Annotated in this window: 97 protein-coding genes and 4 tRNA genes (1 of these 101 running past the window's edge); 85 read left to right on the forward strand and 16 right to left on the reverse strand. The window is 59.7% G+C overall.

The annotated features are described in order from the left end of the window. From ACQQ92_RS03865 to ACQQ92_RS03920, 12 genes are all read left to right on the forward strand, one after another. On the forward strand, nt 1–267 hold a 267-nt coding region (locus ACQQ92_RS03865), incomplete at its 5' end, for a hypothetical protein (protein ID WP_427795833.1). A gap of 226 nt (nt 268–493) precedes the next feature. Further along, entirely contained in the window at nt 494–811 is a 318-nt protein-coding gene (locus tag ACQQ92_RS03870; RefSeq protein WP_427795834.1) for a hypothetical protein, read from the forward strand. 88 nt (nt 812–899) lie between these two features. Continuing rightward, nucleotides 900–1,544: a hypothetical protein gene (locus tag ACQQ92_RS03875; protein WP_427795835.1), complete on the forward strand. Its 645-nt coding sequence runs from the start codon at nt 900–902 to the stop codon at nt 1,542–1,544. A 232-nt stretch (nt 1,545–1,776) separates the two neighbouring features. Then, nucleotides 1,777–3,537, forward strand: a complete 1,761-nt coding sequence (locus ACQQ92_RS03880; protein ID WP_427795836.1) for an AAA family ATPase — start codon at nt 1,777–1,779, stop codon at nt 3,535–3,537. A gap of 620 nt (nt 3,538–4,157) precedes the next feature. Continuing rightward, the gene (locus tag ACQQ92_RS03885) at nt 4,158–5,123 is read left to right on the forward strand and encodes an Abi family protein (protein ID WP_427795837.1); all 966 of its coding nucleotides are present in this window, start codon (nt 4,158–4,160) and stop codon (nt 5,121–5,123) included. Nucleotides 5,124–5,258: 135 nt separating this feature from the next. Then, a complete protein-coding gene (locus tag ACQQ92_RS03890) occupies nt 5,259–5,477 on the forward strand; it encodes a hypothetical protein (RefSeq protein WP_427795838.1) in 219 nt (72 codons plus the stop codon). A gap of 251 nt (nt 5,478–5,728) precedes the next feature. Next, the gene (locus ACQQ92_RS03895; RefSeq protein ID WP_427795839.1) at nt 5,729–6,502 is read left to right on the forward strand and encodes an AbiH family protein; all 774 of its coding nucleotides are present in this window, start codon (nt 5,729–5,731) and stop codon (nt 6,500–6,502) included. Continuing rightward, the gene (locus ACQQ92_RS03900; RefSeq protein ID WP_427795840.1) at nt 6,460–7,092 is read left to right on the forward strand and encodes an AbiH family protein; all 633 of its coding nucleotides are present in this window, start codon (nt 6,460–6,462) and stop codon (nt 7,090–7,092) included. The genes ACQQ92_RS03895 and ACQQ92_RS03900 overlap by 43 nt, the downstream gene beginning before the upstream one ends. A 183-nt stretch (nt 7,093–7,275) precedes the next feature. Next, the gene (locus ACQQ92_RS03905; protein WP_427795841.1) at nt 7,276–8,382 is read left to right on the forward strand and encodes a hypothetical protein; all 1,107 of its coding nucleotides are present in this window, start codon (nt 7,276–7,278) and stop codon (nt 8,380–8,382) included. Next, complete coding sequence (locus ACQQ92_RS03910) at nt 8,379–8,606, forward strand: hypothetical protein (protein WP_427795842.1); 228 nt, start codon at nt 8,379–8,381, stop codon at nt 8,604–8,606. Before ACQQ92_RS03905 ends, ACQQ92_RS03910 begins: the two co-directional genes overlap by 4 nt. A gap of 36 nt (nt 8,607–8,642) precedes the next feature. Next, the gene (locus ACQQ92_RS03915) at nt 8,643–8,987 is read left to right on the forward strand and encodes a GH32 C-terminal domain-containing protein (RefSeq protein ID WP_427795896.1); all 345 of its coding nucleotides are present in this window, start codon (nt 8,643–8,645) and stop codon (nt 8,985–8,987) included. A 14-nt stretch (nt 8,988–9,001) separates the two neighbouring features. Then, entirely contained in the window at nt 9,002–9,991 is a 990-nt protein-coding gene (locus ACQQ92_RS03920) for a PLP-dependent transferase (RefSeq protein ID WP_427795843.1), read from the forward strand. Nucleotides 9,992–10,231: 240 nt separating this feature from the next. Here ACQQ92_RS03920 and ACQQ92_RS03925 read toward each other — a convergent pair whose 3' ends face one another. Further along, a complete protein-coding gene (locus tag ACQQ92_RS03925; RefSeq protein WP_427795897.1) occupies nt 10,232–10,579 on the reverse strand; it encodes a winged helix-turn-helix domain-containing protein in 348 nt (115 codons plus the stop codon). 193 nt (nt 10,580–10,772) lie between these two features. Between ACQQ92_RS03925 and ACQQ92_RS03930 the strand changes: the two genes are divergently transcribed. The 27 genes from ACQQ92_RS03930 to ffh all read left to right on the forward strand — a co-directional run bounded on the left by ACQQ92_RS03930 (nt 10,773) and on the right by ffh (nt 42,469). Next, nucleotides 10,773–12,284: an IMP dehydrogenase gene (locus tag ACQQ92_RS03930; protein ID WP_154515410.1), complete on the forward strand. Its 1,512-nt coding sequence runs from the start codon at nt 10,773–10,775 to the stop codon at nt 12,282–12,284. Between the two features lie 259 nt (nt 12,285–12,543). Then, nucleotides 12,544–15,120 (forward strand): leucine--tRNA ligase, encoded by a 2,577-nt coding sequence (leuS, locus tag ACQQ92_RS03935; protein ID WP_427747319.1) that lies wholly within the window; start codon nt 12,544–12,546, stop codon nt 15,118–15,120. A 256-nt stretch (nt 15,121–15,376) separates the two neighbouring features. Further along, complete coding sequence (gene rimP / locus ACQQ92_RS03940; protein ID WP_427747320.1) at nt 15,377–15,871, forward strand: ribosome maturation factor RimP; 495 nt, start codon at nt 15,377–15,379, stop codon at nt 15,869–15,871. A 1-nt stretch (nt 15,872) separates the two neighbouring features. Continuing rightward, nucleotides 15,873–17,120 (forward strand): transcription termination factor NusA, encoded by a 1,248-nt coding sequence (gene nusA, locus ACQQ92_RS03945; RefSeq protein WP_154515419.1) that lies wholly within the window; start codon nt 15,873–15,875, stop codon nt 17,118–17,120. Between the two features lie 91 nt (nt 17,121–17,211). After that, entirely contained in the window at nt 17,212–19,887 is a 2,676-nt protein-coding gene (infB, locus tag ACQQ92_RS03950; protein WP_427719633.1) for a translation initiation factor IF-2, read from the forward strand. A gap of 11 nt (nt 19,888–19,898) precedes the next feature. Further along, complete coding sequence (rbfA, locus tag ACQQ92_RS03955; RefSeq protein WP_006234038.1) at nt 19,899–20,309, forward strand: 30S ribosome-binding factor RbfA; 411 nt, start codon at nt 19,899–19,901, stop codon at nt 20,307–20,309. Then, entirely contained in the window at nt 20,302–21,345 is a 1,044-nt protein-coding gene (locus tag ACQQ92_RS03960; protein ID WP_427795844.1) for a DHH family phosphoesterase, read from the forward strand. The genes rbfA and ACQQ92_RS03960 overlap by 8 nt, the downstream gene beginning before the upstream one ends. 15 nt (nt 21,346–21,360) lie before the next feature. Beyond that, complete coding sequence (gene truB, locus ACQQ92_RS03965) at nt 21,361–22,293, forward strand: tRNA pseudouridine(55) synthase TruB (RefSeq protein ID WP_427795845.1); 933 nt, start codon at nt 21,361–21,363, stop codon at nt 22,291–22,293. Further along, nucleotides 22,290–23,297 carry a riboflavin biosynthesis protein RibF gene (gene ribF, locus ACQQ92_RS03970; RefSeq protein WP_427795846.1) on the forward strand — a complete coding sequence of 336 codons (1,008 nt, stop codon included), beginning with the start codon at nt 22,290–22,292 and terminating at the stop codon, nt 23,295–23,297. The genes truB and ribF overlap by 4 nt, the downstream gene beginning before the upstream one ends. Then, a complete protein-coding gene (gene dnaG / locus ACQQ92_RS03975; RefSeq protein ID WP_427795847.1) occupies nt 23,290–25,398 on the forward strand; it encodes a DNA primase in 2,109 nt (702 codons plus the stop codon). The genes ribF and dnaG overlap by 8 nt, the downstream gene beginning before the upstream one ends. A 110-nt stretch (nt 25,399–25,508) precedes the next feature. After that, complete coding sequence (gene rpoD / locus ACQQ92_RS03980) at nt 25,509–26,858, forward strand: RNA polymerase sigma factor RpoD (RefSeq protein ID WP_427795848.1); 1,350 nt, start codon at nt 25,509–25,511, stop codon at nt 26,856–26,858. A 343-nt stretch (nt 26,859–27,201) separates the two neighbouring features. Next, a tRNA-Asn gene (locus ACQQ92_RS03985) sits at nt 27,202–27,276 on the forward strand. Nucleotides 27,277–27,309: 33 nt separating this feature from the next. Beyond that, nucleotides 27,310–27,384 (forward strand) — tRNA-Asn (locus ACQQ92_RS03990). 161 nt (nt 27,385–27,545) lie between these two features. Beyond that, a complete protein-coding gene (locus tag ACQQ92_RS03995; RefSeq protein WP_187361832.1) occupies nt 27,546–27,935 on the forward strand; it encodes an Asp23/Gls24 family envelope stress response protein in 390 nt (129 codons plus the stop codon). Nucleotides 27,936–27,962: 27 nt separating this feature from the next. Next, nucleotides 27,963–29,624 (forward strand): DAK2 domain-containing protein, encoded by a 1,662-nt coding sequence (locus ACQQ92_RS04000; RefSeq protein ID WP_427728121.1) that lies wholly within the window; start codon nt 27,963–27,965, stop codon nt 29,622–29,624. Nucleotides 29,625–29,634: 10 nt separating this feature from the next. After that, a complete protein-coding gene (gene recG / locus ACQQ92_RS04005; RefSeq protein ID WP_427795849.1) occupies nt 29,635–31,812 on the forward strand; it encodes an ATP-dependent DNA helicase RecG in 2,178 nt (725 codons plus the stop codon). After that, nucleotides 31,809–32,453 carry a 16S rRNA (guanine(966)-N(2))-methyltransferase RsmD gene (gene rsmD, locus ACQQ92_RS04010; RefSeq protein ID WP_427795850.1) on the forward strand — a complete coding sequence of 215 codons (645 nt, stop codon included), beginning with the start codon at nt 31,809–31,811 and terminating at the stop codon, nt 32,451–32,453. The genes recG and rsmD overlap by 4 nt, the downstream gene beginning before the upstream one ends. Next, a complete protein-coding gene (coaD, locus tag ACQQ92_RS04015) occupies nt 32,446–32,943 on the forward strand; it encodes a pantetheine-phosphate adenylyltransferase (protein WP_154515440.1) in 498 nt (165 codons plus the stop codon). The genes rsmD and coaD overlap by 8 nt, the downstream gene beginning before the upstream one ends. Nucleotides 32,944–33,011: 68 nt before the next feature. After that, nucleotides 33,012–33,509, forward strand: coding sequence for an ATPase (locus ACQQ92_RS04020; protein ID WP_154515443.1), 498 nt, complete (start codon nt 33,012–33,014; stop codon nt 33,507–33,509). Beyond that, nucleotides 33,509–34,063, forward strand: a complete 555-nt coding sequence (locus tag ACQQ92_RS04025; protein ID WP_427795851.1) for a YceD family protein — start codon at nt 33,509–33,511, stop codon at nt 34,061–34,063. Before ACQQ92_RS04020 ends, ACQQ92_RS04025 begins: the two co-directional genes overlap by 1 nt. A 64-nt stretch (nt 34,064–34,127) precedes the next feature. After that, complete coding sequence (gene rpmF, locus ACQQ92_RS04030; protein WP_022094017.1) at nt 34,128–34,307, forward strand: 50S ribosomal protein L32; 180 nt, start codon at nt 34,128–34,130, stop codon at nt 34,305–34,307. Between the two features lie 88 nt (nt 34,308–34,395). Further along, entirely contained in the window at nt 34,396–35,412 is a 1,017-nt protein-coding gene (gene plsX / locus ACQQ92_RS04035) for a phosphate acyltransferase PlsX (RefSeq protein ID WP_154515449.1), read from the forward strand. A 117-nt stretch (nt 35,413–35,529) separates the two neighbouring features. Continuing rightward, on the forward strand, nt 35,530–35,772 hold the full coding sequence (locus tag ACQQ92_RS04040) for an acyl carrier protein (RefSeq protein WP_154515452.1): 243 nt from the start codon (nt 35,530–35,532) through the stop codon (nt 35,770–35,772). Between the two features lie 3 nt (nt 35,773–35,775). Then, nucleotides 35,776–36,501, forward strand: coding sequence for a ribonuclease III (gene rnc, locus ACQQ92_RS04045; RefSeq protein ID WP_154515455.1), 726 nt, complete (start codon nt 35,776–35,778; stop codon nt 36,499–36,501). A gap of 10 nt (nt 36,502–36,511) precedes the next feature. After that, the gene (gene smc / locus ACQQ92_RS04050; RefSeq protein WP_427795852.1) at nt 36,512–40,048 is read left to right on the forward strand and encodes a chromosome segregation protein SMC; all 3,537 of its coding nucleotides are present in this window, start codon (nt 36,512–36,514) and stop codon (nt 40,046–40,048) included. Further along, nucleotides 40,048–40,965: a signal recognition particle-docking protein FtsY gene (ftsY, locus tag ACQQ92_RS04055; RefSeq protein WP_427794673.1), complete on the forward strand. Its 918-nt coding sequence runs from the start codon at nt 40,048–40,050 to the stop codon at nt 40,963–40,965. Before smc ends, ftsY begins: the two co-directional genes overlap by 1 nt. A 10-nt stretch (nt 40,966–40,975) precedes the next feature. Beyond that, complete coding sequence (gene ffh / locus ACQQ92_RS04060; protein WP_427747339.1) at nt 40,976–42,469, forward strand: signal recognition particle protein; 1,494 nt, start codon at nt 40,976–40,978, stop codon at nt 42,467–42,469. Between the two features lie 116 nt (nt 42,470–42,585). Here ffh and ACQQ92_RS04065 read toward each other — a convergent pair whose 3' ends face one another. Next, nucleotides 42,586–43,350 (reverse strand): NifB/NifX family molybdenum-iron cluster-binding protein, encoded by a 765-nt coding sequence (locus ACQQ92_RS04065; protein ID WP_427795853.1) that lies wholly within the window; start codon nt 43,348–43,350, stop codon nt 42,586–42,588. Between the two features lie 215 nt (nt 43,351–43,565). On the opposite strand from ACQQ92_RS04065, the gene thyA reads away from it, so the two are divergent. The 4 genes from thyA to ACQQ92_RS04085 all read left to right on the forward strand — a co-directional run bounded on the left by thyA (nt 43,566) and on the right by ACQQ92_RS04085 (nt 47,442). After that, nucleotides 43,566–44,414 carry a thymidylate synthase gene (gene thyA / locus ACQQ92_RS04070; protein ID WP_427795854.1) on the forward strand — a complete coding sequence of 283 codons (849 nt, stop codon included), beginning with the start codon at nt 43,566–43,568 and terminating at the stop codon, nt 44,412–44,414. Nucleotides 44,415–44,423: 9 nt separating this feature from the next. Beyond that, entirely contained in the window at nt 44,424–44,942 is a 519-nt protein-coding gene (locus ACQQ92_RS04075) for a dihydrofolate reductase (protein ID WP_427795855.1), read from the forward strand. Nucleotides 44,943–45,051: 109 nt separating this feature from the next. Then, entirely contained in the window at nt 45,052–45,966 is a 915-nt protein-coding gene (locus ACQQ92_RS04080) for a TrmH family RNA methyltransferase (protein ID WP_427795856.1), read from the forward strand. Between the two features lie 126 nt (nt 45,967–46,092). After that, nucleotides 46,093–47,442 (forward strand): MATE family efflux transporter, encoded by a 1,350-nt coding sequence (locus ACQQ92_RS04085; protein WP_370450570.1) that lies wholly within the window; start codon nt 46,093–46,095, stop codon nt 47,440–47,442. Between the two features lie 85 nt (nt 47,443–47,527). Here ACQQ92_RS04085 and ACQQ92_RS04090 read toward each other — a convergent pair whose 3' ends face one another. Next, on the reverse strand, nt 47,528–48,013 hold the full coding sequence (locus tag ACQQ92_RS04090) for a cob(I)yrinic acid a,c-diamide adenosyltransferase (protein WP_154515476.1): 486 nt from the start codon (nt 48,011–48,013) through the stop codon (nt 47,528–47,530). A 92-nt stretch (nt 48,014–48,105) separates the two neighbouring features. Here ACQQ92_RS04090 and ftsH point away from each other — a divergent pair, with 92 nt between their 5' ends. Both ftsH and ACQQ92_RS04100 read left to right on the forward strand, forming a co-directional pair. Further along, nucleotides 48,106–49,998, forward strand: a complete 1,893-nt coding sequence (ftsH, locus tag ACQQ92_RS04095) for an ATP-dependent zinc metalloprotease FtsH (protein WP_195838531.1) — start codon at nt 48,106–48,108, stop codon at nt 49,996–49,998. A 75-nt stretch (nt 49,999–50,073) separates the two neighbouring features. Beyond that, nucleotides 50,074–50,526 carry a DUF523 domain-containing protein gene (locus ACQQ92_RS04100; RefSeq protein ID WP_427795857.1) on the forward strand — a complete coding sequence of 151 codons (453 nt, stop codon included), beginning with the start codon at nt 50,074–50,076 and terminating at the stop codon, nt 50,524–50,526. A 130-nt stretch (nt 50,527–50,656) separates the two neighbouring features. Here the strand turns inward: ACQQ92_RS04100 and ACQQ92_RS04105 are convergent, their stop codons facing one another. After that, entirely contained in the window at nt 50,657–51,745 is a 1,089-nt protein-coding gene (locus ACQQ92_RS04105) for an iron-containing alcohol dehydrogenase family protein (protein ID WP_427795858.1), read from the reverse strand. Between the two features lie 510 nt (nt 51,746–52,255). On the opposite strand from ACQQ92_RS04105, the gene ileS reads away from it, so the two are divergent. From ileS to ACQQ92_RS04230, 25 genes are all read left to right on the forward strand, one after another. Next, on the forward strand, nt 52,256–55,033 hold the full coding sequence (gene ileS, locus ACQQ92_RS04110) for an isoleucine--tRNA ligase (RefSeq protein ID WP_427795898.1): 2,778 nt from the start codon (nt 52,256–52,258) through the stop codon (nt 55,031–55,033). Nucleotides 55,034–55,436: 403 nt separating this feature from the next. Beyond that, the gene (gene lspA, locus ACQQ92_RS04115) at nt 55,437–56,018 is read left to right on the forward strand and encodes a signal peptidase II (protein WP_427795859.1); all 582 of its coding nucleotides are present in this window, start codon (nt 55,437–55,439) and stop codon (nt 56,016–56,018) included. Next, the gene (locus ACQQ92_RS04120; protein WP_427795860.1) at nt 56,018–57,031 is read left to right on the forward strand and encodes an RluA family pseudouridine synthase; all 1,014 of its coding nucleotides are present in this window, start codon (nt 56,018–56,020) and stop codon (nt 57,029–57,031) included. Before lspA ends, ACQQ92_RS04120 begins: the two co-directional genes overlap by 1 nt. Before the next feature lie 82 nt (nt 57,032–57,113). Further along, the gene (locus ACQQ92_RS04125) at nt 57,114–58,409 is read left to right on the forward strand and encodes a glycosyltransferase family 2 protein (RefSeq protein WP_154515488.1); all 1,296 of its coding nucleotides are present in this window, start codon (nt 57,114–57,116) and stop codon (nt 58,407–58,409) included. Between the two features lie 77 nt (nt 58,410–58,486). Next, nucleotides 58,487–58,909, forward strand: coding sequence for a prepilin peptidase (locus ACQQ92_RS04130; protein WP_427795861.1), 423 nt, complete (start codon nt 58,487–58,489; stop codon nt 58,907–58,909). Nucleotides 58,910–58,940: 31 nt separating this feature from the next. Beyond that, entirely contained in the window at nt 58,941–60,188 is a 1,248-nt protein-coding gene (locus ACQQ92_RS04135; protein WP_427795862.1) for a deoxyguanosinetriphosphate triphosphohydrolase family protein, read from the forward strand. A 60-nt stretch (nt 60,189–60,248) separates the two neighbouring features. Further along, nucleotides 60,249–61,598: a replication-associated recombination protein A gene (locus ACQQ92_RS04140; RefSeq protein WP_427795863.1), complete on the forward strand. Its 1,350-nt coding sequence runs from the start codon at nt 60,249–60,251 to the stop codon at nt 61,596–61,598. Nucleotides 61,599–61,698: 100 nt separating this feature from the next. Further along, a complete protein-coding gene (locus ACQQ92_RS04145; RefSeq protein ID WP_427795864.1) occupies nt 61,699–62,289 on the forward strand; it encodes a hypothetical protein in 591 nt (196 codons plus the stop codon). After that, nucleotides 62,282–62,659 carry an ATP-binding protein gene (locus ACQQ92_RS04150; protein ID WP_154515503.1) on the forward strand — a complete coding sequence of 126 codons (378 nt, stop codon included), beginning with the start codon at nt 62,282–62,284 and terminating at the stop codon, nt 62,657–62,659. Before ACQQ92_RS04145 ends, ACQQ92_RS04150 begins: the two co-directional genes overlap by 8 nt. A 1-nt stretch (nt 62,660) precedes the next feature. Next, nucleotides 62,661–63,452 carry an RNA polymerase sigma factor SigF gene (locus tag ACQQ92_RS04155; protein ID WP_427717298.1) on the forward strand — a complete coding sequence of 264 codons (792 nt, stop codon included), beginning with the start codon at nt 62,661–62,663 and terminating at the stop codon, nt 63,450–63,452. After that, a complete protein-coding gene (locus ACQQ92_RS04160) occupies nt 63,449–64,858 on the forward strand; it encodes an AI-2E family transporter (protein ID WP_427795865.1) in 1,410 nt (469 codons plus the stop codon). The genes ACQQ92_RS04155 and ACQQ92_RS04160 overlap by 4 nt, the downstream gene beginning before the upstream one ends. Before the next feature lie 148 nt (nt 64,859–65,006). Continuing rightward, complete coding sequence (alaS, locus tag ACQQ92_RS04165) at nt 65,007–67,664, forward strand: alanine--tRNA ligase (RefSeq protein WP_427795866.1); 2,658 nt, start codon at nt 65,007–65,009, stop codon at nt 67,662–67,664. A 17-nt stretch (nt 67,665–67,681) separates the two neighbouring features. After that, nucleotides 67,682–68,110, forward strand: coding sequence for a Holliday junction resolvase RuvX (ruvX, locus tag ACQQ92_RS04170; RefSeq protein WP_427794667.1), 429 nt, complete (start codon nt 67,682–67,684; stop codon nt 68,108–68,110). Continuing rightward, nucleotides 68,103–69,536, forward strand: a complete 1,434-nt coding sequence (gene mltG, locus ACQQ92_RS04175) for an endolytic transglycosylase MltG (RefSeq protein WP_427795867.1) — start codon at nt 68,103–68,105, stop codon at nt 69,534–69,536. The genes ruvX and mltG overlap by 8 nt, the downstream gene beginning before the upstream one ends. Nucleotides 69,537–69,538: 2 nt before the next feature. Then, entirely contained in the window at nt 69,539–70,036 is a 498-nt protein-coding gene (locus tag ACQQ92_RS04180) for a YqeG family HAD IIIA-type phosphatase (protein WP_427728162.1), read from the forward strand. An 8-nt stretch (nt 70,037–70,044) separates the two neighbouring features. Next, nucleotides 70,045–70,578 (forward strand): shikimate kinase, encoded by a 534-nt coding sequence (locus tag ACQQ92_RS04185; protein WP_154515515.1) that lies wholly within the window; start codon nt 70,045–70,047, stop codon nt 70,576–70,578. Further along, on the forward strand, nt 70,575–71,684 hold the full coding sequence (locus tag ACQQ92_RS04190) for a hypothetical protein (RefSeq protein ID WP_427728164.1): 1,110 nt from the start codon (nt 70,575–70,577) through the stop codon (nt 71,682–71,684). The genes ACQQ92_RS04185 and ACQQ92_RS04190 overlap by 4 nt, the downstream gene beginning before the upstream one ends. 132 nt (nt 71,685–71,816) lie before the next feature. After that, nucleotides 71,817–72,947 carry a M24 family metallopeptidase gene (locus ACQQ92_RS04195; protein WP_154515521.1) on the forward strand — a complete coding sequence of 377 codons (1,131 nt, stop codon included), beginning with the start codon at nt 71,817–71,819 and terminating at the stop codon, nt 72,945–72,947. Nucleotides 72,948–73,106: 159 nt separating this feature from the next. After that, complete coding sequence (gene efp, locus ACQQ92_RS04200; RefSeq protein WP_154515524.1) at nt 73,107–73,670, forward strand: elongation factor P; 564 nt, start codon at nt 73,107–73,109, stop codon at nt 73,668–73,670. Nucleotides 73,671–73,694: 24 nt separating this feature from the next. Beyond that, nucleotides 73,695–74,057: an Asp23/Gls24 family envelope stress response protein gene (locus ACQQ92_RS04205; RefSeq protein ID WP_427717319.1), complete on the forward strand. Its 363-nt coding sequence runs from the start codon at nt 73,695–73,697 to the stop codon at nt 74,055–74,057. A 3-nt stretch (nt 74,058–74,060) separates the two neighbouring features. After that, on the forward strand, nt 74,061–74,645 hold the full coding sequence (gene nusB, locus ACQQ92_RS04210) for a transcription antitermination factor NusB (RefSeq protein ID WP_427747358.1): 585 nt from the start codon (nt 74,061–74,063) through the stop codon (nt 74,643–74,645). Nucleotides 74,646–74,647: 2 nt separating this feature from the next. Further along, complete coding sequence (locus ACQQ92_RS04215) at nt 74,648–74,914, forward strand: exodeoxyribonuclease VII small subunit (RefSeq protein WP_154515533.1); 267 nt, start codon at nt 74,648–74,650, stop codon at nt 74,912–74,914. Between the two features lie 8 nt (nt 74,915–74,922). Next, a complete protein-coding gene (locus tag ACQQ92_RS04220; RefSeq protein ID WP_427795899.1) occupies nt 74,923–75,726 on the forward strand; it encodes a TlyA family RNA methyltransferase in 804 nt (267 codons plus the stop codon). Continuing rightward, nucleotides 75,723–76,583 (forward strand): NAD(+)/NADH kinase, encoded by an 861-nt coding sequence (locus ACQQ92_RS04225; protein WP_427728169.1) that lies wholly within the window; start codon nt 75,723–75,725, stop codon nt 76,581–76,583. Before ACQQ92_RS04220 ends, ACQQ92_RS04225 begins: the two co-directional genes overlap by 4 nt. Further along, nucleotides 76,573–78,201, forward strand: coding sequence for a DNA repair protein RecN (locus ACQQ92_RS04230; RefSeq protein ID WP_427795868.1), 1,629 nt, complete (start codon nt 76,573–76,575; stop codon nt 78,199–78,201). The genes ACQQ92_RS04225 and ACQQ92_RS04230 overlap by 11 nt, the downstream gene beginning before the upstream one ends. 220 nt (nt 78,202–78,421) lie before the next feature. Here the strand turns inward: ACQQ92_RS04230 and ACQQ92_RS04235 are convergent, their stop codons facing one another. Continuing rightward, entirely contained in the window at nt 78,422–79,279 is an 858-nt protein-coding gene (locus ACQQ92_RS04235; RefSeq protein WP_427795869.1) for a MurR/RpiR family transcriptional regulator, read from the reverse strand. 271 nt (nt 79,280–79,550) lie between these two features. On the opposite strand from ACQQ92_RS04235, the gene ACQQ92_RS04240 reads away from it, so the two are divergent. The 10 genes from ACQQ92_RS04240 (at nt 79,551) to ACQQ92_RS04285 (ending at nt 90,513) form a co-directional block, all read left to right on the forward strand. Next, on the forward strand, nt 79,551–81,560 hold the full coding sequence (locus ACQQ92_RS04240) for a fructose-specific PTS transporter subunit EIIC (RefSeq protein ID WP_427795870.1): 2,010 nt from the start codon (nt 79,551–79,553) through the stop codon (nt 81,558–81,560). Nucleotides 81,561–82,066: 506 nt separating this feature from the next. Continuing rightward, a complete protein-coding gene (locus ACQQ92_RS04245; RefSeq protein ID WP_022094575.1) occupies nt 82,067–82,330 on the forward strand; it encodes an HPr family phosphocarrier protein in 264 nt (87 codons plus the stop codon). Nucleotides 82,331–82,463: 133 nt separating this feature from the next. Next, nucleotides 82,464–84,167: a phosphoenolpyruvate--protein phosphotransferase gene (gene ptsP / locus ACQQ92_RS04250; RefSeq protein WP_427728175.1), complete on the forward strand. Its 1,704-nt coding sequence runs from the start codon at nt 82,464–82,466 to the stop codon at nt 84,165–84,167. 74 nt (nt 84,168–84,241) lie between these two features. Next, nucleotides 84,242–85,174: a 1-phosphofructokinase family hexose kinase gene (locus ACQQ92_RS04255; RefSeq protein ID WP_154515554.1), complete on the forward strand. Its 933-nt coding sequence runs from the start codon at nt 84,242–84,244 to the stop codon at nt 85,172–85,174. 225 nt (nt 85,175–85,399) lie between these two features. Next, the gene (locus ACQQ92_RS04260) at nt 85,400–86,332 is read left to right on the forward strand and encodes a 1-phosphofructokinase family hexose kinase (protein WP_427795871.1); all 933 of its coding nucleotides are present in this window, start codon (nt 85,400–85,402) and stop codon (nt 86,330–86,332) included. A 192-nt stretch (nt 86,333–86,524) separates the two neighbouring features. Continuing rightward, nucleotides 86,525–87,919 (forward strand): CCA tRNA nucleotidyltransferase, encoded by a 1,395-nt coding sequence (locus ACQQ92_RS04265; RefSeq protein WP_427717346.1) that lies wholly within the window; start codon nt 86,525–86,527, stop codon nt 87,917–87,919. Between the two features lie 226 nt (nt 87,920–88,145). After that, a tRNA-Glu gene (locus tag ACQQ92_RS04270) sits at nt 88,146–88,222 on the forward strand. Nucleotides 88,223–88,244: 22 nt separating this feature from the next. Then, nucleotides 88,245–88,321: transfer RNA gene (locus ACQQ92_RS04275), tRNA-Glu, on the forward strand. Between the two features lie 151 nt (nt 88,322–88,472). Next, complete coding sequence (locus ACQQ92_RS04280) at nt 88,473–89,765, forward strand: lysylphosphatidylglycerol synthase transmembrane domain-containing protein (RefSeq protein WP_427793548.1); 1,293 nt, start codon at nt 88,473–88,475, stop codon at nt 89,763–89,765. A gap of 136 nt (nt 89,766–89,901) precedes the next feature. Next, nucleotides 89,902–90,513, forward strand: coding sequence for a TetR/AcrR family transcriptional regulator (locus tag ACQQ92_RS04285; RefSeq protein ID WP_427795872.1), 612 nt, complete (start codon nt 89,902–89,904; stop codon nt 90,511–90,513). Nucleotides 90,514–90,618: 105 nt separating this feature from the next. Here the strand turns inward: ACQQ92_RS04285 and ACQQ92_RS04290 are convergent, their stop codons facing one another. From ACQQ92_RS04290 to metK, 6 genes are all read right to left on the reverse strand, one after another. Next, complete coding sequence (locus ACQQ92_RS04290) at nt 90,619–91,833, reverse strand: ABC transporter permease (RefSeq protein WP_427795873.1); 1,215 nt, start codon at nt 91,831–91,833, stop codon at nt 90,619–90,621. Then, nucleotides 91,830–92,603, reverse strand: coding sequence for an ABC transporter ATP-binding protein (locus ACQQ92_RS04295; protein ID WP_427717357.1), 774 nt, complete (start codon nt 92,601–92,603; stop codon nt 91,830–91,832). Before ACQQ92_RS04295 ends, ACQQ92_RS04290 begins: the two co-directional genes overlap by 4 nt. Continuing rightward, nucleotides 92,603–94,036 carry an efflux RND transporter periplasmic adaptor subunit gene (locus tag ACQQ92_RS04300; protein ID WP_427795874.1) on the reverse strand — a complete coding sequence of 478 codons (1,434 nt, stop codon included), beginning with the start codon at nt 94,034–94,036 and terminating at the stop codon, nt 92,603–92,605. Before ACQQ92_RS04300 ends, ACQQ92_RS04295 begins: the two co-directional genes overlap by 1 nt. Nucleotides 94,037–94,165: 129 nt before the next feature. Then, nucleotides 94,166–95,623, reverse strand: a complete 1,458-nt coding sequence (locus tag ACQQ92_RS04305; RefSeq protein ID WP_427728187.1) for a L,D-transpeptidase — start codon at nt 95,621–95,623, stop codon at nt 94,166–94,168. A 416-nt stretch (nt 95,624–96,039) separates the two neighbouring features. Further along, a complete protein-coding gene (gene sdaAA / locus ACQQ92_RS04310) occupies nt 96,040–97,647 on the reverse strand; it encodes an L-serine ammonia-lyase, iron-sulfur-dependent, subunit alpha (RefSeq protein ID WP_427795875.1) in 1,608 nt (535 codons plus the stop codon). A gap of 312 nt (nt 97,648–97,959) precedes the next feature. Beyond that, nucleotides 97,960–99,240 carry a methionine adenosyltransferase gene (gene metK, locus ACQQ92_RS04315; RefSeq protein ID WP_427793536.1) on the reverse strand — a complete coding sequence of 427 codons (1,281 nt, stop codon included), beginning with the start codon at nt 99,238–99,240 and terminating at the stop codon, nt 97,960–97,962. A 326-nt stretch (nt 99,241–99,566) separates the two neighbouring features. Between metK and gltX the strand changes: the two genes are divergently transcribed. The 5 genes from gltX to ACQQ92_RS04340 all read left to right on the forward strand — a co-directional run bounded on the left by gltX (nt 99,567) and on the right by ACQQ92_RS04340 (nt 106,819). Next, nucleotides 99,567–101,042: a glutamate--tRNA ligase gene (gltX, locus tag ACQQ92_RS04320; RefSeq protein WP_427795876.1), complete on the forward strand. Its 1,476-nt coding sequence runs from the start codon at nt 99,567–99,569 to the stop codon at nt 101,040–101,042. Nucleotides 101,043–101,112: 70 nt separating this feature from the next. Continuing rightward, complete coding sequence (gene priA, locus ACQQ92_RS04325) at nt 101,113–103,584, forward strand: replication restart helicase PriA (protein WP_427795877.1); 2,472 nt, start codon at nt 101,113–101,115, stop codon at nt 103,582–103,584. 18 nt (nt 103,585–103,602) lie between these two features. Next, a complete protein-coding gene (def, locus tag ACQQ92_RS04330) occupies nt 103,603–104,139 on the forward strand; it encodes a peptide deformylase (protein ID WP_118449363.1) in 537 nt (178 codons plus the stop codon). A 362-nt stretch (nt 104,140–104,501) separates the two neighbouring features. Then, nucleotides 104,502–105,422 carry a methionyl-tRNA formyltransferase gene (fmt, locus tag ACQQ92_RS04335; RefSeq protein ID WP_427795878.1) on the forward strand — a complete coding sequence of 307 codons (921 nt, stop codon included), beginning with the start codon at nt 104,502–104,504 and terminating at the stop codon, nt 105,420–105,422. Then, nucleotides 105,419–106,819 carry an RsmB/NOP family class I SAM-dependent RNA methyltransferase gene (locus ACQQ92_RS04340; protein ID WP_427795879.1) on the forward strand — a complete coding sequence of 467 codons (1,401 nt, stop codon included), beginning with the start codon at nt 105,419–105,421 and terminating at the stop codon, nt 106,817–106,819. The genes fmt and ACQQ92_RS04340 overlap by 4 nt, the downstream gene beginning before the upstream one ends. A 390-nt stretch (nt 106,820–107,209) precedes the next feature. Here ACQQ92_RS04340 and ACQQ92_RS04345 read toward each other — a convergent pair whose 3' ends face one another. The 5 genes from ACQQ92_RS04345 to ACQQ92_RS04365 all read right to left on the reverse strand — a co-directional run. Beyond that, complete coding sequence (locus ACQQ92_RS04345) at nt 107,210–107,446, reverse strand: FmdB family zinc ribbon protein (RefSeq protein WP_154518065.1); 237 nt, start codon at nt 107,444–107,446, stop codon at nt 107,210–107,212. A gap of 88 nt (nt 107,447–107,534) precedes the next feature. Then, a complete protein-coding gene (locus ACQQ92_RS04350; protein WP_427795880.1) occupies nt 107,535–110,831 on the reverse strand; it encodes a 4-alpha-glucanotransferase in 3,297 nt (1,098 codons plus the stop codon). Between the two features lie 219 nt (nt 110,832–111,050). Continuing rightward, a complete protein-coding gene (gene glgA / locus ACQQ92_RS04355; RefSeq protein WP_427795881.1) occupies nt 111,051–113,456 on the reverse strand; it encodes a glycogen synthase GlgA in 2,406 nt (801 codons plus the stop codon). Nucleotides 113,457–113,546: 90 nt separating this feature from the next. Further along, the gene (glgD, locus tag ACQQ92_RS04360; protein ID WP_427795882.1) at nt 113,547–114,674 is read right to left on the reverse strand and encodes a glucose-1-phosphate adenylyltransferase subunit GlgD; all 1,128 of its coding nucleotides are present in this window, start codon (nt 114,672–114,674) and stop codon (nt 113,547–113,549) included. A 4-nt stretch (nt 114,675–114,678) separates the two neighbouring features. Then, nucleotides 114,679–115,343, reverse strand: partial view of a glucose-1-phosphate adenylyltransferase gene (locus tag ACQQ92_RS04365; protein ID WP_427747384.1) — the 3' portion only. It continues 484 nt past the right edge of the window; 665 of the gene's 1,149 nt are visible here — the last part of the coding sequence; its start codon lies off the right edge, out of view; its stop codon occupies nt 114,679–114,681.

Here is a 115,343-nt window from a genome sequence, read left to right on the forward strand (position 1 = left end):
GAAAAATTGCAGTCAATAGTCAAGCTGGTTTTTGCATATTCAGAAGATGCCTTAATTAGTCCCAGGATTGATGCGAATGCGATGAATAATGAAAATCTGATAGCTCTGGCAAAGATGAACTCTGCATACCTTGGCTTCGCTGAATCTTATGACGGATATAAGCGAGCGGCAACAACAACGGCTATGCAGGATTATGCAATTGATAGGCTGCCGAATCCTCCTGAGCTACTTTCGGATAAATATGCGCTAGCTCAGAATGATGCCTAGTGTTCCGGTTGATCTGCCACAGATTGCAAAGATGGCTGAGCTGCTTGCGCTGAGGGTTGCGAAGCTACTAGGCGACTTTCCGTGGCCCTATTGTTAACGATGTTGTCCTTGTGGACCGCCTGCATGCAGCAGATGAGCTCCCGGGTATGGCTATATAGGCATGCTCGGGAGTCAGTTGAACGCGCCAATATAGAATCTAGACTTATTCATCGCGAACGGAGACCCGATGACCGCCGCTAATAGAAAGCCGTGGCTTACGGCGTCCGAGCAGATCGATCACCTCAAATCTAGGGGCGTCCATCTCTCGTTGATGAGTTATAACGATGCCAGAGTTTATCTGGAGAAGAACAGCAATTATTTTCGCCTGCGCGCTTATCGACTTGGGTTTCCTAAAGTCGAAGAAGGAAGCCGCAAGGGAGAGTATGCAAATCTAGATTTCAAGATGCTGGTCGATTTGTCTATTGTTGACATGCTCCTTCGTTATGAAATGTTGCCGCTTACGCTCGCTGCTAGATTTTCTAGAAGAACTGTAAGCTTCGTTTGACGAAGCTTTTACGACGCTTTTTTAATTAAGAAGGGTGTTCTGTCAAATTGCTGCAAAATGTTCGTTCAGATTGGATGAGGGTCGATAGATGTACGACTTGGATAGTCGAAAAGACATAATGCGCCTATATTCAGATTATCACCAACGCTTGACTGGGTCTTACGGGCCGGAAAGGGCCATTCTCGCTGAACTGCTAGAAGAAGAAACGATAACTGGATGGCATGCTACCAGAGTGCTCTCTGCGGATGATATTGCGGAAATGGGTTTGAAGGCTTTCTCTAGGGAAGAGGGATTTGACCAATTTCGCTATCTTTCCGGGGTTGTTGGGTTGAACTTGGGCCAAACTGAGACTGTTCTTCAGAAGGCAAATCATTATTTTGCTGAACATCCACGCAGGACTGGCTGTGTCTGCTTCTACCTGCTTAAATCAATGGCCGGGCAATATTCAAAATATTCAGCAACGTTGGGTGGGGAAACATTTGCGTGGTCTTTAGAGGATGCTGCGGGAGCCGAAGCAGTTGAGGCATTGAATAGCCTGGGGGTTTCAATCAGGGTCAAATTTGCTTTCTCTTTTGATCGCATTCAGCCTTATGCCCATGATTCAATAATGTCGAGCTTCATTGATGTACTCAGCAGTAATACGTCAACGGATTACTGCCTGCCCAAGATTGATGGAGCGATTGTTGGCTCGATTCCCCCTCATGATATTTTGAGAATTGAGAAAATATCGTAAAGGGTAGCGCATTGACAAGGCTTTCGTTTCTCTATCTGAGGGATCCGGTCGCGGTTTTCAAAAGAGCCGTTTTGGCTGAGTCATCGATTCGAAACCATGACTGAGTGGCCTGGCGGCACGTACGCTGTTCTTCGAGCCCTTTTTTCTGTTCCAGTTCGCTCATCGATTGTGCTCACTGCATGTCCCCGCAGTTTGTAATAATCGACTAAAGCAGCGGTCGAGGAGTATGAATATGGCTGGATATTCTTTTAAAGTCAATGAGCTGGTCACGGTGGACGGTACGACAGTAAAGCCTAAGAAGATTACTGTATTCATTGGACCAAATAATTCTGGTAAAAGTAAATCACTTAAAGAAATTCGTTCTGAGATTTTGGGTAATCCAGAGGTGGGCTATTCCGGAGGGGAGTCGACCAAGCGCGTTGTCTTTAATGAAATCCACCTCAATTTCCCAGCAAACAGCAATGAAATAATCGATACATATGGTCTCGATGATAAAGTTGTTCGTTGTAATGGGGGATGGCGTCTCCGCGATTACTGCAACACCGGCATAAATTGGACTCCGGGTGGAATAGCATTTTCTCCGAATTATCGTACCCCTTGCTTTTCCCCGACCGATGATTGGCGTAAGAGTTTTTCTCGGTGTTTTGATGACGACAACTATGAAGGGCCAGAACAAGCTCGCCGCGAGGCGCTGCGCTTTTTTGGACCTGCGATGGTTGACTATGTGGGTACCGAGGATCGCCTGTTGATGTCGATTGGCGATCAAGCTTATGGCATAAACGACGATAACTACAACAGCCTTAGCTCGGCATACGACACCGATCCGGACTGCAAGACGATAGCGTCCGAAATTACTCCACTATTTAACAGGGACGTTGTTCTAGATGCGAGCACGAGTCGCCAAAGGATTGTCCCCGTCGTTAGCGATTCATTTGAGGAATATCGTGGTGCAACACATGATATGCCACGTCGTCTGACTATCTTGTCTAAGGCTACGCCGCTGCGCGAAGAGGGCGATGGCTTGCGTAGTTTCGTTTCCGTTCTTTTGAGTTTGATGGGAAGGCGCAAGCCGGTGTTTCTTTTGGATGAGCCTGAAGCTTTTCTTCATCCTCCATATGCGCGCAGGATGGGGGAAATCCTGGGCAAAAACTTTATTGAGAACGAAAGTCTCAACAATGTGTTTATTTCCACGCATAGCTCCTTCTTACTCCAGGGGCTCATCTCGTCTTGTTCTGAGGAGCTTACCATCGTGCGTCTTAACCGAGATGGCGACATGCGCTGCGCAAAAGTGCTCTCCAATAAGGAAATCCTGAGCTTAATTGACCGCTCGGATTTTTCAGCCGAGTATATGGATGCATTATTTTCGAGTGAGGCCGTCCTTGTCGAAGGCCCGAGAGATGCCGCCGTATATCGTAAACTGATTTCTAAATTTGATACCAATTACAGCGGCCTATTTGTTTCTGTTAACGGTAAGCCGGGTTTTGAGAGCATTAAGAAGTTTTATGATTCGGCTGGAATTAGATGCAAAGTAATTACGGATTTTGATTTATTGGATAATAACGATATTTTTAAGCGCGTATCCAATCTATTTATCACTACCAATGATAAACGGAATGAAATTCGAGAAGTGAGGAATTCCCTCGAGCGATTTTATCGAGAGCTTGAAGGCTGTCCGGGCGGGCAGCGGGACAAAATGCCAGAAATAGTGAAAAGTCATTATAAGCACCAAGTTTATGAAAACCTTCCAGATGATCTGGGCGTGAGCGTTGAAGAGATGCTTCGGCTTCTTGCGCGCGAGGGATTGGTAGTTTTGAGTTCTGGAGAACTCGAATCTTTGTTTGAAGCCTATGGGGTGGAATACGTTCACGGTTCGAATAAATGGCTAACTAATGCGTTCAGTTACATGGCGAACCATAGCTGTGACGAGCTGCGAGATATTCCTGCCGTCGCTATAATATTGCAAGCATTTATTCCGGAGGAGCAGCGGGAATAATAGTCAGGTTCTGATGCGGGACTTCGGCTCTTCTATGTCGCGTTGAGGTTGGTCCATTATGGCGCTGAATAAATAATGGGATGTATTGCCAATCAAGGGTTAAAGAATGATTTGGAAGATTGATGGCATTAGATTGTCGGCCGCCGAGTCCGCTCTTCGTGATCATGCTTATCGATTTTTCGGCCAGGGTTCTTCTCGTCGGGCTTAAGGCGCCGCTCGATCGGTTGCGACCCGATGATTCGATACTCGCGGCGATACGCATATTTGAGCGTTTTGATAACGAGGCTTCACGGGATACCTTGGAATGCCTTGTTAGCCACGCTTGAATCTGGGGCACCGTAAAAGACGAGTTCGTGCGAGGAAATGTCGCTTCTGGAATCAGTCTTCCTATTTACGGCTGTCCAAAGCAGTCATTTCGCATGATAGAAGACGAGCCGTTATTTCGGTTGAATAAGCTGCAGCGATCCGTTCGCGATGCCATCAAATGATCCGGTGGCGTAGTCGTGTTATATGCTGCAGCTTTAGGGGAATGAGGACGGTACCGATTGGGATAATGCTCTAGTGGTGTCCGGTAGCGGATATAATTAATTCAATCTCGGCTCCGCACTTAAGGACCCATAATGAAAACTCTCAATGGCCTCATGAAACATCTTAGGGATAAGGGGATAGAGACGCACGGCTCTGTCCATAAAAGAAAGATGAAGAATTACGGCTATTATCATGGCTACAAGGGTCATCGTTTTGTGGGCAATTCTTCCAACTGCTTGGATTTAACGAGCTTTGACGAGGTAATTGCCTTAAATGAGTTTGATATGGCGGTCAAGGCGCTCTTATATCCAAGCGTAATGTTTATTGAAACTGCGCTAAAGAACTATACGCTAGAAGCCGTGCTTGAAGATTCTCACTCGTTCGTGCTGGAGGATATTTTCTCTCGAACGCTCGTGGCGTACCGTGATTACCCTAGAAAAAGTAAAGACTATAGCGCTGCTATGAAAAAGCGCCTGGGTCTGCGTGCGGAAATCAATAGATTGATTCAGTACAATTATTCCAAGAACCCTGTTGTTAGGCATTTTTATGACAGCGATAAACCCTTGCCTATTTGGGCGCTATTCGAGGTCATGACTCTAGGAAACTTCGGTGTTTTCTATTCGTGCTTAAAGGGCTCGGTTAGACAGAGCATATCCGATGACCTAAAGCTTCCGAACAATTACGACGGTCCCGGGCTTCTCGAACGTACTATCTTTGTGCTCAAGGATCTTCGTAACGCGATTGCTCATAACAGTGCCGTTTATGACGTTAGGTTTAAGAGGGCAAAAGTGGGAAATCAGCTTGGCCAGATGCTGTCATCCGATGTTGGCGTTCCTTCGATAGACTTTTCAACTATTACTGATTATGTCGTCCTAATTGTCTATCTGCTCAGAAAGATGATGGTTTCCAAAACTGAGTGCTATCAGTTAATTCGGAACTACTCTAGCGTGCTGGAAGACTTGCACGGCTCTCTGTCTTCCTCAGATTTTCATAAAATAGTAAAGACTGGGGCCAGGAACAAGATGGATGCACTTCGTAGCTATATAGCCGCTTCTTAAGAAGCAGCAGTTAAAGATGGAGGCTAAAGATGGAGATGACATTCTTTGGGGCTGGGCGCGTAGACAAACATAGGATATCGACTAAAATATAGGCAATTGCGGTGGAAGCCTTCGGGCGACACCTGAAGAGGGTTGATGCGTCGGCCCTCTTTTTTTGGCGATTTCTTTACGGCATGCGTGAGATGGCTGCATGGAATCGTTCCGGATAATGTCATCTCCAGAATTGCCCTTGCGATCCAGCGTCCGCTTAAAGCAGGAATACCTCACGATGCCGATCCAGCCGTCGGCGCACCTGTCTTCCTCGATCAATCGTTTGGTAAACAGGACAGCGTTGTTTACGGTGCCGCTCTTTAAATTGAATTGACCCTTTGGAACCCGGGCGATAGAGTGAATAAGTGGTATTGACGTAGTCAACCTGCGGGCCTGCGTCCTGCGGAGGGGCGGCTGTTCCTTTGGATGGCCGCCTCTCTTCATTGCACTCATGATAAGAAACTATATTGCGCTGAGGTTGGCGGACGTAAATACGTCAATGACATCCCAATGGTTTGGATATCATTAACGTTATCTGACAGAGAATGAGTTTTAACGGTGTATTAGGGACTAATGTGAGTGCGGAAGATATCAAGCTTACCGATGAGGATGATGGGAAGACATGCCACAATCATCATCTCATTGTGATTGGCAACGGTTTTGATCTTTCCTGTGGCTTGGCTTCTTCGTTTAAAGATTTCTTTGAGCCTCGGATGCGAGTCATCGACTCCATTGTTTCGGAAAAGGGCTCTTGTGATTATGAAGCCATCAAAGCGAGAGGCCTGACTGCTTGGGATCTAATTCTTAGAAGCCGAAAGGACATGGAGGCAAGAGCCTTCAATGTGAATTGGTGCGATGTCGAGACGGCTATTGCCAATGTGTTTGGCATTAGCCTGCCCGAGGACGGCATCGACGATGAGGGTGTTATGATATCCGACTATGCCGTCTCGTTCGGTTCTTTGCAGGACTACTTTTATATAGCAAATGAAATGAACGCTCTCGATGCAAGTGACTACATCGAGAATCGGGTCGACGAAATTGAACGGCTCAGAGACGGCATCGACAATGGTGATCAAGAGGTTCTTGCTGGGCTGGGCATTGAGGCTTCAGGGGACTCGGATGCCTCAGAGGTATATTCCAATTTATTCATGGAGGGCTCTCGCCTTTTGGGACATAGGCCCAATCCTTGGACCGAACGTGTGGGGCATTACCTCGCTTGTGAGTATCCTCAGGTCCTCGAGGATCCCGAGGGGCAGTTATCTTCCATCCTCATGTCAGAACTCGAGCGTATGGAACATTACTTTAATTGCTTCTCAAAGATGAGGTTGCCCGCAAAGATGGCTATTTAGATTGTTCGGACAACTTAATGCGCAAGCTGATTGAGCATACCGTGGTGGCCGATGGCATGCCTGATGATGCGGTGACTGTTCTAAACTTCAACTACACGTCTCCATATCGGTGGCTTAAACAGCGGTTTGGGGATGCCGATCTTGTCAATATCCACGGCATGCTCGATGGTGAAAGCATTTTTGGAATCGACGGTTCCGGCAATTTGGATGATCGGGATATTCTCCCGTTTACCAAGACATATCGCGTGTTGAAGTCCGCTCGAGGGGTACCAAGCGGCTCGATTGCTTATCCTTCGCAAAGGGGAGGGGATGGTCTCAAGACGTCTTCGATAGTATTTTTTGGCCATTCGCTTTCGCGAGCCGATTATTCGTACTTTGAGTCCATTTTTAGCACGGTGGATTTGTATAACGGGCATACCAGCCTGGTCTTCCTATACTCAAACTACGCCAAGGGTGTTCGCGAGTCAGAGGTGGCCAAGGTACTCGCCCTCCTTGATCACTATGGCAGCTCGCTCGGCATTGCCGGACATAGCAATAACCTCGCACACAAGCTCATGCTGGAGGGCAGGCTCGTCGTTCGGGAGATTTAAGTTAATTTGCTCTAAAGGTTGTTTTCCGAGTGGTCTCTTATCGTGCCTTTGCCTTAGGGTGCTTGGCTTTCATCCTCTGAAGATGTTCTTAAAACTGCCTTAAAGGCGTCCCGGCTCGCGTTGACGGCGTACAATACGCATGTTTGACTATGGCAAATGTGGAATTAAGGGGAGGGGTGCGCCATGGAGGTGCTGGTTGTTGGCAACACCGCATATGTTGACGATGACTTTTGTGCCAAGGCGTTCCCCGGGGACCATGTTAAGGTCGTCGCTGCCGCGGAAGCGCGCCGCGATGAATCGTCGCCCCATGCCTCGTGGATAGAACTTCTGCAACACCTGGATCAGGCCTATGAGTTCGACCGCGTGGTCTATCTGTCTAACTACCTCACGCCGCATACCGAGACCTTTGGCGACATCGAGTTGCTCCGCTCGGTCTTTCGTGCGTGCATGGGTCGCCGGGTTCAGCTGCTGTATGTAGCGGGGCCCGCGGGTGCCGAGGGTGCCTCCGATGCCGCGGGACGAACGGGCAAGGGAATTATCGCCCGCGCGGCCAACGACCTGTGCCGCCACTACGCTGCGCACGAAGGCGTTCAGGCAAAGATTCTGCGCGTGCCCTTCCTCTACACTGCCTCCGCCGCGCTGGAGGATCCGTTTTTCGCGCCGCTGTTCGACGCGTGCTCAACCGGATCGGTCGCTTTGCAGGGCTCGGAGGATGCGGCGTTTCCGCTGCTGTGTGCCGAGGAACTCGCGGTGCTGGTGCGCCGCATCTTTGACAGCTGGGATGCCTCCTTTGAGACGCTCGACGTTGCCGATACCTTCCATTACACCTCAGGTGAGGTGGGCGAGGCCCTCAAGGCGCTGTTCCCCGACCTTGCCGTTGCCTATGGCGATTCTGCCGGCTATGCCCTGCCCGTCGGCGACATCGTTCGCGTTCGCTATGGCTGGTTTCAGTGCTACGACCCGTTTGGTGATCTTTCGACCATTCATGCTCGCTGGGATGCTGGCCGCGCAGGGAAGGTCAACCCCTTGCGCGCCGCCATCGACCGCATCCAGATTCACACGCTGCCTATTAAATGCCTGGAGACGGGCGTTGCCTGGGTCCTGTTCGAGGTGCTGGAGTATTTGTTCTCGCAATCTGCCCAGCTCAACGTGCTCGATTATCGCCTGCTCTACGTCGTGCTCATCGGCACGCTGTATGGCCTGGACTTTGGTCTGGTTGCGGCGCTACTGGCATCGGTTGGGTTGGCTGTGAGCTACTTTACCCAGTATGGCTATACCTTCCAGGCATGATGGTCATTCACTACACGGGCCAGACCGCTGGCGACGATATCGTGCGCGCGTTTGGGCGCACCAGGTTCACCGTTAAGTCCAAGACCATGCGCGGCGACAAGGTCGAGATGACCGTCGAGGTGTTCTCTGACGGTGTGGATATGCCCTATGCCGACGCCATCCGTGCCCTCGATGGCGTGGAGGACCTAACGCTCATCCAATACAACGGCGAATACCACGGCTAGAACCCTAGCGAGTAGATTGCACAAAGAGGGGCGCTCCTGGTCGAGCAGTCCGGCGTTCGTTGGAACGCTGGAACGAACAGGTATCATGGTGAAAGCGATTTCAACGACAGGTGTGCTCGTGGTAAAGATGAAGGATGTGGCCGAGTCCGTAACGTACGCATTGTTGGCGATGTCTCGTCGGTCGAGGTGCTTGTGAACGATGGCGCGCTCGTGTTCTCGACGCGCATCTATCCCGAGGACTATGGCGTGACCGTTGACGCTCCGGGTGCAAGCTTGACCTATCGCACGTTCAACATCCAGGCGACTCGTCGCATATCGGCGCTATACTTCAGCCGTTGCCCACGATGCGGGAAACATCCGCATCGTGGGCTTTTGTTTTGAAGGGACGGTGTCACGTGGACGCACAACAGCTAGAAGAGGCCTGGGCTGCAAGGGCTGGCGCGCGCGAGGCGCGACTGGTTGCAGCCTCGCATGTGCCGACGGCGCTTTCGCTTCTGGGGATTGTGCGTCCCGACGATCGCCTGGTGGCCTTTGCGGATGACTTTGCCGAAGCGTTTGCTTGCGGCTTTGAGGGCTGCGATGTCGTGCTGGTGGGCTCGCCGTCCGCCGAGGCGTTTGCTGCTGCGTCCGAGGGCTTTGATGCTTCGCTTGATGCCGAGGGGCCGCACCTGTGGTGGTTCGCCAACTCCATTGGCGCGTTCGGTCTGCGTGTGCCCGATTTGCGCGCGTTAGGCCGCGCCGCGCGTGAGGCCCATGCGCTGCTGGTTGTTGACAACACCGTGGCTGACGTCTTTGGCTGCAATCCGCTGCGCTTGGGCGCCGTGCTGTCGCTCGAGGCACTCGACCGCGTGTGTGCCGGTAAGGCCCCGCGTAAGCTCGTTGCCGCTTCGGTGGCGCGATCGCAGCTCAAGCGCCATCGTGTGGATGCCGCGGCTGAGTGCGCGCATGCGTTGTTTGCGGGCTGCGGTGCGTCGGCGCTCGATCTTTCTGCTGAGGAGGCCGACGTGCTGGAGCGCGGGTTTTCCTCGCTTAACGCTCGCATGCAGGCTCACTTCGATCGAGCCCGTGCGCTGGCCGAGTATCTGGCCGCGAACGAGATGGTGCGCAACGTGCGCTATCCCGGGCTGAGCTCGCATCCTGACCATGCGGTTGCAACGGGAATCCTCGAGCATGGCTTTGGCCCGGCAGTTGAGTTTGACCTTATCGAGCGTAGCGCGGGAGAGTTGTTCGACGCTTTGCCGGGGGAGTTTCGCACATCGTTCGCCGGCGGCGCAACGACGCGTCTTTCGGCGCCACGTGGCAAGCAGGGGGACACCATCCGCCTCTTCGCCGGCACCGACGATCCCCTGACGGTAGCCGCCGCCCTCGATAACGCCCTCCGATAGTAGCTAATCTGTTGACTCATCGGGGCGCGTGCCACGAAAACGGCCTATCTACTACGTTTAAGCCCTAGGGGTCGACCATGATCGACTTTTTTGTAAATTGATAAACTGTCTACCAGCGGTTTTGTTTTCTTAATTTACGGTATGGTCGGCGGTATTCGACTAAACGTAGTAGATAGGCCCGTTTTGTGTCTCGCGTCATAATTCGTGAGGGCGGTGGACTAAAAATCAGTTCCAAAAAGTCTACTCTGTGTTGATAGTAGCGATGAGGACGTCGGCTTTGGCAGCTATGACCTGGTTTATGTCGGCCTGCAGCTCCTCGTAGGCCGCTATGGCTCGCTCGCCGGCGGGGGTGAGGGTGGATCCGCGGGCGCCGTCGCGCTCGATGAGTTTGCATCCCAGCTGCCCTTCGGCCTCGTTTACAATGCGCCAGGCCTTGGAATATGCCATGCCCATGCTCTTTGCGGCACGGTTGATTGAGTGTTCGCGGGCGATACCCTGCAGCAGTAAGACGCAGCCGTGGCCGAACACGCCCGGCAGATCCTTGTCGCACGACCGAATGACCAGTCGCGCCGTCGTCTTGTACTCCATACGCTCCACGTCTCTCCGCTAAAGTGTTTGCTGGGCAAACGCAAAGCCTGCGTCAAACCCTCGTGTGCTCTTCTTAAATCATGCATTGTAGCAGTCAAAGTGCGTTAAGATACTTCCCCAGTATTGGGCGCCCAAGGTTGGGCTGGGTCCTACGAGGCCTGCAGCCGACCGGTCGCATGGAAAAAGGAGAAACATGGCTACGTTCTTTCCCGGTGAGTCCCACACGTTTTCGGAGTATCTGCTGGTCCCTGGTTACTCGTCCTCGCAGTGCATCCCCAACAACGTCTCTCTTAAGACGCCGCTGACCCGCTTTAAGCGCGGCGAGAAGCCGGCAATCACCCTGAACATCCCCATGGTTTCCGCCATCATGCAGTCCGTCTCGGGCGTCGACATGGGTGTCGCGCTCGCTACCGAGGGTGGCCTGTCCTTCATTTACGGTTCCCAGACCCCCGAGTCCGAGGCCGCCATGGTCAAGGCCGTCAAGGATCACAAGGCCGGCTTCGTTCAGTCCGATTCCACGCTGACCCCCGACATGACCATGGAGCAGGTCATCGAGCTCAAGGAGAAGACCGGTCACTCCACCATGCCGGTCACCGACGACGGCACTCCCAAGGGCAAACTCCTGGGTATCGTCACCAGCCGTGACTATCGCCCCAGCCGCGATGACCACCAAAAGAAGGTCTCCGAGTTCATGACCCCGCGTGAGCAGCTCATCGTGGGCGACAAGAACATCAGCCTCAAGGTTGCCAACGACGTCATCTGGGACAACAAGCTCAACGCCCTGCCCATCGTCGACGACAACGATCACCTTATGGGCATTGTCTTCCGCAAGGACTACGACAGCCACAAGACCAACCCCAACGAGCTGCTCGACGGCGACAAGCGCTACATGGTCGGCGCCGGCATCAACACCCGCGACTATGCCGAGCGCGTGCCGCTGCTCATCGAGGCCGGCGCCGATGTCCTGTGCATCGACTCTTCCGAGGGCTTCAGCGAGTGGCAGAAGCGCACCATCGAGTGGATCCGCGCCAACTACGGCGAGGACGTCAAGGTCGGTGCCGGCAACGTCGTTGACGCCGAGGGCTTCCGCTTTTTGGCCGACTGCGGTGCCGACTTTATCAAGGTGGGTATCGGCGGCGGTTCCATCTGCATCACCCGTGAGACCAAGGGTATCGGCCGTGGCCAGGCCACCGCGCTGATCGACGTCTGCCGCGCTCGCGACGAGTACTACGAGGAGACCGGCGTCTACGTGCCCGTGTGCTCCGACGGCGGTATCGTCTACGACTACCACATGACGCTCGCCCTTGCCATGGGTGCCGACTTTATGATGCTGGGCCGCTACTTTGCCCGCTTTGACGAGAGCCCGACCGAGCGCGTCAACGTCAACGGTCAGTACATGAAGGAGTACTGGGGCGAGGGTTCTGCGCGTGCCCGCAACTGGCAGCGCTACGACCTGGGCGGCGCCGCGAAGCTCAGCTTCGTCGAGGGCGTCGACTCCTACGTTCCCTACGCCGGCTCCCTTAAGGACGGCGTGGGCGGCACGCTCTACAAGATCAAGTCCACGATGTGCAACTGCGGTGCCCTCTCGATCCCCGAGCTCCAGAAAAAGGCACGCCTGACCCTGGTGAGCTCGACCTCGATCGTCGAAGGCGGCGCCCACGACGTAGTCGTCAAGGATTCGCAGCAGTCTGTGTCTTATCGATAGGATAAGAGCCGCACATAAAGGTTGAGTTCCAACCACGTTATTAAGATAAAGCGAGATGCCTGCAAGTCGTAGGCATCTCGCTTGTCGTATTTGCTATCATCAGTCAAGTTAACCTTAGGGTCGGTCGGCTTGGCTTTGTTCGCTACAAGTTCCGCACGCAAAGAAGAGCACTTAATGTGCTCTTCGTCTTGCGCAGGACTGTCCGCAGTAGCGAATAAAGCCAAGCCGACTGACCCCAGCTAAGATTAAAGGAGCTGATATGTGCGATTGCACAGATCATAAGGACGAGATCCCTGCCTACGACGCGCAGGCCATTGAGTCCAAGTGGATGAAGGCCTGGGAGGACTCCAACCTCTTTGCCGTCGACACCGATGCCAGCAAGCCCAAGAAGTATGTGCTCGAGATGTTCCCGTATCCTTCGGGCGACCTGCACATGGGCCACGCGCGCAACTATACCATCGGCGATGCCATGGCCCGTCAGGCCCGCATGCGCGGCTTTGACGTGCTGCATCCCATTGGCTTTGACGCCTTTGGCCTGCCCGCCGAGAACGCCGCCATCAAGCACAACACGCAGGCTGCCGCCTGGACGTATAAGAACATGGACCAGGCGCTCGCCACGATGAAGCGCATGGGCTTCTCCTACGATCTGGATCGCATGGTCAAGACCTGCAGCCCCGACTACTACCGCTGGGGTCAGTGGATCTTTGAGAAGATGTGGGAAAAGGGCCTGGTCTACCGCAAGAAGAACCCGGTCAACTGGTGCCCCAACTGTAAGACCGTTCTGGCCAACGAGCAGGTTACCGAGGGCAAGTGCTGGCGCTGCGGCACCGAGCCCGAGAAGCGCGACCTTGAGCAGTGGTACTACAAGATTACCGAGTACTCCCAGGAGCTGCTCGACGATCTGGAGAAGCTCCCCGGCTGGCCCGAGCGCGTTAAGCAGATGCAGGCCAACTGGATCGGCCGCTCCGAGGGCGCCGAGGTCGACTTTACCCTGTGTGATGCCAACGGCGATCCCATCGAGGGCGACGAGGGCAAGATCACCGTCTTCACCACGCGTGCCGACACGCTCTTTGGCGTCTCCTTCTTTGTCCTGGCTCCCGAGTACGCTCGTCTGCACGAGCTCGTCGAGGGCACGGAGTACGAGGAGGCCGTGACCAAGATCGTCGAGGACTCCAAGCATATCTCTGCTGTCGAGCGTGCCCAGGGCACCCTCGAGAAGCACGGTGCCTTTACGGGCCGCTACGTGGTTAACCCCGTCAACGGCGAGAAGGTTCCCGTGTGGGTTGCCGACTATGTCGTTGCCGATTACGGCACCGGCGCCGTCATGGCCGTTCCCTGCGGCGACCAGCGCGACTTTGAGTTTGCCCGCAAGTACGACCTCCCGATCGTCCCGATCATCCTGGACGATGACGACCGCGCTGCCGTCGAGGCCAGTGGCGAGACCATCGATACCTTCCATGCCGAGACCGTCGACTGGGATTGCGCCCACGCTGCCGAGGGCACGCTCGTCCAGTCCGGCAAGTACACCGGCATGCGCGGCGGTAAGCACTCCGAGGGCGAGGCTGCCATCGTGGCCGACCTCGAGGCCATGGGCTGCGGTCGTCGCAAGGTCGAGTTCCGCCTGCGCGACTGGCTCATCAGCCGTCAGCGCTATTGGGGCAACCCCATCCCGGCCATCCATTGCGAGCACTGCGGCATTGTGCCCGTGCCCGAGGACCAGCTGCCGGTGACGCTGCCCGAGAACCTGGACCTGGGCGCCGGCGAGACCCTCGCCGAGTGCAAGGACTTCTACGAGACCACCTGCCCGGTCTGCGGCCGCCCGGCCAAGCGCGAGACCGATACCATGGACACCTTCACCTGCTCCAGTTGGTATTACCTGCGCTATACCGACCCGCACAACACCGAGCTGCCCTTCTCCCGCGAGGCGGCAGACCGTTGGATGCCCGTCGATAACTACATCGGCGGCATCGAGCACGCCATTTTGCACCTGCTCTACAGCCGCTTCTTTACCAAGGCACTGCGCGACCTGGGTCTGCTGAGCGTTGACGAGCCCTTTACCAACCTGCTGTGCCAGGGCATGGTTAAGGACGAGAACGGCGACACCATGTCCAAGTCCAAGGGCAACGTCGTGCCTCCGAGCTCGGTTATCGAGCCCTACGGCGCCGACACCATGCGTTTGGCGATCCTGTTTATCGCCCCGCCCGAGAAGGACTTTGACTGGGATCCCAAGGCCGTCGAGGGCGCCAACCGCTTTATCAAGCGCGCCTGGCGTATCGTGTGGCAGCTTGTCCAGTCGGGTGATGCCAACGTTGCCTTCGACAAGTCCGTGCTCGACGAGACCGCGATGAAGCTCTATCGCGAGCGTCACCGCACCATCGCCAAGTGCACCGAGGACTTCGATCGCGGCCAGTTTAACACCGCGATCTCGGCCGTCATGGAGCTCGTCAACGCAGCGAGCGCCTACCTCAACGCCACCGAGGGCGCATCGCGCGACAAGGCACTGTGCTACGGCGTGGCCAAGGACATCGTGAGCGTCCTTGCCCCCATCTGCCCGTTCTGGGCCGACGAGCTGTGGCACGAGGCACTCGGCTGCGAGGGCAACGCCTACACCGCCGCCTGGCCCGAGTTTGATCTGGCCGAGTCCATCGAGGACACGGTGCAGATCGTCGTCCAGGTGCTCGGTAAGGTCCGCGGCCGCATCGATGTGGCCCGCGATGCCTCCAACGAGGAGATGCAGGCTGCCGCCGAGGCCGCTGTTGCCAAGTGGCTCGAGGGCAAGACGGTCGTCAAGGCCATCTGCGTGCCCGGCAAGCTGGTCAACCTGGTGGTTAAGTAAACCTCGCGCATATAGTTGATGCACAATAGACGAGGGACGATCCGGCTGGGTCGTCCCTCTTTTTGGATATGGATACTTGCGACTACACCCAATTATCCATTTCTTGTGGAGAACCTGTGCTCACGCTGACCTGCGGGTTTGTGTTGTGGTTGCACGTTTTCGCAGGTATTGGTATAGTTTGCTTGCTAATGAAGTTGTAATTGAAAGAAGTGGGGTTTCGGCTCCGCTTCTTTTTTGTATGGATGGAGGTGCCGCAATGGTCAAGACCAAGACCGAGCAGGCAATCATCGACGCGCTCGAGGCCGTCGCACCCCAGCACGATGTCGATATTGTCGACGTTGAGCTCGTGGGTGCTACCAAGGCCCCCTGCGTGCGTGTGCGTATCGAGGGTGCCGAGGGTCAGAGCCTGTCGCTCAACGACGTCACGGCCAACACCAAGTGGGTCGGCGACGTGATTGAGGAGCTCGACCCCATCTCTTCGAGCTATACGCTCGAGGTGTCGAGCCCGGGTATGGCGCGCCCGCTGCGCCGTCCGCGTGACTTTGCCCGCTTTGTGGGCGAGGACTGCGAGCTTTCCTCCACCGCCACCGAGGGCCGTCGCAAGTACTCCGGCAAGATTGCCGCCGCGACCGAGACCAACGTAACCCTCGAGCTCGAGGACGGCGAGTCTGTCACCCTCGATTATTCCGATGTTAAAAAGTGCAAGTTGAAGCCCGTCTATGACTTCAAGCCCGCGAAGGAAGGAAACTAACATGGCAGCATCCGACATGATGTCCGCCCTGATGGAGCTTTGCCAGGAGAAGCACATCGACCAGCTCTACCTGATCGACCGCCTGGAGCAGTCGCTCGCCAAGAGCTATGCCGAGATCCTGCATCTTGAGTGGGGCGCCAAGGTGACCATCGACCGCACCACCGGCAAGATCTATGTCTACCGCCTGGAGCCGATCGACGATTCCATGGACGAGGAGGGCAACTTCACCGAGTTCGAGGAGATCGACGTCACCCCCAAGAACACCAGCCGCATCGCCGCCCAGCACGCCAAGGCCGAGATCAACGCCATCGTGCGCAACTCCGCCCGCGAGCAGATCTACGAGGAGTTCTCCGGCCGTATCGGCGACCTCATCAGCGGTACCGTACTGCAGTCCACACCCGACTTTACGATCGTCAAGATCCGCGAAGGCGTCGAGGCCGAGCTTCCGCACTTTGATCAGCGCCGCTACGAGAACGAGCGCAACGAGCGCCCCATGGGCGAGCGCTATCTGCACAACCAGCACATCAAGGCCGTGATCATTGACGTTCGCGACCCCAACTCCACGCTTCCGCCGGTTCGCGGCGAGCACAGCCGTCCGCCGATCGTTATCTCGCGTACCCACCCCGAGCTTATGCGTCGTCTGTTTGAGCAGGAGGTGCCCGAGATCTACGAGGGCACCGTCCAGATCAAGTCGATCGCCCGCGAGCCCGGCCAGCGCTCCAAGGTCGCCGTCCACTCGCTCGATGACCGCCTGGATCCCGTGGGCGCCTGCGTCGGTCCCAAGGGCAGCCGTGTGCGCGCCGTCGTGGGTGAGCTGCGCGGTGAGCGCGTCGACGTCATCCTGTGGGATGCCGATCCGGCCGTCTACGTCGCCAACGCCCTGTCGCCTGCCAAGGTCACTCGCGTCCTTATCGACGAGGAGAAGGCCTATGCCGGCGTCATCGTGCCCGACGACCAGCTTTCGCTCGCCATCGGCAAGGAGGGCCAGAACGCCCGCCTGGCCGCACGCCTGACCGGCTGGCACATCGACATTAAGTCCGAGACCCTTGCCGCCGACATCCTCAAGAACGTTCCCGTTCACGAGGAGCCTGCCGCCGACCTGATCGGTGACGAGGAGGATGACGACGCCCGTCGCTGCGAGTACGTGTCCGAGGACGGCATCCAGTGCCGCAACCAGGCCCGTCCCGGTTCCCGTTTCTGCGGTGTCCACGACACCGACGCCTTCGATGATGCGGAGGACCTGATCTAGCGCGCGGTTGCGCTGGACAGGTTCCGGCGCACATCCCACGCTCGTTCAGTCTCTAGGCACCCAAGGTGCCAGAAAGGGTAGGTGAAGTCATATGGCAAAAGTCCGTGTGTCCACCCTGGCCAAAGAGTTCGGCATGACCTCCAAGGAACTGATGGGTCACCTCGCCGAAATGAAGATTCCCGCTAAGTCTGCTTCCTCCGCCCTGGAGGACGCTTATGTTGCCATGGTCCGCAAGCAGCTTGCCTCGGTGATCGAGGCCCGCGCCCAGGAAGTCGAGGCCGCCAAGCAGGCCGAGGAGGAGGCTGCCGCCGCCGAGGAGGCAGCGCGTGCCGCCGAGGCCGAGCGCGAGCGCATCGCCGCCGAGAAGGCACGCGAGGAGGAGCGCCGCCAGTTTGCCGCCGCCCAGGCCGCCGAGGAGGCAGCCCGTGCCGAGGCCGAGGCCAAGAAGAAGGCCGAGCAGGAGCGCCTTGCCCGCGAAAAGGAGGAGGCTGCTCGCGAGGCCCAGCGCCGCGCCGTTCCCGCTTCCGACTCCGGTTCGCGCTTCCGTTCGCTGCTCGATCAGATCGCCGCACAGGAGACCGTGCTCAAGGAGAAGAAGGACGCCGAGGACAAGGCCAAGGCCGAGCGCGGCAACCGTCGCGGCGGCAACAACGATCGTCGTGGCGGCCGTCGCAACGACCGCAACGCCTCCGAGAGCCGCCCGCACAGCCATCGCACCAATGCCAGCAACAATGTCGCTGCCGGCATGGATTTCCCCAACCCCGATAAGCAGGGCAAGGGCAAGAAGCGCAAGGGTGGTCACAACAGCGAAGAGGACCACTACAGCCGCATGGCGCGCGAGGCCGAGGAGTACAGCCGCGAGAAGGTTCTCGAGGAGGCCCGTGCCGCCGTCGAGGAGGCCTCTCGCGAGTCCACCGGTCGCCGCAAGAAGCGCAAGGAGAAGCGCGAGCGCGAGGCCGCTAGGGCTCAGGAGGAGCGCAAGATTGAGGAGGCGCTGGCCCAGGGCGTGAACCCCGAGGAGCTCGACGCCATCAAGGTCTCCCAGGGCGTTACCGTCCAGGAGCTTGCCGAGGCGCTCGACGTTCCGGCCAACGACATCATCAAGCGCCTATTCCTGCTGGGCACGCCGCTTACCATGACGCAGTCCATGTCCGACGACCTTGTCGAGCTCGTTGCCGACGACTTGGGCCGTCAGATCAGGATCATCACCCCCGAGGAGGAGAACACCTTCTCGTTCTACGACGATCCCGCCGACCTTAAGCCCCGCGCCCCGGTCGTCACCGTCATGGGTCACGTCGACCACGGCAAGACGAGCCTGCTCGACGCCATCCGCCACACCGGCGTTGCTGCCGGCGAGGCTGGCGGCATTACCCAGGCCATCGGCGCATCGCAGGTCATGATCAACGACCGCAAGATCACCTTCATCGATACCCCGGGCCACGCTACCTTTACGGCCATGCGTGCCCGTGGCGCCAAGGTGACCGACATCGTCATCCTGATCGTCGCCGCCGACGACGGCGTCATGCCCCAGACGGTCGAGTCGATCAACCACGCCAAGGCCGCCGGCGTTCCCATCGTCGTCGCCGTCAACAAGATCGATAAGCCCGGCGCCAACCCCGACCGCGTGCGCCAGGAACTCACCGAGTACGGCGTCATCCCCGAGGAGTGGGGCGGACAGAACATGTTCGTCAACATCTCGGCCAAGCAGAAGATCGGTATCGACGACCTTCTGGAGACCGTGCTGCTCCAGGCCGACGTGCTCGAGCTCAAGGCCAACCCCGATACCTTCGCTTCGGGCAACGTCCTCGAGGCCAAGCTCGACAAGGGCCGCGGCTCGGTCGCTACCGTGCTCGTGACCCGCGGTACCCTGCACGTGGGCGATACGCTGGTCGCCGGCCTTACCTATGGCCGCGTTCGCGCCATGCTCGACCCCAAGGGCCGCGCCGTCACCGAGGCCGGTCCCTCCGACGCCGTCGAGATCCTGGGCCTGCAGTCCGTCCCCAACGCCGGTGACGAGTTCCGCGTGTTCGAGGACGAGCGCGAGGCGCGCGCCCTGGCCGATGAGCGCTCGCTCAAGGCCCGCATCGAGGAGCAGAGCCGCGTGAAGCACGTCACGCTCGAGAACCTCTTCGAGACCATCGCCGACGCCGAGGTCAAGGAGCTCAACCTGATCATCAAGGCCGACGTCCAGGGCTCCATCGAGGCCCTTCAGGACTCGCTCGACAAGATGGATCAGTCCGAGGTCCGCATCAACACGATCCACTCCGCGGTCGGTGCCATCAACGAGACCGACGTCGTCCTGGCCGACGCCTCCAACGCCATCATCATTGGCTTTGGCGTGCGTCCCGACGGTAAGGCCCGCTCCGCTGCCGAGCGCGAGGGCGTCGAGATTCGTTGCTACGACGTTATCTACAAGTGCCTCGAGGAGCTCGACGCTGCCCGTATCGGCATGCTCAAGCCCACCGAGGTCGAGGTCTCCACGGGTACCGCGACCGTCCTGGACACCTTTAAGGTGCCCAAAGTCGGTATCGCCGCCGGTGTCCGCGTCGAGGAGGGCGAGATCGCCGCGACCGATTCCGTGCGCCTGGTGCGCGACGGCATCGTTGTCTTTAACGGTAAGATCGCCTCGATGCGCCACTACAAGGACGAGGCCAAGAGCCTCAAGAGCGGTTCCGAGGGCGGCATTGGCCTGGAGAACTTCCAGGACATCAAGCCCGGCGACCAGATCGAGGGTTACCGTATCGACCAGGTTGCCCGTACCGAGTAGGGGGTAGCGCTATGAAGCAAACGCAGGCAACCCGCCGTCTGGGCGAGCAGCTTCGCGAGAAGCTCGGTTATATCCTTCTCTTTGAGGTTTCCGATCCGCGTCTCGACCTGGTCACCCTGACCGCGGTCGAGGTCGCGGTGGACCGTTCGTTCGCGCGCGTGTACGTGTCGTGCGATGCGAGCCGCTACGATGAGGTCATGGAGGCGCTCGCCAGCGCCAAGGGCCGCATTCGCAGCCTGTTGGCTCGCTCGCTCGACTGGCGCGTCACGCCCGAGCTCGATTTTCGCATCGATCGCTCGACCGATGAGGCCGAGCGCATTACGCGTGCGCTGGAGAATGTCCCGGCCACGCTGGCGATCGAAAAGGACGAGGACGGCTATCCCATAGCGGATGCCGCCCAGGAGGCAGCTTTAGATGACTAATTCCGCCGACCTCGTCTCGTGCGAGTCTGCAGATATTAAACGACGCATCCTCGAGCTTATCGAGGGTGCGTCCTTCATTGCGATCTCGGGTCATACCTCTCCCGACGGCGATGCCCTGGGCTCCGTGTTGGGCCTGGGCCTCTCGCTCATGAAGGCGTTCCCCGACAAGGACATCGCGCTGCTGCTCGCAGACGACGATCCCGTTCCGCGTATTTACCGCTTTATGGAAGGCGCCGATCGTCTGGTGCCGGCTTCGAGCTTTACGGGCGACCCCGACCTGTTTATCTCGGTGGATGTGCCGGTTGTCGAGCGTCTGAACAACTCGGCCGACGTGCTCCGCCGCTCCAAACATGTGGTGTGCTTTGACCACCATCCGGCGCGCGAGGAGTTTGCCGAGGTAAGCCTGAGGCGTGTCGATGCTGCGGCGTGCGCCATGATCATCGACCGCTTTTTGGATGATTGCGGCATTGTCGTTCGCGATCGCATCGCCACCTGTCTGCTCTGTGGCCTGGTTACCGATACCGGTCGTTTTCAGTATCAGAATGCCGATGCCGCTGCGTTCCATGCGGCTTCGCGCCTGGTGGCGCACGGTGCCGACCCGGCGCGTGTCGCGCTCGAGGTCTATCAGAGCATGCGCGTCGAGTTCTTGCACCTCAAGTCCATCGTCATGGGCCGCATCAAGACGGTCGCGCACGGGCGCGTGGCGTATAGCTACGCGTACGAAAGCGACCTTAAGGAATGTGGCGTCACCTCGGATGAGTGCGACGGCTTGGTCGATGTGGTGCGCTCGGTGATGGGTGTCGAGGTCTGCCTGTTCCTTAAGGGCATCGAGGGCGATACCAAGGTGCGCGGAAACCTGCGCTCCAAGGGCGACATGGATGTCTCCGAGATTGCGGCCAACTTTGGCGGAGGCGGACATCACGCTGCTGCCGGCTTTACCAATAACGGAACGATTTTCGAGACGCTCACCGCGGCACTTCCCATGCTGGCCGAGCTGGTGGGGGAGGATCCCGCTTCGGTGATCGTCGAGCTCTAACTTTTTGGATGGTACATGGCTCGTCGCACGCCTTCTCAATTGAATATGCTGCTCGCCGTCGATAAACCGGTGGGCTGCACGTCCCACGACGTGGTTTCGCGGTGCCGGCGCGCCCTCCATGAGCGGCGCGTCGGTCATGCCGGCACGCTCGACCCCATGGCGTCGGGTGTCATGGTGGTGGGCGTGGGCCAGGCTACGCGTCTGCTGGGCATGCTTACCCTCGATACCAAAAGCTACGTCGCCGATATCTCGTTTGGCGCCGAGACCAATACCGACGATGCGGAAGGCGAGGCCGTCCGTACGGTTGCCATTGCACCTGATCTGCGCGATCCGGCCTATGCCCGTGAGCGCTTGAGCGCCATGCTGGGCCCTCAGATGCAGGTCCCGCCGGCGTTTTCGGCTATTTCGGTCAACGGCGTGCGCGCCTATAAGTCTGCACGTGAGGGCAATGCCGTTGAGTTGCCTGCGCGCCCGGTTGAGGTATATTCTGCCGACCTGATCGCCGTGAGTGGCGAGGGCGATTCCTGCATTTGGACCGTTGCCTTCTCGGTGAGCAAGGGCACCTATATCCGTGCGCTCGCTCGCGACCTGGGTCGTGCCTGCGATAGTGCCGCGCATATTTCCGCGCTGCGCCGTACTGCTTCTGGCATTGTCTCCATCGGTGCCTGCCATGCGGTCGAGGAGCTTTCTGCCGAGTCTGCTGCCGGCTTTGCCTTGGACCCCATTGCGGCCCTCGGCGCCACGCGCGTCGACTTGCCGGGCAATCTTGCGGAAGATCTGCTGTGCGGTCGTCGTATTCCCATTGATCGCGCGCTCGCCGGCTTCGATGTGTCTAAAGCGCCGTTTGCGCTGGTGCTCGATGGCGGGCTCAAGGCTTTGGCTCGTATCGAGGATGGTCGCTTTGTGATGGAGCACGTCTTTCCGCAGGCGATCGGCGGTGTTCGATGATGCTGGACCCTCGCGAGCCCGCGCGCACATTTTTTGTGGGCGCGGCGGCGGAGGCCCGCATCGTTTTGGCTGATGCTTTTGGTGACTGCGAGTCTATGGGCGCCGCCTCGATTGCCATCGGCGTGTTCGATGGCGTGCATAGGGGACATCGTGAGCTGATCGACGCGGTCATTCGCGATGCGCGCGTCCACGGCTGCAAAGCGGTTGTCGTAACGTTTGACCCTGATCCAGATGTTGTGGTGAGCCCTGCGCCCGCTCAAAAATTGATGACGACGGCCGACCGCCTGCATGCCCTGGCTCAGACTGGGGTCGATGCCGTGGTGGCTGTTCCCTTTACGCCTGCGGTAGCGTCGCTCGACCACGTGGGCTTTCTCGAGCTGTTGGCGCATGTTGTCGACATTCGCTCCATTCGCGTTGGCAGTGATTTTAGGCTGGGCCGCGGCGGTGCCTCGGGCGTTGCCGAGATGCAGGCATGGGGTGTCGAGCGCGGTGTTGACGTGTATGGGCACAATTTGCTGTGCGAGGCCGGCGAGGCTATCTGCGCCACCCGCATTCGACGTGAGCTGAGCTTGGGCCACGTTGAGCTGGCAGCCGATCTACTCGGCCGTCCCTATATGGTGCGCGGCGGCGTGATTCGCGGTCGCCACGAGGGCTCCGATATGGGATTTCCTACGGCAAACCTGTTGGTGCCAAACGGAATTCAGCTGCCTGCCGATGGCGTCTACGAGGGCCTTGTGCTGGTCGACGATACCGTGTGGCCCGCTGCCGTCAACGTGGGCCTGCCGCCGACGTATGCCGACGATGCCGCTTCGGCGCATCTCGAGGCCAACTTGATCGGGTATGCGGGCGACCTGTATGGACGTTCGGTTTCGTTGGCGTTTACGCGTTGGCTGCGTCCTTCGCGCGTGTTCGATTCGCTGGACGAGCTTATCGCGACCGTCGAGGGTAATATTGACGATATCCGTTATAACTTGGGTGAGCAGGGGGTGAGCATCCGTGATTAGCGATGAGGAGAAAGACCAGGTGCGCGCTGCGTCCGACCTGGTTGCCATCGTGCAGGAAACGGTTGAGCTCAAGCCCCGCGGCCATGAGTTTTGGGGTTGCTGCCCCTTCCATGGCGAAAAGACCCCATCGTTTCACATTATCCCCGCTACGCAGGTGTGGCACTGCTTTGGCTGTGGCGAGGGCGGCGACGTTTTCACCTACATCATGAAGCGCGAGAACCTGAGCTTTCCCGAGTCGATTCGCTACCTGGCCGATCGTGCCGGCATTGAGCTGCACGATACCGGCGCGCAGCGCGATCGCGGCACCAAGCGCGCCCGCATCTATGACCTGTGCGCCGAGACGGCCCAGTTCTATCACACCATGCTCATGCGCGGTAAGGACAGCCGTCCGCGCGAGTACTTTGCCAGCCGCGGTATGGGTGGCGACGTCTGCCGTCGCTACTGCCTGGGCTTTGCGCCGGGTCGCAATATGTTGGTGGCCCATCTGTCGCAGAAGGGCTTTACCCCGCAGGAGATGATCGACGCCAACGTGGCCGTGAGCCGCGGGCGCGGACAGCTCGCCGATCGTTTTTACGACCGCGTGATGTTTCCCATCTTTGACGAACAGGGTCATAACATCGCTTTTGGCGGTCGTATTATGGGCGATGGCCAACCCAAGTACCTCAACACCGCCGAGACGAGCGTGTTTCATAAAAAGAGAAACCTCTACGGCTTTAACTGGGCCAAGGAGTTTATCGTCGCGCAGGATACCGCCATCGTGGTGGAGGGATATACCGACTGCATCGCCTGCTGGGAGGCGGGGATCAAAAACGTCGTCGCCACGCTGGGCACGGCGCTGACGGAACATCACGTAAAGACGCTCACCCGTTTTGCCAAGCGCATTGTGTATATGTTCGATGGTGACGCCGCCGGTCAAAAGGCCGCGCGCCGCGCGATTCAGTTTATCGAGCAGGACTCGATGGACCTGCGCTGCGTGGTGCTTCCCGACGGCAACGACCCTATGGAGTTCGTCACGGCGCATGGTGGCGAGGCACTGCAGGCGCGTATCGACGCCGCCGAGCCCCTCATGGACTTTGTGTACCGCTCACTGCAGGAGTCGAGCGACATTACCACGCCGGGCGGTCGCGCCAAGGCGCTCGAGGATGCGCTGACGCTCATCTATCCGCTGCGCGATAGCTACATGATCGATACGTACTTTATCCAGATCGCCGACCTTCTGGGCCTGGATTTGGAGACGGTGCGCTCGAGTTCGGGCCGTGTGTTTCGCGATGTCGCCAAACGCGAGGACGCCGAGCGTCGTCGCGAGCAGAACTACGAGCGCCAGCGGGCACAGGCCGAGCGCGCAGGCAGCGCGGGCGGTCGGGCGTCCGGTCCGCAGGGGGCATCTCGCGGCGCCTGGGCGTCGGGGGCGACGCCGCCGGTATCCACACCGGTCGAGGAGGAACCGTACGACTATGTGCCGCTCGAGGCCTACGGGGCCGCGCCGGTCGAGGTCGTCGACGATATGCCGCCGATCGATGTGCCTGCTGGCATGGACGCGGCGCCCGCGGGGTCTGCTTCGACCGCTTCCGTTCCGGCGACGTCGATCGTGCTGACCGATCTGGAGCGGAAGTCTCTGGCGGGGGAGCGCGAGCTGTTGACGATGCTCACCAGCTACCCCGATCTATTCCGCACGTACGCCGATCGCATCTGCTCGATCGAGTGGGTAGACCCCCGTCACGAGTCCATCGCGTGGGCCGTGCTCGCGACGCCGCCGGGCACCGATCCCGCGGCGTGCATGGACGCCGCGCGCGCGGTGTGTCCCGAGGCGGCTTCGCTCGTCAGCGCCGGGCGCATCTCGGCGACGAGCAAGCACCCCACCGAGACGAACATCGTCTTTATGCTCGATACGCTTGAGCTTTACACCATCAAGCGCCGTATGCGGGCTGCTCAGGCCAAGCTGCGCCAGGACCGGTCGCTCGACGATGACGCGCGCCGTGCATTGACCATGCAGGCCGCGCAGGATTCTTTGCGCCAGCGCGAGCTCCAGAAGTCGATTGGCGGCGTGGCCGATCCGTTCCGGTTGATTGGTTTGGAGACTGCGGGTCCCGATCAGGCCTAGATGTTGTGGTCAATCGGCATGTTATCTGCTATATCCAGTCTGAATTTTGGGTATAGACGTGTAAGTGTGTGCTAAAGTAATGTGTCCTGTGGACTACGAAGGGAGAATCTGTGCCAAATAAGACTGAGAGCACGGGTACTGGGCTGGAATCCTACGTTGCTAAGCTCATGGGCAACGGCTCAAACAGGACTTCGGTAACCGAGGACGAGATCCAGGTCGTCCTGAAGGATATCGATGTTTCTGACGAGCAGCTCAACGCGGTCTATTCCGCGCTGCGCAACAGCGGCATCCAGATTATCTCCGCGAGCGGAAACGACGACGCCCCCATGGACGTCGACGATGACGATAACGATAACGATACCGACGATTTCGATGACGACGAGGAGCACGATTCCGGCTCGCTCGACGATCATGAGCTTAAGATGGCCCGTCAGGCCGATGCCGAGATGGGTTCTTGCAAGAGCAAAAAGAAGCGCACCGTCCGCACATCCCGTTCGCGTTCTCGCGTGCGTGGCATCGATGCCTCCACGGTGATGCTGACCGGTGACCCGGTTCGTATGTACCTTAAGGAGATCGGCAAAGTCGACCTGCTGACCGCCTCCGAAGAGGTCGATCTGGCCATGAAGATCGAGGCCGGTCTCGAGGCCACCGAGAAGCTCGAGGCCGCCGAGGCGGGCGAGATTGAGCTCACCCGCGCCGAGATGCGTCGTCTGACTCGTATCGAGAACGTGGGCCTCGAGGCCAAGCAGGCGCTCATCAGCGCCAACCTCCGTCTGGTCGTCTCCATCGCCAAGCGCTACGTAGGTCGCGGCATGCTGTTCCTGGATCTGATCCAGGAGGGCAACCTCGGTCTGATCCGCGCCGTCGAGAAGTTCGACTACCAGAAGGGCTTCAAGTTCTCCACGTACGCCACGTGGTGGATCCGTCAGGCCATCACGCGCGCTATCGCCGACCAGGCCCGAACCATCCGTATTCCCGTGCACATGGTCGAGACCATCAACAAGCTTGTCCGCGTGCAGCGCCAGCTCCTCCAGGATCTGGGTCGCGACCCGACCCCCGAGGAGATCGGTGCCGAGATGGACATGAGTGCCGACCGCGTCCGCGAGATTCAGAAGATCTCGCAGGAGCCCGTGTCGCTCGAGACTCCTATCGGCGAGGAAGAGGATTCCCAGCTGGGCGACTTTATCGAGGACTCCCAGGCCATCGTTCCGCCCGATGCCGCCAGCTTCTCCATGCTGCAGGAGCAGCTCACCCAGGTGCTCGACTCGCTTGCCGATCGTGAGCGCAAGGTTATTGAGCTGCGCTTTGGACTTGTCGACGGACATCCCCGCACGCTCGAGGAAGTCGGCCGCGAGTTTGGTGTCACGCGCGAGCGCATCCGCCAGATCGAGTCCAAGACCCTGGCCAAGCTCCGCCACCCCAGCCGCTCCAGCAAGCTCAAAGACTATATCGAAAGCTAGTCAAGCAAGAAGCGCCCTCAAGCACATCCGCTTGAGGGCGCTTTCATGTAACAAGGGCCGGCAGTTGGGGCACGGGTAGTCTTTTTGGGACGGGGCTTTTTTTAGCTGCCCTATCTCAATGAGCGGCTCAAGCTTTAAAGGCCCCCGATTGGGTAGCTAAAAAAGCCCCGTCCCAAAAAGACTACCCTGGGCGTCTGGTTGATTAGTCGTTGGGGACGTTCTTGATTGACTAGTCGTTTAAGAACGTCCTCAATGACTGGGTCGGAAAATTTCTCAAAAAAGTTCTTGCCCTGAGCTGATTCGTCCGTATAATAAACTTCGTTGCTTGAGAGCATGCACCTATTCCTCGGTAGCTCAATGGTAGAGCACGCGGCTGTTAACCGCGCTGTTGTAGGTTCGAGTCCTACCCGGGGAGCCAGAATTTCTCAGCCCAATCTGCTGGGCTTTAAATTCCTCGGTAGCTCAATGGTAGAGCACGCGGCTGTTAACCGCGCTGTTGTAGGTTCGAGTCCTACCCGGGGAGCCAGATTGTAAAACCCGTCGCTTTTGCGGCGGGTTTTTTCATACTGCGATTGCTTAACACAAACGTTGCCATATCAACATTTCGTGTCGAGGATGTAATCCCGCGACCCACCACCTCAACATGGCGCGGTCGTTGTAGAATATTGCAATGATTGCTCCCACGACATGGTGCCGCGAGCACCAGATAAGGAGATTCTTGTGTCTGAGACCATTAACGGCAGCCTGAGCGTCTCGAACGACGTTATTGCCGATATTGCCGGTTATGCCGCGATGACGTGCTATGGCGTCGTCGGTATGGCCGAGCAGCTCCAGGGCGCCGAGAGCGTGCGCCTGCTTGCCGGTCAGCGCCTCCGCAAGGGCGTGCTTGTCTCCGCCGACGAGAACGGCCTTACGGTCGACCTTCACGTCGTGCTCGAGAACGGCGTCAACATGAAGTCCGTCTGCCACAATCTTTCGAGCTCCGTTGCCTTCACCCTGCAGGAGATCGCCCAGATCGATCCCGCCAGCCTTAAGATCGGCATTCACATCGACGCGCTCAAGAGCCGTCTGAACTAGCATCCGAAAACGGAGATTCAAATACTCATGATTGTAAAGACCATTCGCACCTGTTTTCCGATCGCTGCGGCTGCCGTTTCCGACAAGGCCGAGGAGATCAATAAACTCAACGTCTTTCCCGTGCCCGACGGCGACACCGGCACCAACATGTCGCTCACGCTCGCCTCGGTGACTAAGGAGCTTTCTGCCCTTCCCGCCGATGCCGATATGGAGGCCATCGCCGGCGCCATCACCCACGGCTCCCTCATGGGCGCCCGCGGCAACTCCGGCGTTATCACCTCGCAGATCCTGCGCGGCGTGGCCGAGGGTCTCGTCTCTGCCGATGAGCCCATCACGTCTGCCGACATCGCGCATGCTTTCCGTCGCGCCGTCAAGGTCGCCTTCCAGGCCGTCCGCAAGCCCATCGAGGGCACGATTCTTACGGTCCTGCGCGACGTCTCGACCAAGGCCGACGAGTGCGAGAAGAAGAAGTTCTCGGCCGAGGACGCGCTCGACGCCATCGTCGTCGAGGCCTATCAGTCTGTGGCTCGCACGCCCGACCTGCTGCCCGTTCTGAAGGAGAACGGCGTGGTCGACTCCGGCGCCTTTGGCTTCGCCATCTTCCTGGAAAACTTCGTTGCCGCTGCTCTGGGCCGCAGCACCGTTGTCGAGGATTTCTCCACCACGTTTGATTCCGCTGGCTCTGCCCGCGATGCGGCCCTCGGTCGCGTCGAGATCGAGGCCAACGACGACTGGGAGGGCTCGGAGTTCCGCTACTGCAACGAGTTCCTCTTTAAGGCCGACGCCCCGTTTGACGAGGACGAGTGCCTTAAGTTCCTGGGTTCCATGGGCGACTGCGAGCTGCTCGTGGGCGCCTACCCCGACTACAAGATCCACGTGCACTCCAACACCCCCAACCTGGTGCTCGAGCACATGCTGCAGCTTGGCCAGATCTACGAGGTCTTTATCCACAACATGGAGATGGAGGCCCACGACCGTACCGCTAAGATCCACGAGGACCAGCAAAAGGCCGCCGAGCCCGCCAAGGCCCTGGGTTTTGTCGCCGTTGCCGCCGGTTCCGGTGAGGCCGACATCCTCAAGTCCCTCGGCGTCGACGTAGTCGTTTCGGGTGGCCAGACCATGAACCCCTCGACCGCCGACCTGCTGGGCGCGGTGGACCAGGTCAACGCGACTTCGGTCATCATCCTGCCCAATAACGGCAATATCCGTATGGCTGCCGAGGCTGCTGCTTCTGCCTGCACCGACAAAAAGGTCGCCGTGGTTCCCACCAAGACCGTTCCGCAGGCGTTCTCCGCTCTGTTCGCGGTGCTGCCCGATTCCGAGCTCGAGGACGCCGTTGCCGCCATGGTCGATGCCATCAGCGAGGTTCGCGATGGCGAGGTCACCCGTGCCGTGCGCGATTCCAGCGCCTCTGACGGCTCGCCGATTCACTCCGGTGACGTCATGGGTATCATTGCCGGCTCCATCGACGTGGTCGGCTCCGATGTGAAGCAGGTCACGCTCGACTGCATCAACCGCATGCAGGAGGAAGAGGAGGGCGACGCGCTGACGATTCTGGCCGGCGAGGAGCTGTCCGATGAGGCCTTCCAGGAGATCGTCGACGCCATCGAGGAGGCTCAGCCCGACCTGGAGATTGACGCCCATCGTGGCGAGCAGCCGCTCTATCCCGTGATCTTCTCGATCGAGTAGGCATCTGCCCATGTCCGAGCTGTGCTCCGTGCCGTGCGTCTCGGAGCGCTTTGCCCAGAGCAATGCGCTCGACGAGGATATCGCGCGACTCAAATATGTTTCGGGTAAACGTGAGGAGGCCCTTCGCCGTCTGGGAATTAGGACGGTGGGGGACCTCCTTCTCCATATCCCTCATCGATATCTGGACTTTACACGCTCCTGGTCCATCGAGATGGCGCCTATCGGTACGGTGTGCACGATCGTCGCCACGGTTGATCGTATCGTTCAAAAGCAGCCCCGCCCGCGTATGCAGGTTACCGAGGTCTCGCTTGTGGACGAGACGGGCGTGCTGCAAGTCGCTTTTTTCCGCCAGCCCTGGATTGCCCAGCAGCTCAAGCAGGGCGACCGCCTGGCCGTGATGGGTAAGGTCGAATTTGCCTATGGCTTTAAGCAGATGGCCTCGCCGCATTTCGAAAAGCTCGAGGACGGGCGTGCCGCGGGCACCATCCTTCCGGTTCACTATGTGAGCGACGGTGTGAGCCAGGCTTGGATGCGCCGTATCGTGAGCGGCGCGCTCGAGATTGTCGGCAATCCCTTCGACCCGATTCCCGCGCCCCTGCGCGCCAAGCGCCGCCTTATGAGCAGCGCCCGTGCGCTGCGTTCGATTCACTTTCCCTCAAGTATGGCCGAGCGCGATATCGCGCGCGCACGGCTTGCCTATGAGGAATGCCTCTATCTTCAGCTGGCGCTTCGTCTGCGCAACGACGGCGGTATGGTCGAGGTGGTTCCCTACACCCATACCGCGGGTGGTCATTTGACGGCGCTTAGGCGGGCCCTGCCGTTTTCGCTGAGCGACGAGCAGGAGGCCGCGTTCCAAGACATCCTGCATGACATGTGCGATGGCGACCACGTGATGAACCGCTTGCTGCTGGGCGATGTCGGTACCGGCAAGACCGCCGTCGCCGCCTGCGCGCTGGCAGTCGCGGCCGATTCGGGTACCCAGTCCTGCGTCATGGCACCCACGGGCGTGCTGGCGCGTCAATATGCCGATAAGACCGGCCCTTTGCTCTCGCAGGCCGGTATGTCCTGGGCGCTCCTGACGGGTGCTACCCCGGCCGCCGAGCGCGAGCGCATCCATGCACAGCTGCAGTCTGGTGAGCTCGATGTGCTCTTTGGTACCCATGCGGTCCTTTCGGATAACGTAACGTTTAAACATCTTTCACTCGTAGTTATCGACGAACAGCACCGGTTTGGCGTGGGGCAGCGCAATGCCCTGCGTGCCAAAGGCCCAGGTGCGGACTTGCTCGTTATGACGGCCACGCCTATTCCGCGCACACTGGCGCTTTCGGTCTATGGCGACCTGGACACGTCCATCATTCGTCATCGCCCCGTTCCCGGGGCCGGCGTCTCGACGCGCGTGCTCACCGAGTCGAGCCGCGACTTGGCTTACGGTGCCATTCGCGAGGCGCATGCTCAAGGACAGCAGGCTTACGTTATCTGCCCGCTTGTGGAGCCGAGTGACTCCGCGGACGATTTGGAAGACGTTCCCGGCATTGCTCGCGACGATGAAGGTCGCGTGACGGTGCCCGTGCCGTTGCACGACACCGCGACCGAGCTCGACCGCCTGCGTCTGGCATTGCCGGGGCTTTCCGTCGAGCGTCTTCACGGCCGCATGCCGGCGGGGGAGAAGGACCGCGTGATCGACGCCTTTAAGCGCGGCGAGATCGACGTGCTCGTCTCGACTACGGTGGTCGAGGTGGGCGTCGACGTGCCCAACGCCACCGTCATGGTTATCGAAAACGGCGAGCGCTTTGGCTTGGCGGCCCTGCATCAGCTTAGAGGCCGCGTGGGCCGCGGCAGCGTGTCGGGCACGTGCCTGGTCATGACGCATTCCAAGGGCAATGGCGGTGTGTCTGCTGCGCAAGACCGCCTGCGGGCGCTCGAAAAGACCTCTGACGGTTTTGCACTTGCGCAGATGGACCTGCGTTTGCGCCACGAGGGCGAAATCTTGGGTTATCGCCAACATGGCGGTGTGACCCTGCGTTTTGTGGACCTGGACGCCGACGAGGATCTTATCGAATGGGCCCATTTGGACGCGGTCGAGCTCTTGCGGTATGCTTGCAACCTTGACTCCGTGGCGACGCGTCCCTTGCGCGATGCGGTCGCCACGCGTTATCGACATATCTTCAAGGAGGTCAGCGGAGGATGAGAATCATCGGCGGTGAATGGCGCGGCCGCAAGATCGAAGAGCCGCGTGGGCGCGATGTCACCCGTCCCACGACCGACCGCGTGCGCGAGGCATGTGCGTCCATGGTCATGTCGGCATTCGATTTCGATCTGGACGAGGTCCGCGTGCTGGATGCCTTTGGCGGCTCCGGTGCCCTGGGAATCGAGATGCTCTCGCGCGGCGCTCGCTCGCTCATCACGTTCGAGATCGATCGCAATGCCGCCCGACTGATCACTAAGAATATCGAGTCGCTGTGTCGCGACCGCTCGCGTTGGCGCGTCGTTACCGGCGATGTGTTGGCGAGCGCCTCGCGCGGCCGTGTTCCGGGCGGCCCCTTTGATCTGGTCCTGCTCGATCCGCCCTATGCCTTTGGTGCCGAGCCGGTCGAGGAGCTGCTGCGCAATCTTGCCCAGCAGGGCTTGCTGGCACCAGGGGCCTTTGCCCTGTTTGAGCATGCCGCAAGCGACGCGGGCGCTCATCCGGCTGGTTTTGAGACCGTGCGAGAGAAACGCTACGGCATTACCTCGGTTGACTTGCTGCGCTGGGTGGCCGCGGACGAGTGCGACCATGCTAATGACAGCGATAATGACGAGGACGTGCTTTTGGAGGATACCCATGAATGACACTATCAACCGCGTGATCGTTCCGGGTACGTTTGACCCCATCACGTTTGGTCACATCGATGTAATCCGCCGCGCCCGCCGCATTTTTCCCAGCGTGATTGTCGCCGTGGCGGAGTCGCAGGGCAAAAACGGCGTGGGCACCACCTTTATGCTCGATGAGCGCGTGGCGTTGGCCCGCGAGGCCCTGGGCGATATTGACGGTGTCGAGGTACTGCCCTTTACCGGCCTGTTGGTCGATTTTGCCCGTGAGCAGGGTGCGGGTGCTGTGGTCAAGGGCCTGCGCGCCATGACCGACTTTGAGTACGAGCTGCAGCAGGCGGACCTCAACTATCGCCTGGACAACGAGCTTGAGTCCATTTTTGTCATGAGTGCGCCGCAGTACGGCTATATCTCGAGCTCGGTGGTTCGTCAGATCGCATCGCTCGGAAGCGATGTGTCGACGTTTGTGCCGCCCAATGTGGTCGAAGCGCTTAAACATCGCTTTTCGTGACGTTTCATATTGCCTGATGGCATGTGGTAAACTAACACGATGACATGTTACCTATGAAAGGAGACCGGATGCCGGGCGAGAATTTTCCTGGCGACAGGATCGTGAGCCTTGTCGAGGAGCTCGAGGGGCTCATCGAAGAGGCTAAGACGCCGTTCGGCAAGAATGCCCAGATGAAGGTTATCGATGCCGACGTCTTCTTTAACATCCTTGACGAGATCCGTATGAGCTATCCCGAGGAGTGGCAGAAGTCCCGTCGCATCCTCAAGGAGCGCGACGAGCTTATGGCTTCCGCCGCCGCTCAGGCCGATTCCATCATTGCCGATGCTCAGCAGCAGGCACTCACCATTGCCGGTGAGCAGGAGATCGTCCGCTTGGCGCAGCAGCAGGCCGACGATATCCGTGATCGTGCCCAGCAGTACGAGCGCGAGACGCGCTATGCGGCCGAGGATTATGCCGAGCAGGTCTTTACGCACCTCGAGGAGAACCTCAAGAGCCTGACCGGCACCGTTACCCGTTGCCGTCAGCAGCTCAACGAGGGTGCCGCCCAGCAGAACGGTCAGTGGTAATGGCTGAGTTCCCGAGCGTTACCGTCGATCTTTCCGAGCAGCTCGAGTTTCCCGGAGACTCGTATCCGCTGACCGGCAAGGTCGATGTCGCCACCTACACGGTGGGCGAGAAGGAGTACCAGCTGCAGGACGGCATTGCTTACGACGTGGTTTTTACCAATGCGGGCACCGGTGTTCTGCTCTCCGGCATGGTTCGAGCGCACGCCACCGGCGAATGCGACCGCTGCCTTGAGCCCGCCTCGTTTGATATCGCCGGCGAGATCGAGGAGTTCTACCTCTTTGATGAGCCCGAGGATCCCGAGGCCTACGAGGACGGTTACGAGCTTTTGGGCGAGGACCGCATTGTCGATCTGGGGGAGCCCATTAACGACGCCGTTGTCATGGACACGCCGTTTGTGGTGCTCTGCAAGCCCGATTGCCGCGGCCTGTGCCCCACCTGCGGCATCAATCTCAACGTCGAGCAATGCGATTGCGCCGCCCAGGCCGAGGCCGAATGGGCCGCTGCCACGGAAAATCCATTTGCAGCATTGAAGAATCTCAATCTTGATGAGTAAAAATGTGGTAGTATCGCTACTTGCGCGTAATCGCCACACTGGATAGTTCATAAGGAAGGTCACTATGCCCGTACCTAAACAAAAGCAGGGTCGTATCCGTACCCATACCCGTCGTTCCGCTAACATGAAGATCTCGGCTGCGGCTCAGTCCACGTGCCCCCGTTGCGGCGCTGTCAAGCTCCCGCACCACGTGTGCCCCAGCTGCGGTTTCTACAAGGACCGCGAGGTTATCGTTACCGAGTAACTGTATACTCTGGATACGATGCCGTTCCAACTGGAACCACAATGGCCGGCTCAATGAGTCGGCCATTTTTGTATAAGGAGCACTTGAAATGAGTAACGTTCGCGTTTGTGTAGACGTTGTGGGCGGAGACGAGAAGCCCCAAGTTGTCCTCGACGGTATTGAGGCCGCGCTTGCCGCCGATCCCGATATCGAGGTCATTGCTGTTGGCCCCGCCGATATCGTCAACCCCTTTGCCGCGGCGCACGCGCGCGTGGAGGCTCTGGAGGCCCCCGATGTCATCGCCATGGACGACGATCCCATCCGCGCCGTGATGACCAAGCGTAAGTCTTCGATCGTGCTTGCCTGCCGTGCTATTAAGAAGGGCAACGCGGACGCGTTTTTCTCCGCGGGGTCGACCGGCGCCATGACGGCTGCCGCCACCGCCTACGTGACGCCGTTTAGATATTTGGTAGAGGGCAAGAAGCAGCCGGTGCGCCCATGCCTCACCAATGCGCTGCCCAACCGCGCCGGTGGCCTTACGGTACTGTGTGACATGGGGGCCAACCCCGATGTCGAGGTCGACGACATGGTTCGCTTTGCCCAGATGGGTGCAGCCTATGCCCGCGTGGTCCTGGGCATCGAACATCCGCGTGTGGGCCTGCTTGGCAACGGCACCGAGGACGAGAAGGGTTCTAACTTTACCAAGGCGTGCTTCCCGGCTATGAAAGCCGCGGTCCCCGGTTTTGTGGGCAACTGCGAGGGCACCGATCTTACGTCGGGCAATTTTGACGTTGTGGTCGCCGACGGCATGTCGGGCAATATTGCGCTCAAGGCAACCGAGGGCGCTGCCAAGTTTTTGCTGCAAGAGCTCAAGGGCGCCTTTATGTCTTCGCTCGGTACCAAGATCGCCGCGCTGCTCATCAAAAAGCAGATGCGCCAGATGAAAGCCAAGCTCTCGGGTGATGCCAAGGGCGGCGCGATCCTGCTGGGCCTTCGCGGCGTCGTTTTGATTGGCCATGGCGCCACGTCGGCCGAAGCCGTTAAGAACGGTACGCTCGCCGCGGCTCAGGCCGTTCGAGCCGGGCTTATCGAAAGCATTGCCAATTCCATGGAAGGTATCGTTTAGCAAGAGCTCCGTTACGTGGCTCAAGCTATGCATCGTGGGGTAGAATCGGAGCCGTGCTGCAATGCGGCTTCCGCCCGCGCGACACATTGTATTCCACGACTTATGAGAGGATGCGCTATGGATCGCTCCGAAATCTTTGACAAGATCGCCGAGGTCGCTGCCGACGTGCTGGGCGTCGACGTTGCCGAGATCAGTGATGAGACGACTTTTGACGACCTCGATGCCAATTCGCTCGAGCGCCTGCAGCTGGTGACGGCCATCGAGGACGAGTTTGACCTCGAGATCGATGACGAGACCCTGTTGTCGCTCACCTCCGTTGCCGACGCCGTCGACGCTATCGAAAACGCCAGGGAGGCCTAGGTCTTGGCTTTATCTCAACGACTCACGCGCGCTCAGGAAATCCTGGGCCATGAGTTTAATAACAAGGTGCTGCTACGCGCGGCGCTCACCCACCCCTCGGCAGTAGAGGGGCAGCCGGTCTCTGCCAGCTATGAGCGGCTTGAGTTTTTGGGTGACTCCATTCTGGGCGCCGTGGTTGCCCGTTCGCTCTTTGAGTCTTATCCCGAGTTCGATGAAGGCAAGCTCACGCGTCTGAAGGTATCGCTTGTTTCGGGTGCCACGCTGTCCGAGGTTTCGCACGAGCTGGGCATCGACGACATCATCATCTTTGGCGCCTCCGAGACCGGTACCGGCGCGCGCGGCCTTAACTCGGCGCTCGAGAACGTCTATGAGTCGCTCGTGGGTGCGTTGTACCTCGATGCCGGCTGGGATGCGGCGGCGGAGTTCATCCACCGCACGCTTAAGCCCCATTTGGCCTCCGAGCGTGCCGAGCACCCCGCGAACCCCAAGTCGTTCTTGCAGGAGTGCGTGCAGGCAGACGGTCACGAGCCCCCGGCATACAAGCTGGTAGGCTCCGAGGGCCCGGCACATGCGCCCACCTTTACCGCCGTGGTGCTTGTCGACGGTATCCGTCAGGGCCGCGGCACCGGCGCCTCTAAGAAAGAGGCCGAGGGAGCCGCTGCACTCGAGGCGCTCGACCGCATGGGTTACACCACCAACGGTGTGATTCTCAACAAGAAGCCCGTTTAAGCGAGGAACCGTGTATCTCAAGTCCCTTACGCTCAAAGGGTTCAAGTCGTTTGCCGACCGCGCCCATATGACGTTTGAGCCGGGCCTGACCGTCATCGTCGGTCCTAACGGCTCGGGAAAATCGAATATCTCCGATTCGATTCTGTGGGTACTGGGTGAGCAGAGCGCCAAGCAGCTGCGCGGCCAGGCCATGGAGGACGTCATCTTCTCGGGCTCGTCGGCGCGCAAGCCGGTGGGCGTTGCCGAGGTCACGCTGGTGCTCGATAACTCGGACCATGTGCTGCCTGTCGACTTTGATGAGGTTGCCATCACCCGCCGCATGTATCGTTCGGGCGAGAGCGAATACCTCATCAACTCGAGTCCGTGCCGCCTGATGGATATCCAGGACATTTTGCACGATTCGGGCTTGGGTAAGGATACGCATTCCATTATCAGCCAGGGCAAGCTCGATGCCATTTTGCAGAGCCGTCCCGAGGAGCGCCGCGTCCTTATCGAGGAGGCTGCTGGCATTTCCAAGCACAAGCGCCGTAAGGAGCGTGCGCTCAAAAAGATTAAGTCGATGGACGAGCACCTTACCCGTGCGCGCGACATCAATAAGGAGATTGCCCGTCAGCTGCGACCGTTGGAGCGTCAGGTCGATCGCGCGCGCAAGTACAAAGAGCTGTCCTCGCGCGCGAACGAGCTTACGCAGATGCTGGCCGTTGACGAGCTTCGTTCGCTGCAGTCGCAGTGGAACGATCTGGAGAGCCGTTCCAAAGAGGGTGCCGCCGAGCTGGAGCTTGCGCAGTACCGCTTGGGCGAAAAGGAGCGCGAGCTCGAGAAGCTCCAGGTGATGCTCGAGGAAAAGGGCCTGTTTGTGGGCGACTTGGGCGAGCAGCGCCGTCATATGCAAGATGTGGTCGGCCGTATTAACTCCGATATGCGCCTGCTCGAGGAAAAGGGCCACAATATGGTGTCGCGCCTGTCCGATATGCGCGGCCAGATTTCGAGCTCCGAGCATCAGCGTCGTCGCGTGGTCGAGGAGCTCGAGGATGCACGTGCCCAGCTAGAGGAAGTGACCGGTGCGCACATGCAGGCCCAGGACGACGTTGACGCCGCCGGCCCTGCCGCCGCCGAGCTCCACGAGCGCCGTGTTGCGCTCGACAATCAGATTTCGCAGCTTACGCGCGAGCAACGCGATGTGCAGCGCGTGGCCGACAAGGCTGCGCTCGAGCTTGCCAAGGTGAAAGACTCGCTGAGCAATGCCGAGATCGAGGACAACATGTATGCCTCGCGCCTGGAGCAGATTGACGAGCAGCTCGAGGAGGTCACGGCCTCGCTCGAGAGTCGTCGCGACCGTGCCGAGGAGCTCGACGGCGCGCTCGATCAGGCTCGCCAAGCCCAGGCCGATGCGCGCCAGGCCACCGAGGTCGCCCGTGCGGCGTTGAAGGACTTGCGCGCCCGTGAGAGCGAGTCGCGCAACAAGCTGTCCGAGGTGCGCTCTGAGCTTGCAAGCCAAAAGAAGCTCGATGCCCGTATGGCCGATAGCTCGCCGTTGGTGAGCCGTCTGGTAGGGGCATTGGGCGATGACGTAACGGGCCGTCTGGGCGACGTGCTCGAGGCGCCGCGTGAGCTTGAGGGCCTGGTCGAGCAGCTGCTTGCCGGCGATATCGATGCCCTGTTGTTTGATGACGCCGCCACGCTTGAGCGTGCCGGTCGTGCGGCTTTGGACCAAAAGAAGGCCTCGGGCGAGGCACTGCTGGTGGCGCGTGGTGTGAGCGGCTCTGCTGCTGCCGAGGGCGCTGCCGGTTCGCGTCTGGTTGATCGCCTGTCCGTGCGTGCCGGTTATGGCCCGATTGTCGAGGCACTGCTCGGCGGCTATTACGTGGTCGATGACTTAGCTGCCGCGCTGGCGGCGCCAGTCGTTGACGGTGTGACCTATGTGACGCCCGATGGCGCTCGCGTGAGCTTTGGTGGCCTGGTGCGCGTGGGGCTCGATGCCGGCGAGGCCTCGGGTGCCCTGGAGCGGAAGCGCCGCATTCGCGAGCTCGAAGGCCTGGAGCCCGATTTGGCTGCCGTTTTTGAGCATGTGTCGAACCAGGTTATCGAGGCCAATGCGGCCGTCGAGGAGGCGCGTGCCGCCGAGGGTGATGCCGCCGGCGAGATCGCCCGTCTTGAGGGCGAGCGTCGCTCGCTGCTCTCCGAGATTGGCCGCCTGGAGCAAAGCGCCAACAACGCCGAGGTCGAGCGTGCGCGCATCTCCAAGCGCCGCGAGCAGGCGGCCGAGGCCGTTCGCGCCGCGCGCCCGCGCGTTGACGAGCTCACCCGTTCGCGCGACGAGGCCCGCGCGCAGGCAAGCGACCTGGGTCTCCAGATTGCCGAAGCCAACGACGAGCTCGATCGCGTGCGCCGTGACGATTCCGAGGCAGCCGGTAAGCTCGCCGATGCCAAGGTGCGCCTGGCCCAGACGAGCGAGCGCCTGCGTTCGCTGAAGGGCCGCGTGCCCGATCTGGAGCATCGCCTGGAGGGCATTGACCGCCGTATCCGCGGAACACGTCAGGCTTCGCGCTCGCTCGAGCTGCTGCGCCTGCGTGTCGATCCCATGCACGAGCGCTATTCGGCCCTGCTGGAGCGTGCATCTGATTGGGCCGCGCGCCTGCGTGACCAGGCCTCACTCGAGGAGGCAGACTCGGCTTCGCTCAAGAAAACCATCGAGGATGCCAAGGCCGAGGTCTCTCGCGCCAAGGAGCGGGTCGATGCCGCCACAGCGACACAAAACGAGTTCAAGGTCGCGCGCGGCAAGCTCGAGGTGCAGGTAGAGGCGGCCATCAAGGCCATTACCGCCGATGGCACCACGGTGCTCGAGGAAGCGCTCATGCTTCCTGCTCCCACCGATCGCGACGCCGCCGAGCGCGAGCTCAACCAGCTCGTGCGCCAGATCAACAACCTGGGCCCTGTGAACCAGGTTGCCATGGAGGAATACGAGCAGCTCAAGCGCCGCGCCGATTACATCGAGGAGCAGCTGGCCGATCTGGAGAGCGCGCGCAAGGCGCTCACCAAGATTACCGTGGCCATCGACCGTAAGATGCGTAAAGCCTTCCTGGTGACCTTCGAGAAGGTCGATGCGAACTTCCGCGAGATCTTCGCCATGCTGTTCCCGGGTGGCCAGGCACATCTGGAGATGACCGACCCCGAGCATCCGGCCGAGACGGGCATCGAGGTCGTGGCGCAGCCGCGCGGCAAGCGCATCACCAAGATGATGCTCATGTCGGGCGGCGAGAAGAGCCTGACGGCGCTTGCCTTGCTCTTTGCCGTGTATCGCACGCGTACGGTGCCGTTCTATGTGCTGGACGAGGTCGAGGCGGCGCTCGATGACGCCAACCTGTCCAAGCTCATCGGCGCGCTCGACGTGCTGCGTTCCGATACGCAGCTCTTGGTTATCTCGCATCAGCGCCGTACTATGGAGGACGCTGACGTCCTCTACGGCGTCTCGATGCAAGCTGACGGCGTCAGTCGCGTCGTCTCGCAAAAACTCGATCGCGAAACCGGAAAGGTCGTGAATGCATAATGGGATTCTTCGATGCTCTCTCGCGCGGACTTGAGCGCAGCCGCGAGGCCCTCAACGAGGTCTTTTACTTTGGCGGCGAGGTCGACGAGGATTTTTGGGAGGACCTAGAGGACACCCTCGTCATGGGTGACATGGGTGCCGAGGTCGCCATCCAGGTCTCCGACGACCTGCGCGATGCCGCGGCCAAGAAGAACCTCAAGACCGCCCCGCAACTCCGTCGGGCCCTGGCCGAGCAGCTCGAGCAGCATTTTGTACCCGTCGAGCGCGATCCGTTCGCCGACACGCCGAGCTGCGTGCTGTTTGTGGGCATCAACGGTGCCGGCAAGACCACTACGGTCGGCAAGATCGCGAGCGCCATGGCCGCCCGCGGCAAGAACGTCGTGATCGGCTCGGCCGATACCTTCCGCGCTGCCGCCATCGAACAGCTCGATGTGTGGGGCCAGCGCGCCGGCGTCCCCGTCATAAAGCGCGACCGCGGCTCAGACCCGGCAAGCGTTTGCTACGACGTGCTCGACGAGGCCGATAAGCGCGCCAGCGACCTGGTGCTCATCGACACCGCCGGTCGTCTGCACACGAGCCCCGAGCTCATGCGCGAGCTTGCCAAGGTGGTCAACGTGACGCGTAAGCGCGCCGCCAATATGGCCGCCGGCCCCATGCCCGTCTCGGTCGTCCTCGTGATCGATGCCGCGACGGGCCAAAACGGCCTGAACCAGGCGCTCGAGTTTAATGAGGCGCTGGGTCTGGACGGTATTATCATGACTAAGCTCGACGGCACGGCAAAGGGCGGTATCGCCATGGCCGTAGCCGAGAAGCTCAAGCTCCCGATCCTGCGCGTGGGCGTTGGCGAGCAGGTCGATGACCTGCAGGAGTTTAATGCCAAAGATTTCTGCCGCGCCCTGGTGGGCGAGTCCAACTAAGGAGTGACCAGTGTTTGATTCTCTGAGCGATCGCCTCAACGACACATTTGACCGCCTGCGCGGCAAGGGCAAGCTGACCGAGGCCGATATCACCTCGGCCATGCGCGACATTCGCATGGCGCTGCTCGAGGCCGACGTCAACTTTAAGGTCGTCAAGGAGTTTGTCGCCAAGACCAAGGAGCGCTGCATGACCGCCGAGGTCATGGAATCGCTGACGCCGGCGCAAAACGTCGTCAAGATCGTGCTCGACGAGCTCACCGAGATGCTCGGCTCCACCGAGAGCAAGCTCGTCTTTAGCAACCGCATTCCCAACGTCATTATGCTCGTGGGCCTGCAGGGCTCCGGTAAGACCACGGCGGCTGTAAAGCTGGCATACCTGCTCAAGAAGCAGGGCCGCTCGCCGCTGCTCGCCGCGTGCGACGTCTACCGTCCCGCCGCTGCCGACCAGCTGGCCACGCTTGGTGGAGAGATCGGCGTGCCGGTCTTCCGCGGTGACGGCGAGCACCCGGTCGATATTGCCAAGGGCGCCATCCAGGAGGCCGTCGACCACCTGCGCGATGTGGTCATCGTCGATACCGCCGGTCGTCTGCAGATCGACGAGCAGATGATGCAGGAGGCCGTGGACATCAAGAAGGCCGTCAAGCCCGATCAGGTGCTGATGGTCGTCGATGCCATGACCGGCCAGGATATCGTCAACGTTGTCTCGACCTTCGCCGAGCGCACCGACTTTGACGGTGTGATCATCTCCAAGCTCGACGGCGATGCCCGTGGCGGCGGCGCGCTTTCGGTGCGCCAGGTGACCGGCAAGCCCATCAAGTTCGTGAGCATGGGCGAGAAGCCCGATTCGCTGGAGCCGTTTTATCCCGATCGCATGGCCAAGCGCATCTTGGGCATGGGCGACGTCGTCGGCATTATCGAGAAAGCCCAGGAGGCAGCCGATGCCGAGCAGCTCGAGGCTGCCGAGCGCATGCTGCGCGAGGGCTTTACCATGAACGACATGCTCGACCAGATGAAGGCCGTCAAGAAGATGGGCGGTATGAAGGGCATTCTGGGCATGCTTCCCGGCGGCCAGCGCGCGCTCAACCAGATGGGCGGCAACCTGGATGAGGGCATCTTCGACAAGAACGAGGCCATCATCATGTCGATGACCAAGGAGGAGCGCCTGCGTCCTTCCATCATCAACGGCCAGCGTCGCGCCCGCATCGCCAAGGGTGCCGGCGTGACCCCCACCGAGGTCAATAGCCTTATGAAGCAGTGGGGCGAGATGAACAAGATGATGGGCCGCATGCGCTCGATGGCCAACCAGGCGCAAGCCGGCGGCAAGAAGGGCAAGAAGGGTAAAAAAGGCAAAAAGATGCGCATGCCCAATATTCCCGGTCTGGATGCCATGGGCTTGGGCGGCATGGGCGGCCTGGGTGGCCTGGGTGGCATGGGAACAGGTGGTCCCAAGTCCGATATGGACCTGCTGCGCCAGATGGAAGCGCAGATGCGTAATAAAAAGTAACGACTGGTTGAGTCGAGTATGGCAAAGGCCGCCTGGATGGTACTCCAGGCGGCCTTCGCCGTTCGTTCGCAGGTTTTCTCACGCGCGGAAGCGTGTTGGCGTTGAGGTGCTTGCCACTAGTGGCAGCCGCAGCCCTCGTGCCCATCATGGTCGTGGTGGCCGTGGCAGCTGCAGGACTCGCCATGCTCGTGGGCGTGCTCGTGCTCGTGCCCATGGCAGTCGCAGGTGGCCTCGCCGGTCTGCGCGAGCGTGCCGGCAATGAGGGCCTCGACGCAGGCGTCGCAGCTGCCCTGGGCGCCCGCATAGACCGTGATGCCTGCCTGGGTGAGCGCGTTGATGGCGCCGCCGCCGATACCGCCGCAGATGAGCGTATCGACGCCACCGTTGGCGAGCAGACCCGCTAGGGCGCCGTGACCAGTGCCGCCGGTGCCTACGACCTGCTCGTTGAGTACCTTGCCATCCTGGATGTCATAGATTTTGAACTGCTCGCTGCGGCCAAAGTGCATAAAGATGTTGCCGTTGTCGTACGTCGTTGCCACCCTCATGGTGCCGACCTCCTTTGCTGGCCATATGGCCGTCGTCGTAGATGTAGGGGAGTATGCGATATTGCCGCCCTCGATACTAAGTGCTCGCCCGTTGACCAGCGCGTTTGCCACCTTGCGATGCGCGCGGCTGCAGATGGCCGCCACGGTGGCACGGGCGATGCCCATTTGCTGGGCGACGGCCTCCTGATTGAGGCCTTCCAGGTCGCAAAGCCGTAGGACTTCGAGCTCATCGACCGTCATGTCGATGGCGTCTCCGCTGGCAAGGCCGTCAGGGGTAAAGCCGCGATATTCGGGAATGATCCCAACACGGCGCAATTTTTCGCGTCTTCCTGCCATACACTCTCCAAATCTGACATATGTCAACAATAGGATAGCGCGTATTCGAAACCCTTCAAGCTATTTTTGTCATATGTCAAAAAGCTAAAGGTGCAGCATTTGCGACTGCGGTGCCGTACTGCCGTGCATTGCGTGTGCCGCCCCAAGTGTGCAATTCGATGCTGCGCGCCTGGGCTACAATAAAAATCGCTTATAGGCGACTGACAGGAGGGTCAATGAGCAAAGCTGATCAACAGTTTGTAGCCATGTGCCGCGATATTCTGGACCATGGCACCACTACCGAGGGCCAAAAGGTTCGTCCGGTGTGGGAGGACGGCACCCCTGCCTATACCATTAAAAACTTTGGCGTTACGGCACGCTACGACCTGCGTGAGGAGTTTCCGGCGCTTACCCTGCGTCGTACGGCCCTCAAATCTGCCATGGACGAGATCTTGTGGATCTATCAAAAGAAGTCCAATAACGTGCATGACCTCAACAGCCATATTTGGGATGAGTGGGCCGACGAGACCGGCTCCATCGGCAAGGCCTACGGGTACCAGATTGGCCAGAAGAGCCATTATGCCGAGGGCGACTTTGACCAGATGGACCGTGTGCTGTACGATCTTAAGCACACGCCGTATAGCCGTCGCATCATGACCAATTCGTACGTGTTTAGCGACCTGTCCGAGATGCACCTGTATCCGTGCGCCTACAGCGTGACCTATAACGTCACGCAGCGCCCGCAGGATGACAAGCCCACACTCAACATGATTCTCAACCAGCGCAGCCAGGATATTTTGGCCGCGAACAACTGGAATGTGTGCCAGTACGCCATTTTGCTGATGATGGTCGCGCAGTCGGTCGATATGATCGCTGGCGAGTTGCTGCATGTGATCGCCGATGCCCATATTTACGACCGTCATGTCGATATCGTCCGCGAGCTTATCGAGCGTCCGCAGTTTGCGGCTCCTAAGGTAACGCTCAACCCCGATGTGCATGATTTCTACGCGTTTACGACTGATGATCTGATCGTTGAGGGCTATGAGCACGGCCCGCAGGTCAAGAACATCCCCATTGCGGTGTAGGTGACGCGCATGACGTGTAAGCTTTCTGCCATTGTCGCCGTGTGCGATGACTGGGGCATTGGGTGCGAGGGTGACATGGTCGTGTCCAACCGTGCCGACATGCGCCATTTTGTGGCGTGCACCAAGGGTTGTCCGGTCATTATGGGACGCAAGACCCTGCTGAGTTTTCCCGGCGGGCGTCCGCTCAAGAACCGCCGCAACATTGTGCTCACACGCGACGAGGGCTTTGCCCCCGAGGGTGTCGACGTGGTGCATAGTATCGACGAGGCCTTGGCCGCGGTTGCCGATGAGCCCGTTGCCTGGGTGATCGGTGGCGGCGAGGTGTATCGGCAGTTTTTGCCGTACTGCGTGGAGGCCGAGGTCACGCACAACCATTGCACCCATGCCGTGGACACGTATTTTCCCAATTTGGATGTCGATCCTGCGTGGGAAGTTGCGCGGCGCGACGGGGTTGCCACGATTGCCGCGGGCGAGGGTGACGAAGGCCTCGATTATGAGTTCGTGACGTATCGTCGTGTTGATGCTTAAATCGTCTGGCGTGAACGGTATCACCGGGTTGATTGAATGCATGGGGCGGCGCTTAGCGTCGCCTCGTTTGGTATAGATGTGCTGTAAAGAAGGGTACGGGCTGGCTGCTATGACTGATGCCGTTGAGGTGCTGCGAATCGATTCCCTTAATGATGAGCGGCTCGACGCCTACGTGCGACTGACTGAGCGCGAGCTGCGCTGCGTGCTGGAGCCGCAAAAGGGCATCTTTATCGCCGAGAGCGCCAAGGTCATCGAGCGTGCGGTGCGTGCCGGATACGAGCCGGTGAGCTTTCTTTTGGGTGAGCGTTGGCTCGATCAGATGATGCCGCTGTTCGAGCGTCTGGTTGTACGCGAGGGCGCAGGTCCGGTTCCTGTGTTCGTGGCCTCCATGGAGCTCATGGAGCAGTTGACGGGCTTTAACGTGACGCGCGGTGCGCTCGCGGCGTTCCGTCGCCCGCGTCAGATTCCGGTTGATGAGTTCTTGGGCGGCGTCGTCGAGGTGGCGGGTGAGCGCCCGGTGCGCGTGTGCGTGCTCGAGGGTATTGTCGACCATACTAATGTGGGTGCGATTTTCCGCTCGGCGGCAGCGTTGAATGTCGATGGCATTTTGGTAAGCCCCACTTGCTGTGACCCTCTGTACCGCCGCTCGGCCCGCGTGAGCATGGGCACGGTGTTCCAGGTGCCCTGGACGCGCATTGGCAGCGAGGCGCGCGTATGGCCGCATGATGGGCTGGCGGCGCTGCACGATGCCGGCTTTTCGTGTGCCGCCATGGCATTGACGGATGATTCGGTGTCGTTGGACGATCCTGCGCTGCAAAAGATTGACCGGTTGGCGATCTTTATGGGCACCGAGGGTGCCGGCCTGGGCGTCAAGACCATCGCGGGCTGTGACCGGGCTGTGCGTATTCCGATGGCGCACGGGGTCGATTCGCTCAACGTGGCCGCGGCGAGTGCTGTCGCTTTTTGGCAGTTGTGTCCGCACGTGAGCAACGAGTATCACTACCAGCCGGGACTGTATCACTAGGCAGATATTTTGCACCGCGCTCTGATTCCGTGTGTTTCGGTTGACGCCGGTCGGTGCTAAGCTGGTGTCGGCTTTGGTCATAAAATTGACGTTTTGTTGTTTGACGTGCGCTGGTGGGGAGGGCGTGTGGCTAAGAAATCTACGGCTATCGATGTAACACAGGGTGTTATTTGGCAGCAGTTGCTTTCGTTGTGCGTTCCCATCTTTTTTAGTTCGTTTTTTCAGCAGGCCTACACACTTATCGGTACCTATATCGTCGGTCAGTTTGGCGGCAAGCTCGCGTTGGGCGGCATCCAGGCCACGATGGTGCTCACGGAGCTCTGCATCGGTTTTTGCGTCGGTGTTGGAGCCGGCTGTGCTGTTATTACGGGTCAGTATTTTGGCCAGCACGATGATGAGCGACTGAGTCGTTCGGTCCATACGGCCATGACGCTCGCTCTGGTGGGCGGTATCGTTGTCTCGATTCTGGGCATAGTGTTCGTTGAGCCCATGCTGGTGCTTATGAATACGCCGCATGAACTATTGGCCGAGGGTGTGGCCTATGCTCGTTGCTATTTTGCCGCCATGGTTGCGGCGCTGCTGCTCAATATGGGAACGGCACTGCTGCGCGCCGTGGGCGACACGCGTGGACCTGCCGTGATCATCGCTTCCGGCTGCCTCGTTAATGTGGTGCTGGATGTCATCTTCGTTGCCGTGCTGCATATGGAGGCTCTGGGCTGCGGCATTGCGGTGGCGCTGACCATTTGCTCCAACGCCACGATGATCGTGATTCGCATGATGCACGCACCGGGTGCGTGGCGGCTTTCACTGTCCAAGCTCGGCATTGATCCTGGTATTTGCAAGAGCATGATCTCGTGTGGTCTGCCGCTTGGCTTTCAGTCTGCTGCGTATTCGATTTCCAACGTCTTGATTCAGGTGTCGGTCAACTCGTTTGGTGCCGATGTCACCACGGCCTGGGGTCTTTCGGGCCGCTTAGATGGCATTGTCTGGATGGTTACCGAGGCGCTTGGCGTGTCGATCACCACGTTCTCGGCACAGAACTTTGGCGCGCGCAACTACGAGCGCATGCGCAAGGGCTACCATACGTCGCTCGTGCTGTCGTTTATGCTCATTGGTGGCCTGTCTGCCGTGCTGCTGGTGTTCTCGGGTCCTCTGTCGCGTCTGTTTGTCGACGATGCTTCGATTTCGGCCTACACCACGACCATCATCCATTTTATTGCGCCGTTCTATGCGATTTTCTCGATTATCGAAAACGCGTCGGGCTCCATTCGCGGTGCCGGCGTGAGCTTGCAGCCCATGATTCTCACGATTTTCGGCACCGTCGTGCTCAGGGTGATCTGGGTGTTTGCGATCATGCCTTTCGATCCGTCGCTTGAGCTCCTGCTGCTGGTTTACCCCGTAACCTGGCTCATCACGGCCACGATGTTCACCATCTACCACCACAGCGGCAACTGGCTAGGCCGCGCCACTGCCTAATGATCCGTATGAGACAGAGGAAAACGGATCATTGCTCTCCGTGGTGATGTCGATGATTCGTTTTCCTCCGTCCCCTTTGGATCAATTAGTATTCGATGCCTTGGCGGGCTAGGAGGCCTTCGTCGAAGTAGTGTTTGACGGGGCGCATTTCGGTTACGAGGTCGGCAAGGTCGGCGAGGGGCAGTAAGCCGCGGCCAGTGAGCACGAGCTCCGTGGTGGTTGGTTTCATCGCGATTAACGCTTCGACATCTTCGCGCGTCACAAAGCCCCGTCGCATGGCTTCTCCCAGCTCATCCAAGATCAGCACGTCGACTTGGCTAATCTGCTCGCGCGCCAGCTCCATGATCTGTGCGGCACAGGCTTCAGGCGTGTCGCGGTCGGCTTGTACGATGCAAAGCCCCAATCGAGGAGCTGCGTCATGTTCGGCGCAGTGCAGCTTCTTGGCAAACTGAAGCATGAGCACGTTAAGTCCATAGCCCGTGGCGCGCAGCGCGAGCCCCAGCGCAGCCGTCGTCTTGCCCTTGCCGTCGCCCGTATAGATTTGAACCTTGCCGACTTCCAGTGATGCCATCTCTGTCCTTTCGTGCCCGGTGTCGGTTTATCGCCGGCCGGGTTGGGTATTCTAGTTAGCATTATCAACCCCAGTAGATGGAGTTCAAGCAGATGGAGATGGATGACAACAAACGTAGACGGAATATGATCCTCTACGTGCTCATCGCCTTCGTCGTCTACCTCGTGCTCTCGACCGTTCTGTTCCCCAACATCGGTCACACGCAGCAGATTACGAAGACCGATTACTCGACGTTTGTCAAAGCGCTCGACAAGAAGAGCGTCGATAAGGTCGAGTACAACACGGACGATTACTCGATTTATTACACCAAGAAGGGCGAGGACGAGAACATCGCCTACAAGACGACCGGTGTGCCGAATGATGCGGGCTTTACCGATCGCGTGCTTGAATCTGGCGCCTCGCTTGAGTCGGTCGTTCCCGATAAGAACTCGGGTCTGATGACTTACTACCTGCTCACCCTCATTCTTCCCATGGCGATTTTCTTCCTGATCGGCTGGTGGCTCAACCGCCGCATGAAGAAGGCCATGGGTGATGACGGCCCGTCGATGAACTTTGGCGGCGGCGGTTTTGGCGGCGGTGGACTGGGCAAGTCCGGCGCGCGCGTGATTGCCTCCAAGGACGTGGGCGTGACCTTTAAGGATGTTGCTGGCCAGGAAGAGGCCAAGGAGTCCCTCAAGGAGGTCGTCGACTTTCTGGAGAAGCCGCAGCGCTACGAGGAGATTGGCGCCAAGCTGCCGCGCGGTGCCCTCCTTGTCGGCCCTCCGGGTACCGGTAAAACCCTGCTTGCCAAGGCTGTGGCCGGCGAGGCTGGTGTGCCGTTCTTTAGTATTTCGGGCTCTGAGTTTGTTGAGATGTTCGTCGGCCGCGGCGCCGCCAAGGTTCGCGATCTGTTTAAGCAGGCCAAGGAAAAGGCCCCGTGCATCGTCTTTATCGATGAGATCGATACTATCGGCAAGAAGCGCGACGGCGGCGGCTTTAGTGGCAACGACGAGCGCGAGCAGACGCTCAATCAGCTGCTGACCGAGATGGACGGCTTCGATAACCACAAGGGTATCGTCGTCCTCGCTGCCACCAACCGTCCCGACAGCCTTGACCCGGCCCTGTTGCGCCCCGGTCGTTTTGACCGCCGCATCCCCGTTGAGCTGCCCGACCTGACCGGCCGTAAGAACATTCTTGAGCTGCACGCCAAGAGCGTGAAGACGCAGCCGCCGATCGACCTGACCGCGATTGCCCGCGCCACGCCCGGTGCCTCGGGCGCCGACCTGGCCAACATCATCAACGAGGGCGCCCTGCGTGCCGTCCGCGAGGGTCGCAAGCGCGCCACGCAGGACGATTTTGAGGAGTCGGTTGAGGTCGTCATCGCCGGTCAGCAGCGCAAGTCCACGGTGCTGTCCGACCACGAGAAGCAGGTCGTTTCTTATCACGAGATCGGTCATGCCATCGTTGCCGCTCGCCAGAAGGGCTCTGCGCCGGTCACGAAGATCACCATCGTGCCGCGCACGAGCGGTGCTCTGGGCTACACCATGCAGGTCGAGGAGGACGAGCGCTTCCTGACCACGCGCCAGGAGATCCTGGACAAGCTCGCCGTCTATTGCGGTGGCCGTGCTGCCGAGGAGCTCATCTTTGGTGAGATGACGACCGGCGCCGCCAACGATATCGAGCAGGCCACCAAGCTCGCCCGTAACATGGTGACGCGCTTTGGTATGTCCGATGAGTTTGGCATGATGGCGCTCGGTACCGTGCAGAACGCGTACCTTAACCAGGATACGTCGCTCACCTGCGCCCCCGGTACGGCCGAGCGCGTGGACGCGATTGTCGCCAAGCTGATCGAGGATGCGCACGACCGCGCCCTGCAGATCCTGAAGGAGAATAAGTTTAAGCTCCACGAGCTGGCTCGTTATCTGTACAAGAAGGAGACGATCACGGGCGAGGAGTTTATGAATCTCCTCACGCGTGAGAATCCGCTGATGCCAAAGCAGCAGTAATACTAGTTGCGCAGTGCTTTCGCCCCATTTGAGTGTTCACCTCAAATGGGGCGTTCTGCTTGGGAAGAGTTGTATATGAAGATCGTGGTAAGTGCCTGCTTGATGGGCGAGAGCTGCAAGTATAACGGGCTCGATAATTACCATCGCGAGCTGGTCGAGGCTTGCGAGCGAACGGGAACCGAGGTCCTGTTGGTATGCCCCGAGGTTTTTGGTGGCTTGCCCACACCGCGCAAGCCGTCCGAGATTGTGAACGGCGAGGTCCGTACCTGCGAGGGCGTGTCCGTTGACAGGGAATTTCGCTTGGGTGCCGAGCGTGCGCTCGACATGTGCGAGCAGGCGGGCGGGCCGGAAGAGATCGCCGCGTGCATCTTACAGGACCGTAGTCCCTCGTGCGGTGCAGGTCGCGTCTACGACGGCACCTTTAGCGGTACGCTCACACCGGGTAACGGTGTCTTCGTCGACCTACTGCTGCGTCACGGGTATCGCGTGATTCCCGCAAGTGAATTTGACCCGAGCATGTTGGAATAGCAAAAGAATGGGGGCGGCCATCGAGTAGATGGTCGCCCCCTTTACTGGCAAGCTAAACAATTTCAACAGATGTTCAATGGCGTTTGCCCAGATAAAACCTGCCAAAATAAACCTGTCCCTTTTTGGTAGGTTAGGCGAGGAGGGTGTGGCCGTAGGTGTTGGCTGCCTTGATGGCGGCGGTGAACTTCTCGTCGGTGAAGGGCTCGGGGTTACCCTGCTTCCACTCGTTGGTGGCGTGCGCGTACTCGCACAGGGCAGGGATATCGGCCTCGGAAAGCCCGACCTGCTCAAGCGTCACGGGCAGGCCCATCTGCTTGTTAAAGGCCGCGTAGCGTTCAAGGTTCTCGGTGTCGCCCGTGTAGGCGAACAGCACCAGCACGCCTAGGCTTACGACCTCGCCGTGCAGGTAGGTGCCCTCACGCGGAATGCTGCAAGTGGCGTTGTAGAACGCGTGTGCCACGCTCGAGTTGTAGTAGTAATCGTTCTGGTTGGTCAGGTTCGAGACATATCCCGTGTTGACCACGATGTCGAGCGCGATCTGCTTGACGGCCTCGCTCGACAGGTCCTGGCGCACGTCCTCAAGACCCTGGACGCCATAGGTAAACAGCGGCTCGGAGCAGGTGTGGGCGAGCGCCAGGCCAAGACCGGCGGTGTGCTCCAAATTTCCGGCGCTCGTGGCGTACTCGACCTCGGGCTGCTTGGACAGGGCATCGCCTACGCCGGCCCAGAAGTACTCTGCCGGTGCCTCGGCGATGATCTTGGGGTTGATGAAGATGTGCGCCGGTCGGTTGGGGTACGAATAGCCCTCGAGCGAGCCGTCGTCGTTGTAGACAACGGCAATGGCGGTCGCGGCGGAGCAGTTGGAGCAGATCGTCGGCACCGTAAAGACGATCTTCTTGAGCTCGATAGCTGCGGTCTTGACGGTGTCGAGCGCCTTGCCACCGCCGCAGGCGATAAGCACGTCAGCTTCCTGGCAGGCGGGGGAGTTTACGACCTTGGCGATATTGGCGCGTGTGCTGTTGGTGCCGTAGACGCGCGTCTCCAGAACCTCGACGCCGGTGCCTGCCAGCGCGGCTTCGATGCCGGGAAGTGCTGCAGCCAGTGCTCGCTTGCCACCGATGATTGCGACCTTGGTCGCACCGTATTCGGCCAGCGCGCTGGGCAGCTCGTCGAAGCAGTCCTCGCCGACGGTATAGTCGCTCATTCCGATCGTGCGCATAGCAACCTTCTTTCGTCCGATAAAGTGCTTTCAGGTATTTTGCTCCTAGAGAAGGTCCACAGCCGCGAGAAATTTCGAACGTATAAAACCAGTGTTGAGGGTTTTTCGTCGGCGCGGAACGTGCTAGCATACTCCGCATAAGCGTTGATGGGGACGAGTAGTCGGCCGTCCGCATGCTACAGAGAGCGGGGAGCGCTGAGAACCCGTGCATGCGACCGATGAAAATCACCCCGGAGCTGCGGTCCCAACGGACGTGCCGCGCAGGCACGTCTTAGTAGATATCGCCGAGATGGTCGTCGATACAGGCCAGCCGAGTAACGGATGCGAGCGCGCGGCGACGCGGGCGAGGGCATCTAAGCTGGGTGGTTAAGCGAAGAGCTTTTACGGGCAGACTGCCTGTCTTGTGGCGCTTCGTCCCAGCTTGCAGGGACGGGCGCTTTTTTGGTGCCCAGAGGGCGTGCGCGCCCATGACAAGAAAGGGGTACCGTGGCAAACGAGTACAAGCAGACGATGAATCTGCCCAAGACCGGTTTTCCCATGCGTGCCGGTCTTTCCAAGTCCGAGCCCAAGCGACTCAAGGACTGGCAGGACAACAACGTCTACGAGCAAGTTCTAAAGAAGAACAAGGGTCACAAGAAGTTCGTGCTGCACGACGGCCCTCCGTATGCCAACGGCCCGATCCACATCGGCCACGCCATGAACAAGATCTCTAAGGACATGATCAATCGTTACTGGATGATGCAGGGCTATGAGGTTCCCTATGTCCCCGGTTGGGACTGCCACGGTCAGCCGATTGAGCACAAGGTCGAGGAGAAGCTCGGCACCGAGAAGTTCAACCAGACCTCCACGGCTAAGATCCGCGAGCTTTGCAATAAGTTTGCTGTCGAGAACATCGAGCTGCAGAAGGCCGGCTTCCGTCGCCTGGGTGTGCTTGGCGACTGGGACAACCCGTATCTGACGCTCTATCACCAGCATGACGCCGCCGACATCGAGGTCTTCAAGGCCATGTTCGACAAGGGCATGATCTATCGCGGTCATAAGCCCGTCCACTGGTGCAAGCACTGCCACACCGCGCTGGCCGAGGCCGAGATCGAGTACTCCGACGAGACGAGCCCGTCCATCTTCGTGCGCTTTGAGATGACCACTAAGCCTGCCGGTCTCGAGAACTTCGACGGCCCGGTTGACTTCATCATCTGGACGACCACGCCGTGGACCATCCCCTCCGACCAGGCCGTTTCCCTTAAGCCCGGCGCCGCCTATGTTGCCGTTGAGCACGATGGCCGTGCCGAGGTCATGCTCGAGGACCTGGCTCCCAAGTGCTGTGAGGAGTTTGGCTGGGAGTACACCCCGGTCATGGTCGACGGTAAGCCCTATGTGGTTCCCGCTGAGACCTTCCACCACATCCACTACAAGCAGCCGATCTTTGACGGTGTCGAGGGCGTGGCGCTGCTGGCCGATTACGTCGGTGTCGATGACGGTACCGGTATCGTCCACAACTCGCCCGGCCATGGCGTTGACGACTACTTCGCCTGCCTCAAGGAGGGCATCACCGATATCTGCATGCCGGTCGATGACGACGGTAAGTTCTACACCGGCGAGGAGTTTGGTACCGGTGGCCCCTTCAGCGGTATGGATACCGACGAGGCCAATCCGCACATCATCGAGTTCCTGCGCGAGCGCGGCACCCTGGTCCTCGAGAAGAAGATCACGCACAGCTATCCGCACTGCTGGCGCTGCAAGCACCCGGTGCTCTTCCGTGCTACCGACCAGTGGTTTGTCTCGATGGACAAGACCGGTTTGCGCGAGCAGGCTGGCAAAGAGATCCGCGAGAACGTCAAGTGGTATCCGGCCCACGCGGCCAACCGCATCGGTGCCATGGTCGAGCAGCGTCCCGACTGGTGCATCAGCCGTCAGCGCAACTGGGGCGTGCCTATCCCCAGCTACACCTGCGCCGACTGCGGCGAGAAGGTCATGAACGACGCCACGCTCGACGCCGTCATCAAGCTCTTCCACGAGAAGGGCTCCGACGCCTGGTTCACCGACGCTCCCGAGAGCTACCTGGGCGAGGCTTGCGCCTGCCCCAAGTGCGGCGGCCATCACCTCAAGGCCGATAAGGACATCCTCGACGTGTGGTGGGACTCCGGCGTGTCCTGGAAGGCCGTCTGCGAGTATCGCCCCGAGCTTGAGTACCCGGCGGATGTGTACCTCGAGGGCTCCGACCAGCACCGCGGCTGGTTCCAGAGCTCGTTGCTCACCTCGGTGGGTGCCAACGGCCACGCTCCGTACAAGGCGGTCGTCTCGCAGGGCTTCACGCTCGATGGCCAGGGCCGCAAGATGTCCAAGTCGCTCGGCAACGTCATCGACCCCAACAAGGTCTGCGACGAGATGGGCGCCGATATCATCCGCCTGTGGGTCGCCTCGGTCGATACCAGCTCCGACGTCTCCATCGACCACGAGATCCTTGCTCGTACGTCCGATGCCTACCGTCGTTTCCGCAACACGCTGCGCTTCCTGCTCTCCGAGCTCGAGGGTCAGTTTGAGCCCGAGACCGACGGCGTCGCCTTTGCCGACCTGCTGCCGCTCGACAAGCTCATGGTTGCCCGTCTGACCCAGGTCCAGGCCGAGGTCGACGACGCCTACGCCAGCTACGAGTTCCCGCGCGCCTACCGTGCGCTCTACGACTTTGTGGTTACCGAGCTTTCCAACGTGTACCTCGACGCCCTGAAGGACCGTCTGTACTGCGACAAGCCCGGCTCGCTCGAGCGCCGCAGCGCCCAGACCGTGCTCGCTGAGCTCTTCTCGATGCTCATGCGCGACCTGCAGCCGATCCTGTCCTACACGGTCGACGAGGCCATGGCCTATGCGCCCGCCGGCTGCGTCGATCACCAGAAGTACGCCGCGCTGCTCGATTGGTACAAGTCGCCCATCACGGTCGACGAGGCCAATGAGTTCGAGGGCGTGCTCGAGGCCTCGCTCGAGCTCCGTAGCGCTGTGACCAAGGCCCTTGAGGATGCCCGCTCCGCCGGCACCTTCACCAAGAGCCAGCAGGTCCGCGTCAAGGCGGTCGTTCCCGCCGAGATGTATGCGCTGCTGACCGGCGACAAGGCCGTCGATCTGGCCGAGTTCTACATCGTCTCCGATGTTGAGCTAACCCAGGGCGAGGAGCTTTCCGTCGCTATTGAGGCCGCCGAGGGCGAGTGCTGCGACCGTTGCTGGAACTATCGCACCACCGTCGGCGAGTACAACGGTCACGCGCATATCTGCGAGCGCTGCGCGAATGCCTTGTAGTTACGCGGTTTTACCAAACCGCGTAACAGGTTGACGCTGCAAACCCGCCAGAGCGGCAATCTGCCTTTCAGCTTCGGCGGCATGACCAGAAGGTCTATGCCGCTTCGCTTCAAGGCACCTTGCTCGCTCTGGCGGGTTTTCGCTATCGGTAGTCTTTTTGGGACGGGGCTTTTTTAGCTGCCCTACCTCAAATAAGGACTTAATCTTCGAAAGCGCTGGACTGGGTAGCTAAAAAAGCCCCGTCCCAAAAAGACTGCCCGGTGAAGGGACAAGGGGACAGCCCCTTTGTCGCATTGGTGGATATGTCGTGCGTTCTGCGTATGGCAATATAAGATGGTTATTTGCGTTAAATGGAATTCGATTGTTTTGAGGGTAGGGGATTGATTTGGGTCGTGGTGCGGATATGACGCCGCCTTTGCGTTGGCGGTTGGGTGTTGCTGGTGGGGTGACGCTCTTTGTGTTGCTTGTTGACCAGCTGACCAAGCTTGCGGTTCGTGCCGTGGGCGATACCCTGCATATGACTGTTATCCCCGGCGTGATCGATTTTGTGTTTGTCCGCAATATCGGAGCTGCCTTTAGCATGGGCGAGGGCCATGGCATAGCGTTTGCCGTGCTGGCGCTTGCGGCCATTGCCGCCATTGCCGTGTACTTGCTCCGTGCTCCTCAGCTCGCTCGCCTAGAGGTCGTGGGTATGGCCATGGTTGCGGGCGGCGCCATCGGCAACGCGATTGATCGCCTGGCCATGGGCTTTGTGACTGATTTTATTGCCACTACCTTCATTGATTTCCCCGTCTTTAACGTGGCCGATATCGGCATTACCGCCGGTGTCGTTCTGGCGCTCATCGGATACATGTTCTTGAGTCCCGCCGCTCGCGAGGTCGATGCGACCGCCGAGCTCAACGCCCGTGACGAGGCCCGCGCCAAACGTAAAGCTAAGCAGCGTGGGGAGCGTGCCCGCAAGATTCGCGAAAGGAATGAGCGCTAATGGCCGACATCCATATTCTCGTTGCCGACGATTGCGCCGGTCAACGTCTCGACGCCTATCTGGGCGCCAACGATGGCTGTCCCACGCGCTCTGCCTGCGCGCATCTGATCGAGGGAGGCGCCGTTGCCGTCAACGGCGAGACCTGCCTGTCTAAAAAGTATGCCGTACACTCCGGTGACCGCATCTCGGTCGACCTGCCCGAGCCGCATGACCCGACCGACGTGATCCCCGAGGCCATCCCGCTCGACATTCGCTATGAGGACGACTATCTCATGGTGCTCTCCAAGCAGCGCGGCCTGGTGTGCCATCCTGCGCATGGTCATGAGAGCGGCACCCTTGCGAATGCCTTGGTCTATCACTGCGGCATCGACCATCTGGGTACCGTGCAGGGCGAGGACCGCCCCGGCATCGTGCATCGTCTGGATCGCGATACCTCGGGCCTTATGCTCGCGGCTAAAGACGACGACACCCAGCGTGCGCTTCAAAATCTCATCCGCACGCGCACGCTCGACCGTCGCTACATTACGCTCGTTCATGGGCACATCGCCATGGACGAGGGCACTATCAACACCGGTATTGCCCGATCGACGCGTGACCGCGTGAAGATGGCGGTTTCCGATGACCCCTTTGCGCGCCAGGCCATCACGACCTTTAAGGTCCTTGAGCGCTTTGATTCCACGCGTTTCGACGACGGCTACACGCTTGTCGAGTGTCACTTGTTTACCGGCCGCACGCATCAGATTCGCGTTCACATGCGCCATATCAACCACGCCTGCGTGGGCGATCCACTTTATGGCAAGTGCGATGCTCGTGCCGATCAGGGTTTGACCAGGCAGTTCCTGCATTCCTGGCGTGTGGCGTTCGATCATCCCGTGACGGGGGAGCACATCGAGTGCCGTGACGAGCTGCCATGGGATCTTGCGGCGGTTCTGGATGATCTGGCCCCGCGTTCGCTCGGCCGCACTGCCGCTGGCAACGAAATCGTCCCTCAGCTCGGTCTGCTCGAGGCCTAGCCAGTATTAGGTGGTTTCTTGAACTCCGTAAGCCTGCGGTAAGATATACGGTTGTTTACGTCACGCGTTCCTGGGAGCCTGCATGCTCGCCTTTTTACAAACCAACACACCTATCGTGATCTTCAACCAGATTGTCGTCACGCTGCTTACGGTCTGCTTTCTGTACCAGGTGGTCTTCTTTGTCATCGGCGCTCTTCGTGGTGAGGTCGCGCCTCCCAAGGCCAAGAAGCTCCATCGTTATGCCTTCTTTATCGCGGCGCATAACGAGGAGGCCGTGATCGCCAACCTCGTGCGCTCCATTAAGGACCAAGATTATCCGTCCGAGCTTATCGAGGTCTTCGTGGTCGCCGATGCCTGCACCGACAACACGGCGCAGCTCGCGCGCGAGGCGGGCGCCGTCGTCTATGAGCGCAATGACTTGGCCCGTAAAGGCAAGAGCTGGGTCATGGACTATGGCTTCGACCGCATCCTTAACGAGTATCCCGATACGTTTGAAGGCTACTTTATCTTCGATGCCGATAACGTTATCGCCCGCGATTACGTGTCCAAGATGAACGATGCTTTTGACCAGGGCTTCCATGTTGTTACGAGCTATCGCAATTCCAAGAACTTTGGCAGCTCGTGGATCTCGGCAGCTAATGCCACGTGGTATCTGCGCGAGGCACGCTTTCTCAACAACGCGCGCAACATCTGTAAGACGTCTTGCGCCGTTTCGGGTTCGGGCTACCTCATCTCCGCCAGCGTTATCGAGGGTATGCACGGCTGGCAGTTCCACACGCTGACCGAGGATATTCAGTTCACCACGTTCTGTGCCATTCACGGCATTCGCATTGGCTATGCGCCGGCGGAGTTCTTTGACGAACAGCCCGTGACGTTTAAGGCATCCTGGAAACAGCGTATGCGTTGGACCAAGGGCTTCTACCAGGTGTTCTTTACGTACGGTAAGCACCTGGTCAAATCGACCTTCCGCTATCATCGCTTTGCCGCCTACGACATGTTTATGACGATCGCACCGGGCATGCTGCTCTCTCTGATCTCGATGCTCGCTAATGCGACGTTCCTCATCGTGGGCGGCCTTTCGCACGGTTTCTTGGCTACCGAAGTCGAGATGCAGGCGTGTGCCGCTTCGCTCATTATGACCTTCGCTATGATGTATCAGACTTTCTTTATCCTGGCGCTGCTCACGACTATCTTTGAATACAAGCATATTCACTGCGCGCAAAAGTGGCGTCTGGTAACCAACCTGTTTACCTTCCCGATCTTTATGTTCAGCTATATCCCCATTACGGTGGCAGCGCTGTTCTTGAAGGTCGACTGGGTGCCGACGCAGCACGCCGTAAGCGTTACCCTCGACGAGGTCATGCAGGGCGCCAAATAACCACCATCAAAACCACCACAAAGGGGATAGAACCTTTGCGGTGGTTTTACGTTTGAGCGCTCAGTTGAGGGGTTTCGATGTTCTATATCCCGTTTTGGATTTGCATCTTTGCCGGCGCGGTGATTGATACCCGCGAGCGGCGGTTTCCCAATGAGCTTGCCGGCGCGTGTGCGGTGGCGGCGTTTGCAGGCGTCTGGCTCGACAAGGGCGTTAACATGGCGCTTGACCACGCCGGTCTTGCGGTCATCGTCTACCTTGCCCTTGTGCTTACTGAGTCACTCTGGCGTCGCCTTCGCCATGCCCCCGGCATTGGCATGGGGGATGCCAAGGCGCTCTTTGCCCTTTGCACCTTCGATCCCCTGGGCGGCGTCGTCGCGTTTGCGGTTGCGCTCCTGACCCTTGCCGCCGCCTGTCTCATCGTAAAATCGCGCTCGCTGCCTTTGCTGCCGTTTTTGGTGCCAATATTTGCCATAATCGAGTTCGTGGGTAGTACGCTGTAACCGTTTGCGCGCCCTTTTTAAGGAGCATGCCATGGCAATCAATCAACAGACAGCCGCCATCAAGGCGCGCCTGGATCGCATTCCCGCGGCGTTGTCGCCCGAGCTGGTCGAGCGCATTGCCGCCGACCGCGCCTCGGGTGTCGTTAATCCCTATCGATGCGGTGACGACCAGGCCATCCGCCGTGTCGATCGGTCCGCAGACGAGGGCACGCTTATGCGTCCGGCCTTTATGCGCGATATCGAAAAGATTCTGCATCTGCCAGCATACACACGTTATGCAGGCAAAACGCAGGTCTTCAGTTTTCGCAGCAACGATGATCTGTCGCGCCGCGGCCTGCACGTGCAGCTTGTCTCGCGCATCGCTCGCGATATCGGGCGTGCTCTGGGGCTCAACTGCGATCTGATCGAGGCGATTGGCTTAGGCCACGACTTGGGCCACACGCCCTTTGGCCATGCCGGTGAGCGTTTCCTCAACGATATCTATCACGAGCGCACGGGTCGCTATTTTTTCCATAATGTGCAGTCGGTCCGCGTGCTCGACGCGCTGTACGGCCGCAACGTGTCGCTCCAGACGCTCGATGGCGTACTGTGCCACAACGGCGAGTACGAACAGCGTGTTTTTGAGCTTTCGGACATGGGTTCCTTTGACCAGTTCGACCGAACCGTCGAGGAATGCATTGCCACGGGTTATAGCGCAATTGAGCACCTGCGCCCCATGACGCTCGAGGGCTGCGTGGTTCGCATCTCGGATATCCTTGCCTACGTTGGGCGCGATCGGCAAGACGCCATTGCGGCGGGCCTGCTGTCACCCGACGCCTTTGACGATGACCTGGGCGGTGCATATAACAGCTGGATCCTTACGCATGCCTCTATCGATATCGTCGAGCATAGCTATGGCAAGCCTCGCATCGAGATGAGCGAGGACCTGTTTGAGGAAATCCGCCGGGCCAAGCGCGAGAACTACGAGAAGATCTATAGCAAGGGCGGCATAGAAGGCGACTCCGAAGTGGAGCTGCGCGAGGCCTTCGAAAAGCTCTATGACCGTTGCCTTCGGGATATAAACGAAGGCGACGAGTCCTCGTATATCTTTAAGCACCACATTTCTCGCATTGAGCAGCAGCTTTCCTACTACGATCGCACCTATGCATGGCAGGACGATAAGGACCAGACGGTCGTGGATTACATTGCGAGCATGACGGACGGTTATTTTTGCGAGCTCACGAGCAAGCTGTTCCCGGGATTGATGTTTCCGCACCGTACCTATATTAACGAACGGTAGTTCGTATATATTCGGTATACTGTTCATGGAAAACGTTTTTGATTGATGCACGGGATGGCTATGGACGACCTTTTTTCTGCTTCGACGCGTGAGCGTTCCTTTCAGAATGCGCCGCTTGCGGTGCGCATGCGGCCCAATTCGCTCGACGAGTACGTGGGCCAGCAAAAGGCCGTCGGTAAGGGCTCGTGGTTGCGTGCCGCGATTGAGCATGACGTGCTGTCGAGTGTGATTCTGTATGGGCCGGCCGGTACGGGCAAGACGACGCTGGCCCACATTATCGCCAACCATACCAAGAGCGAGTTTGTCGAGGTCAGCGCCGTGACGGGCACTGTGAAGGACCTGCGCCGCGTGATTGACGAGGCCAAGACGCGCCTGAATACGTACGACCGTCGCACCATTCTTTTCATCGACGAGATTCACCGCTTCTCCAAGTCGCAGCAGGATGCCCTGCTGCATGCGGTTGAGAACCGTACCGTCATTATGATTGGCGCCACGACGGAGAATCCGTACTTCGAGGTCAACTCGGCGTTGCTCTCGCGCGGTCGCGTGGTGGAACTTGAACATTTAAAGGACGAGGATATCGCCACGCTTATCGAGCGTGCGCTCGAGGCGCCGCAGGGTTTGAACGGCAAGTTCTCGGCCGATGAGGATACGGTTAAGACCATCTGCACGCTGGCTGCGGGTGACGCTCGCTCGGCACTCACGACGCTCGAGCTTGCGAGCGAGATTGCCGTCACTCGTCCCGATACCGAGGGAACGCCAGCGCCGGCGGCGGGGGAGCGTTATCCCATTACCGTGGATGACGTAAAGATTGCCAATCCGCGCCGTGGTTTTTCGTATGACAAAAACGGCGACATGCACTACGACATCATCAGCGCGTTTATTAAGTCTATGCGCGGCAGCGACCCCGATGCCACAATCTATTGGCTCGCGCGCATGATCGATGCGGGGGAGGACCCTAAGTTTATCGCTCGCCGTATTATGATTCAGGCTTCTGAGGATGTTGGCAATGCCGACCCGCAGGCGCTATTGGTGGCGCATGCCGCGTTTAAGTCTGCCGAGGTCATCGGTTATCCCGAGTGCCGCATTAATCTGGCTCAGGCTGCACTCTATGTGTGCTTGGCGCCAAAATCCAACGCGTGTGAGGCCTCGATTGATGCGGCGTTGGCCGATATTCATTCAAGTGGGCTGCGCGAGGTGCCGAGCTATCTACGCGATCGTCATCGCCCGGGCAGTGACGAATACGGTGTGTATAAGTATCCGCATGATTATCCCGAAGGCTGGGTCGATCAACGCTATTTGCCCGAGGGGCTGGAGCGCGGTGCGTTTTGGCAGCCTGCCGGCCGCGGCTGGGAAGAGTGGCGTGTAGAGCAAAGCGAGCGCGACCGTAGCGGGAATGCACCGATGTAGCTGCTGGTAATTTTGTCTCACGTTGCTGCTTTTGGCATGTTCGGTCCCCTTTGGGGTACCATGAACAGCGTCTGTATTTCGATTCCTTCGGGAGGCTTGTATGAGTCCCATCCAAATCGCCCTGCTGCTGCTCGCCGTTGCCGGCGTGTGGGCTGTCATCGAGCTCGCGCTCACGCTGCGAAAGACCCGCACTGTCGTTGATTCGCTCGACAAGACGGTGAGCGACCTTAACAACACCATCGCCGAGGCTCAGCCCGTGGTAGCAAAGCTCGATGGCGCCGTCGATGAGCTCACCCCCGCGCTGGCGCAGGTAGAGCCGCTCCTCAAGTCGAGCAAGACCGCCGTCGACGCCCTTACCTCCAATCTCGTAGAGGTCGAAGCCGTGGTTCGCGACATTTCCGAGGTTACGGGCAGCATGGCCGAGGCCAGCAATGCCGTGTCGAGTGTGACCGACTCTGCGGCCGGTGCCGTTCAGAAACTCTTTAACAAGGTGAAGGCTCCCGCGGTCGACGCCGAGCATAATCTTTCCGTTGCCGCCGAAGCCGAGCAGCCGACCGAGCGTGTCCTGATTGGCGAAGCCGGGGACGATGCCGCTGCTGGTGACGATGATGCACAGAAGCCTGCTGCTAAAGCAGCCCGGTATTACACCTACACGCCCGCCGAGACCTCCGAGGAGTCCTGCGATGAGTAGTGAAGCAACTTGCTCTATCACGCTGACTGTTGCCGGGGATCCGCGTCTGGCACGCTTGGTGCGCATGACGGCGGCTAATGTCGGCGCGCTGTGTTCCATGTCCGTCGATCGCATCGAGGACATTCGTATGGCTGCCGAGGAGGCCTTCATCTTTGGCTGCACGGCCGTTGATTCTGACGTTATCTCGATCAAATTCGATGTCGACGAGTCTCACGTGGGCATGACCTTCACCTTTGGCGACCAGGCGACTGTCGATGAGGATGACCAGGCCGCCGTATATGCCGAGCTCATTCTGGCAAGCGTGTGCGATTCCTACGAAAAGACTGCGGCGCCTCTGACGCTTTCCCTCGATCTCAAGGCGGATATCTAATATGACCGAACGTTCCCGGAGCGGTAAGACCGCTTGGGACAAGGAGAAAACCCGCGAGCTGTTTCGTCGCTACAAAGAGACCGGTGATCCGGACGCCCGCGAGCAGCTCGTCATGTCCCATATGAACCTGGTAAGGTTTCTTGCCAACAAATTTAAGAATCGCGGCGAGCCGCTCGACGACCTCATGCAGGTCGGCTATCTGGGTTTGCTCAAGGCTATCGACCGATTTGACCCTGAGCGCGGACTTGAGTTCACCACGTTTGCCACGCCCACCATCCTGGGTGAGATCAAGCGTCACTTCCGCGACAAGGGTTGGAGTGTGCGCGTTCCGCGTCGCCTACAGGAGCTCTCTGCCAAGGTTAACCAGGCCACCGACAAGCTCACTAACGAGCTGCAGCGCTCGCCTAAGGTGGAGGAAATCGCTGAGTACCTAGACGTGACCGTTGACGAGGTGCTCGAGGCCATGGAATCGTCCTCGGCCTATACCTCGGTGCCCATCGAGGCCCCCGGTGCGTCCGATTCTGACGACGCGCCTTCAATTCTCGACCGTTACGCCGACGACGACAACGAGCTCGACTTTACCGATGACCGCCTGGTGATTGAGGAGGCCATCCGCGATTTCTCGCCGCGCGAGCGCGAGGTTATCGAGCTGCGTTTCGTAAAGGGCATGACCCAGATCGAGATCGCCAAGAAGCTGGGTATCTCGCAGGTGCAGGTCTCGCGCCTGCTGCGCCGTACCCTTAAGAAGGTTCAGGACAAGATCGACCCCGACGGAGTGATGGTTCGTTCATGAGTGAACACCCCCAACAAACCGATCGCGCGCTGCGCGATACCCGTATTCTGACGCTTCGCATTTGGGCCGTCGTCGGCTGCATTGTCATCGCCGCCGTCATCTTTAACCTTATGGGTATCTTGGCGCCGGTTATCGAGTTTCTAGCTGTTGGTTCCATCATCGCTTTTGTGATGTCGCCGATCACTAACTGGCTCGAGCGTCACGGCGTCAACCGTGGCGTTGGTTCGCTTATCGCGCTTATTGTGGTCGTTGCTGTGCTCGTCGGTGTCGTTTGTATCTTGTCGCCGATTCTCTTTGGCCAGATCATGGAAGTCCTGAGTCGCCTGCCTGAGCAGCTTCGTGTTGCGGGCGGTGATCTCAACGAGATGGTCTCGCATGCCAAGACGCTCAACAACACGCCGCTCAAAGAGTATCTGGACGATAATCTTTCTTCGCTGGTTACCGTGGCGTCCAAGTATGTATCTCAGATTGCCGCCGAGCTTGGTCGCGGTGTATTCCCGTTCATTACCAATACGGCCTCACAGCTGTTCGTCATCTTCCTCGGTCTGGTGCTTGCCTATTGGTTGGCCTGCGACTATCCCCGTATGCACCACGAGGTCTGCACCATCATTGGTCAGGAAAAGGAGACCTCGTACCGCTTTATGGTCGCGATTCTTTCGCGCTCGGTCGGCGGTTATATGCGCGGCATGGTCGTGACGTCCATCTGCGGTGGCATCCTCGCCTTTATCGGCTTTACGCTCATTGGCCATCCCTACGCGGCACTCATGGCCATCTTTACGGGCATTATGCACTTGGTCCCGGTTATTGGCCCCTGGGTGAGCGCGGCGATCGCCACGGTGCTCGGCTTTATGTTCAGCCCGATGCTGGCGTTATGGACCTTGGTCGTGACCATGGTGGCACAAAATGTCACCGACAACGTCATTTCGCCTAAGGTCATGCAGAGCTCGGTGCAGGTGCATCCCATCATGAGCCTGACGGCCCTCGTTATTGGTTCGGCACTCATGGGTCCCATCGGCATGGTCATCGCCATTCCGCTGTGCGCGGCCCTCAAGGGCATTTTCGTCTACTACTTTGAGAACGAGACCGGCCGTCAGCTCGTGGCATATGACGGCGCCGTGTTTAAGGGCACGCCCTATCGCGATACCGAGGGCAACCCGGTTGCCGCTTATGACGCGCTTGGAGACGATACGTTCATCTATGAGTCCGAGCTCATCGGTAACGAGACTGCGCCCGAGGCCCAGGCCATGCCCAGGCCCGAGCTCGATAACCCCTGGATCAAGCTCTCGGGCCTTCAGCCCGATGCTACGGGCTTTTTCAAGAATCCCTTCGCCAAAGACGACGATTCCAATATGGACGACGATACCAATACCGGCATCGACGGTTCCATGGACGATGATGAGCAGTAAGCCATTTCAAGTTCAAGTTCATAGGCAATAACGTGCAAATTCGCTGGAGGGTCGCTGTTTGGCGACCCACTTTTTTGCACTTGCGCGGTGGGATGGTAATATCGTTACGTTTGAACTGTTTCGATGTGAAACCGAGGAGATTCCCTCTATGAGTGCTGACTACCCGTCAATGACTACGGCTGAGATTCGCTCTAAGTTCCTCAACTTCTTTGAGGAGCGCGGTCTTAAGCTCTATCCTTCTTCGTCCCTCGTCCCCGACGATCCTTCGCTGCTGCTTGCCAACGCCGGCATGAACCAGTTTAAGGAGTATTACCAGGGCAAGAAGACCATGAAGGAGATCGGCGCTATCTCCTGCCAGAAGTGCGTCCGCACCAACGACATCGACTGCATCGGCGAGGATGGCCGTCACCTGTCCTTCTTTGAGATGCTCGGCGACTTCTCCTTTGGCGGCGTCTCCAAGCAGCAGGCCTGCGCTTGGGCCTTTGAGCTCATCACCAAGGAGTTCAAGCTGCCGCTCGACCGCCTGTACTTCACCGTCTTTACCGAGGACGACGAGACCCATGACGTGTGGCGCTCTCTGGGCGTTGCCGAGGATCACATCTCGCGTCTGGGCGAGGACGACAACTTCTGGGCCGCCGGCCCCACCGGCCCCTGCGGTCCGTGCTCCGAGATCTACTTTGACATGGGCGAGGAGGTCGGCTGCGGCAGCCCCGACTGCAAGCCCGGCTGCGACTGCGACCGCTTCCTGGAGTTCTGGAACCTCGTCTTTACCCAGTACGACCGCCAGGAGGACGGCTCCATGCCGGAGCTGCCGCACCGCAACCTCGATACGGGCATGGGTCTGGAGCGCATGGCCGCTATCATGCAGCACAAGACCGCCAACTACGACGGCGATCTGATGCAGCACCTCATCAAGCTGGGCGAGGAGATCAGCGGCAAGACCTATGACGCCGACGATTACTCCGGTGCCAGCCGCTCGCTGCGTATCATCGCCGATCACTCCCGTGCCGTCGACTTCATGATCTCTGACGGCATCCTGCCCGGTAACGAGGGCCGCGAGTACGTCCTTCGCCGCCTGCTCCGCCGCGCCGTGTTCCACGGTCGCCTGCTGGGTATCGAGGGCGCCTTCCTGACCAAGTTCATCGACGAGGTCAACGCTCAGATGGGTGAGGCCTATCCCGAGCTGCTCAAGAACGTCGCGCTCGTCAAGGGTATCGTCGCCTCCGAGGAGGAGCGCTTCTCCACGACGCTCGACAACGGCCGCGTTTACCTGGACGAGGCCCTGGCCGCGCTCGCCGACGGCGCTGTCCTTCCGGGCGATGTTGCCTTTAAGCTGCACGACACCTTTGGTTTCCCCATCGACCTGACCGTCGAGATCGCCGGCACCGCTGGCCACGACGTCGACATGGACGGCTTTACCGCCTGCATGGAGGACCAGAAGGCCCGCGCCCGCGCCAATGCCAAGGGCGACGCCTGGGGCAGCTTCAACGACGTGTGGGTCGAGCTTTCCGACAAAGTCGCCGCGACCGAGTTCGACGGCTATGACAACGACGTCATCGAGGGCGCCAAGGTTGTCGCCATTGTTCGCAACGGCGAGTCCGTTGAGTCTGCTGCCGCCGGCGAAGATGTCGAGGTTGTGCTCGACCGCACCCCGTTCTATGCCGAGATGGGTGGCCAGCAGGGCGACGCCGGTGAGCTATCCGCCGAGGGCGTTACGCTGACTGTTGCCGACACTAAGAACCACAACGGCCTGTATGCCCACGTCGCCCACGTTGCCGAGGGCACGCTGACCGTCGGTGCCACCGTGACCGCCGCGCTCGACGCCGAGCGCCGTGGCTTCCTGCGCCGCAACCACACCGCTACGCACCTGCTCGACGCCGCCCTTAAGCAGGTCCTGGGCGAGCATGTCTCCCAGGCCGGCTCGCTGGTGACGCCCGAGCACCTTCGCTTTGACTTCACGCACTTTGAGGCCCTGTCCTCCGAGCAGCTCAAGGCTGTCGAGGACCTGGTCAACCAGCAGATCTTCGCTTCCAAGCCGGTCGTTACCCGCGTCATGGGCATCGACGAGGCCAAGGCCGCCGGCGCTGTCGCCCTCTTTGGCGAGAAGTACGGCGACGTTGTCCGCGTTGTCTCCGTGGGCGCCGAGGACCAGCCGTTCTCCCGTGAGCTTTGCGGTGGCACCCATGCCGCCAACACCGCCGAGATCGGTCTGTTCAAGATCATTTCCGAGTCCTCCACGGGCTCCAACGTCCGCCGTATCGAGGCCGTGACCTCTAAGGGTGCCCTCGACTACATGGCCGACCGCCTGGCACTCGTCGACGCCGCTGCCGCTGCGCTCAAGTGCCGCGTCGACGAGGTTCCCGCCCGCGTGGAGAACCTGCAGGCCGAGCTGCGCGAGACCGCCGGCAAGCTCAAGAAGGCGCTCACCGGTGGCTCCTCCGACGCCATTTCCAGTGCCATCGACGGCGCTGTCGAGCTCGATGGCTACAAGCTCGTCGTCGCTGAGCTCCAGGGCCTTGAGGCAACCGATTTGCGCAACGTCTGGGATACCGTGCACCAGAAGGTCGCCGGCCCTGTCGCCTGCGTCGTCGCCAGCGTGACCGAGAAGGGCACCCCGGCGCTGCTCGCCGCCGGCTCCGATGACGCCGTCAAGGCCGGTTTCCACGCCGGCAACGTGATCAAGCAGATCGCGGGCCTGGTCGATGGTCGCGGTGGCGGCCGTCCCAACATGGCCCAGGCCGGTGGCAAGAACGCCGCCGGTATCGCCGATGCCCTCGCGGCCGCCAAGTCCGCGCTGGGCGCCTAAGAACCGAAGTAGTCGCTGTGGTCGCGCTCGCGCTGGACATAGGGGAGACCAGGATTGGCATTGCCGTCTCGAGCCGTGATGGCAAGATGGCGATGCCCGTCAAGGTGCTTCCGGCCGCTGAGGTCACCGGTATGGCCAAGACGTTCCGTTACCTGGTCGAGGACTATGATCCCGACATCCTGGTAAGCGGACGTCCCTTGACCATGGCCGGCGAGCCCGGCCCCCAGGCTGAGCGCGTTGCCGCCGTGGCACAAAAGATCGCCGACGAGCTCGATCTTCCGTTGGAGTTTGAGGACGAGCGTCTGTCCTCGCAAGAGGCAAAGCGTATCTTGCGCGAGCAGGGCCTCAACGAAAAGCAGATGAGGGGCAAGATTGACATGATTGCCGCCAGCCTGTTTTTGCAGACGTGGCTCGATCGTAAAAACGAGGAGGTTTCGCATGCCTAGCGCTTCCGATCCGCGCCAGCCGAATCGTACACGTCAGACCGCGTCACGCCCTGCCCAGCCTGGCCAGCGTCCGGCACAGCCGACGCAGCGCGCAGCTCAGCCTGGCGCGCGCCCGGTGCAGTCCTTCGCTCGTTCGGCCCAACCTGCTCAACGGACGGGTCAGCAGCCTTCTGCTCGTTCGGTTCAGCATCCGGCTTCTCGCGCGGCTCAGCAGCCCACTGCTCGTACGGCCCAGCCTGCAGGCGGTACCCGCTTTAAGCAGCAGGCACCTGTCCGGCGAACGCAGGCTACCCAATCGCATTCGCATCATGCTCGCGGTTTGCATGGCGTTGCTCCGGCGACCCGCTCGAGCTACGACACGCGTGCTCGACGCGGTGCTCAAAAGAAGAGTTCTCCGGTTCCCATGATCATCGGCGTTGTGGTGGCGGTGCTCGCGCTTGCTGTGATCGCTTTCTTTGTCGTGCCGGCCGTCAAGGGCTTCTTTGCCGGTGAGGATACGAAGGTTACGGCTGGTCAGCAGGTTACGGTGACCATTCCCGACGGTGCTTCGGGCGACACCATCGCCTCGATTCTCTCCGAGAACCATATCGTAGAAAATCCCAAGGATTACTATGCGGCGGTGAAAAAGCTCAACGCCGATATGTCGCTCAAGCCTGGTGATTATTCGTTCACCACACTCATGGATGCGACCAAGGTTGTTCAGCAGCTCATGGAAGGCCCCAATGCGGGCTCCAATGCGCTTACTATTCCCGAGGGTCTAACGGTCGATCAAGTCGCCGACCGTGTGGCCCAGGCCTACGACAGCATCTCTAAGGAAGACTTCCTCAACCAGGCCAAGGCCTCCAACTACGTGGACGACTATAGCTTCCTTAAGGGCGCCGCCAACGATTCGCTCGAGGGTTTTCTGTTCCCCAAGACCTATTCGCTGGGCAAGGACCCGAGCGCCGATGACGTTATCCGCGCCATGCTCGATCAGTTCAACACCGAGTACAAGTCTCTCGATTTTGCCGGGTGCGAGGCCAAGATCAAAGAGCGTTACGGCGTGGAGATGTCCGATTACGACATCATCAATCTCGCTTCCATCGTTGAGCGCGAGGGTCTCAACGCCGAGCAGCGCGCACATGTCGCCTCGGTCTTCTACAACCGCCTTGCCGGCAAGCTCGACGGTCTGCGTTATCTCAACAGCGATGCGACCATGATGTATGTCACCGGTGGCGAGGTTTCCGCCGATGACCTGCAGAGCGATAGCCTGTATAACACCTATAAGCACGAGGGTCTGCCACCCACGCCCATCTGCTCCCCGTCGCTCGAGGCACTCAAGGCCACGCTTGAGCCGACCGACTCCGATGACCTGTATTTCTACATTACGCAGGACGAGGAGTACTTCTCGCAAACCTACGAAGAGCACCAACAGTCTTGGAATTAAACATGAGGATTTTCAGCCCCAAACGATATGTTGCATCCGTCGACCGCATCGACCTTGATACCCTGTGGGCCGACGGCAAACGCGCCATTCTGCTCGATCGCGATAACACCCTGGTGCCGCGCGACACCGAGCAGGTTCCCTCCGCGGTTTCCGCTTGGCTCGACGCCGCCCGCGCCAAAGGCTTTAAGCTGTGCATGGTGTCTAACAACTGGCATCGCGACCAGGTCATGAGCTCGGCACGCGAGCTGGGACTCGAGGCCATTAGCCACGCCATGAAGCCGGCTCCGTTTGCCCTCAAGGCGGGTCTTAAGCGCCTCGGCGCCACGGCCGACGAGGCGGTGCTGATCGGCGATCAGCTCTACACGGACGTGTGGAGCGGCAATTTCGCCGGCGTCGATACCATCCTGGTAAAGCCGCAGGCCACTCAGGACCTGTGGTATACGCAGATCTTCCGTATCTTTGAGCGCCGGGCCCTGCGCGACCTTCCCTGCGAGGAATAGGTCTCGCTATGTCCCAGCACACCAAACACGGCTGCGACCATATCTTCTTTATCGGCTTTTTGGGCGCGGGCAAATCGACGCTTGCGCGCAACGTGGGCACTATGTTCAAACGTCGCTTTATCGATACCGACCGCCTTGTCGTGCGTCGTTGCGGTAAATCGGTGACCGAGATTTTTGAGACCGAGGGCGAGGAGCGTTTTCGTGAGCTCGAGACCTCGGCGCTCCGTTCGCTCCAAAGCGAGCGCAGCCTGCTGGTTTCCTGCGGCGGAGGTATCGTCGAGACTCCGGTGAATATTGAGCTTATGCACCAGATGGGTATCTGTGTGTATCTCGAAGGCGACTTTGAGGATTCGATTCGCCAGATTCGTCGGTCCGACACGCGTCCCGATTTCCGTTCGCCCGAGCATGCCGCGCGCCTGTTTGAGCATCGCCGTCCGCTATATCGCCAGGCCGCCGATATTACTCTTGATATTCGCAACAAGTCCTTCGAGGACGTTTCCTACCTTTGTGCCGAGATGCTTTTGGAGCGTGGGCTGCTATGATTCGCCGTCAACTGATCAATTTCCAAAACCGCAGTGTCGATGTCCGCGTCGGATTGGGCGCGTTCGAGGAGCTGTCGCGCATGTTTGCCTCGGCTGTGGGCAAGCCTAAGCGCGCGTTGGTGGTTTGGAACGACGCCACGTCAGAGCGTTTTGGCGAGGTCGTCGAGCATGCGCTGGTTGATGCCGGTTTTGTCGTGTCGCAGCTCCCACTCGAGATTTCGCCTGCTGGTGCCACGCTGGCCGATGCCGATGCCATCTTTGGCGCCCTATCTGGCAACGGCATTACCTGCGACGATCTGGTTGTCGCCGTTGGTGATGCCGCAACCTGCTCGGTTGTTAGCTGGTGTGCTAATCAGTGGTGCGGTCGCACCGAGTGCGCCTTGCTGCCGACAACGTTCGACGCCATGCTCACGGTCGCGACGACCATGAAGCCGCTCGTCGCCTCTTCGTCGAATGCGCTTCCCGCTATCGCGTTTCGTCCCGAATCGGGCTTGGTCGTGTGTGACCTCGACCTTGTTCGCGAGGCGGACCCCGAGGATCTCAAGCTCGGCTATGTGGTGCTTGTTGGCACCATGCTTTCGAGCAGCAAGTCCCGCTGGAATCAGTTTACCGAGACTGTTCCCGAGATTCTTTCCGGCGAGGAGGTCGCGCTCGTCAATGCTGTGCAGTGGTCCCAGACCGCGCGCAAAGATGTGCTCATGGCCACGAACCCCAGTGCTCGCCATGCACTCGATTTTGGTAAGACAGGGGAGCGCACCCTTCGCGCCTGCCTGGGCGAGGCCGCGGCTAACGTTCCCGCATATCAGCTCCTTTCCGAGGGTATGCGCTTTGAGGCGCGCTTAGCACATGATGCCTGCGACTTCGATATCGACAATGTGTTTGATCTCGACGATTGCCTGGAGGACTTTGGCATCGAAGAGCTTGCCTTCGACTTGGAGCCCACCGCGTTTATCGAGGAGTTCCGCAAGCAGCAGTTTGCTCGCTCAAACCGCAGCATGCTGCCGCTGCCCGCGGCGCTCGGCGCCATTCGCCTGACAAATGTCGAGGACGAGATTCTCGAACGCCATGCGCAGGCGTATCTGGCTTCTCGCAAGGAACTTTTTTAACTTTATTGACATCCATCGTCTTTCGTATCATTTTGAGGGACGGGTTTTCAATCGGTTGCGAATCGCTTGTGGTTCGGCTATTCGTTTGAAGCCCGTCCTGCTCTTTTTGAGGACAATAAGAAAGGAATCTGAATGTCTGAGTTTGCTGCCGGTCCTGCCGGTCGTATCGAGCGTGTCCGTGCCCTGATGGTCGAGCGCGGCTACGATGCTATCGTCGTGCGCGATGAGGCCAACCTCCGTTGGCTCACGGGTGTGAAGGGCGTCTTCGATTACACCTTCGAGTTTCCGCACGCCGCATTTATTACGGCCGATCAATGCCTGTTCCATACCGACTCGCGCTATCTCAATAGCTTTGAGGAGAACACGCCCGCCGGCAGCCCCTGGGTCTACGACATGGACGAGGGCACCATCCCCGGTTGGGTTGCCGGCAAGATCGCGGCCAACAAGTGTCGCGTCTGCGCCGTCGAGGATGACATGCAGATTAACTTTTACCAGGGTATTCAGCGTGGTCTTGAGGATCGCTCCGTCGCCTGCATGCTGCCGCTGATGCATGACGACATTCGTAAGATGCGCGCCATCAAGGATGCCGAGGAGATCGAGCTCATGCGACACGCGCAGTCGATCACCGATGCCGCCTTCCAGCACATGCTCGGCTTTATTAAGCCCGGTATGACCGAGAAGCAGGTTCGCAACGAGCTCGAGAACTTTATGTTCGCCAACGGTGCCGACAGCTTGGCCTTTGGCTCCATCGTCGCGAGCGGTCCCAACACCGCCAACCCGCATGCCGTTCCAAGCGACCGTGTCATCGAGAAGGGCGATTTCGTCCTCATGGATTATGGCGCGGGCTACTGTGACTATCGCTCCGATATGACGCGTACCGTCGTGATGGGCGAGCCCACGCAGGAACAGCTCGACCTGTACGAGCTCGTGCGCCGCACCCACGAGGAGTGCGTCGCCGCTATCCATCCGGGCGTCGAGGGTAACGATATCTTCAAGCTTTCCAAGAAGATCATCGGCGATGCCGGTTATGGCGATTACTACAACCATGGCCTGGGCCATGGTGTCGGTATCGACATCCACGAGCTGCCCAACTTCAACCGCAGCAAGAACATCATCGAGGTCGGCTCGGTTGTCACCATGGAGCCCGGCGTCTACCTGCCCGGCGTGGGCGGCGTGCGCTTGGAGGATTACGGTGTTGTCACCGAGAACGGCTATGAGCCCTTCACCAAGACCCCGCACGACCTGCACGTCATCGACTGCTAAGCCATTCAGTTTGATTTTGGAAGCGGGGCGTCCGAAATGATTCGGGCGCCCCGCGTTCTCTTTTTATGCGCTCGCCGCAGGCGCCGCCTGCAAGTGTATAATTTCGCTCGTATGTAATTTGGACGCTTGTGCGTTCTACCCATAACAAGAAAGGTCGCTATGCCTACCATTTCTACCGCCGACTTCAAGAACGGCCTCGGTCTCCGCATTAAGGACAAGGTCTACACCATCGTCGAGTTCCAGCACGTCAAGCCGGGCAAGGGCGGTGCTTTTGTGCGCTACAAGACCCGCGATATCAAGAGCGGTCGTGTCGTCGAGAACACCTGCAACGCCGGTACCAAGTTCGAGAGCGTCATGCTCACCACCCGTGAGTTCCAGTACCTCTACAACGACGGCGCCGACTACATCTTCATGGACAACGAGTCCTACGAGCAGGTTCCCGTTCCCGAGGACATGGTGGGCGAGAACTCCAAGTGGCTGCGCGAGAACGACACCTGCCAGTTGCTCTTCGCCGACGACGAGCTCATGGGCGTGACCCCGCCGATGTTCATCGAGACCACCATCGTCCAGACCGACCCGGGCTTTAAGGGCGACACCGTTCAGGGTTCCACCAAGCCGGCCACCATCGACACCGGTGCTGTCATCCAGGTCCCGATGTACCTCAACGAGGGCGAGGTCATCAAGGTTGACACCCGCGACGGCAAGTTCGTCTCCCGCGTCTAGCAACCAACTCTTCTAGGAGGACTCATGCCCCAGGAAATCAAGATTGACGGCATCGGTATTTCGCCCGATGTTCTGACCGCCATCGTCTCGCGCGCCGTCACGGATGTCGAGGGCATCGCCTCCGTGGGCGTCAAGGACCTTGCCACCAACCTTGTCTCCATGATGTTTTCGTCCAAGTCCCCGGCTTCCGATCCGGCGGTAGAGGCCGAGGTCATCGGTGACAAGCTCGCACTCACCGTGCGCGTCGTGGTGTTCTTTGGCTATCCGTTCAAGAAACTCGCCGAGGCCGTTCGCTCCGCCGTGGTCGCAGCTATCGATGCCCAGGTAGGCGTCGAGGTCGAGCGCGTTGACGTTTGCATCGACGGCCTCGTTTTCCCCAAGGAGTAACCTTTGAGCCTTAAGGTTTATCGCGGGCGTACGCTTGCCCGCAGTCAGGCGCTGCAGCTGCTGTTCCAGGCCGAGGCGACGGACAGCCCGCTCGAGCGCGTCCTCGAGGGCGATTTCCTGATCTCGAAGGGTCCCCTCGACCCCTACGCTCTGGAGCTGTGCCGCGGTGCCTACGAGTATATCGACCGCATCGACTGCGCCCTGCGCTCCATCGCCAAGAACTGGGATCTTATGCGCATGCCCGGCGCCGATCGCAATCTGCTGCGTATCGCCGTCTATGAGATGCGCTTCCTCACCGACGAGGAGGTCTCGGACGCCATCGTGATCAACGAGGCTGTAGAGCTTGCCAAGGCCTATGGCACCGACCAGTCCGCGTCGTTTGTCAATGGCGTGCTGGGCAAGATCGCGCGTAGCGAGGAGCTGCCGGGCGAGGACCTGTATCAGGAGCTGCTGGCCGAGGACCGCGCCCGCGAGGAGGCCCAGGCCGCCGAGGCTGCCGCCAAGGTTGCCGCCGCTCAGGCTGCGGCCGGCGTTCTCGACGAGGGTGCCGAGGTCGCCGAGGCCGAGACCGGTACCGTCGAGGAGTAGCCATGCCAGAGGGTTCCGTCCGCAACTTCGACGAGATCTCGGACCGCTTGGACCAGATCATCGCTACCGTTCGCTCCAAGGATACGTCCTTGGAGCGTTCGCTCGATTTGTTTGACGAGGCGATCGAACTTGGCTCCCGTGCGGTCGATATGGTCGACAAGTTTGAGTTGACGCCTCGTGAGGCCGATAAGCTCGAGCAGGAATACGATGAGGATGCGGCAAACGAATCCCAGGATAGCCAGGCCGCGTCTCCGGATACGAATGGTTGATGGCATTCATGAAACGCGTGCGTCTCGATGACGAACTGATTTCACAGGGCATCTGCGCCGACCGCGCGGATGCCCTTCGCACTCTTATGGCCGGCTTGGTCTCGAGTGGCGGCGAGCGTTTGACCTCGCCGGGCCTTAAGGTGACGCCCGGTCTGCCCCTGCACGTGAAGGGCCGTATTCCCTACGTGGGGCGCGGCGGGCTCAAGCTCGAGGGCGCGCTCGATGCGTTTGGGATCGATCCCATGGGCCTTGCTTGCCTCGATGTGGGCTGCTCCACGGGCGGCTTTACCGATTGCCTGCTCAAGCGTGGCGCCGCAACGGTCGTTTCGGTCGATGTGGGTCGCGCACAGTTTGATTGGTCGCTGCGCCAAGACGAGCGCGTGAGGCTCCATGAGCGCACCAACGTGACACAACTGCCCGAGCTTGGCTACGGCGGCGCTATCGACTTGGCTGTCTGCGATGTGTCTTTTACGAGTATCGCGCATATCATCGACGCCGTGTTGGCGTGCCTGAAGCCTTCGGGTTCGTTTTGCACGCTCGTAAAGCCGCAGTTTGAGGCGCCGGCTGCGCTGGTGGGCGAGGGCGGTATCGTGACCGACCCCTCCGTCCGCCGCGATACGCTTGTGGCGGCGATTGAGCTCTTTGCCGCCAAGGGCCTGTTTCCGCTCGACGTGTGCGTGTCGCCCATCCATGGCGCCAAGGGCAACGTCGAGTTTTTCCTGTACGGCACGAGGTTTGCCTCTGGCGAGCGCGCCGACGATGAGCTGCAATCACAGGTAACGGCTTTGAGCGAGAAAGCTGCAACGCTATGAAGGTCTTTCTGGTTCCCAATTACTACAAGCAAGAGGCGGTCGAGAGCGGCCTGATGCTCGAGCTTTGGCTTTCGCGCCAGGGTTACGAGGTCGCATGGGCTGCCGATCAGCGTTCCAAGATCCAGCGTGCGCCCGATGTTGACGATGCCGACCTGGTCATTACGCTCGGCGGCGACGGCACGCTGTTGCGTGCCGCCCGCATTCTCAACTACCGCGAGATCCCCATTCTGGGCCTTTCCTATGGTCATTTGGGTTTTTTGACGGCTGCGAGCCCCGAGGATCGCGATATTTTGCAGGTCGTGAGCGATGCCCTTTCCGGTGAGCTCCATGTGAGTCGCCGCGCCACCCTCGCCGCGGATATCGTTTCGGTGCGCGAAGATGGCACGAAGGATGTCGTGCGCACGTTTGCCCTTAACGATATGGCGCTTACGCGCGGGCCCCTGTCCGATATGGTTGAGTTCGACATCACGGTGTCCGGCCATCATATCGACCGCCTGCGCGGTGACGGCGTCGTCGTTTCGACAGCGACCGGTTCCACCGGCTACGCGCTTTCCGCCGGCGGCCCCATCGTCAGTCCCGATTACACGGGCATGGTTTGCGTGCCCATCGCCCCACATACCATTCAGGCTCGCGCCTTTTTGACCTCGCCAAGCGATGTCGTCGAGATCTTTATGTCCGATGACCGCCCGAGCGTGCCTGCGATCGCCATCGATGGACAGTTTATTACCTGCGATGGCACGGTCGAGAGCGTGGCCGTGCGTCGCGGTCCCGGCGATGTTCTGTTGCTGGATTACGGCCCCGAGAGCTTCTATAACTCGGTGAGCCGCGTGTTCTACGGAGTGCGTCATGATCGATGAGCTGCAGGTTTCCAACATTGCCCTCATTCGCGAGGCGACGTTGGTTCCGAGCGCGGGCTTAACGGTTCTGACCGGAGAAACCGGCGCCGGTAAGACTGCGTTGCTCTCGGCGCTTAAACTCATTCTGGGCGAGCGCGCGGATTCGTCGACGGTGCGCGAGGGCGAGACGCTTGCCAACGTCGAGGCGCGCCTGTTTGACGGCCCGCACGACACGGAGGGCTTCACCGTGCAGCGCAGCCTTTCTGCCGAGGGTCGCAGCCGCGTAAAAATTGACGGCCGCATCGCCAGCGTGCGCGAGCTTTCGGAGCGCGTCGGCGTGATGATGGATCTTTGCGGCCAGCACGAGCACCAGCGCCTGCTCGACCCTGCGCATCATGTTGCCATGGTCGATGCATGGGCGGGGCGCCCGGCGCTCGAGGCGCTCGATCGCTATCGTGCTTGCCTTAAGGCATCGCGCGCGGCTGCCAAAGAGGTCCGTCGCGTCGAAGAGGCCTCACGCGCGCAGGGGAGTCGTGTCGAGGAAGCGCGTTTCGCTCTGGAGCGTATCGCCGAGGTCGACCCCAAGCCGGGTGAGTATGAGGAGCTCGAGGAGCTGCTGCCGCGCTCCGAGCATGCCGAGGTGCTGGTGGCAACGGCCAACGATGCCCATGCGTCGCTTGCTGCCGAAGGGGGAGCACTCGATGCCGTGAACAGCGCCGTGGCGGAGCTTTCACGCATGGCTACTGTCGATCGCAAGTTGGGTGATATCGCCGATGAGCTTTCGGATGCCTGCATCTCGCTCGAGGATTGTGCCAACGAGCTGCGTGCCTATCGAGATGGGGTCGCCTTCGACCCGCGCGAGCTGGCTCGTATGCGCGAGCGGTATTCCGACCTTAAGGGACTTTTGCGTCAGTGGGGTCCCACCATGGACGACGTGTTTGCCATGCGCGATAGCTCGCGAGAGCTGTTGTCGCTGGTAGACGATGGTGATGAGCAGATTAAGAAGGCGCGCGAAGCGCTTGGCGCGGCAGAGCGCGAACTGTTCGCCGCCGCCAAGGCACTTAAGCGTGCACGCAATACGGCAGCCCCGCACTTTTGCCACGCGGTTGGCCGTCAGATGGCGCGCCTGGAGATGGGCGGCGCCGAGCTCGTTTGGGACTCGCGCGATCTTCCGCGCGCCGAGTGGACGCCGGCGGGTCCTTCGAGCTACGAGCTTTTGTATCGTAGCGGTGCCGGATTGACGCCGCGCCCCCTGCGCCGCATTGCTTCTGGTGGCGAGCTGAGCCGTGTCATGTTGGCGAGCAAGGTTGTTTTGGGTAACGCGGACGGCGTGGATACGTTGGTGTTCGACGAGGTCGATGCCGGTGTTGGCGGCTCTACTGCACGCGCCCTTGCGAGCGTTCTGGCAGATCTTGCCGCAACGCATCAGGTGATTGTCGTAACGCACCTGGCGCAGGTCGCCGTCATGGCCGACAAACATTACGTGGTGAGCAAAGAGCCGGGCGACGTTCCCCAAACCCATCTGGATGAGGTGACCGGGGACGCCCGTACCGCAGAGATCGCCCGTATGCTGAGCGGCGATCAATCGGAGGCGAGCTTGGCCCACGCTAAGCAGATGCTCGAGGAAGCGCGTGCTTAGGCCGAGCCGTTACATGTATGTTCGACCCGGCCGCCACGAAACCGGCCCATCTACTACGTTTAATAGGCTATCGGCAACCACGCCTTGAATTGCAAAAAGAAAACCGCAGGTAGAACGCCTGCGGTTTTTCTATTTTCGGTTTGTGGTTGGGCCATACTGATAAAACGTAGTAGATGGGCCGGTTTCGTGGCGAGTGGCGTTTGTCGGCTCGCCAAAATTTCTATTCCACGACCTTATCCGGCTGGATAAGCTCCTCGTAGTAGCTAATGTGCTCTCGGGCGTCCTCGATTTCGGGCAGCAGGAAGTTGTAGATAACCTCGATGATCATCGTGGCGCTGATCTTGGAGAACGCAAAGTCGCCCGTGGTGAGCAGCGCCTCGTGGTTCACGGTATTAAAGGTGTAGTCGGCTAGGCGAGCAAGCGGAGACTTGCTGTCGCTGCTGATGACGACTACGGTGGCACCACAGCCTCGAGCCGCTTTTGCCATGCGATTCAGTCGACGCGACTTGCCAGAGTTCGAGATCAGCACGATAACGTCGCCGGGGCGCAACGTGAGCGCAAAGCCGATTGATGTCTCGCTGATGGTGCTTGACATACAGCGAAGGCCCAGTTGCGAAAACTTAAACGTCGCGTCGAGCGCAACGGCGTTGGTATTACCTACGGCTGCAAACTCGATAGCCCCTGCGTTCTTAAACGCGTGGACGACGGCTGCCAGTGTATCGTGATCAATGCCATCGATGGTCGCATTGAGTTCACTGACCTTTGCGGCGAGGATGTTTTTGAGGCTCTGCTCCATATTATCGAGCGAGACCTCGTCTGTGAGGCCTTCACTGCGCTGGCTCTCCAGATCGCGCGCCAGCGAAAACTGAAAGCTGCGAAAGCTTCCAAAGCCCAGCTTGCGGCAGAAGCGCGAGACGGTGGCCTCGGAGGTTGCGGCGGCGCGCGAGAGTTGCGCGGCTGTTAGGAGCGGTGCCTCGGACTGGTGCTCTAGGATATAGTCGACAATGCGCTGCTCGGACTCGCTGTATCCCTTGTGCGTGCTAATAAGGGAGAGTGCGCTCTTGCTGCTATCGGACATGAATGACTCCTAGTTGGCATTAAAAGCTGTCTTGTTGTGTGCCGCTCTAGTATACGGGGAAATCAATTACAAGATACACCTTGCTGTTTCAAAAGTTGATGGTAAACTTTCATCGACCGTTTACGGTTGTGAAAGAACCTTTCACCGGAGAAATAGGCTTGATTGCTTCTCATATAAGCGGTGGCTTGGTATCTTTCAGGAGTGGAAAAACGCGCACCGTAGCGCGTGTAGGGGAGCGCCCGCGGGCGCAGTACTCAAGAAGGAGGGACACATGGCTAAGTTTGACATCATCGCCGCCACCGGTTGCCCGACCGGCATCGCGCACACCTTCATGGCGAAGGAGGCGCTGGAGAAGGCAGCTGCCGAGCGCGGTCTGACCATTAAGGTCGAGACTCATGGCCAGGTCGGTGTTGAGAACGAACTCACGAAGGGTGAGATCGCCGGTGCCAAGGCCGTCGTCGTCGCAGCCGATAAGGATGTCCAGGCGGAGCGTTTCGCCGGTAAGCCCATGGTTTCCGTCGGTGTTTCCAAGGCACTGTCCGTCGAGGCTGCCGGTAAGCTGATCGACCGCGCTCTCGCCGCCAAGGGCGACGACACGGTTGCGGCTGCTGCCGATGTCGAGGATGAGGTCGAGGAGAAGGAGTCCATCGGTCACATCATCTATAAGCACCTCATGAACGGCGTCAGCCACATGCTGGTCTTCGTCGTTGCCGGTGGTGTTCTGACCGCCGTTTCGTTCCTGTGGGGCATCACGTCCTTCGACTCGACGGCTGCCGACTACAACAGCTTTGCCGCTATGCTCAAGATCATCGGCGGCATCGCCATGAACCTCATGGTTCCCGTGCTTTCCGCCTATATCGCCGAGTCCATCGGCAAGCGCCCGGCGCTCGTTCCCGGCTTTGTCGCCGGTATGATCGCCATCCAGGGCCTGCCCGTTAATGCCGAGACCGGCATGATCGATGCCGGTGGTGCCGGCGTGGGCTTCGGCTTCCTGGGCGGCATCGTCGGCGGCTTCCTCTCTGGCTATGTCATCCTGCTGCTCGAGAAGGTTTTTGCCAAGCTGCCCAAGAACCTGGACGGCCTCAAGGCTATCTTCCTGTACCCGCTGTTCTCGACCGCCATCGTCGGCCTGGTCATGCTCGGCATCTCCGGCCCCATGGCTGCCATTAACACCGCCATGATGGACTTCCTCAAGGGTCTGTCTGCCTCTGGCGCTGTTGTCCTGGGTCTTGCCATTGGCTGCATGTGCGCCTTTGATATGGGCGGCCCGGTCAACAAGGCTGCTTACGTCACCGGTACCGCTATGCTTACCGAGGCCCTGGCTGCCGGTGTCGGCACCGACACCTATAACTTCGGCACCAACTTCATGGCTGCCGTCTCCGCCGCCTGCATCGTTCCGCCGCTGATCACCACCTTTGCCGTTATCGTCGGCAAGAAGTATTTCAGCCAGGAGGATCATGACGCCGGTATCGTCAACCTCATCCTTGGTTGCACCCACATCACCGAGGGCGCCATTCCGTTCATGACCAAGAACATCTGGCCCGTCATGCCCATCATGATGCTCGGTTCCTCCATCGCCTCGATCCTGACCATTATGTTCAACGTCCACGATCCGGCGCCTCACGGTGGTTTCCTGGTCCTGCCCGTTGTCGAGAACGGTCCGCTGTGGGTCCTCGCGATCCTCATCGGCGCCGTGGTCGGTGGCATCCTGTTCGTTGCTTTCAAGAAGTATGACTTCGAGAAGAAACAGAAGACCGCTCCCGCCGCTGCCGCTGAGCCGGTCGAGGCTCCCAAGGCCGCTGCCGTCGAGGCCCCCAAGGCTGAGGCTTCCGACTTCGTGAAGGTCGAGAACGTTTTTGTCGCCGAGGATTTTGCTTCTCGTGACGAGGCCCTGAGCTTTGTCTCCAACCAGGCTGTCAAGGCCGGTATCGCTGACGACGCCGACGCCGTAATGAACGCCTTCCTGGCCCGCGAGGCCGAGGGCACCACGGGCATGATGGAGGGCTTCGCTATTCCGCATGCCAAGTCTGATGCCATTACCGAGGCCGCCGTCATCGTCGTCAAGGACGACTCTGGCGTGACCGGTTGGGACACCATGGACGGCGCTCCCGTCAACGTGGCTATTGCCCTGCTCATCCCCGGTGCCCAGGCCGGCACCACGCACCTCAAGATCCTGTCCAAGGTCGCCGAGGCGCTCATGGACGAGGGCTTCCGTGCCACCGTTAAGGGTTCCATCGACGCTGCCGAGATCGCTAAGACGATCAACGCCCGTCTGGTCTAATCCCGCAGCTTGCGAATAACATCGCCCCCTGTATATAAGGCGGAGACTCCATCAGGGGTCCCCGCCTTTTTTCAAGTAAACCGGTACTGAGGGACGTTCCCTTTCTGCCGACAGTTCGGCATATTCCTCAGTTCACAAGAGGGCATAGACAACCGCATCAACCAGATCAACCAGGCGAATAAATTATCAGCCATAATTTCGTTCGCACGATATTGCTCTGGACCGACCGAGTTTCCGCAGCTCGCCTGCCGGACGGGGCGGTTAAGTTTGTCGCGAGTTCCGCACGCAAAGGAAAGCACTTAATGTGCTTTCCGTCTTGCGCAGGACTGTAGAGCAGCAAACTTAACCGCCCCGCCCGGCAGGCGAGCGTGCAGGAACGACATCTGTCCAACAATTCGTGCGAAACATAATGAAAAACCGTTTGATGTGAGTTAATATAATCAACGTCGTGAATATGGCTCCTGTCGCATGGCTGATAGGGGTTAAACACAAAAAAGGAGTCAATTATGGTTTCTGAGAAGGCTACCCTCGTTAATCCTCAGGGTCTTCACATGCGTCCGGCTGGCCTCTTCGCCTCCACCATGGGCAAGTACGCCTGCGACGTGACGGTCGTCACCCCCGAGAAGGAGGTCAACGGCAAGTCCCCGATGGCCCTCATGGCTGCCGGCATCCCCTGCGGTACCGAGGTCGAGGTCAAGTGCGACGGCGCTGACGAGGCCGAGGCTCTGGCTGCTGCCATCGAGCTCATCAAGAGCGGTCTTGGCGAGTAGAACTCAAACGGGTCGCATGTTGAACAACTAAGTTCATATTTGGGGGCGCAGTGACCTGTTTAAAGGGAACTGCGCTCTTTTGTCATGGATATGGCAAAACGCTTTATCACATGACACGGAGAGAGGAATAGGAATGTATCAGGGAGTCAACGCTTCCGAGGGCATCGGTATCGGCACCGTCATGGTTGCCGTCGAACCCGACTTGACGTTTGAGCCGCACGAGGTTGCTGATTCGGCAGCAGAGAAGGAGCGCTACCAGACCGCCCTTTCGGTCTTCTGCGAGAAGACCCAGGCTCAGGCCGACCACATGAAGGAGACGGTGGGCGAGGCCGAGGCCGAGATCATGAGCGGACACATCGTCCTGGCTCAGGACCCGGGCATGACCGACGCCATCAACGCCGCCATTGACGGCGGCACCTGCGCCGAGCAGGCGCTCATGGACACCTCGACCATGTTTGAGAACATGTTCCTGTCCATGGACGATGAGATGTTCCGCCTGCGCGCGGCAGACATCGCCGACATCCGAACCGGTATTCTGGCCGAGCTTTTGGGCAAGGAGGTCGTCGATCTCTCCGTCCTGCCCGAAAACACTGTTGTTGTCGTGCACGACCTTACGCCGTCCATGACCGCCACGATCGATAAGGCTCACGTTGCCGGTATCGTCACCGAGACCGGTGGCCGCACGTCGCACTCCGCGATCATCGCCCGCGCCCTCGAGATTCCGGCTGTCCTTTCGGTTGCCAACAGCTGCACCGCGCTGCGCAACGGCATGACCGTTGTCGTCGACGGTGGCAAGGGTATCGTCGAGGCCGATCCCGACGAGGAGACGCTTGCCGCCTACACCGCCAAGGCCGAGGCTTTCGCTGCCGAGAAGGCAGCCCTCGAGGCTTTCCGTGGCAAGCCGTCCGTGACTGCCGATGGCATCAAGAAGATCATTGCCTGCAACATCGGTAACCCCGATGACGTGCCCAACGCGCTCGATCACGACGCCGAGGCCATTGGCCTGTTCCGCTCCGAGTTCCTGTTCATGGATTCCGCCGAGCTTCCTTCCGAGGAGGAGCAGTTCAACGCCTATCGCAAGGTTGCCAGCGCGCTCAATGGCGCTCCGGTCATCATCCGCACGCTCGACGTGGGTGGCGACAAAGAGATCCCGTACCTGCACATGGTCAAGGAAGAGAACCCCTTCATGGGCTTCCGTGCCGTGCGTTACTGCTTGGCCAACCCCGACCAGTACAAGGTACAGCTCCGCGCTCTGCTTCGCGCCAGCGCCTTCGGTGATGTCAAGATCATGATCCCGCTCGTCACTTGCGTCGAGGAGGTCTTGGCCGTTAAGGAGCTCGTCGAGGAGTGCAAGTCCGAGCTGACCGAAGAGGGCCGCAAGTTCAACGAGAACATCGAGGTCGGCATTATGGTCGAGACGCCTGCCGCATCGCTGATCGCTGACCGCCTGGCCGAGGTCGCCGACTTCTTCTCGATCGGCACCAACGACCTGATCGGCTACACCATGTGTGCCGACCGTGGTAACGACACCATTTCTAACCTGTACCAGGTGTACTATCCCGCCGTGCTTCGCTCGCTCAAGAACATCATCGAGAGCGGCGTCAAGGCTGGCATCATGGTCGGTATGTGTGGCGAGGCCGCTGCCGATCCGCTGCTTGAGCCGCTGCTGATCAGCTGGGGCCTCGAGGAGTTCTCGATGAGCGCTCCGTCTATCCTTCGCGCCCGCAAGACCATCAGCCAGTGGACCAAGGCCGAGTGCGACGATCTCGCCGAGAAGGCGCTCGCCTGCAACACTGCCGAAGAGGTCAAGGCGCTGCTTGAGGCTGCCGCTCGCTAATTTGGTATCAGAGGTAACCGCGTGGTTGGAATGGGCTGGCCGCGCGGCCCTCAAATATACAGGGGGTACTGTAAATGTTCTACACGCTAACCGCTAACCCGGCTGTCGACATGACGGTTTCGAGCTCTCCGCTCGAGCCCGACGAGAACGTCCGCACCGGCTCGGCCAGCTACACGGCTAACGGCAAGGGCCTCGACGTGTCCTTCGCCTTTAAGAAGATGGGCGTCGACACCGTCGCGCTCGGCTTCTTCGCCGGCTTCACGGGCAAGTTCATCGTCGAGGAGGTCATGAACCTGGGTTGCCTGTGCCGCCCGGTTTGGACCGACGGCATCACGCGTATCAACACCTATGTCAACGATGGCCAGCACGAGTACGGCATCCTTAACCCCGGCGCCCCGATTACGCCGGAGCACCAGAAGGAGCTCTACAACATCCTGGACACCGCGGGCGATCTTGAGTGCCTGATCGTCTCCGGCTCCGTGCCTCCCAAAGCTACGCCCGACTTCCTGGCTCAGGTCATGGATCACGCTCAGGCTCGTGGCGCCGACGTCGTCCTGGACCTGTCTTCCGACAAGCTCAAGGAGCTCGCTCACAAGAAGCCGCTGCTCATCAAGCCGAACCATCACGAGATGAAGGCCATCTTTGGCGTGCCGGTCGACACCGACGACGAGGTCCGCGTTGCCATGAAGATGGCTCACGATGCCGGCGTCCAGAACGTGCTGCTCACCCGTGGTAGCCGCGGCGACGCTTACTTCTCCAACGGCGAGGACATCTGGTACGCTAAGCGTGAGTTCAACATCAAGCTGGTCTCTTCCGTCTGCGCCGGCGACTGCACGCTCGCTGCGTTCCTGCACAAGTGGTACAGGGATCGCGATAACGTCGAGGAGGCCATGAAGCTCGCTATGGCCACCGGCGCCAACGTTGCCGAGTCCGTGGGCATCGGCGACTTCGGTCACGTCGATGAGTATAGCAAGCGCGTTGCTGTCCGCAAGCTCGATCGCAAGTAAGCGAAACGCTACATATTCTTGACTATATGGCGCCCTGGTTTAAGCTGGGGCGCTTTTTGTTAATTGCAAATGAGCTTCAGGGCAACCATTCCTGATTTTTTGCCCCGCCTTGCTGCTTTTCTGGCGACCTGCACGCGTTCTACACCGTTCGCCGAGTTGCTATGGTCTTTTCACAAGGTGTGGAATATACTTTCATTATCACGTTGCTTTGTGAAAGGAACATTCATGATTTACACGCTCACTGCAAATCCCGCCATTGATTACAACATTTCCTGCGACGGACTTTCCGCCAACACCGTCACCCGCACGCGCAACGCGGTCTATTCGCCCAATGGCAAGGGTCTCAACGTCTCGTTCACCCTCGATCACTACGGTGTCGACACCACGATCCTGGGCTTTTTTGCCGGCTTCTCAGGCGAGTATATCGTCAAGGGCGCCGAGGCCCTGGGTGTGCCCGTCAAGCCCGTGTGGACTGACGGCATCACGCGCGTCAACGTTTTCCTCAACGCCGGTCCCGATACCGAGTACAACATGGTCAATGCAGGCGCTGCCATCAATGCTGCCAACGAGCAGGAGATGTTTGAGCTCATCGACTCGCTCGACGACATGACCTGCCTGGTCATTAGCGGCTCGCTGCCCCCCAACACCTCCGAGGGTTTCCTGGCCGAGGTTCTTCGCCGTGTTAAGGCAAAGGGTGCCGAGTTCGTGCTCGATATTTCGAGCCATCAGCTGGCCGATCTCATTGCCATGGAGCCGTTGCTTATTAAGCCCAACGACGACGAGCTGCTCGACATCTTTGGCATTAAGGTGAGCGGTGGCGACGACGAGTCCGTTAAGTGCGCTATGGCTGAGCTGCACGCCAAGGGCGCTAAGAATGTGCTGCTGACCCTTGGTGGCGACGGCGCGTACTTCTCCAACGGCGAGCACATTTGGTTTGCCAAACGCACCTTTGAGGTCAAGCTGCTCTCGACGGTCTGCGCCGGCGATTCCTCGCTTGCCGCCTTCCTGTCCGTGTGGCATGATGCCCCCGAGTGCGTCGAGGACGCCCTGCGCCTCTCGATGGCAACCGGTGCCAACGTGGTCGAGTGCCCTGGTTTGGGCGATTTTGCCAAGGTGGACGAATATAAGAAGCACATCGACGTTCGCCAGGTCTGCTAACCGTTTAGACACATCGTTGCCGAACACCCGCTTTGGATCTCCGAGGCGGGTGTTTTTATCTGTTGGCCGCATGGGCTCTACTGTCTCGTTCGCGCGAATCGACGATGTGATTTCATGTGCGCTCACGCTTGTTTCTTGCTAGACTGCTTGAGAACCATCGTTTAACGCTTGCAAGCGTAGGAGGCCATAGGTATGTGTAATGTTTCGCTCAACGGTACGCAGCCCACAGATGCCTCCCTGCGCGTGCTACGTGCGCTCGAGGACGCCGGTCTCGAGGCCTGGTTCGTAGGCGGTTGGGTGCGTGACGCCCTGATGGGACGTCCCAGCCACGATGTTGACATGTGCTGTAGCGGCCTGTGGCAAGAGTCCAAGGCGGCGCTCGAGGCAGCCGGCATTGCGGTGGTTGAGTCGGGCATAAAATTTGGCGGCATTACCGCCCTTTGTGACGATGAGCGTATTGAGGTCACGACGTATCGCCTGGACGGTTTTTACACCGATGGTCGCCATCCCCAGAGTGTGGAGCGTGCGGCGTCGCTTGAGGACGATCTGGCGCGTCGTGACTTTACCGTTAACGCCATGGCTTGGCATCCCCAGCGCGGTCTTGTCGACCGTTATGATGGCCAGGGCGACCTGGAGCGTAAGCTGATTCGTGCCGTCGGAGATCCCAAGCGTCGCTTTAACGAGGATGCGCTTCGCATGCTGCGCGCCGTGCGTTTTGCCTGCCGTCTGGATTTTATGATCGAGCCTAAGACCAAACAGGCGCTTGCCGAGTGCTCGCCGCTGCTCGATGCCGTGGCACGCGAACGCGTGGGCATCGAGCTCGAGGGGATTCTATCGACCGGTCACGGGGGAGACGCGATGCTACGCTATCCCGAGCTTGTTTGCGCCGCCGTGCCCGAGCTTGCGCCGGCTCGTGGGTTTGACCAGCGCAGCGTCTACCACGCCTTTAATGTTTACGAGCATATCGCTCGCGTTTTGACGGTAGCGGGGGAGCTGGCACTGTGTGACGGCGTGGCGCCTTCGTCGAGCTTAATGTGGGCAGCGTTTTTGCACGATGTCTCCAAGCCCGATTGCTTTACGGTCGATCATGCGGGCAGCGGCCACTTTTACGGTCATCCTGAGCTTGGTGCCAAGAAAGCGCGCGCTATTATGGATCGCTTGGCGCTTTCGCACGATTTGGTTCGCGACGTGTGTCTGCTTATCAGGTATCACGATAAGCCGTTGCGCCCCGAGCGCTCCTGTTTGCTCAATATGATGCGCTCGCTTTCGGGTGAGGGCGTCGACACGCCGCGTTTGATTGACGAGCTTATGGACCTTAAGCGTGCCGATACGCTGGGTAAGGCACCGTCGTGCTTCTATTACGTCGAGACGATCGAGGAGATGCGTTCGCTCGCCCACGAACTGTTGGAAGCTGGGGAGCCCTATACGCTTAAGATGCTTGGCATCAATGGAGGGGACCTGATTCGCGCCGGCGTCAAACCGGGGCCTGAGCTGGGACAGCTGCTCAACGTTGCCCTCGACGCCGTGATCGAAGACAACGTCCCCAATACCCGCGAAGCCCTTCTGGCCCACCTCAACCTGGGGTAGCTCTTTTGGGACGGGGCTTTTTTAGCTACCCCCGCTGTCAATAGGACGAACAATCGTGATTCTGGCAGGGGTAGCTAAAAAAGCCCCGTCCCAAATTAGCTACCAGGTTGACCTGTGTGTTCCATAACCTCACGACAAAATTTGGCCAATTTGGAATTTCTTCTTGCGTTCGCGTATTTTGTCCCGTAATATATGTCCTCGCAGTACGGCAGTGCAGATGTCATGTGGCCCGTTCGTCTAGCGGTTTAGGACGCCGCCCTCTCAAGGCGGAGATCACCAGTTCGAATCTGGTACGGGCTACCACTTCTTTTCTGCTGAGGCTTATGGCCCGTTCGTCTAGCGGTTTAGGACGCCGCCCTCTCAAGGCGGAGATCACCAGTTCGAATCTGGTACGGGCTACCAAGTTTTGGATACCCGACCTTCTTTTCGAAGGTCGGGTTTTTTATTACATGCGGGCTTGTCTGTTCATCCCATTTGCCCCATAGCTTTACGTTTTGCTTATCTCCCATACGGGTACAATAGGCCAGATACATTGACGGTCAGAAGGAGCCTCATGACGGAGTCCTCTCAGCATACCCCAAAGCCTCAAGTCGATGTTTCGGGCGGCGATGACAACAAGAGCGCACGTCGTGGTGCCATCTTTATTGGCATTGTGCTGGTGGGCTATATTGTCTATTTGGTCGTGACCGGTCAGATGGGTCAGTTCTGGGCCGCCATGGCTAGCGTTCAGGCGCCGTGGCTCGCTGCCGCGTGCTTCTGCATGTTCCTATACTTGTTTTTTGGCATCGTGGCGTACGCGATTGCCGTATGGCTCGATCCCAATTCGCCTGTCGGCATCCGCGACCTCATTTCGGTCGAGGCGAGCGGCATCTTCTTTGGCAACCTGACGCCCATGATGATGGGCTCTACGCCTGCCCAGATTTATCGCCTGACCAAAGCCGGCCAAAATGTGGGCGAAGCGGGTGCCACGCAGTTCACCCGCTTTATCGTGTACCAGTTTGGTTTGGTGGCATGGGGTGCCATTCTGCTGCTCGCCCGCATGCCGTTTTTCGCCGAGCGCTATGGCGACATGACGCTGCTTTGCGTCTTTAGTTTTGGCGGCCACTGCTGCATTCTTCTCGGCATCTTTGCCGTGGCGTTGATGCCCAAGACCGTCACGCGCGTCGCACATTGTATTATCAATTGGCTCGAGCGCATGGGCGTTTCCGCTACTAAGATCGAGGGCTGGCGTACCTTTGTCGATGGCGAGATCTACTCGTTCTCCGAGAAATTCAAACTCTCTGCCGGCCATTTTTCGTCCATGCTGCTCACGGTCGTCATCACCATGTTGCAGCTGGCGTTTTTCTACCTGGTTCCGTATTTTTTGATGCTTGCCTTTGGTCAGTACGACGTTGACTTTTTCTCGGTCATGGCGGCGAGTGCTTTTGTACAGCTGTTGAGTTCCGCCGTCCCGCTGCCTGGTGGCACCGGTGGTGCCGAGGGCGGCTTCGCGCTGTTCCTGGGTCACTTTTTTGGCACGGCAGCGACTGCCGGCTATCTGCTTTGGCGTCTGATCACCTTTATCGCGCCGACCATTTTGGCCGCCCCTCTTTTGGGCCTTAAGAGCGCTCATAACGAGAGTATCCATGCGCGCTGGGACCGTATGATGTGCAAGCTCGGGCGCACTCCTCAGAAGCCTTCTGCGTCCGTTAAGGCACATCCAGCCTCTCAGGTTACCGTGGACCCTAATCAGCATGCTCAAAAGACTGCTGTGGCCTCTAAACCGGCACGGAAGACCTATGTTCGTCAGACTGGCGACGGTATCCGCGTTTCCCCTGCGGCGCTCAATAAAAAGAAGCGGCCCTAGAGCCCAGTTGGTGAGTCGTGCGTTCTTAATGATGCTCGTCATTGCGATGCTAGATGTAGGATAATCCTCTTACGTTGATTATCTCCCACTTGTACAGGAGCTATAGGTGGGCAGTTGACATGAAGGGGACACGTCTATGGCCACCACTAAACCGCGCCTTGACCGCCGCATCGTTCGCAGTCGCAATGCGATTCTTTCGGCATTCGAGCGACTGCTGATGGAAAAGCCCCTCGCCGATATTACGGTGAGCGCCATCGCGCGCGAGGCAAATGTCGACCGTAAGACCTTCTACGTGCACTTTGGCACGGTGGACGGCTTGCTCGATGCCATTGCCGTGGATGTGGTCGAGATGATTGTCGACTCAGTCGAGAAGACGCTTTCCTCTATGGGCGGTAACACCAACGAGCGCGCACTCGGAGCGGCGGCGACCTTCTTCAAAACCGTTAACGAGGCGCTGTGCAACAATTTGGTGCTCAATCGCCAGCTGATTGAAAACATTCCGCTCGACGACTTTATGGCTCGTCTTCGTGCGCCGCTCGAACATGAGATTGCCGAGCGCGGTCTGCTGCCCGATGGCTTAAAGGACGAGCTGTTCGACTATTATCTGGCGTTTTTGCTTTCGGGCATTATCGGCATTTACCGCACGTGGGCACTCTCCGATGGCTCGGTGCCCATCGAGCGCATTTCGGAGGTCGCTAACAATCTGACGTTGAACGGGCTATCGAGTCTGGAATCTCGTTTCGAATAGCACTAGCGCCTTATCCCCTCCGAGTTGCGGTGAAATAAGGACTGAATAGGCCTTTTAACGGCTAAAATACTCCCTATTTCACCGCAACTCAGGGGGGGGATTGCATTACTGGTAGCGCAGGCACTCCACGGGGTCGAGTTTTGCGGCCCGGCGGGCGGGGTAGAAGCCAAAGATTACGCCGATGCCGACGGAGACCGCAAAGGCCAGTAGCACCGTGGCGATCGAAAAACTCGGCGTTATGGTACCGCTGGCACCGAGTTCGCCAAGCACGCCGGAACCCGCGGCGAACATCGCTAGGCCCCAGGCAAGCAGGTAGCCAATCAGGACACCTAGCAGACCGCCGGTGATGCACAGCGCCGAAGACTCGGCCAAAAACTGTGCGGTGATATCGCGACGGCTGGCACCCAAGGCTCGACGAATACCGATCTCGCGGATGCGTTCGGTCACATTGGTGAGCATCATGTTCATGATGCCGATACCGCCCACGAGCAGCGAAATGCTGGCAACGGCGCCCATGATGAGCGAAAACGCGCCCATAAAGGAGTTGAGGGCGTCGATGGCGCTTTTCATTGAGGTCGCCGACACGCTGTCATATTCGTCGTCATCCGCGATGCCCTTCATGCTGCGCACCTTGGGTTCAATCGTCTTGCACAGCTCATCCATGTCCGTACCCTCGACGGCGAGCGCCGTTACGCTGGGAAAAGACGGGTTCTCGTCGCCAAAGAGGCCCGAGATGGTCTCGCGCGGCATGTAGAGCGTGAGTGAGCCCATGGAGTCGCTGCCGCCGTCGATAACGCCGATAATCTGCACCTCGCCGTTCGACACCTTGATGGTCTTGCCGAGCGCGTCCTGTTCGTTGCCGTACAGCTGGTCCGCGCCGCCGCGGCTGATGAGCGCCACGCGTGCGCCAGATTGGGACTCAGCCTGGGTATAGGTGCGCCCCGCGACGAGCTTGCTGGCGCCCACTGCGTCGAGCATGTCGCTATCGACCCCCTGCGCCATGACGTTATAGCTTTTGTCACCGGCCTTGTACTCGGTATAGGCGCTGTCCACGATACCGATCTGCTCGATCTGCGGTACCATCTTGCGAAGCTTCTCAACGTCCGACTCGGTGAGCTCTTGCGACGAATAAATCTGCACCATACGCGCGGCGTTGAGGCCCAGGCTGTTGACCAGGCTGTTTTGGATGCCGCCGATAAGCGAGGTCATGGCAATGACGGAGGCGATGCCAATAACAATGCCCAGGATGGTGAGTAGGCTGCGTCCCTTGTTGGCCTCGAGGGAGTGAAGGGCTTCTTGGATAAGGTCGCGCGTGCTCATGCCTTCACTCCTTTCGTCGGATTGGCGTGTGCGGAAATCATGGGCAGGTTATCAATGGCGCCGTGCAGGGTCTGCGGTGCATGCGCGATGTACGCGCCGTCGTGGATTCGGCCGTCGCGAATGGTTACGGCACGGTCGGCCTCGGCGGCGATACCGGGATCATGCGTGATGAGCACAATGGTCTTGCCACGTTCCTGGAGTTTGTGGAAGGTCTCCATCACGAGCGCTCCGGTGGCGGAGTCCAGGTTTCCCGTCGGCTCGTCCGCCAGGATGATGGGCGGGTCGTTGACGAGGGCGCGCGCGATGGCAACCCTCTGCATCTGTCCGCCTGAGAGCTCGGAGATGCGGTGGTCCCAGTGGTCGACCGGCAGCGTGACGGCTTGCAGCGCATGAACGGCGCGCATCTCACGCTGAGCCCGCGGCACGTTGGTGTACGACAGCGGCAGCATGACGTTTTCTATGACCGATAGGCGCGGCAGCAGGTTAAAGCTCTGAAAGACAAAGCCGATGCTCAGGGCGCGGACTTCGGTGAGCTCGTCATCGTCGAGCTCCGCCACGTTGAGGCCCTGCAGGTAATAATCGCCTGCCGTTGGCTTGTCCAGGCAGCCCAGGATGTTCATGAGCGTTGACTTGCCCGAGCCAGAAGGGCCGGTAATGGCCACGAATTCGCCGGGATTCACTGCCAGGCTCACGTTATGCAGGATATGGGCGCAGCCGGCTTCGCTCTCAAAAATGCGATGCACGTTGCGGATGTTGATGACGGGACGCATTACAAGCCCTCGTCGGCAGACATGCTGCCAGAGTCGTCGCCGTCGGCCGTCATGCCTGCGCCGGTGTCCACGATGAGGGTGTCGCCGTCGCGCAGCTTGGTAACGGGTACGTCTGCGTTGGTCTCATTGCCCTGGTCGTCGCGCTTGACCTGCGTCTTGCCGACCACGGCGTCGTTATCGTTTTGCGTCACAATGGTCACCTTCACGCGGCGCATCTCCTTGCCTTCACCGTCGGTTGCCACGTTGACGTAATAGTGCTCGCCATCCTCGGTCATGAGCGCCATGGTCGGCACCATCACCACATCGTCGAGCTGCTCGGTTACCACCGAGACCTCGGCGGTCATGCCCGGCTTGAGGCGCGCGTCGGGCGCGTCGATCAAAATATCGACGTTATAGGTCACGCTACCGCCGCCACCGTAGGTGGAGTCGGAGTTTGCCACCGAAGCGATTGTCGTGACCGTTCCCTGGCTCACGATATCGGGAAAGGCCGGATAGGTGACGTTGGCGTTCTGGCCCACTGTGATCTTGGCGATATCCTTTTCGCCCACCTGAACCGTGACCTTCATCTTGGAGAGGTCAGCGATCTGCATGCACTGCTTGCCGCCGGTCGTATCGCCTTCGCCCATAATCATGCCGCCCGTCACCGTGGCGCCGACCTTGGCGTTGAGCTCGACGATGCTGCCCGAGCTGGGCGCGGTCACGGTGCGCTCGGCGGCTTTGGCGTTGGCCTGGTCCAGGGTCGCCTGGGCCGAGGCCAGGTTACGTTGGGCGCTCGAGATGGCGCTCGTGTCGGCACTCGTGTCGGCGCCGCCGCTGGCGCCACTTGCGCCTGCCGCATCTGTGTCAGTCGCCGGAGCGGCTTGGGCGGCAGCTACCGCTTTCTGCGCGTTGGCGAGGTCTTCCTGTGCCGCCGCCACCGCGCGCTGCGCCTCGGCAACGTTGCGATCGAGCTCGTCATTTTTAATGGTCATGAGCACATCGCCCTCGTTAACGGACTGGCCGGCTGATACGTTGATCGATGCCACCGTGCCGTCGACAGAAGGGGAGACCACCGAAGCCGAGATAGGCTTGAGCTGGCCTTTAGCCTCGACGGTGGTCGTAAATGTACCCTCGGTGACCATGTCGGTCACCGGCCCGTTGGTACCTGCGGGCCGTGCGTTGATGACGAAGGTTACGACTACGGCGATGAGCACAGTGGCGGCCACGACGCCGGCCGCAATGCCGCGTCGGATGAGCTTTTTGCGCCGACGCTCGGCACGCTTCGCCTTGAGCTTGGCGTAGGCCTCTTCGTCAGAAATCTCGGTTGCATCGCTTGTGCTGCCGTTTTGCTGTGTGGCGCGCACGTTTGTTATGAGGGGAAGCGTTTCGGTGGCACCCTCGGGCGCTCGCTCGGTATCATTCGGTCCCGGGGTGATGGTGGGGACATTCGACATAGCGTATCCTTTATAGAAAGTTTTTCGATAAGTATATGCGCCCGTCGCGAGAAGCGGGCGCATATGGCGGATTCTTTCGGAACTGTTAGATTGGAGCGTCAGTTCCCCGTTGTGCGAAGGCGTGTTTCCCTACGAGTGCACGACCACGCATAGGCCTACGTTGATGCAATCGTGGAGTGCCTTGGCATCGGCCAGGCGCAAGTTGATGCAACCGTGGCTGCCGCACCATTTGTACGAATTTGGGTCGTCAAAGCTCTGATCGTTTTGCCATGTTGCATCATGGAAACCAACCATGTTGCCTTCAAACGGCATCCAATATGACACGGGGCTTTCGTATTTTGGTTTTCCGGTCTTTGGGTCTTTGGCACCGATGAGCTTGCTTGCGCCGTCATTGCTATTGATCTGCCAAACGCCCTCGGGGGTGGCATCCTCTCCCGGTTTGCCCGAGATAAAGTTGGCTTCCCAAACGATATTACCGTTCTCGTCATAGTAGCGCGCGTGCTGCTCGGACAGGTCGACGTCGATATACGCCTTCCAGTCGGGCTCTCCCTTTGCGGTATAGGTGTCGGCCTTCTGGGAGTACTTAATCTCGATTTCGCCGGTCTGCTTGTTGTTAATGGCGTCCTCGACCTGCTTGGCGAGTGCGTCGCTATCGACGGACCAGCCAAAGTCACCGCCCTCGACGGCACATTCTTTGCCATCGGCACGCGTCCACCAGCGGGTAGTGCCCACGGTATTAAAGCTATTGGCGAGCTCGGCTGCCCAGCTACCGATCTGCGACGTATCGAGTGTGGGGTTGGCCGGATCGGCAAAGCTGATCCACTGCAACACGGAGCTGCCGTCGACCTTGCCGGCATCCTCGCCGTTGAGCTTGAGGGTCACGTTGACGCCCAAGAAGTTGTTGGCGGCATCGCATGCGGCCTGAATTTGATCATTGGTCAGCGTTTCATTGAGCGGCTCATAGGCATCGTTGCCGAGCTTGGAAAGATCTACGGTCTCGGCCAGCGAGGCAAGCTCGAGCTCGGCATATTTAATGACATGCTCGCGGTTGAGTTTTTCGTTGGAGCGCGCCTTCTCGACGGTAAACTTGCCGGCTTGCTCGTCATAGGAGCTATTGGCCTCGAACGTACCCGAACGGCCCTCGTTAAACTCGTCAATGGCGGCGCCCAGATCCTCCTCAAACTTCTTTTGGTCAAAGGTGTCAGAGAGCATGGACAGGTCGACGTCTTGTTCAAGATCGACTTCGTTGGAGGTAGCGATTGTTTTGGTCTTGCCGCTTAAGGATTCCACAAGGCGGACCGGCCATATAAAGGCTTCGTTGCGGCTGATGATTTCTTTTGCGGCAGCTTCGCCGTCGACGATGGGTTCATCGGACTCGGGCTGATAGCTCCAGTTAAAGTCATCGCCTGTCACCGTGAGCTTATAGTGCTTCCATGCCGAGTTGACCTTAGTGGCAGCAGACGAAGCGTTGGAGAACGAGACGTCGACGCCGGCAATGGTGGTGTTGGGGTAGGCTACCTGCGAAAATGCGACAACGCCAACAATGTAAACGACAACAATGAGGCCCAGAGCAACGAAAAGGGTCATTTTGGCCCCGGATTTTTTTCCGTTGGCGTGGTTCTCTGACCCACGGGGGCCCTTGTGATGGTTTTGCGTGTGTGAAGGCGCGTGCTTAGTCGCTTTATTGCTCTGACGCTGCTGATACGCATGGGGGTTCTGGCGCTGTGAGGTGTTTCCCGAACCATGCTTTGTGCTACGCGTTGGCGTAATGGGGCGCGGCGACTGGATGCCGTCGGTAGGCCTAGAAGGCTGTTTAGGATCGGGAATCAGTTGGGTGCGGTCGTTTTGCGACATCGTATGCATATCCTTCGAATTTCGCCTTGCGGCTCATCGTGTTTTTACTGGGCTTGCATTATAGCGATTACCCTGTTGTTTGTGGTATTGAAACGGTGGCATTGGCAAGAGGTTGGACATTTGTCCCACCTCTTGTTTTGGACTGTTCTTTATCCGCACACGCCGCATTTAGCGCAAGCCGAAAGCGCGGCCGGAGCCTGCGCGATGCCGCCCTTTGCCGTCTCGCGCAGCGTGGCCGGCAACGCGTGGCCCACCGAGAGCATGACGTGTGCCATCTGGTCGAAGGGCACAAGGCTTTTGATACCTGCAAGGGCGAGCTGCGCCGAGCTAAATGCGGCCGCCACGCCGATCGCGTTGCGGTTTTGGCATGGCACTTCGACAAGGCCGCCCACGGGATCGCATACAAGACCAAGCAGATTGCTCAGTGCGATAGAGCTAGCGTCGAGTGCCTGCTCGGGCGTGCCGCCCAGCATCTGGACTAACGCGGCAGCGGCCATGGCGGCGGCGCTGCCCACCTCAGCCTGACATCCGCCTTCGGCACCGGCGACGCAGGCACTTGTGGTGAGGTTGAGACCAATCGCGGCAGAGCAGTAGAGTGCGTCCATGACCTGTTCGTCATCGAGCTGTAGATGGTCGGCGAGCGCCAACACGCAGCCGGGCACGACGCCCGCAGAGCCGGCCGTGGGGGCGGCGACGATGACGCCCATGGTGGCAGAGCGCTCAAGCACAGCCATGGCGCGGGCTACGGCTTCGGTTTGGACGGCGCCCATCAGGTTTGTGCTCAGATCGTTGCGGCGTGTGGCGTCGACGAGTTTTGCCTCGCCGCCGATAAGCCCGCCGAGCGAGCGCTGCGGTGCGGCGATGGGCGCCGTTGTCTCCTCGCGCATGACCTCGAGTACGCGGCGCATGGCGGCGACGGCGTGCTGCTCGCCGGTCAAGCGGGCTTCGCGTACGGCCATGACGGCGCCAATGTTGAGGCCCAGTTCGGCGCAGGCGTCGAGGAGCTGTTCGCCATCGTCGAAGATTTCCTTGGCGGAAACGCCGGGGGAGAGCGATGAGGCCGAGCCGGGAAGCTCAATGAAGGTGGCGTAATCGACATGGTCGAGCATGCGTAGCATGGGAACGACGATGTCATCGGGGGTGCCGTCGGTCTCAAATACGGAATAAGCTTGGCCGCCTACCTCGGTGCGGTAGGTGCGGCAGAAGGCAATGTTTACGTGTGCGTAGGCGAGCTGGTTCGTGAGCGCAGCGAGAACGCCGGGGACGTCCTGGTGCGCCACAAATAGGGTGGAATACATGCCCGAGATATCGACGCCGACGCTGTTGATGCGGCTGATGCGCATCTTGCCGCCGCCAAGGCTCTCGCCGCGGACCTGCGCCGTGGCGCCCGTGTCATCGACCATGTCGATGTCGACGGTGTTGGGGTGGATGGAGGCGTCGTCGCCCTTAATGTCAAAGTGATAACTGAGGCCCCGCTCGCGCGCGAGGTCAAAGGCCTGCTTGATGTTTTCGTCGTCGGTGTCGAGGCCCAAGATGCCCGCGACGAGTGCGCGGTCGGTGCCATGGCCGCGGTAGGTGTGGGCAAAGGAGTTCCACAGGCCAAAGGTGACCTTGGTGATGCGGCCTTCCAGCAGGCTGGCGGCAACCTGGGCGCAACGCAGGGCGCCGGCGGTGTGCGATGAGCTGGGGCCGACCATGATGGGGCCCAAGATCTCGAATGCCGAGGTCGTAGCTAGTGTTTGCGGCTTGCCTGCCATGGCTGCTCCTTTTCTATCCTGTCGTCCCGAGGGGCGGGGCATAAGGTCGCCTGCTCGGACAGTCCTGCTCGCACGGAGAGCACATTAAGTGCTCTCCGGCTCGTGCGGAACTCGCGATCGACCAAATATTAAAGTCCTCGGAACTTAGGATACATGGTTGGAGTCGCTCTGCTGCAAAATTTATCGGCCTGTGACCTATTCCATGTCCCAGGTCGGCTCATCTTCACCACCGTTCAAACAAAAAAGAGGTACCGGTTGTTCCGGTACCTCTTTTTGGTGCGTTTTTATTTGGCTGTGGCTTTTCTCGTTAGCTTACAGGCCGCAGGCTGCTTTGAGTTCGTCGATGCGGTCCGTTTTCTCCCAGGTAAAGTCGGCGTCTTCGCGGCCAAAGTGACCGTAGGCTGCCGTCTTTTCATAGATAGGGCGACGCAGGTCCAGGTCGCGGATGATTGCGCCCGGGCGCAGGTCAAAGGTCTTCTCCACGGCCTCGACGATCTTGTCCTCGGCAATATGCGCGGTGCCAAAGGTGTCGACCATGATCGACAGCGGCTTGGACACGCCGATGGCGTAGGCCAGCTCGACCTCGCAGCGATCGGCCAGACCGGCGGCGACTACGTTCTTGGCGACCCAGCGAGCGGCGTACGCGGCAGAGCGGTCGACCTTGGTGCAGTCCTTGCCGCTAAAGGCGCCGCCGCCGTGACGGCCGTAGCCACCGTAGGTGTCGACGATGATCTTGCGGCCGGTCAGGCCCGTGTCGCCCATGGGGCCGCCCACGACAAAGCGTCCGGTGGGGTTCACATAGATATCGGCGCCATCCCACGGCATGTTCTCGGCATCCATGACGGGTGCGATGACATGCTCGATGAGGTCGGCCTTGATCTTGCCCATGTCCTCAACTTCGGCAGCATGCTGCGTGGAGATGACGATGGTTGTGGCCTCCACGGGCTTTCCGTCCTCGTAGCGCACGGTGACCTGGGTCTTGCCGTCGGGGCGCAGATAGGGCAGGGTGCCGTCGTGGCGCACGGCGGACAGGCGTTCCGCCAGGCGGCTTGCCAGGTAGTGCGGCATGGGCATGAGGGTCTTGGTCTCGTTGGAGGCGTAGCCAAACATCATGCCCTGGTCGCCGGCACCGATCAGGTCGATCGGGTCGGTGGTAGCGCCGGTCTGGGTCTCAAATGACTCGTCGACGCCCTGGGCGATATCGGGCGACTGCTCGTGGATGAGGCTCATGACGCCGCAGGTATCGCAGTCAAAGCCAAACTTGGCGCGGTTGTAGCCGATGCGGCGGATGACGCCACGGGCGATTTCCTGCACGTCGACGTATGCCTGGGTGCGAATCTCTCCGGCGACGATGACGGTGCCGGTGGTCACGAGGGTCTCGCAGGCGCAGCGGACGTTTTCCACGTTGGCGGGCACGCCGTTGGGCGCAATATAGCCCTGCTCCTGCAGCTCTATTTCTTTGGCGAGGATTGCGTCGAGGACGGCATCGCTGATCTGGTCGGCGATCTTATCGGGATGGCCTTCGGTCACCGACTCCGACGTAAACACAAAAGACCCCTGCTGGGGCGGGATGGAACGAAGCTCTTCTGACATGATTGTCCTTTCGAATAACGTGTCCCAGCGACCGTTACCATTCCGCTGGGCTCTCTATGCAGGGGCACATCATAGCGCGTAAATCCAACATTCACACCCTTTCCGCACCTACTCATGAGGTAGCTAATTTGGGACGGGGCTTTTTTAGCTACCCCGGCTGATTGTTTGCTGGTTTAGCCGATAGCCTGCCGGGGCAGCTAAAAAAGCCCCGTCCCAAATTAGCTACCCGGCTTCGACGACTGGGTCGGTGCCCTTTGTGCGGAGGTGGGCATTGTTGCTTTATACTGGTGCGGTTAGACATCCATCCTGCAATCGAGGAGATTTCCATGGCATCAGACGTTCGCGTCCGCTTTGCACCCTCACCGACGGGCAAGCTGCACATCGGCGGCGCCCGCACCGCTATCTATAACTGGGCTTTTGCCCGCGCAAACGGCGGCACGTTCATCCTGCGCATCGACGACACCGATCCCACCCGCTCTACCGACGAGAACACGCAGATCATTCTGCGCGCTATGCGTTGGCTGGGCTTGGACTGGGACGAGGGCCCCGAGGTTGGCGGCGACTTTGGCCCCTATGCCCAGACCGAGCGCCTGGACCTGTACAAGCAGGCCGCCCAGAAGCTTTGGGACGAGGGCAAGGCCTATCCCTGCTTCTGCACCAAGGAGCAGCTCGAGGCCGACCGTAAGGCCGCCCAGGAGCGTAAAGACCCCTTCCAGGGCTATCAGCGCCGCTGTCGCGATCTCGATCCCGAGGAGGCACGCCGCCGCATCGAGGCCGGCGAGCCCTACGTCCTTCGCATCAAGGTGCCCGAGGACCGCGGCGATGTCGTCATCCACGACGCCGTCCACGGCGAGGTGACCTTCGACGCCAAGGAGCTCGACGACTTTGTCATCTTCCGCTCCGATGGCACGCCCACGTATAACTTCGCGACTGTCGTCGACGACGCCATGATGAAGATCACCCATGTCATCCGCGGCGACGACCATCTGTCCAACACCCCGCGCCAGGTCATGGTTTACGAGGCCCTCGGCGCCCCCGTTCCCACATTCGCCCACATCTCCATGATCTTGGGTGCCGACGGCAAGAAGCTCTCTAAACGCCACGGCGCCACCTCGGTGGAGGAGTACCGCGACGCCGGCTACCTGTCCGACGCGTTCGTTAACTACCTGGCGCTGCTCGGCTGGTCGCTCGACGGCGAGACCACGATCATCCCGCGCGATGTTCTGGCCAGTAAGTTCTCGCTCGACCGCATTTCCAAGAACCCGGCGACCTTCGACCCCAAAAAGCTCGACTGGGTCAATGCCGAGTACATCAACAACATGTCCGACGCCCAGTTTGCCGACGAGATCATGGTCCCTGAGCTGCACGAGGCCGGTATGATCGAGGGTAACATCGAGTACGGCGAGGACTGGATCGACGCGCTTGCCGCCATCGTCAAGCCGCGCACCAAGATGCCGGCCGACGCCGTGACCGTCGCCGCTCCCATCTTTGCCACGGCCGAGACGCTCGAGTATGACGAGAAGTCTGTCAACAAGGGTCTGGCCAAGGAAGGCATGGGCGCCATTCTGGATGCCGCCAAGGCCGCGCTCGAGGGCGTGGATGAGTGGACGGCCGCCAACATCGATGCCGCGCTTGAGCCGCTGCCCGAGCAGATGGACCTCAAGAAGCGCGTGGTGTTCCAAGCTGTGCGCGTCGCCGTCTGCGGTAACATGGTGAGCCCCCCGCTGGGCGAGACCATGGCGCTCGTCGGCCGCGACGACTGCCTGGCGCGTATCGACCGCGCCCGTACGATGGCGCTGTAGCAGCTGCGTAAACGCATGTATCCGAGCCCCGTTCACCCGAGCGGGGCTCTTGTTTCTAAAGACGTATGGGATGGGAGGTACAGAGACCATGGCCGAGCAACTGTCGCTGTTTGGTTCGCCGGAACCTAAGGAAGCTCCGAAGTCCGCGGCCCCTGCCGCCGCCCCGGCGCAGCCCGAGCCCGCACCCGAACCCGTCTCCGCCTACGCGAGCGTGGTCCTCGACATCCCGACCCGTGCGCTCTCCGAGCCCTTCGACTACGGCATCCCACAGTCCCTTGCCAACGATGCCCAGATCGGGTCCACGGTCCTGGTCCACTTTGGCAACCGTGCGGCCGCGGGCTATATCGTCGATATCGCGCCCGAGCTGGGCGACCTGCAAGGCAACGACACCCTCGACCCCTTGCGCATCAAGCCCATCGAGGCCATCCTCAGCAAGCCGCTCTTTACCGCCGAGGCTGCACGCATTGCGCGCTGGATGAGCCACGAGTACGTCGCGACGCTTTCCGAGTGTCTGCGTCTGTTCTTGCCTCCGGGCGGTAGTCGGCGTGTCGTGAAGGGCGATGACGGCGTGTGGACCGTTGAGCGCCCCGCCGTAAAACCCATCCAAAACCGTTGGGTCATGCTCACGCCCGAGGGTTTCGACTACACGCCGCCCAAGACAGCGGTCCGTCAGCGTCAGCTCATCGACGCGCTCCAATGCGGCCCGGTCACGACGCGCGACCTCAACCTGCTCTACAACAGCATGTCGGCGACTATTAAAGCGCTCGAAAAACGCGGCGTCGTGGTGGTGGAGGAGCGCCGCGCCTGGCGTGGGTGTAGCGAGCAGACCACGTTGTCCTCGGCAAGCGGCAAGGCGCCGGTTTCTCTCACCAACGGCCAGCAGCAGGCGCTCGCCCAGATTGAACGCGCCCGCCTTGATGCCCATGGCGACGTGGTCCTTGTCGATGGCGTCACCGGTTCCGGTAAAACCGAGGTTTACCTCTCGGCGATTGAGCGCGTGCTGGCGGCCGGCCGTTCGGCCTGCGTGCTCGTGCCCGAGATCTCGCTGACGGCCCAGACCGTCGGCCGCTTTCGCTCGCGCTTTGGCGAGACGGTCGCGGTCTTCCACTCGCGTCTTTCGGCCGGCGAGCGTCTGGACCAGTGGGATATGGTTGCCAGCGGTGCCGCGCGCGTGGTCGTGGGCGCCCGCTCGGCGCTCTTTTGCCCGCTCAGCGATCTTGGCCTCATCATCATCGACGAGGAGCACGAGACCAGCTACAAGCAGGGCTCCAGCCCGCGCTACCATGCGCGCGAGGTGGCTGCCGAGATGGCGCGCCGCTATCGGTGCCCGCTCGTGTTGGGCTCCGCCACGCCCTCGGCCGAGGCCCTCGACCGCTGTCGCCGCGGTATGTACAACGGTGCCACCTGGACGCGCGTCGAGATGCCCGAGCGCCCGGGACACGCCGTGCTGCCCACGGTCCGCATTGCCGACCTACGCCGCGAGTTCGCGCACGGCAGCCGCTCCATGTTCTCTAAACCGCTGATGGAGGGCTTGGAACGCGTGGTCGAGCGCCGCGAGAAGGCCGTACTGCTGCACAACCGCCGCGGTTTTGCGCCGTTTTTGATGTGCCGTGAGTGCGGCTGCGTCCCCACCTGCAACCACTGTTCTACCGCGCTCACGTACCACGAGCGCACGCACACACTGCAGTGCCACACCTGCGGATCGTCCTGGCGCGTGCAGCCCTATCCGGCGCACACGAGTCGCTGTCCCAAGTGCGGCAGCCGCTACCTGGCAAAAATGGGCCTGGGTACGCAGCAGATCGAGGACGCCCTGCACCAGATGATGCCCGACGACGTCGCCATCATTCGCATGGACGCCGATTCCACACGCGGCAAGGACGCGCACAAAAAACTACTCGAGCAGTTCGATGCCGCCGATTGCGCGGTGCTGCTGGGTACCCAGATGATTGCCAAGGGCCTCGATTTTCCCGAGGTCACGCTCGTGGGCGTGGTCAATGCCGACTTTGCGTTAAAGCTGCCCGATTTTAGGGCGGGGGAGCGCGCCTACGATTTGCTGGAACAGGTCGCCGGCCGCGCCGGTCGCGGCGATCGTCCCGGCGAGGTTATCATCCAGACGTATCTGCCCGAGGACCCGGTCATTCGCGCCGTTGCCGAGCACGACCGCTCGATCTTTACCGACTACGACCTGGACCAGCGCCGAGACGCGTTGTACCCGCCTTTCGTGCGTCTTGTCAACATTTTGGTGTGGTCGGCGAATCGTGATAATGCACAGGACTACATTGGGCGCATCGCAAAGCTTCTCAAGCGCCGCTGGCATGCCGCCGCGCCTGACTTTTTGCGGGCGGGGAGCGCCGTGCCCCAGGTGCTTGGTCCGGCTTCGTGTGTAATCGAGAGAGCCAAGGACCGTTACCGCTTCCATCTGCTTGTAAAGTCGCCGGTAGGGTACCATGTCTCTGATGATATCGACGCCTGCCTCAAAGAGGTGGGCTCCGTGCGCGGCGTGAGCGTGAGCGTTGACGTCGATGCCTATGATTTGATGTAACAACCCGAAAGGATGGCCATGGAAGCCAACGGAATCGTATTGTCGCCCGACCCTCGTCTGCGCCAAGAGTGCGCCGTCATCGAGGAGATCACCCCGGCGATCGAGGCGCTTGCCGAGAAGATGAAGAAGATGATGTTCGACAACGGCGGTTGCGGCCTGGCTGCCCCGCAGATCGGTGAGCTCATCCAGCTCGTTACCATCGACTGCGACTACACCGACAAGAACGACTATGACCCGTACGTGCTCATCAACCCTGTCATTGTTGAGCAGAGTGACCATCTGGTGCCGTTTAGCGAGGGCTGCCTGTCCATTCCCGGCATTAGCTGCGAGATCGAGCGTCCCGACCATGTTGTTGTCGAGGCATACGATCTGGACGCCAACCTGATTCGCTATGAGGCCTCAGGCGACCTGTTCTGCGTGTGCCTGCAGCACGAGATCGATCACCTGCACGGCAACACCATGTTCGAGCGACTCAAGCCGATGCAGCGCATCAAGGCCGTCAAGGAGTACCAGGACGCCCTGGCCCGCGGCGCTCGACCGGGCGAGACGGAGTAGGTCCCACCGTCCCCTTCCGCCGCAGGGCTTAGGTTTTGCTCCATGCTCAAACAGTCCTGCTCGCACGAAGAGCACATTAAGTGCTCTTCGGCTCGTGCGGAACTGCGCGTGGAGCAATAACCTAAGCCCTGCGGCGGAAGGGGACTGTGTTTTCGTGCTCCTCTTCGCTCGGGTGCCGTCGGGCCAGGGAGGGGCGTCTTCGCTGATAATTGCTTTGTTGGAAGAGCTGCTTTTATTGCGGCTCTTTCTTTGGTTTTGGGTATATTTGTTTTTGTTGAAATGTTATTGCGGATGGGCTGGCGACTTGGCTTTCCGCTGTTATTTGTAGCCGTCTCGGTTTTGTTTGAGGGGAGACGTTCTTTATGCGTATTGTGTTTATGGGTACGCCCGATTTCGCGGTGTCGTCGCTTACTTCGCTTGTTGAGGCTGGGAATGAGATTACGCTGGTAATTACGCGTCCCGATGCTGTTCGCGGGCGTGGTAAAAAGCTGGAGCCGTCTCCTGTTAAGGCCAAGGCGCTTGAGCTTTGTCTGCCCGTTGTTGAGGCAAATCGTATGACGCCGGATGTTATTGATCGGCTTAAGGCTGCTGATGCCGATATTTTCTGTGTGGCTGCCTATGGCTGCATTTTGCCCGATGAGGTGCTGCATATGGCGCCGCTCGGTATTGTGAATGTTCATGCTTCGCTGCTGCCCCGTTGGCGTGGTGCTGCTCCCATTCAGCGTGCCATTCTTGCTGGTGACGAGGTTGCTGGCGTTTCCATTATGCGCATTGGCCATGGCGTGGATACGGGCGCTTATTGCGCCCAGGCGTCGACCTCGGTTGCCGGTAAACATGCCGAGGCACTGACCATGGAGCTTGGTGAGCTGGGCGGTAAGTTGCTTGCCGATACGCTTCCCTCGCTTGCCGACGGCTCGGCTGTTTGGACTGAGCAGGATGAGTTCCTTGTCACGCATGCTGCCAAGATTTCCAAGCAGGAGATGCGTCTGGATCCGCAGATGGGGGCGCTTGATTGCGTGCGTCATGTGCTTGCCTCTTCCGACACCGCTCCCGCTCGCTGCGTGATTGCAGGCAAGACCGTGCGCGTGCTCGATGCCGCGCCGGCAGATGTATCGCTTGGCGAGGGGCTCGTCGCCGTTCAGGCCAAGCGCGTCTACCTGGGCCTGTCCGATGGCGCGGTCGAACTGCTCGAGGTTAAGCCCGATGGTAAGCGTGCTATGGCTGCTTCTGCCTGGGCTGCCGGCCTGCAGGGTGCGGATCTTTCGTGGGGTGTTTTGTCATGAGTAAGCTTTCCCCCGCGCGCAAGCTCGCGCTTGATGTTTTGATGGAGGCCGATCGCCGCGGCATGTACGCGCGTGACGTGCTCTCGTCCCGTGCCTCGGCCAAGGCCATTGACCAGCGCGATTCTGCTTTTGCCGCTCGTTTGGCACTGGGCGTTGCAGCCACCCAGGGCATTTTGGATGAGCTGCTCGACCAGTTTCTCGATAAGCCCAAAAAGGTCGCGCCCCGTGTGCGCATGGCACTTCGCATCTCGGCCTTCGAGATGCTCTATCTGCATACCCCGGGTCGTGTTGCAGTGAGTCAGGGCGTTGAGCTCGTGCGCAGCGGTGCTAAGTCTGCCGCCGGTCTGGCGAACGCCGTGCTGCATAAGGTTGCGAACAACGTCGAGGACTTTGCCACTGCGGCGGATGCCGATGAGTCCGAGCGCCGTTTGGTTCGCCTATCTCGCCTGATGGGCATGCCGCGCTGGCTGTGCGCTCGCATTATGGCGTCGTTCGATACACCCGAGGGCGCGCTCGGCTTTGCCGGCAATCTGGCGCCCGCGCCGCTGGCTTTGCACGAGAATGCCTTTGCAACCAAACCCGATCCGTACATTTCGCAGCTTGTGACACCCGTGTTCCCGGGTTGCCATGCGCCGGTCGACGCGCAGGCCACGGTTGCGTCGGGTGTGTTTGAGCGCGCAGCTGCCGTGGCCTCGGACCTTAATGCCCAGCTGATCGCTACCGCGGCGACCCGTCCCGGGCGTTGTCTAGAGATTGGCGCCGGTCGTGGCACCAAGACCTATGTGATGATGTGCCAGGCCAAACGTGCCGGTTACGACCGTCAGCACACCGCACTCGATTTGCACGACCGCAAGTGCGACCAGAATCTCGCGCGCCTGCATAAGGCGGGTATAACGGGTGTTCGTACGGTGTCGGGCGATGCCTGCGAGCTCAATGAGGTGCTCACGTCCTTTGACGCGATGCTTGGCGAGCCTGCCCTGTTCGACACGGTGTTTATCGATGTTCCGTGCTCGGGCACCGGCACCATGCGCCGTCATCCCGAGATTCCCTGGCGCCTTGCAGAGGGCGACGTTACGACGGAGTTGCCCCGCCTGCAGCTGACGATGCTCAAGGAAGCAGCCGCGCGCGTGGCTGCCGGCGGTGAGCTTATCTATGCCACCTGCTCGGTCTTCGACGAGGAGAACACGCAGGTCGTTGATGCCTTCCTAGCCTCTCCCGAGGGCGCCGGCTTTACCGTGGCGCCGCTCTCCGAAGCCCAGATTCTGCAGCTCCCCGAGTACGATCATGCCAAGAGCCTCGTCACCCTGCGCCAAAACGCTCGAGGCCTCTTCCAAAGTGTGCCCGTTAATGCGGACTCCTACGACGGCCACTTCTGCGCCAGACTGGTCCGCAAGTAAAACGGATTCCAAGGATAGCTAATTTGGGACGGGGCTTTTTTAGCTGCCCTGGCCGCCAGTCGGCCAAACATTTGCGTTATCAGCTGGGGCAGCTAAAAAAGCCCCGTCCCAAATTAGCTACCCTACGTTTCAAGATGACCTGCCCGCCACGAAATGGGCCTATCTACTACATTAAACCCATTACCCTCAACCATGCCAAATTTAGCGAAATCAAAACCGCAGGTAGACGGCTCGTCGATTTTGTAAAAACGCAGGTGTGCTCGGACCATACGGGTCAAACGTAGTAGATAGGCCGTTTTCGTGGCGCAACCCCAGACCAGTCGCCGGGGCGTGGGACATTCCTGAAAAATTCGACCCCGCGATCGGGCTTGAACGCGGGGTCGCTTGTCGCTAGTGGTTATGTGGGCAGTCGGCGCAGCAGCCACTGGTGGCGCTGGTGCTGGACCCGCCACTGCGCTGGTCGGTGTTGTAGAAACCGCTGCCGTCGAACTTAATGCCGCTGGCCGAGAACGTCTTGGATGCCGGGGCGCCGCAGCTGGGGCATACGACCTCGGGAGTCTCGGACATGGGGTGCTCAACCTCAAAAACGTTGCCGCAGCTCGTGCACTTATATTCGTAGCGCGCCATAATACTTCCTTTTCAGCACAAAGCGGGCAGATCGCTCTGCCCGCAAAAATTCAAACAGCTGTAACTGTACCCCATATCGGGGGTTTTATCACGCTTCGCCCCAGAATCTATGGGTGCTGCGCAGGAGCTTCGCAGTTTTCTCTTCGGCCTCCGCAATGTCTGCCTCTTGTGCCTGCCACGTCCAGTTGCCTGTGGCTACACCCGGCACGTTCATACGTGCGTCGTCGCCCAGCCCCAGCACATCCTGCAGCGGGATCATCACCAGGGGAGCATCGCTTGCCAGGGCATTGCCCATGAGCTCGCTTGCTACCTCAGCACCGCTCGACTCGTCGCCGCCTGCAAAGGAGCGCGTGCACCAGCCAGCGAGCGTCGAGGTATCGTGCGTCGAGGTGTACAGGATTTTGCCCGGCGTGGGATGAATTCCGCAGCGAACGTCGTAGTCACTAAACTCCAGTACGTCCATGCCGGGAAAACCGCAGGTCGAAGCCATAGCGCGAACGCCAGGCGTCAGATAGCCCAGATCCTCGGCAATAAAATTGAGCGGACCCAGCTCGTCGTAGGCGGTCTGGAACAGGTCCTTGCCCGGACCAGCAAGCCAGCGGCCGTCGGCACAGGCTTTGCCAGCGGGAATGCTAAAGTAGTTGTGGAAGCCCAGGAAGTGGTCCAGGCGCACGCGGTCGTAGAGCGCGAACGCTCGGCGCAGGCGATCGAGCCACCAGCGATAGCCGCTCTCCCTCATGTGATCCCAGCGGAAGGTGGGGTTTCCCCACACCTGACCTTCGGGCGCAAAGTTGTCGGGTGGCGCACCGGATATCTCGATTGCCTTGCCGGTATCGGACAGCCAGAAGTTCTCGGGCTCGCTCCACGCATCTGCCGAATCGTCCGATACATACATCGGGATATCGCCGATGACCTCGATGCCCTTCTTGTGCGCATAGTTCATGAGCTCGCACCAGGCAAGGTCAAAGCGGTACTGCATGTACGCCTGAAGCTCGGCCTCGTCGTGGAAGCGCTTATCGTCGATCAGATGCTCGTTGTAGCGCGCGACATCTGCCGGCCAATTGTGGCGCGACTCGCCCTCAAAGTATTTCTTAACGGCCATGTAGACGCAGTACTTCTCGAGCCAATCGGCATTGCGATGTTTAAACGCGGTGTACAGCGGATCGGCATCTTCGCCACCGTGGGCCTTCCAAGAAGCGAAGTCGGCGGCCAGCTCCTCGTGACTCTCGGGCAGCAGGTCGATGTTACCCGCAAAAGCCGAGGGTCCGGCATAGGGGGAGCGGAAGAAATCCGTCGGGTTGACGGGCAGGACCTGCCAGTAGCGCATGCCCATGGCGGCCAGGTGGTCGATAAAGCGACGCGTGGGTGCGCCGATCGTACCCGGCTTGCCATCGTCAGTCGGCACCGAGGTGATGTGGCATACGACGCCCGCGCCATGATCGAGCGGCTCTTGCAGGCGCCTCTCGGCATGGTGATAGATGATCGAAGAGCCCAGCGGGTACAGGTCGAGCGTAACCGTGCCGTTGTGGATCTCGCACTCGTGGCCGCTGATCACGTCGCTCGCGCATTCACCGAGCGCTGGAATCGTCACGCGGTGCGAATTGCGCAGGCTGCGATTGACGATAACAGTCGCAGCCTCGCCGTCTTTGCCCGTGCGAGTGTAGGCTAGGACGTCGTCGTTAATCGCGAAGGCCTTGATCTCGCCGTCAACCATAAACGGCAACGCGCGGCGCAGGGCGGATGCGTTCTTCACGATGGCCAACGTATCGAAATCGTGAAGCTGATCCTTAGTCGGCAGGGTACGGCGGTTGCCCGGATCGGTGAGGCCCTCCAGGCCGTACTCATCGCCATAATAGATCGAGGGCACGCCGGGGAAGGTCATCTGCATGAGCGTCGCCAACCAAAAGCGCCTCTTGGCCAGGTCCATGGAGTTCTCGTCCAAGCGCCATTTGCTACGCTCGCTCTCGGGTAGCTGCGACTCGTCGGGACCACCGCCGAGTACCGAGATAATGCGCGGACGGTCGTGGCTCGAAAGCAGATTGAGCGCGCAGGCCAGTGCCTCGCGCGGGTAGTTCTCGCGCAGCGTCTCGATGTCCTCGGCAGCCTGATAGGCATCTCTGTAGCCCATCAAAAAGCCGATGACCATGTCGCGGAAGGGGTAGTCCATGGCGGAATCGAGTTCGGAGCCCTGCAGATAACGGCGCAGATGGCCATAGCTGATCTTGTTGGAGGCGTCCTCCCAGACTTCGCCGAGCAGCAGCGCATCGGGCTTCTCTTCGAGCACGGCGGCCTTGATATCGGCCAGGAAGTCATCGGAAAGCTCGTCGGCCACATCGAGTCGCCAGCCGTGGGCACCGGCGCGCAGACACTTGCGAATGACGCCGTCCTTGCCCAGAAGCTTTTTGCGCACGAGCTCGGAATTCTCGTTGAGGGCGGGCATGTTGCTCACGCCCCACCAGCAGTCATACGAACCGTCCTCGTGGAAGGTAAACGCATCGCGCCACGGGGAGTCCTCGCTCTGCCACGCGCCGACGCCGGGATAGTTGCCGTAGCGGTTAAAGTAGATCGAGTCGTCGCCCGTATGGTTGAAGACGCCGTCCAGGATGATGGAAATGCCGAGCTTCTCGGCCGCCTCGCATAGCTCCGTAAAGTCCTGCTCGGTTCCCAGAATCGGGTCGATCTTGGTGTAATCGGCCGTGTCGTAGCGGTGGTTGCTCGCGGCCTCAAAGATCGGGTTGAGGTAGATGGCCGTAAAGCCCAGCTCGGCGATGCGGGGCAGGTCATTTTGGATACCCTTGAGAGAGCCGCCGTAAAAATCCCAGGTCTTGATGGATCCGTCCTCGGTACGCTCGTACACAGGCGGCTCGTTCCAGTCCTCGACCATGCGACGCTGGATTCCCTTACGCGGTTTTTCGACCTCGGCCAGCGTGCGTTCGCGCCAGTTTTCGTCGCGGGCGTAGCGGTCGGGGAAGATCTGGTAGACCATGCCGTGCTCGTACCAGGCGGGACGGTTCTCGCGGTGCTTGTAGACGGTAATCTGGAAGGACGGAACCTCGGCGTAGTCGTATACAACGCCCTCGCCGCCGGTGCGACCCTGCGGCGCACCCAAGCGGACCTCGGGCTGGCCTTCGATATTGCATATAAAGCTGTACCATACAAGACAGGGCTCATCGCAGTTGAGCTCACCGGTAAAGATGCCATCGCCCTTGTGCTCCATGGGGATTAAGGTCTCTCCGATGCCGTCGACCCAGGTGCGCAGGGTGAGCGTTGCCTGGTTGGGGTCGGCATCCTCCAAAATCACCGAAAGCGAAACGGAAGTTCCAGTGGTCACAGCGCCAAAAGGAGTGCGAAACTGCGTCAGGCGGCTGTTGTGTATCAATCTCATAGTACGGTCCAGTTCTATACAATCATGGCCAGCGGGTCATGGGCTTAACGCACAGTGCATAAGTATATCCGTTGCACTTTAGTTGTATAAACTACAGTCGCTCACTATCGGCGAACGGTTGTCCTAGAAAATCGTTTTACCAACTATCTACAGAGAAGGGGCGCCCGGTTGGAGCGCCCCTTGTTTGGGGTTTTTATTAGGTTTTAGATCGTCTGTGGACTAGCGGCGCTTGCGGGTGGCCGTTGCCTTGCGGACGGAGGTCTTCTTGGTCGGAGCCTTTTCCTCGGCTGGAGCGGCGGGGGAGACCGGGGCCTTCTTGGCGGGTTCGGTCTTTGCCGTAGCCTTCGGAGTGGTCTTGACCTCGGCGGCCTTCGGTTCCGGCTCGGCCTTTACTGCGGGTTTGTCCTTGGCTTTAGCCTCTGCCTTGGGAGCGGCTGTCTTGGTCGTAGCCTTTTTGGCCGTTGTCGTCGCGCGCTTGCGTGTGGTGGTCTTGGCGGCCGGCTTTGCCTCGACCGTTGCCTCGGCCTTGGGCTCGGAGGGTGCCTCCTCGACCTTGACGGCGGGCTTTGCAGCAGCCTTCGGGGCCGTCTTCGCGGCGGCCTTCGTCGTAGCAGCCTTGGTCGCCGGCGACTTCGTAGCCGTGGCCTTCTTGGCGGTCGCAGTCTTGGTTGCGGTCTTGGTCGCGGTCGTCTTCTTGGCAGCGGTCTTGGCCGGAGCCTTTGCCGCGGTCTTAGCCTCAGCAGTGGCCTCGGCCTTTACCTCGGGAGCGGCCTCGGCTTCGATGGCCTTCTTGGCAGCGGCGGTCGTACGCTTACGCGTGGTGGTTGCCTTGGCAGTGGTGGTCTTGCTCGTAGCGGCCTTCGTGGTCGTGGCCTTCTTAGCCGTCGTCTTGCGGGTCGTCGTCTTCTTGGCGGCAGGCTTCGCCGTGGGTTTTACCTCGCCGCCGTCAGCCGGCTTCTCCTCGGACTTGGGCTCCTCGGCAGCAGCGGGCTCCTTAACGGGTGCCGCAGGCTCGGCCTCGGCAGCAGCGGGCTCCTTAACGGGTGCCGCAGGCTCGGCCTCAGCGGCAACCGGCTCCTTAACGGGTGCCACAGGCTCGGCCTCAGCGGTAGCGGGCTCCTCCACAGCCGCAGCAGCCTCCACTGCCACCGGCCTCTCAATCTCTGGGTGCATAAAGAAGTACAGGTCCAGATACTTATCGGCCGAACGTGTCCAGCTAAAGTCCTGGCTCATGGCCTGCGTGACCAGCTGATTCCAGGCCTCGCGGTTATCCCAGAACAGGCGAGCCGCGCGGAACACCGCGTCGCCCATCTCGTCGCCGTTAAAGTGACTAAATGAGAAGCCCGTGCCCTCGCCGGTAAACTCGTTGTACGGTTGCACGGTGTCCTTCAGGCCACCGGTCTCGCGCACAATGGGCAGGGTGCCGTAGCGCATGGCGATGATCTGCGACAGGCCACAGGGCTCAAACTTCGAAGGCATCAGGAACATATCGGCGGCGGCGTACATGCGCTGCGAAAGTGCCGGGTCAAACTCGATACGCGCCGCCATGGTGCCGGGGTATTTGCCCTGGAAGTAGCGCAGGCCGTCCTCGTAGTCGCGGTCGCCGGTACCCAGCACGGCCACCTGAACGCCACCGGACAGGATGCGGTCGAGCGCGTACATGACCAGGTCCATGCCCTTCTGTCGCGTCAGGCGCGTGACCATCACCATAAGCGGACGGTCGTCGCGAATCTCGAGCCCCAACTCCTCCTGCAGTTTGGCCTTGCATACGGCCTTCCCCGCACGGTCATCAACCGTGTAGTTGGCGGCAATGCGCTTGTCGGTCGCCGGATCAAAACCCACAACGTCAATGCCGTTGAGGATACCCTGCAGAGCGTAGGAACGCTCGCGCAGCACGCCGTCCAGTCCCTCGCCAAACTCGGGCGTCTGGATCTCGCTCGCATAGGTGGGGCTCACCGTGGTGATGGCATCGGCATAGTGCAGCGCGCCCAGCATATAGTTAATGCTGCAGGCGTCACAGCGCAACTGCGTGGCGGCTGCCGGAATATGCGCCATACCCAGTATGTCTTCCATCACGGTGTCGCTAAACTGGCCCTGGAACGCCACATTGTGGATCGAGAACACGGTCTTGACGCGGTCGTACAGCGGCAGGCCTTGGTAGAACTCTCGCAAGAACACGGGCGCCAGCGCCGTCTGCCAGTCGTTGCAGTGCAGGATGTCGCACTCAAAGCCTTCGGGCAGGTGCTGCAGGCTCTCGGTGATGGCCTTGGAGAAAAACGCGAAGCGCTCGCCGTCGTCAAAGAAGCCGTAGGGATAGTCGCGCGCAAAGTAGTGCTCGTTGTCCACGAACATATAGGTGACGCCGTCGTGCTCGAGCTTCTCCAACCCGCAGTACTCGTTGCGCCAGCTCAGGCTCACGTAAAAGTCGGCAAAGTGCTCCATCTGCGCCTTGTACTCGTCCTTGATGGTGGCGTACTTGGGCACCATCACAATGACTTCGGCGCCAGCGCGCACGAGTGCCGCAGGCAGCGAGCCCGCCACGTCACCCAAGCCACCGGTCTTAACAAACGGTGCGCACTCGGCCGAGGCAAACACGATCTGCATCTTTTTGCTGGTTTGTGCCATTTTGTCTCCCATGTTGCAATTCGAGAATAGTCGCCTGGCGCTAACCGGGCGACTATTCTACAAGTTACGTGCGATTATGTGGTGCCAACGTTAACGAGCGATGGTGGTATCGGAAGTTAACGGAGCCTTGCCCAGCACCAGGATGTTCTCGGGCGTACCGCGAAGCTCGGTGTTGGTGGGAACCACGTTGTTCTTGTCCAAGATGGCGTTCTCAACACGGGCGCCGCTCTTGATGATGCAGCTCTGGTTGATGATCGAGTTGGTCACCGAGGCGCCTTCCTCGATCACAACGCCGCGCGACAGGATCGAGTTGCGCACGGTGCCCTTGATGATGCAGCCGGCCGAGATGATCGAGTTGCAGGCGTGGCTGCCGGTCGCGTAACGCGAAGGCGGCACGTCGTGGGCCTTGGTCAGGATCGGGCGCTCGGGGTCAAAGAGCTGATCGGCAACGGTCTGGTCGAGCAGGTCCATGCTGCGACGGTACAGCGACTTCTCGCTAAACACGCCCACAACCTCGCCCTTGTACTTGTAGCTGCACACGTCGATGTTGCCAAAGTCGCCCTGGAGTGCCTCGAGCAGGTCCAGATAGTCGGCGGCCTGGTAGTGGTCGATAATCTCGAGCAGCGTCTCGCGGTTGACGATGCAGCAGTCCATAGAGGCGTTGTCGCCGTACGCGACGCCGGCGCTCACGCCCGTCAGGCGGCCGTTCTCGTTGATATCGAGCTTGGTCTCGTCTTCGATGTTGTGCGTGGCCTTGCAGTACACCACGGTCATCTGTGCACCGGATTTCTCGTGCGCCTCGATGATGGTGTTGAGGTCCATGTTAAAGATGACGTTGGTGCCCATCATCACAACATAGGGCTTGTCCGAGCGCTGGAACAGCGTCTTGTTGGAGATGATGTCGCGGAGCAAGAAGCGCATGCCGCCCTTGGTGGTGCCATACGCGTTGCCGGGCACCATGAACAGGCCGCCCTTCTTGCGGTCCAGGCCCCAGTCCTTGCCCGAGCCCACGTGGTCGATCAGCGAGCGGTAGTTGCCCGGCATGACAACGCCGACGGTCTTAATGCCGGCATTCATCATGTTGGACAGCGGAAAGTCGATCAGGCGGTAGCGGCCCAAAAACGGAATCGACGCGATGGGGCGATCCTTGAGCAGCACGCTGCCGTAGGTCGAAGAGTAGTTAGCGGTGATATAGCCGATGGCCTTGCGATTGATCATCGGATCATTCCCCCTTCCCGACAACGACGTCATTTCCAACGACGGCCGTATCCTTGGTGGTATCGACAGAGCCGAGCTTCACGCCCTCTTCGACCGTGGAGTTCTCGCCCAAAATAGCGCGGCAAATGTGCGCGCCGCTCTTAACGTGCGCACCCGGCAGCAGCACGGAGTCCTCGACCACGGCGCGCTCCTCAATGATGACATCGGTCGAAAGGATCGAGTGGCGAGCGGTGCCGTAGATCTTGCAGCCATTTGAGACCAGGCAGTCGTCCAGGCGACCGTCCGGGCCAATGTAGTGCGGCGGGCGCGTGGTGATGTTGGACATGATGGGGAAGCTCTTGTCAAACAGATCGAACTCGGGGTTGTTGCCCAGCAGGTCCATCGAGGTCTCGTGGAAGCTGGCGATGGTGCCAACATCCTTCCAAAAGCCGTGGAACTCGTAGCTGTACAGGCGCTTGTCCTCGGCGAGCAGCTTGGGGATGATGTCCTTGCCAAAGTCGTGGCTCGAGCGCTGGTCCAGAGCGTCCTCCTCGAGCGCCTTGACCAGCACGTCGGCCGAGAAGATGTAGATGCCCATGGACGCGAGGTTTGAATCGGGCTTCTCGGGCTTCTCCGTAAACTTGGTGATGCGGCCGTCCTCGGGGTCGGTGGTCAGGATGCCAAAGCGGC

It is taken from the genome of Collinsella sp. SGI.241 (assembly GCF_050312955.1).
GTDB lineage: Bacteria > Actinomycetota > Coriobacteriia > Coriobacteriales > Coriobacteriaceae > Collinsella.

Coding starts and splice junctions, on each gene's coding strand:
- rpmF (WP_022094017.1), top strand. CDS start 34,128: ATGCCCGTACCTAAACAAAAGCAGGGTCGTATCCGTACCCATACCCGT.
- ACQQ92_RS04195 (WP_154515521.1), top strand. CDS start 71,817: ATGTCTGAGTTTGCTGCCGGTCCTGCCGGTCGTATCGAGCGTGTCCGT.
- truB (WP_427795845.1), top strand. CDS start 21,361: ATGGCTCGTCGCACGCCTTCTCAATTGAATATGCTGCTCGCCGTCGAT.
- ACQQ92_RS04215 (WP_154515533.1), top strand. CDS start 74,648: ATGCCAGAGGGTTCCGTCCGCAACTTCGACGAGATCTCGGACCGCTTG.
- ftsH (WP_195838531.1), top strand. CDS start 48,106: ATGGAGATGGATGACAACAAACGTAGACGGAATATGATCCTCTACGTG.
- ACQQ92_RS03925 (WP_427795897.1), bottom strand. CDS start 10,579: ATGGAGTACAAGACGACGGCGCGACTGGTCATTCGGTCGTGCGACAAG.
- ACQQ92_RS04190 (WP_427728164.1), top strand. CDS start 70,575: ATGATTCGCCGTCAACTGATCAATTTCCAAAACCGCAGTGTCGATGTC.
- ACQQ92_RS03885 (WP_427795837.1), top strand. CDS start 4,158: ATGAAAACTCTCAATGGCCTCATGAAACATCTTAGGGATAAGGGGATA.
- ACQQ92_RS04145 (WP_427795864.1), top strand. CDS start 61,699: ATGAGTCCCATCCAAATCGCCCTGCTGCTGCTCGCCGTTGCCGGCGTG.
- ACQQ92_RS04255 (WP_154515554.1), top strand. CDS start 84,242: ATGTTCTACACGCTAACCGCTAACCCGGCTGTCGACATGACGGTTTCG.
- coaD (WP_154515440.1), top strand. CDS start 32,446: ATGAATGACACTATCAACCGCGTGATCGTTCCGGGTACGTTTGACCCC.
- ACQQ92_RS03910 (WP_427795842.1), top strand. CDS start 8,379: ATGATGGTCATTCACTACACGGGCCAGACCGCTGGCGACGATATCGTG.
- ACQQ92_RS04105 (WP_427795858.1), bottom strand. CDS start 51,745: ATGCGCACGATCGGAATGAGCGACTATACCGTCGGCGAGGACTGCTTC.
- lspA (WP_427795859.1), top strand. CDS start 55,437: ATGACGCCGCCTTTGCGTTGGCGGTTGGGTGTTGCTGGTGGGGTGACG.
- ACQQ92_RS04300 (WP_427795874.1), bottom strand. CDS start 94,036: ATGTCGAATGTCCCCACCATCACCCCGGGACCGAATGATACCGAGCGA.
- ACQQ92_RS04140 (WP_427795863.1), top strand. CDS start 60,249: ATGGACGACCTTTTTTCTGCTTCGACGCGTGAGCGTTCCTTTCAGAAT.
- gltX (WP_427795876.1), top strand. CDS start 99,567: ATGGCATCAGACGTTCGCGTCCGCTTTGCACCCTCACCGACGGGCAAG.
- ACQQ92_RS04040 (WP_154515452.1), top strand. CDS start 35,530: ATGGATCGCTCCGAAATCTTTGACAAGATCGCCGAGGTCGCTGCCGAC.
- ACQQ92_RS04340 (WP_427795879.1), top strand. CDS start 105,419: ATGAGTAAGCTTTCCCCCGCGCGCAAGCTCGCGCTTGATGTTTTGATG.
- rsmD (WP_427795850.1), top strand. CDS start 31,809: ATGAGAATCATCGGCGGTGAATGGCGCGGCCGCAAGATCGAAGAGCCG.
- ACQQ92_RS04130 (WP_427795861.1), top strand. CDS start 58,487: ATGTTCTATATCCCGTTTTGGATTTGCATCTTTGCCGGCGCGGTGATT.
- ACQQ92_RS03930 (WP_154515410.1), top strand. CDS start 10,773: ATGGCTACGTTCTTTCCCGGTGAGTCCCACACGTTTTCGGAGTATCTG.
- ACQQ92_RS04120 (WP_427795860.1), top strand. CDS start 56,018: ATGGCCGACATCCATATTCTCGTTGCCGACGATTGCGCCGGTCAACGT.
- ACQQ92_RS04295 (WP_427717357.1), bottom strand. CDS start 92,603: ATGCGTCCCGTCATCAACATCCGCAACGTGCATCGCATTTTTGAGAGC.
- ileS (WP_427795898.1), top strand. CDS start 52,256: ATGAATCTGCCCAAGACCGGTTTTCCCATGCGTGCCGGTCTTTCCAAG.
- recG (WP_427795849.1), top strand. CDS start 29,635: ATGTCCGAGCTGTGCTCCGTGCCGTGCGTCTCGGAGCGCTTTGCCCAG.
- def (WP_118449363.1), top strand. CDS start 103,603: ATGGAAGCCAACGGAATCGTATTGTCGCCCGACCCTCGTCTGCGCCAA.
- ACQQ92_RS04155 (WP_427717298.1), top strand. CDS start 62,661: ATGACCGAACGTTCCCGGAGCGGTAAGACCGCTTGGGACAAGGAGAAA.
- ACQQ92_RS03880 (WP_427795836.1), top strand. CDS start 1,777: ATGGCTGGATATTCTTTTAAAGTCAATGAGCTGGTCACGGTGGACGGT.
- ACQQ92_RS04280 (WP_427793548.1), top strand. CDS start 88,473: ATGACGGAGTCCTCTCAGCATACCCCAAAGCCTCAAGTCGATGTTTCG.
- rimP (WP_427747320.1), top strand. CDS start 15,377: ATGGTCAAGACCAAGACCGAGCAGGCAATCATCGACGCGCTCGAGGCC.
- infB (WP_427719633.1), top strand. CDS start 17,212: ATGGCAAAAGTCCGTGTGTCCACCCTGGCCAAAGAGTTCGGCATGACC.
- fmt (WP_427795878.1), top strand. CDS start 104,502: ATGCGTATTGTGTTTATGGGTACGCCCGATTTCGCGGTGTCGTCGCTT.
- nusA (WP_154515419.1), top strand. CDS start 15,873: ATGGCAGCATCCGACATGATGTCCGCCCTGATGGAGCTTTGCCAGGAG.
- ACQQ92_RS04240 (WP_427795870.1), top strand. CDS start 79,551: ATGGCTAAGTTTGACATCATCGCCGCCACCGGTTGCCCGACCGGCATC.
- ACQQ92_RS04260 (WP_427795871.1), top strand. CDS start 85,400: ATGATTTACACGCTCACTGCAAATCCCGCCATTGATTACAACATTTCC.
- ACQQ92_RS04345 (WP_154518065.1), bottom strand. CDS start 107,446: ATGGCGCGCTACGAATATAAGTGCACGAGCTGCGGCAACGTTTTTGAG.
- glgD (WP_427795882.1), bottom strand. CDS start 114,674: ATGATCAATCGCAAGGCCATCGGCTATATCACCGCTAACTACTCTTCG.
- ACQQ92_RS04245 (WP_022094575.1), top strand. CDS start 82,067: ATGGTTTCTGAGAAGGCTACCCTCGTTAATCCTCAGGGTCTTCACATG.
- ftsY (WP_427794673.1), top strand. CDS start 40,048: ATGGGATTCTTCGATGCTCTCTCGCGCGGACTTGAGCGCAGCCGCGAG.
- priA (WP_427795877.1), top strand. CDS start 101,113: ATGGGAGGTACAGAGACCATGGCCGAGCAACTGTCGCTGTTTGGTTCG.
- ACQQ92_RS04025 (WP_427795851.1), top strand. CDS start 33,509: ATGGCTGAGTTCCCGAGCGTTACCGTCGATCTTTCCGAGCAGCTCGAG.
- ACQQ92_RS04160 (WP_427795865.1), top strand. CDS start 63,449: ATGAGTGAACACCCCCAACAAACCGATCGCGCGCTGCGCGATACCCGT.
- ACQQ92_RS04125 (WP_154515488.1), top strand. CDS start 57,114: ATGCTCGCCTTTTTACAAACCAACACACCTATCGTGATCTTCAACCAG.
- rbfA (WP_006234038.1), top strand. CDS start 19,899: ATGAAGCAAACGCAGGCAACCCGCCGTCTGGGCGAGCAGCTTCGCGAG.
- ACQQ92_RS04235 (WP_427795869.1), bottom strand. CDS start 79,279: ATGTCCGATAGCAGCAAGAGCGCACTCTCCCTTATTAGCACGCACAAG.
- ACQQ92_RS03905 (WP_427795841.1), top strand. CDS start 7,276: ATGGAGGTGCTGGTTGTTGGCAACACCGCATATGTTGACGATGACTTT.
- ACQQ92_RS04230 (WP_427795868.1), top strand. CDS start 76,573: ATGATCGATGAGCTGCAGGTTTCCAACATTGCCCTCATTCGCGAGGCG.
- ACQQ92_RS04225 (WP_427728169.1), top strand. CDS start 75,723: ATGAAGGTCTTTCTGGTTCCCAATTACTACAAGCAAGAGGCGGTCGAG.
- ptsP (WP_427728175.1), top strand. CDS start 82,464: ATGTATCAGGGAGTCAACGCTTCCGAGGGCATCGGTATCGGCACCGTC.
- efp (WP_154515524.1), top strand. CDS start 73,107: ATGCCTACCATTTCTACCGCCGACTTCAAGAACGGCCTCGGTCTCCGC.
- thyA (WP_427795854.1), top strand. CDS start 43,566: ATGAGCAAAGCTGATCAACAGTTTGTAGCCATGTGCCGCGATATTCTG.
- ACQQ92_RS04000 (WP_427728121.1), top strand. CDS start 27,963: ATGATTGTAAAGACCATTCGCACCTGTTTTCCGATCGCTGCGGCTGCC.
- ACQQ92_RS03875 (WP_427795835.1), top strand. CDS start 900: ATGTACGACTTGGATAGTCGAAAAGACATAATGCGCCTATATTCAGAT.
- ACQQ92_RS04285 (WP_427795872.1), top strand. CDS start 89,902: ATGGCCACCACTAAACCGCGCCTTGACCGCCGCATCGTTCGCAGTCGC.
- ACQQ92_RS04305 (WP_427728187.1), bottom strand. CDS start 95,623: ATGACCCTTTTCGTTGCTCTGGGCCTCATTGTTGTCGTTTACATTGTT.
- mltG (WP_427795867.1), top strand. CDS start 68,103: ATGCCTAGCGCTTCCGATCCGCGCCAGCCGAATCGTACACGTCAGACC.
- ACQQ92_RS04220 (WP_427795899.1), top strand. CDS start 74,923: ATGAAACGCGTGCGTCTCGATGACGAACTGATTTCACAGGGCATCTGC.
- ACQQ92_RS04350 (WP_427795880.1), bottom strand. CDS start 110,831: ATGAGATTGATACACAACAGCCGCCTGACGCAGTTTCGCACTCCTTTT.
- metK (WP_427793536.1), bottom strand. CDS start 99,240: ATGTCAGAAGAGCTTCGTTCCATCCCGCCCCAGCAGGGGTCTTTTGTG.
- sdaAA (WP_427795875.1), bottom strand. CDS start 97,647: ATGGCAGGCAAGCCGCAAACACTAGCTACGACCTCGGCATTCGAGATC.
- ACQQ92_RS04065 (WP_427795853.1), bottom strand. CDS start 43,350: ATGGCAGGAAGACGCGAAAAATTGCGCCGTGTTGGGATCATTCCCGAA.
- ACQQ92_RS04180 (WP_427728162.1), top strand. CDS start 69,539: ATGAGGATTTTCAGCCCCAAACGATATGTTGCATCCGTCGACCGCATC.
- plsX (WP_154515449.1), top strand. CDS start 34,396: ATGAGTAACGTTCGCGTTTGTGTAGACGTTGTGGGCGGAGACGAGAAG.
- ACQQ92_RS04290 (WP_427795873.1), bottom strand. CDS start 91,833: ATGAGCACGCGCGACCTTATCCAAGAAGCCCTTCACTCCCTCGAGGCC.
- ACQQ92_RS03870 (WP_427795834.1), top strand. CDS start 494: ATGACCGCCGCTAATAGAAAGCCGTGGCTTACGGCGTCCGAGCAGATC.
- ACQQ92_RS03890 (WP_427795838.1), top strand. CDS start 5,259: ATGCGTCGGCCCTCTTTTTTTGGCGATTTCTTTACGGCATGCGTGAGA.
- ACQQ92_RS03960 (WP_427795844.1), top strand. CDS start 20,302: ATGACTAATTCCGCCGACCTCGTCTCGTGCGAGTCTGCAGATATTAAA.
- ACQQ92_RS04135 (WP_427795862.1), top strand. CDS start 58,941: ATGGCAATCAATCAACAGACAGCCGCCATCAAGGCGCGCCTGGATCGC.
- ACQQ92_RS04205 (WP_427717319.1), top strand. CDS start 73,695: ATGCCCCAGGAAATCAAGATTGACGGCATCGGTATTTCGCCCGATGTT.
- glgA (WP_427795881.1), bottom strand. CDS start 113,456: ATGGCACAAACCAGCAAAAAGATGCAGATCGTGTTTGCCTCGGCCGAG.
- ACQQ92_RS04080 (WP_427795856.1), top strand. CDS start 45,052: ATGACTGATGCCGTTGAGGTGCTGCGAATCGATTCCCTTAATGATGAG.
- ACQQ92_RS04185 (WP_154515515.1), top strand. CDS start 70,045: ATGTCCCAGCACACCAAACACGGCTGCGACCATATCTTCTTTATCGGC.
- leuS (WP_427747319.1), top strand. CDS start 12,544: ATGTGCGATTGCACAGATCATAAGGACGAGATCCCTGCCTACGACGCG.
- ACQQ92_RS04150 (WP_154515503.1), top strand. CDS start 62,282: ATGAGTAGTGAAGCAACTTGCTCTATCACGCTGACTGTTGCCGGGGAT.
- alaS (WP_427795866.1), top strand. CDS start 65,007: ATGAGTGCTGACTACCCGTCAATGACTACGGCTGAGATTCGCTCTAAG.
- ACQQ92_RS04075 (WP_427795855.1), top strand. CDS start 44,424: ATGACGTGTAAGCTTTCTGCCATTGTCGCCGTGTGCGATGACTGGGGC.
- ACQQ92_RS04100 (WP_427795857.1), top strand. CDS start 50,074: ATGAAGATCGTGGTAAGTGCCTGCTTGATGGGCGAGAGCTGCAAGTAT.
- ACQQ92_RS04090 (WP_154515476.1), bottom strand. CDS start 48,013: ATGGCATCACTGGAAGTCGGCAAGGTTCAAATCTATACGGGCGACGGC.
- ACQQ92_RS04020 (WP_154515443.1), top strand. CDS start 33,012: ATGCCGGGCGAGAATTTTCCTGGCGACAGGATCGTGAGCCTTGTCGAG.
- ACQQ92_RS03995 (WP_187361832.1), top strand. CDS start 27,546: ATGGTGCCGCGAGCACCAGATAAGGAGATTCTTGTGTCTGAGACCATT.
- ribF (WP_427795846.1), top strand. CDS start 22,290: ATGATGCTGGACCCTCGCGAGCCCGCGCGCACATTTTTTGTGGGCGCG.
- ACQQ92_RS04265 (WP_427717346.1), top strand. CDS start 86,525: ATGTGTAATGTTTCGCTCAACGGTACGCAGCCCACAGATGCCTCCCTG.